Here is a 109558-nt window from a genome sequence, read left to right as displayed (position 1 = left end):
CCAGGCGCGGGCGGCCAGCTGGTCGTCCTTCAGCTGGACGGCGGCGTAGGCGTCGAGCCGTGAGTGGCCCTGCATCAGGATCAGCGAGCCGAAGTCGGCGCCGTAGCGGGCCTTCTGCTCGGCCTTGGTGGCGTTGAAGTAGCGGCAGTAGTCGAGCCAGGCTTCCTTGAACTCCGGCATGTCGATCAGGTCGATGACCTCGGCGCACACCTCGACCAGGCCGAAGACGGCGGACAGGTGGGAGACGCTGACCTTGGGCTTGTCGTCGATGGCGTACTTGCCGGTGTCGAGGTCGTACAGCGCGGCGCCCTGGACGAAGCCGTTGGTCTGGGCGGCGATGGTCTCCATGGTGCTGCGCAGCCGGGCCTCGGCCTTCTCGGCCTGGGGGCCGCGCCGCTCCCATTCGGTGAGCCAGGCACCGGCCAGTCCGCTCCAGTCGGTGCCGAAGCCGATGGACAGGGCGTGCCGGTCGGGCTTGTAGTCGGGGTCGGGGCGGACCTTGCGCTGCGGGTCGAGGACGAGGAAGGACTCGTCGGAGTCGACGAGGGCGTGCATGATGTCGCCGATCCGCTCGTCGGCGGTGAGGTAGTAGAGGTAGCGGCGGTAGAGCGCGGTGGAGATGCGCTGCTGCTTGGCGCTGTCGGCGAAGTGCTGGACGCCGTGGCGGGTGCCGAGGCCGGTCCATTTACCCAGGTGGTAGGCGTCGACCTCGCCGGTGTGCCGGGTCATGGCCTCCGCGAAGCGGTAGATGTCGGCGCGCCCGGAGCGCAGATACGCGAGCCAGAGCCACAGGTCGGGCGAGAGTTCGGAGTTGTCCCAGGCGTAGCCGCCGACGTCGTACCGCCACTGGTGCCGGTTCTCGTCGTACGTGTGCATGATGTCGCCGTAGTCCCAGAACCCGTACCAGCGGCGCTGTTCGACCTGGCCCTTGTGGTACGAGAAGAGGAAGTCGAGGCGGTCCTCGATCTTCGCCTTGGCGGCGGTGGAGCGGTCGACGGGGGCGAAGAGGCCGCCGAAGACCTTGGCGCGGACCAGGTCGGCGGGTCCGGCGACGAGCTGCGGCGGAGTGCGCAGGGCGGCGGCCTGCTGGACGAGGGTGTCGGCGCTGGGGGTGGCGGCGTTGGCCCAGAAGGTCAGCTCGCTGGTGCGGGCGATGCCGTACGGGGTGCCGAACTTCGGCTCGTAGTCCTCGTACGTGATGTTGAGGCCCTCCAGCTGCTCGGCGTAGGTGTCCTGGCCCAGGCCGTCGTGGTAGAAGCGCAGGTCCATGGGCTGGGCCTCGGGCGACCAGAGCCAGAGGGTGACCTCGGCCTCGTCGCCCGCCGCGCCGCGGATGTCGAGCTGGGCGGGGAACTTCTCCCAGAAGTCGCGCAGTCCGAAGGAGAGCCCGCCGCTGACCCCGCCGACGTAGCCGAAGCCGGAGGCCCGGCCGCCGCCGCCCGCGGGGATCCAGCCGTGGCCCGGCTTGGTGCGCTTGCGCAGGGTGAAGCCGTCGGCGGAGAGCTGGGAGAGGGTGTAGTCGCCCCAGGTGGGGATGAGGTGCAGCCGGCTGGTGACCCGCTGGTCCCAGGTGGCGGGGTCGGCCAGCTTCTCGCCCTTGACCTGGGCCTTGCGGACGTTCGCGCCGGGATCCCGGCGCAGTCCGGTGATGCCTTTGACGGCCTCGGTGAGGAATCCCTTGCCCTCGCCCGCGATGCGGATGTGGCGGTCGTACGCCTCGTCGCGCATGGGGACGGAGAAGCGGACGCCGAGGCCGCGGATGAAATCTCTGTTCTGGTCACCGTCGAAGGTGATGGTGTGCACCATGCGGAACGAGTCGCCGCCCGCGTAGAAGTAGAGGCGCACGCTGAAGGGGAGCCAGCCGCGGCCGCCCTTGCGGTGCTTGCCGTCGATGCGGACGACGGCGCGTACGGGGCCCTTCTGCTCGACCTTGGCGCCGCTGATCTCGCCGTCGAACCGGTCCCACTTGGCGCTGCCGTGGTCGCCGTCGTCGATGTCGCCCTGGCGGAGCAGGACGAGGCGGCCGTCGCGGGCGATCTCGGTGGTGCCGCGGGTGACGGAACGTACGAGCTTCTCGCCGTCCTTGCCGATCACGGCCTTGATCACGCCGGTGTCGACGGTGATCCTGCCGCCCTTCTCGGTGACGGTGACCTTCTTGGCGGGTGCGGCGGGCTTATCCGTGGTGAGCCGGTAGGCGGTGCCGTCGCCCAGCCCCTCCCCCGCCGCGTGCGCGGTCCATTTGAGCGAGCCGTCGGGCCAGTACGCGGTGGCCCAGGTCTGCAGGGGCACGTCCTTGCCGTCGGCCGTGGTGAGCGCGAAGGTCCGGTCGGCGGGGTGGGTGCCCTTGGGCCAGGGGACGCCGAAGGTACTGCCCGCGGCGGCGCCGAGACCGCCCTCCTCCAGCCAGGTGATCTTCACGGGTTCGTCGGCGGCCTTGTCCCGGTCCGCGGCCCGGTCGGCGGCGGCCGCCTGCGGGGCCTGCTGCGCGAGCATCCAGGAGAACGGGACGGCGGCGCCGGTAGCGGTGGCGGCCTTGAGCAGATTGCGCCGGGGAATCGGGGGCATGTCGCTCTCACCTTTCGTACGGGGGGCTACGGGGCGTACGGGGGGTATGGGGACAGGTGCATGACATGGGTGCTTACAGGGGGCGGCGCGGGAACGGGCGCCGCCGGGTCAGACGCAGGCGCGGCGCTCGACCGCGACCGCACAGGCCGCGAGGGCGCCCACCGCCGGAGCGGCCAGCGGCAGCAGCTGCCAGGCAGCGACGGTGACGACCGCGAGCCCCCCGGCGAGCAGCAGCGATCCGCCGGGGTCGGCGGCCAGGCCACGGCGCACGGCGGTACGGGCCACCGCGGCCCAGCCCACGCCCGGCCGCCACGCGGCGGCCGTCCGCAGCCCCAGGACGATCACCGTGAGCGTGCCCGCCACGCTCACGGCGATCAGGGCGGGCCCGCCCGGCAGAGCGCCGGTGCGGGCCACCCGCAGATCGAAGGCGAGCAGCGCGAGCGCCGCCCACCACAGCAGGGAGAACCGCCAGCCGCCGCGGGTCGCCTCGCGCACACCGGAGGCGAAGTCCCGCAGCGTGGAGCGTTCGCCGTCCAGATGGCGGCGCAGATGCGCGCATCCGGCGGCGAACGACGGCAGCAGGGTGACGAGCGGCAGCGCGGCGAGCACCACCCAGACCCCGGTCAGCAGGCACTCGGCGAACAGCGAGAACCGCACCAGCCGCCGCGAGGGCCGCTCGGACCTCCGTACCGCTCGCTCCATGGCCGCCCCCTCAGCCCTTCAGCCCGGAGGTCGAGGCGCCCTCGACCAGATAGCGCTGGAAGGCGAGGAAGAACAGCAGCACCGGCAGCAGGGCCACCAGCGACATGGCGACCATGCCGCCGTAGTCGGCGACGCTGTCCTGGTCGATGAAGAGCTTCAGCCCCATCGAGACCGTGTACTTGTCGGGCTCGTTGAGATACAGCAGCGGGCCGATGAAGTCGTTCCAGGACCAGATGAAGGTGAAGATCGCGCTGGTGATCAGAGCCGGACGGCACAGCGGCAGCACGATGTTCCAGTAGATGCGCAGATGACCGCAGCCGTCCAGCCGCGCCGCCTCGTCCAGCTCGCGGGGCAGGCCCCGCATGAACTGGACCATCAGGAAGACGAAGAAGGCGTCCGCCGCCAGGTACTTGCCGAGCAGCAGCGGGACGTAGGTGTTGATCAGCTCCATCTTCTGGAACAGGATGTACTGCGGAATGATCAAGATCTGGAAGGGCAGCAGCAGGGTCGAGATCATGAGCGTGAACAGCACGTTCCGCCCGGCGAACCGGATCCTGGCGAAGGCGTACGCCGCCAGCGAGCAGGAGAACAGCACCCCGGCCACCGAACCGAGCGCCAGGAACAGCGAATTGGTGAAGAAGGTCGTGACGGGGACGTCCGCGATGCCGTCGCCGAGCCGCCGGTAGTTCTCGGTGATCGGATCGGTGGGCAGCAGCTGAAGACTGCCGATGATCTTGTCGCCGGGCTTGAACGAGCCGCCGATCACCCACACCACGGGATAGAGGATCACGGCCAGCACGGCGAGCGCGCCCACATGCCAGGCCACCGAGCGGACCCGCGCCCGCCCCGTGCCGGTCAGGGAGTTAGCAGGCGGCAGGGAGGTCGAGGGAGTAGTCACCGGGCGTCCTCCTCGTAGTGCACCCAGCCGCGCTGGGTCTTGAACAGCACCGCGGTCACCAGTCCGATGCCGAGCATCAGCATCCAGGCCATCGCGGCGGCGTAGCCCATGCGCAGGTTCCGGAAGCCCTGCTCGTACAGGTACCAGCCGTAGACCAGCAGCGAGTCGCCCGGGCCGCCGGTGTTGGTGCCGGAGCCCGCGAGCACGACCGCCGAGGTGAAGACCTGGAAGGAGTGGATGAGTTCCAGCAGCAGGTTGAAGAAGAGCACCGGGGAGATCATCGGCAGGGTGATGGAGCGGAAGCGCCGCCAGGCCCCCGCGCCGTCCATCTCGGCCGCCTCGTACAGCTCGCGCGGCACCTGCTTCAGCCCGGCCAGGAAGATCACCATCGGGGCGCCGAACTGCCAGACGGTCAGGGTGATCAGCGTAGGCAGGGCCCAGTCCGGATCCCCGATCCAGCCGCCGACGTCCCAGCCGAACAGACTCATCGACTTGTCGACGACCGCGTTGTCGTTGAAGATCGCCCGCCAGACGATGCCGATGCTGACGCTCGCGCCGATGAGCGAGGGCGCGTAGAACGCCGAGCGGTAGAAGCCCTGCCCCTTGCGCGGCTTGACCAGCAGCAGCGCCACGCCGAGCGCGGCCAGCAGCTTCAGCGGGGTGCCGATCAGAACGTACTTCAGCGTCACCTCGACCGAGGTCCACCACCGGTCGTCCTCGAACATCTCCTGGAAGTTCTTGAACCCGACCCAGCGGGGCGAGTCGAAGAGGTTGTAGTCGGTGAACGCCAGATAGAGCGAGACCAGCATCGGGCCGAGGGTGAGCAGCAGGATCCCGACGCACCAGGGCGTCAGAAAGAGATAGCCCGCCAGGGTCTCCCGGCGCCCGGACCGCCGCCCGGCCGCCGCGCCCGCCGCTTCGGGAGCGGCGCCCTTACCGGCCCCGGGCCGGGGCGGGGCGGCCGAGCGCTCCGCCCCCTCCGCGGTCGCCGCGCGCGTCGTGGTTCGTGTCACGGAAGCTCTCCTCACGAGCCGAGCGCGGATTCCGCCTCGTTGAAGAACTGGTCCACGGCCTTGTCCACCGAGCTCTGGCCCACCGTGACATCGGTGTAGGTGCGCAGGAAGGCGGCCTCGGCGACATCGGTGCCGGCCGGATGCGGAGTGATCGGCTCCAGCTTCGAGGTCACGCTCTTCTCGTACGCGGCGATCTTGGCGTCGACGCCGGTGGGCTTGTACGCCTCGGCCTGGGCGGTGGTGGCCGGGATGCCGCGGTTGTAGCCCATGATCTTGCCGACCTCGGGGTCGTGCGTCATGAAGTCGATGAGCTGGGCGACTTCCTTGGGGTGCTGGGTGCGGGCGGAGCCGCTGAGCATCAGCGAGGAGAGGTACTGGCCGGTCTTCTTGCCGTCCGTGGTCGGGAGCGGCCCGAGTTCGAGCGGGGTGTCGGTCTCGGCCGCGAAGCGGACCATGAAGTTGTCCCAGGTGAACTCGGCGGCCGACAGGCCGGCGCTGATCGTCGCCTTGGGCTTGGCCTGTTCGGTCTTCTTGCCCGGCACCAGCTCACCGGCCTTGGAGTGCTGCTGCCAGGTGTTCCACCACTGCTTGAGGTCGTCCTTGGTGAAGCCGAGCTTCTTGTCCTCGGTGAAGAACGCCTTGCCGTGCTGGCGCAGATACAGGTCGTACAGGTACATCACCCCGGCGTTGTCGCTGGCGCCGTAGAGCGTGCCGTCGGCCTTCCGCACCTTCTTGGCGGCGGCGAAGAAGTCGTCCCAGGTCCATCCGTCCTTGACGGTGACCCCCGCCTTCTTGAAGGCGGCCGGGTCGTAGAAGAAGCCGAAGGTATTCGCGCCGACCGGCACGCCATAGAGCTTTCCGTCGATGTCCCCGGATTTCTCCAGACCGTTCCGGAAACCCTTCAGATTGAGATTTCCCTCCTTGGCCTGCTTGTTGAGATCGAGGAGGAGATTCTTTTCGCCGTACTTGCGGAGAAAGGCGTACGAGTTCTGGAAGACGTCCGGTGCGTTACCGCCCGCGGCCTGGGTGTTGAACTTGCTCCAGAAGTCGGCGTATTCGGCGAAGTCCGTCTTCACGGTGATGTTCGGGTGCTTCTCCTCGAAGAGCCGCACCGTCTTCTTGATCATGACGGACCGGTCCTTGGCGCCCCACCAGGCGTAACGGATGGTCACCTTCCCGCCCGACGAGCTGCCGCCGTCACCGCCGCAGCCGGTGGCCAGCAGCCCCAGCGCGACCAGTCCCGCCGCGGCCCCCCGAAGCCCTCTCGCCCTTGCCGTCCATCGCCGAGCACCCATGACACGCCCCTCCCGGGCAGGTCTGTCCGACTGCCCCTGAACCAAGCTTGAAACGTTTTAGGTAAGCGCTTGCCGGGCCAAGTTAGGGATCGCCGCCGTGTACGTCAACGGTTCGGACAGGATCGATGCGGAAGCGCTTCAACGAGCGCGGCGCCCACGGCACTCGGGACATGCGAAAACACCGAGGGCCCGGAGGCTTGAAGCCTCCGGGCCCTCGGTCCGGGGTGGGCGATACTGGGTTCGAACCAGTGACCTCTTCGGTGTGAACGAAGCGCTCTCCCGCTGAGCTAATCGCCCGGGCGCACGGCCAACATTAGCGTATGCCGGACCGTGCTCATGACCACCAGGACCGGCCCGGGACCCGGACCGGCCGATGGCCCTCGGTCACTCTTCGATCTTCCAGGGCATGACGAGGCCGAACTTCCACACGTACACGGTCAGCGCCGCGGCGCAGATCACCAGCCCGATCGAGGTCAGGATGATGTTCCGCTTGCGCACCTTCGGATCCAGGGCGCGATGGGCCGCCTCGGTCACCTTGCGCTTGGTCCAGCGCAGCACCAGCTGCGCCCAGACGAACTCGGTCGCCCAGATCGCCATACCGCCGAAGATCACCAGCCATCCGGGACCCGGCAGCGGCAGCATGATGATGCCCGCCACCACGACCGCGAGGCCCACGACGAAGACCCCGACCTGCCAGCTCAGGTGCAGCGTGCGCGACCGCTTGATGAACTTCGGCGCCCGGGAGCCGAATACCGGCTCCTCCGACGCGCCGTCCCCCGTCGCGACCTCGGGTGCCGGTGGCACGGCACCCGCGTGTCGCTCGTCACTCTCCGCATTCATGTGACCCAACCTACCCGATCCGCCGAAGTCACTGTAATGGCGGCACCGGCGAGCCCTCGGCTCGGCCGCTGGAGCTATCGGAAGACCCGCAAAACGGTCAGAGGGGTTTACAACGGCACCGTAGGTGGCATGTCGATTTCGCCGACGTGCGAATCCCCGAGCGCACACTGAGCGAAAGGCCCTGGCGCTTATGAACACCACGGTCAGCTGCGAGCTGCACCTGCGCCTCGTTGTGTCGAGCGAGTCCTCACTGCCTGTACCCGCGGGACTGCGGTATGACACGGCCGATCCTTACGCCGTGCACGCCACCTTCCACACCGGAGCCGAAGAGACGGTCGAATGGGTTTTCGCCCGCGACCTTCTCGCCGAGGGCCTGCACCGGCCCACCGGCACCGGCGACGTCAGAGTGTGGCCATCCCGTAGCCACGGCCAGGGCGTCGTCTGCATCGCCCTGAGCTCCCCGGAGGGGGAGGCTCTGCTCGAGGCCCCGGCGCGGGCCCTGGAGTCGTTCCTGAAGCGGACCGACGCCGCTGTGCCACCCGGCACCGAACACCGCCATTTCGACCTCGACACAGAGCTCTCCCACATCCTGGCGGAGAGCTGAGACCCCACGAGAGCTGAGCGCGGCCGTCCGACTCGGGGAGACGGCGCGAGCCGGGACGCGAGGTTCCGGTAGTGAGCATCCCGGCAGTGACATCCCGAAAAATGGCAAAGGCAGGCGGCGGGGGGGGGGGGGGGGGGGGGGGGGGGGGGGGGGGGGGGGGCGGGGGGGAGGGGGGGGGGGGGGGGGGGGGGGAGAACGACGCAAGAGAAAAAAATGGAAAAAGGGGAAAAGGCCGGCACTCCCCCCCCCCCCCCCCCCCCTTCCTCCCCCCCCCCACCGCCGTGTCACGCTCCGGGCCCGGCACTCCGTGTCACGTTCCGGTCCCGGCGCCGCTAGAGTCGACCGCATCCGAGGGGCAGTCGAGACGCGCCGCCGAGCCGGCGGGGCCAGGGAGCCAATCGTGCTGATCAACCACGACACCCGGTGCGCGCTCGACGCCGTCGTCGACCTGGTGAACACCGCGCCCGGGGGCGAGAGCGAGGACCGCCTCGCGGACGTCGCCGCGCTGCGCCGGTTCGTCGAGCGCAACGACATCAGCGACATCGGCACGCTCGGTGAGCGCGACCTGACCGCCGTACGGTCCGTCCGGGCCCGGTTCACCGAGGTCTTCGCCACGGCGGGCAGCGGCGCCCGGCACACCGCCGAGCTGCTCAACACCATGATCGCGGCGGCCGGGACCACGCCCCGGCTGACCGACCACGACGGCTACGACTGGCATGTGCACTACTTCGCCCCGGGAGCGTCCCTGGCCGACCATCTCGCGGCCGACGGCGGCATGGCGCTGGCGTTCCTCATGGTGGCGGGCGAACACGAGCGGCTGCGGCGCTGTGAGGCCCCGGACTGCCGCTTCGCCTTCGTGGACCTGTCGCGCAATCGCTCCCGGCGCTACTGCGACAGCCGCACCTGCGGCAACCGGCTACACGTGGCCGCCTACCGCGCGCGGCGCAAGGAAGCGGCGACCTGAGCGGCGGCGGCCGTCACCATCGGTAGAGGTCATGGAGCGCGGTGCCGAAGAGCAGCATGCCTATGAAGGCGAGGAAAAGCATCAGCGGCGGCTGGGAGAGGGCGAACAGGCAGCCACGTGGCTCGTCGCTCGGTGGTACAGGGGGTCCTTCGATAGGGGATTGCTCCCCGGGTGATTGCAGCATCTCGCCGGAGATCATGGCGCAGCGCGAAGCCCCGCTGCGACCAACGAGCGTTTTTTGATCGGGAGCTTGTCAGATCCCGTGCTTTTTGAGAATGGCCTCGATATCTGAGAAATCTTCTGTACCGGAGCTGCCTGCGGAGGCGGGTTTCGCCGTGCCCGCCGCCTTCGCTCCGGTGGCCCCGCGGCCGGGTCCCAGCGCGGGTTCCGAGGCCCCCGGGGCCAGCGCCCCGTTCCGCTCCGCGGCGGCCGCCGCGCGCCGCTCCTTGCGGGTGCCGCCGGCCCGGCGCTCGGCCGCCCGGCTCGCCATGAACAGCAGCCAGGAGAGCCCGAGCAGGCCGAAGCCCGCCCACACGGTGGGGTTGAAGACCAGATCGGTCAGCCAGTCCAGGATCCCGGTCAGCGCCAGGCCCACCGGCAGCAGCGCGTAGGCCGCGATCCGCGCCGCGGTCCGGAAGCGCTTGCGGTACGCGGTCAGACCGGCGATGCCCAGTCCGGCCGCGGACAGCGCGGCGCAGATGGTGTCGGTCAGCATCGGTTCCTCCCGCCGAGGGGTTGCGCAGTATGTCCATCCTGCACCCCACAGGTCGGCAGGGGCCACAGCCGGGGCCCGGGATCAGGGTCATCTCCGGGTTCGGAGCAGTCCGTGGGGGCTGGAAGACTGGCCCCATGAGCGACACCGATCCCGCCCGCCCCGTACTCGACGTGTGGTGCGAACTCCAGTGCCCCGACTGCCACACCGCGCTGACGGATCTGCGCGCGCTGCGCGAGCGCTTCGGCGACGCCCTGGAGATCCGGCTGCGGCACTTCCCGCTGGAGCGCCACCGGCACGCCCACGCGGCGGCCCAGGCCGCCGAGGAGGCCGTCGCGCAGGGGCGGGGCTGGCCGTACGTCGAAGCCGTGCTGGAGCGCACCGACGAGCTGGGCGCCCGGGGTGAGCTGATGCTCGTCGACGTGGCGCGGGAACTGGGCCTGGACGCCGAGGAGATGGACACCGCGCTGATCGACGGTCGGCACATCCTGATCGTCGACGCGGACCAGGCCGAGGGCAAGGCGATCGGGGTGACCGGCACCCCGACGTATGTGATCGGCGGGGAGCGGCTGGACGGCGGGAAGAGCCAGGAGGGGCTGCGGGAGCGGATCGAGGAGATCGCGGCCCGCCTGCTGGCCGGCCCCGCGTAGTCCGGCTCCGCGCCCGGAGCGGGTGCTTGCCTAGAGCAGGTGCTTGATGAGGTGGTATTCGACCGCCTCGTACCCCAGCGACTCGTACAGCCGCAGCGCCGGGGTGTTCCCGCCCGCGACGTACAGGCCGAGGGTGCGTGCCCCCGCGTCCAGGCTGTCGCGCTCGGCGACCCGCATCAGGGTCCGGCCGTGGCCGTGGCCGCGGTGCTCCTCGGCGACCTCGACGGAGAAGACGTACGCCTCGCCCCGCTCCTCGGCGTCCGGCTCCCCGGCGCGCAGCGCGACCCAGACGGTGCCCACGTCCGCACCGCCGCGGGCCAGGACCCGCAGCACGGTGCCGGGGGTGGCGGGGCCGTGCGGCAGCAGCTTCGCGTAGTCGGCCGCCGCCTTGGCCTCGGCCTCCTCCCGGGTGAACCCGCTGTCCAGCACCTTGCTGATGTAGCGGGCGCGCTCATGGGCGTGCCAGGCCGGGTAGTCGGCCTCCGCCATGGCCCGTATCGCGCTGCCCGGGGGCAGCGCGGGCGGTTCGGTCAGCGGCTTGACCATGTTGCGGCCGCGCTCGCGGTAGCCGAGTGCGGCCGCGAGGCCCAGGGCGGTCGCCGCCCTGGCGGGGAGGCTCACCACCAGCCGGGTGCAGTTCCAGCGGCGCAGTACCTCCTCGGCGGCGAGCGCGGCGACCGTGCCGCGGCCGCGGTGCCGGTCCGCGGTGTCGATGTGGAGGTGCTCGATCCGCCCGACGAACGGGCCGATCCGGGCTTCGGTGGTGAGCCGGACACTGCCGACGGGACGGCCGTTGACGCACACCTCGTACGAGCGCGCGCGCCCGCCGTCGTCGGTGTGCCGCTCGGGCGTGGTGGGCCGCAGGGTGGTGGTCACGATGGTGTTCTACCGGGCCCCGGGGCGCACGTCACCAGGTTTACGGCGGAATGTTCCCCTCCCCGGCGGCGGGTGCGGCTCAGGGGTCGATGTCGGCGGCGGCCCGCTCGGTGAAGATCCGCATGGCCTTGGCGGTGACCGGTCCGGGCGTGCCGGGCACGATCCGGTCGTCCACCTGCCGTACGGCCTGGACGTCCCGGGTGGTCGAGGTCAGGAAGATCTCGTCGGCCCGCTCCAGAACGTCGAACGGCAGCGCGGTCTCCCGGGCCCCCACCCACTCCAGGGCGAGGGCGCGGGTGATGCCCGCGAGGCAGCCGGAGGCGAGCGGCGGGGTGTGGAGTTCGCCGTCGAGGACGACGAAGACGTTGGAGCCGGTGCCCTCGCAGAGCCCGCCGACGGTGTTCGCGAACAGGGCCTCGGTGGCGTCGCGTTCCCGGGCGCGGGCGAGCGCGACCACGTTCTCGCCGTACGAGGTGGTCTTGAGTCCGGCCAGCGCGCCGCGCTCGTTGCGGGTCCAGGGGACGGTGACCACGGCCGTGGCGTCCGCCCGGCGGTGGGTCTCGACGAGCGCGACGACGAGCGTGGGGCCCGCCGTGCCCCGGTCGGAGCCGAGCGGGGAGAACCCTCCGGTGTAGGTGATGCGCAGCCGCCCCAGCGGCATGGGGTTGTCGGCGAGGACCGCCTCGCAGGCCCGCCGCACCTCGTCGAGGTCCGGTTCGGGCAGGCCCAGGCCGTGCGCGGAGCGGGCCAGCCGGTGGAGGTGGCGGGTGAGCGCGAAGGCGCGGCCGTCCACCGCCTTGACGGTCTCGAAGACGCCGTCGCCGACCGTCAGCCCGTGGTCGAACACCGACACCTGGGCGCTGTCGGCTTCGCGCAGGGATCCGTCGAGCCAGATCGTCACCGCATGGTCCTTCCCGTCGGCTGCTGTACCTCCGACGCTACCGCGAGCAGTCGCGCCGCCTTGAGTTCGGTTTCGTCCCATTCCCGGTCCGGGTCAGAGCCCCAGGTGATCCCCGCGCCGGTGCCGAACCGCAGCACCGCGCCGCCGGGGGACGGCCGGTCGACCCAGAAGGTACGTATCCCCACGGCCAGCTCGCCGGTGCCGCGGTTCGCGTCCACCCAGCCGATGCCGCCGCAGTACGGGCCGCGGGGCGCGGTCTCCAGCTCCCCGATGATGCGCAGGGCGCTGGACTTGGGCGCCCCCGTCACCGATCCGGGCGGAAAGGCCGCCGCGAACAGCTCCGCCCAGCCCGCGCCCGGCGCCAGCTCGCCGCGGACCGTGGAGACGAGGTGCACCAGTCCGGGGTGCGGCTCGACCGCGCAGAGTTCGGGGACCGTCACCGAGCCGGTGGCGCAGACCCGTCCCAGGTCGTTGCGGACCAGGTCCACGATCATCACGTTCTCGGCGTGGTCCTTCTCCAGCAGATCCTCCGCCCGGCGGCCGGTGCCCTTGATCGGCCCGGACTCCACCGTCCGGCCGGAACGGCGCAGAAACAGCTCGGGCGAGGCCGTGGCGACCTCCACCCCGTGTTCCGGCAGCCGCACGGTGCCCGCGTACGGGGCCGGGTTGCCGCGGGCCAGCAGGGCGGTCAGCGCGTCCACGTCCGCCGCGTGCGGGTCGGGCAGCGGCGCGGAGAGCACGCGGCACAGATTGGCCTGGTAGACCGTGCCCGCCGCGATGTGGCGGCGTACGCGGCGGACACCGTCGGTGTACCCGGCCCGGTCCAGCGAGGAGGTCCAGTCGGCGGGCCGGGGCCCGCGCCAGCCGCCCGGCGCGGGGGGCGCGGGGGCCTGGTCACGGCGTACGTCACCGAAGCGGGCACAGACCACACGCCCCTCGAAGTCCGCGACAACAGCCCAGAAACCCTCGGTGTCGAGAGCCGAGGGATCGCTCGTCACGTCGCGCAGATCGGTGGCGAGCAGGCCACCGAAGCGGGCGAGAGGGGGCAGGTCGTGCACGCTTGCGAGTCTATGGGGCCTGGTCACGGGGGCCGCGGGAGGGATCGCGGCGGGCGAGCAGGGCAGCACCCTGCGGAAACGGAATTTGAGCTGGCCCCGGAATCCGCTAGAGTTCAACACGTCGCCGGGACGCGGAAGCGCCCCGGGAAACGACACCTGCGGACGTGGCTCAGTTGGTAGAGCATCACCTTGCCAAGGTGAGGGTCGCGAGTTCGAATCTCGTCGTCCGCTCGGAGTGGGGGTTCACGCCCCCACGTCTGGTGGAGTGGCCGAGAGGCGAGGCAACGGCCTGCAAAGCCGTCTACACGGGTTCAAATCCCGTCTCCACCTCGGACGATTAGCTCAGCGGGAGAGCGCTTCCCTGACACGGAAGAGGTCACTGGTTCAATCCCAGTATCGTCCACTCGGGTCCCTTGTGGTCCCACCCTCCGGGGTCCTCGCGGCCCCACCACCCGCGCGATTAGCTCAGCGGGAGAGCGCTTCCCTGACACGGAAGAGGTCACTGGTTCAATCCCAGTATCGCGCACGCAGTTCCCGGGACGATTAGCTCAGCGGGAGAGCGCTTCCCTGACACGGAAGAGGTCACTGGTTCAATCCCAGTATCGTCCACACCGATCGGCCAAGGGCCGGAGCGAGCAGCTCCGGCCCTTTGTCGTGTGTGCTGTTGGCCATGGGGTCTCATGAGCCGGCCCATGAACGGCGCGAGCCCGGACAGCTCCCCAGCTGTTGCTGTAAAACATCGAAGAGTGTGACGTAGATCGCTCTACTCCTTGGCCTGCTTCTTGTCCTCCCAGGGGTCCGGCTCCCACACGGGATGGATGTGCACCTTCGCCGTCGCCCGGCTCTCCTCGCCACCCTCGACCTCCTCGTCGGGATCGATCCGTTCCAGCACCACGCGTCGGATGAGCTGCTTGAGCAATGCGTTCTGTTCCCCGACTTTCAGCGTCTCCCACTCAGCGGCGAGGCTGATGATCAGGGGCTCATAGTCTGTGCGGTCTGGCGTCTGCTCGACCTCGACGCACTTCTCGAGGGCGGCCTGTGTGGTGGCCTGCTGCTGCTTGATGCGGTCGCGTGCCTTCTCGTATGCCCCGGGCGGGTAGTCGTCCGGGTTAACAGCGCGGTCCGCTTGCAGCCGCGCGAGGCCGTCAGCGAACTTGTCGAGCTCGGCTTGCAGTCGCGCCCGTTCGCGTGCGGCTTGGGTCCGCTCGTCGAGAACGAGGGCGCGCTGCTGCGGCAACGACGGCGCCGCGTCCACGCCTGCTGCGGCCTCCCTGAGTACCCAGTTCAACACCTCGCGTTCGACGTGGTCCCGGCGCTCTCGTACGCCCTCACAGCCTGTTGTGCCAGTCTTCGCCCGCACGCTGCACCGGTAGGCGAATCCCCCACTGCTGACGATCGTTGCGCTGCCGCGGCACCCTGCGCACCGCATCAGCCCGGTAAGGCGGTACAGCGCTTGTCGGGCACGGGGCGGCGTGGCGCGTACTGCCTTGCGGCGAGCCTGGTACGCCTCCCAGAGATCCGGCGCGACGCATTCCTCGTGGGCCCCTGAGATCATCAGGTAGTTCGGGCACCGAAGACCCTGCTTGTTCCGTTCGCAGGGGCACTCGCGGTCGTGGACGCGGAGTAACCCTGCTGGGAATCCGCTGTCCATGTAGTGCTTAATGGTCGACTCGGCCCACAGGCGGTTCGTCGTGGTGCGGTGGCCGTGGCGGTTGAGCCATGCGGCCAGCGCCTCGAATCCGTGACGACCGTCGGCATAGTCGCGGTAGAGGTCGGCGAGGATCGGGCCCCGCTCGGGGTGGATCTCGTACCACTCTTTTTGGGTGGTCCAGCCGCCTTGGCCGTCGGGCAGGCGGCGGGGGTGCCATATATACCCCCAGCGTGGCCGGCCGGATGAGGGTAGGTGGAGCTTGTTACGGCGGTGGTCGTGGGTCTCGATCCATTGCTCGCCGGCGCGGTCGCTTTCGTAGTTGCCGAAAGCGAAGATCATGTCTCGCTGGAACCTGCCGATCGCGGTTCTCGCGTCAACGTGTTCGGTGGCTGACTCGAGTTGTCCGCCGGCTGCTTCGAGGCGAGCGAGGTTGGTCACGTTACCTGTGCGGCTGCGGCCGAATCGGGAGTATCGCCATACGGCGATACCTCGGGCCTCGCCCTGTTCTACGCGCTCGATGGCGCCCATGATCTTGCGTTTGAAGTTCCGGCCGGTGGCGTCAAGGTCGACGATCAGCGGCTCGAGTAGGCGGCGCCCGGTGCGGGCTGCCCATTCTCGAAGGACGCCCTCTTGCAGCTCGGGGCTGATCTGTTCCTCTTTCCATGTGCTGACTCTGATGTATCCGAGCCAGGGCTCACCGTCAGCCTCCGAGCTCTGGAACGTAGCGGGTACGTCGGTGATGGTCATTCGGCTTTCTGTTCCGGTCGGACGTGCCGGGCATCGTCAAGGTGGCGGACGTTGTCCAGGGGGCACGTGGCGGGTTGGACGCGCGCGGCGCGGTCGTCGGTGACGCCGTCTGTGCGGTCGCCGCCCGACGGCGGCGGTTGGTCGAGCAGACCCCGGGCGACGTGCTCGAGGGCGAGGCGGTAGCCGGCCGTGTGCGCCGCGGTGATTTGGTCCGTCTCTACCTGGTGGGCCCGGTCGGATTGCCAGACGACGACCGCGGGGAGCGCGGTAAGGGCGATCAGGATTCCGGCGCGCACTACGTCATCCCAGTCTGCGAACAGGCCAACTATCCCCAGAGTGAGGCCGGTCACCAACAGGACAAGGACGAGAGCGGGCAGGTACCGGCTGATCACGGTGTTCCTCCGTGCGGTGCTAGTTCTCTGCGAGGTTGCCCTCGCCTGTATCGGGGGGTGGCTGACGTTGCAGAGTGTGAGTCATGGAAACGAACAGACGGCGCGCCTGATCGTCGGTGATGCCGAGTTCGTCGGCGGCCTGTTCGGGTGTAATGCTGCGTGGGCCTGTCGTCGGGTGCTGTACGGCCCTGAGCTCGTTCTCGTTGAGGACTCCCGCACGTACCAGCACCTCGCCCAGCGGAACCTGTAGCGCGGCGGCGAGCAGGGCGAGTACGCGGGTGTCGGTGACGTTGTCGCCGCGGAGGAGACGGCCGACAGTGGACGGGCTGATGCCCGAAGCTGCCGCAAACGCGCTCTTGCCCCCGCTGCGCGGTCCGGAGATGTCATAGCCGCGGTTCGTCAGCTCTTGTTGCAGCCAGCTGGCGAGCGCGGCGGCGCGGTGGTCGGACACGCCATCCTTGTTGTTTTTCATGGGTGAAATGTAGCGCGGTACTGCCTCCCCTGACAGACCGCCTTTCAGACATGACCAGCTGATCCATGGCGTACCCCCTCGTGTGCGCATGGGCCGTCTGACCTGCATCGTTCTGTAGAACGTTTGCCCGATTCTGCGCGGTTCCTTGCCCAGTGTCAACGACCTAGTACCCGTCGCGACCGGCGCTAACTTTCACTCCTGAAAGATAGGTGTTACTTTCTGCCCAGACAGACACTCTGTCTGACCAGAAAGGATCGGTCTCATGTACGACCGTGCCCTCTTGCAGGCCGTCGCCACGGACAAGGGCGATGAGCACTACACCGCCCTCGCCGCCCGCCTGAACGTTGCCCCCGCGACCGCATGGCGCCTGTGGACCGGCAAAACCGCGCCGTCCGCGCGTGTCGCCGCCGCTGTCGAACTGGTGTACGGCATTCCCGCGTCACGGCTGCTCAAGCTCGCCGACGCTGAGCGCGTCGAGCAGCCGCTCGAGGCCGCGGCATGAGCGCCCCCATCACCCGCGAGCAGGCGTACGCCAACGCCCGCGCCGTACTCGACCGGGCCCGCGCCCGCCGCGACGCCGACCGCGCCGCCGGCCGCCTCGCCCCCGAGGTCGAGCTCATATGCCGCCGCCTCGAGCGTCAGCAGCGCACCGCGGCCCCCGCGCACCGCGCCGCCGCATAACGCACAGCGGGCCCGCCCCGGGATGAAGCCCGGAACGGCCCCTGCACGACAGCACAGAAAGGCCCTGCCGTGAACCTCGCCGTTATCCCTGGCGATCAGTCGCCGCCTGCTGAGGACCGCGCCGCCGAGCTGGTCGAGCTCAACCTCGACGAGCTCGCCCTCGCGTTCGCGCAGAACCCCCGCGACGTCGCGCGGCTGCTCACGCTCCACGCGGCAAACGTGATCGCCCTCGACCTCGCCGCCGTCGCCGACGCCGTACCGCACTACGAGTGCGGCATACGCGCTGCGACGGCCGACGGCACCCGCGCCGCCCTGCTCTCCACGCTCGGCGCCCGCCCCGCCCGCAACCGCACTCAGGAGCACACCGCATGACGAGCACCGCCGTTGAGCGCCGGCCGGCGCCGGCCGCTGTCCCCGCCGTCCCCCAGCGCGGGGGCGCCCTCTCCCTCGCCAACATGACCGCGCGCGAGGCGTGGCTCTTCTGCGAAAGCCTCGCGAACACCCCGCTGTTGCCGGACCCGTACCGCAAGAACCCGGCATCGGTGCTGTGGGCGATGGAGTACGGCCGCGCGCTGGGCCTCGACGTGGTGACCACCATCACGACCATTCACGTCATCAAGGGCAAGCCGACGCAGAGCGCCGATCTGATGTTGTCCCGCGCCCGCGAGGCTGGGCACCGCGTGCGCATCAAGGCCGAGCGCACCAGCTGTGTGGTGCGGATCGTCCGGCACGACGATCCCGACGATGAAACGGTCGTCGAGTGGACTCTCGACGACGCCGTGACCGCCTGCCTGTGCGAGCTGCGTAACGGTCGCCCGTACGCCCGCGACGACAAGAACCGGCCCACGAGTTGGGAAAAGTACCCGCGCGCCATGCTCCGGAGCAGGGCGATTGCCGAGGCCGTCCGTATCGCCTGCCCCGAAGTGCTGCACGGCGCCATCTACACGCCCGAGGAACTGGGCGCCATCGTCGACCAAGAGGGGAACGCCGTCGAGGTGCCCGCCGGCACCGCGGTCCCGGAGACGATTCCGCACACCGAGCAGCCGCGGCCGGCCCGCGACTACCTCGCCGAGGCCGTCGCCACCGCCGACGCCGACCAGCTCGCCGCCATCAGCAGCGACGCCACCGCCGCGGGCGCCCCCGAGCACTACCTCGCGCAACTGGAGGCGATCCGGGCCGTGCACGCCGCGCCGGACGCCGCCGCCGCCGGAGTCGTATGGAAGGCCGCCAAGACCGCCGGCGCCCCCGAGACGTACCTCGCCCAGCTCGCCGCCGTCGGTGCCACCAAGCCCGGTGCCAAGCAGCCCCAGCAGCAGGCCGAGCAGCAGCCGGAGAGCACCGCCCCGACCGGCGAGCAGGCCCCGGAGCACGCCGCCGAGCTCACCGCCATGTACGACGCCGCCACCGCGGCCGGTCTCAACCGCGCCGAAGCCGACGACGCGTTCACCGCGGCGCACCAGTGCAAGCCGAGCGAGGCCACCGTCGAGCAGCTGCGATCGCAGCGCGACGACCTGCTCGAGGCCGTCCAGGGAGCCGCCGCGTGACCGCCGAGCAGCCACCCACCACGACCGCCGTACGCGCCGCCGTCACCCGCGAGGCCGTTCTCAAAGCGCTTCGTGACCACATCGACGCCGAGTACGAGACCGCCCGGACCGAAGTTCAGCACCTGCTCGACGAGCAGCAGCTCGCCACCGGCGGAACGAAGTTCGATGCGATCTTGCCCGACGGCACAAAGGTGGGGTCCGCCTCCCTCAGCGTCGGCGAAAAGGCCGCGCAGATCGTCGACGAGGACGCGTTCACCGCGTGGGTACGCACGACGTACCCCGCCGAGGCCGTAACCCGCATCGTCAAGAGCGTGCAGGCCGCGTTCACCGCTCGCCTGCTCGCCGAGATGACCGCGGCGGGCGCCGCCCGGATCGTCGACCCGGAAACGGGCGAAGTGCACGAGGTGCCCGGTGTGGAGATCAAGCCGAGCCGCAAGCGCACGCACTCGATGAACTTCCTACGGAAGACCAAGGCACGCCCGCAAGACGGCCGCGAGCTGGTCGCCGCGGCGTGGCGGTCCGGGCAGCTCGCCCCGATCATCCTGCCCGCCCTCGCGCCGGCCCCGGGCCCGGGCGACGAGGGAGCCGCCGCGTGATGCTCGCCGCCGTCTGTGACCTCGCCTGCCTCGCCGCCCTCGCCGTTGGCGCGTGGGCGATCGAGACCCGCCTCGCCGCCCTGTACCGCGCCGGCCAGCGCGACCGCCGCCCGCCCCTGCCGCGGGGCGGGCCCTCGAGACGGAGCAACCCCGTTGACGATCACCCTTGAGCACGCCGCCCGCCTGCTCGACACCCCGCCGCCGACCGCTGTTCCCGGACAGCTCGCCGTCGAGGGCGCCCCCACCGCGCCGGACGTCCCGGACGGCCTCGCAGCGGCATTCGCCGCCCGCACCCGTGCCGTCGAGGGCGGACACCGCGAGTGGACGACCCGGAGCCGTACCGCGACCGGCGGTGGCCGCTTCACCCACCGCGGCAAGGCGTACACCGCCGCGCAGGCCGCGTTCATTCTGCGCACCGGCCGCGCCCCGATAGGCACCGTCCAGTCGACATGCGACCGGCCGCAGTGCTGCGACCCCGCACACGTCGACGACCAGGCCACCCGGCAGCGCGACCGCGCCGCCCTCGCCGCCGTCACCGGCATTCGGCATCGACCGCCGTCATGCGACCACGACCAGGCGATACACGGCCGACACCGTGCCGACGGCCGCCGGTACTGCGACGCGTGCAACAACCCCAAGACCGGCTGTGGCCACGGCAACCCGAGGTGCGGCGCCGAGCCCGTCCACCCCTACCCGTGCGGGCCCCGCTGCGACGAGCACCAGCCGTCGAGGACGCACCCGTACCACGTCGCCACCGCGCAGTGACCAGCCCGCTCCGGGGCGAGGACTCCCCCGCCATCGCCCCGGAGCCACGTCCCCTACACCACCGATTGGAGCCACACCGTGGCCCGCATACGCACGATCAAGCCCGAGTTTTTCACCAGCCTCACGGTGGCCGACCTCACCCCCGAGCAGCGGCTGACGTTCATTGGCTTGTGGACGCACTGTGACGACGAGGGCCGCGCCATCGACGACGCACGGCTCATCAAGGCCGCCGTCTGGCCGCTCGACGACCGCACCGCCGCGGACGTCGAGGACGACTTGCGAGCCCTCACGGAGTGCTCACTGATCAGTCGTTACACCCTCAGCCGGAAGCCGTATTTGGCCGTCACCGGGTGGCGCGAGCACCAGCGCATCAATCGGCCGACCCCGAGCAGGCTCCCCGCTCCCGAGCAGGGCGAAACGACCCCGCCACCCCCGCCGACCAGCACAAACGACGACTCCCCCATCACTCACGCACACCTCAGTGAGGACTCACGCCAGGAAAGGAACAGGGAACAGGGAACGAGGAACAGGGAACAGGAAACGTCGGTCGCCGCTCCGCAGCTGCCCGACACGACGCAGCTGCGCGAGGACGTCGAACGGGTCTGCAACCACCTCGCTGACCGGATCGAGGGCAACGGCAGCAAGCGGCCGACGATCACGAAGTCGTGGCGCACTGCCGCACGCCTGCTGCTCGACAAGGACGGCCGGACCGAGGAGCAGGTACACGGCGCTATCGACTGGTGCCAGAACTCGGACTTCTGGCGTTCCAACGTGCTCAGCATGCCGAAGCTGCGCGAGAAGTACGACACGTTGCGCCTCCAGGCCGCCCGCCCGGCCGGCAACGTCGTTTCGCTCGCCGCCGCCCGGCCCTCCACCACCGATCAGCGCGTCGCCGAAGGCATGAGCTTGACTGCCCGTCTGCGCGCTCAGGAGGCCGCGCAGTGACCCCCGCCGACGCCTCCGAGTTGCTGACCCTCGCCGCCGCGTTCGACCGCCGCACCGTCGGCGAGGCCGACGCCCGCGCATGGGCCGCCGCCCTTAACGCCATGCCGCTGGACGACGACGCCCGCGAGGCAGTCGCCCGCCACTACGCCGAAACCGAGAAGTGGCTCACGCCCGCCCACGTCCGGGCCCAGCGGGCCCGCATACGAGCCGAGCGCATCGCCCACGCCAACGTCCTCGACGACGGCCGGCCCGACGAGACACCCGCCCAGTTCCTCGCCCGCCGCCGCGCCCTCACCGCCGCCGTGGCCGACGGCCGCCTCGAGGCCCAGACCGCGACGCAGGCCGTCGGCCTCGCCCCCTCGACCGCGCCGCGCGCCCTCACCGGCGGGCCCGCACCCGAAGTCGCCGACGCCCTCGAGGGGATTGGCCGCCGCATCCCCGAGGCCGCAGCCGACGAGTTGCGCCCGTACCGGCCCGTGCGCGCCGAACGCGAATCCCTCGCCCAGCACGGACAGCCCGACCCGCTCGACGTGCCGTGCACGCACCCGCCGTGCCGCGCCCCCGCCGGCAAGCCGTGCCGCAACCGGCACCGCGCCCCGCGCAGCACCCCGCACCCGTCCCGCCTCGACGACGCCACCGCCCGCCACAACGCCCAGGGAGCCGCCGCATGAACCGCAACCGCAAGCACCCCGACCGCCCCGCGCACCGACGCAAGTCCACCGCGAGCGACCGCACGAAGAACACCAGCGGCTACCGCATCACCGGTGCGTGGCCGCAGCGCCCCGACCGGCCCGCCGTCAAGACCACGCAGGACCGACGCGCACGCGACCGGATCGCCCGCGACATGGCCGCGCAGGGCGCATGGGTGACCGTCGAGGAGCACCGCGGGTATGACGCGTGGCGGACCCTGTACGAGGTCGACGGGCCCGCGCTGGTCGCCGAGCAGCAGCTCGCCGAGCAGGCCGCGGCCGAGCGCGCCGAGCGCCAGGCCGAAGCCGAGCGCCGCCGGCGCCGCCTCGCCGCCGAGGCCACCACCCACGCCCGCGCCCTCATGGCCCCGCCCGCCATCGTCCGGCCCGAAAACCGGCAGCGCGCCCGGCACATCACCGGTGCCCAGCGATGATGCCCGCCGCCGCCGTCGCCGCGATCCGGGCCGCCGTCGAGGACGCACACCGGCGCGACCTCGACCAGCCGAAGGACGTAGCCGAGCACGTCGTCGGCGAGCTTGAAGCCCAGGGCTGGACCGTCGTTGACCCGATCCTCACCCGACCGCGACCGGCCGCGTAGAGCCACCCGGGGGGCCGTCCCCGTATCCGGCGCGCCCCCCTGCCCGTTAACTTTCTGCCTAGACAGAAATCATGTCTGCCTAGAAAGAACATTCAGAACGACAGATACGTAACGGAGATAGACGCCATGGCCCGCACCCTCGCCGCCGCCGAGCGATTCGCCGCCAAGGTCAACACCGCCGGCCCCCTGTCCCTCATCCGCGGAGTGCTCGGCCCCTGCCACGTCTGGACAGGCAGCAGCAATGGGAAGGGCTACGGCACCTTTTGGCTCGACGGCCGCACCGTCAAGGCCCACCGCGCCGCCGTCGAGCTCGCCGACGACCGGCCGATACCCGACGGCCTCGAGGTCGACCACCGGTGCCGAAACCGCGCATGCGTGCGCCGCTCACACCTCGACCCCGTCACCCACCGCGTCAACATCCTCCGTTCGACGAACCACGTCGCCGCCCGCGCCGCCGTCACTCACTGCCCGGCCGGCCACGCCTACGACGAGGCCAACACCTACCGCGCGCCCAACGGCACCCGGAAATGCCGCGCCTGCAAGCGCAAGGCCGCCCGCGAACGCCGCGCCGCCGCCCGCGAGCAGCAGCTCGCCCCCGTCGCGCCCATCACCCCCAGCGCCACCACCGCCACCACCCCCGAAAGGCAGGCCGCCTAACCCATGGCCGGCGACACCGTCATCACCGTAATCGGCAACCTCACCGACGACCCCGAACTCAGGTTCACCCCGTCCGGGGCCGCCGTCGCAAACTTCACCATCGCCAGCACGCCCCGCCACTTCGACAAGCAGGCCAACGAATGGAAGGACGGCGAAACGCTGTTCCTCCGGTCGTCCGTATGGCGCCAGCAGGCCGAGCACGCCGCCGAATCCCTCACCCGCGGCATGCGCGTCATCGCCCAAGGCCGCCTCACACAACGCAGCTACGAGGACCGCGAGGGCATCAAGCGCACCGTCTATGAGCTCAACGTCGAGGAAATCGGCGCCTCGCTCAAGACCGCCACTGCCGCCGTGACCAAGGCCAACGGCAGGAACGGCGCCCAGCAGCCGCAACAGGGCGGATACGGCCAGCAGCGAGGCAACGGCTACGCCCAACAGCCCGACGCATGGGCCACACGGCAGCAGGGATACAGCGACGAGCCCCCGTTCTAACCCCGCCACGACCGCGCGCCACGTCCGGTCGCAGCCCGCGCCGCGCGCGCGAGCCCTGCGCGAATACGACGTTCATCAACTTCCGGACGAAGAACACGAGAAGCAGGAGCCCGGCCCCATGAACCGCATCCCCGACACCGTCAACGTCGCCAGCCTCGATACTCACTGCCTCATCGTCACCGTGCCCAACCATGGCCCGGCCGACGTGGCGAGCAGTCTCCCCCGCACCGTCGCCGCCGACCTGCTGCGCCAGATCGCCGACAGACTCGAGGGCGACACCGGCAGCTGCGGATTCAGCATCGCCACCAGCCGGCCCTGCCCCGTACACGACCGGCCCGCCACGCGCCGCCCCCGCAGCATCGACGACCTGCTCGACCACCTCGCCGACCGCATCCCCGACGATGGCGAGCAGCAGGCCACCCCGCCGCCCTCTCTCGCCGACGCGTTCGCCGAGTTCGGCCGCCATCTGCGTACCGCCATGGAGCAGGCCACCACCGGCACGCAGCAGCATGACGACCAGCCGACCGACACCGGGCGCGACAGCACCGCGCCGGCCGACACCGAGCAGGCCGACGGCGACCCGCGCCCCGTACTCGAGGTCGACCTCGAGCAGCCGGCCGAGCCCGAGCCCGTCGAGGAGCAGCCGGCCACACCGACCGTCGTCGGTTGCGCCCATGGATACGGCCTGCTGCGCGACACCTGCCCCGGATGCGACCACGAGCAGGACACCCCGCACGAGGCCGACCCCGTCACTGTCCGGCCGTCGTGGGCGAAGCGCGACATGCGCCGGTGCCGACGCTGCGCGCTGCGCCCCTCGCACTACATCCACAAGGCCCAGCGGAACACCGAGTGAAGCGCCTCGCCGCCCGCCTGCTCGCCGCATGGCGCGCCCGCGCCGCCCGCCGCCGCGCCGACCTCGACCTCGCCCGCCTCGCCCGTGAGGAGCCCCAGCAGTGACCCGCCACTCGCGCACCAAGCCGCGCGACCACGAACGCCGCGACCGCCGCGCCGCCCTCGACGTGCTGCTCGCCCGCGCCGAACGCGGCGCCCTCACCCGCAACGAGGCAGTCATGTTGCGCGCTTACGTCGCCGAGAAGCAGCGCACCGCCGACGAGTCCCGCAGCGCCAACGCCGGCACCACGCGCGCCCTCGAGCGCACCCGGGCCGGCGCCGACGAGGCGATACGCAGCCTCGAGGCCGAGCTCGCCGAGCAGCGCCAGGCCGCGGCCGACGCATCCGAGCAGCTGCGCCAGTACCGGGCAGTGTTCGGCGAGGATGCCCTCGACGCCCACGCGCATGCGCTCGCCCGGGCCAGCCGCGCCGAGGGTGCCCTCGCCCGCGTGCACGACGCCACCGGGCCCACCTCAGCGCGCGTCGCCGTCGCCGAGTACGACCGGGCCGCCCGCGTCGACGCTGAGGAGCGCGCCGACCGCTACCGTCTGCACTCCGAGGAGCTTCGGCACCAGCTCGCCGCCCAGCGCTACCAGGCGAGCAGCATGGAGACCGCCGCCCGTTTCGCCCAGCATGAGCGGGCCGCGCTCGAGCAGCGCGTCGCCGACCTCGAGGCCGACCTCGCCCAGCAGGCCGAGCAGCCGCAGCCGGCCCGATGCGTGCCCGCCGTTGCCGGGCCGGACCACCCCATACACGCCCTCACCGAAGCGCTCACCGCCGACCGCGCCCTCGACCACCTCGACGCCGGCCAGCTCATCCGCCGGTACTACGACGCGGTACACGCCGTCTGCTGCCCGCTCGAGCACGACGCCCCCCGGCCCGGGCACGCGGCCGAAGCCGACCTCGCCCAGCTCGCCGAGGACGACCTCGAGGCCGTCGCCGACGAACCGATCCCGTACACCCTCGCCCACCCGTAGCCGACCCCCAGGCGCCCCGCACAACCGCGAGGGCGCCCTCGAGCACCAGGAGCAACCCCCTAATGCCGAGCACCCTCGACGCCGCGACCACCGCCCGCGGCGCCGCCGACGACCTCGCCGCCGTCCGTGAGCAGTGGGGCGACCTGCTCACCGCCATATCCCGCCCGCCGGCCGCCGAATGGCCCCCGCGCGAGGCCCGCGGATTCCTCGACCAGCTCGCCACGGACGACCGCGCCGAGGACGACCTCGACGAGCAGCGGGCCGCCCGCATCGGCCGAACGCCGCTGACGCTGCGCGAGCACCCCGCCCCAGTGAACCTGTCCGCGCTCGACGCCGCCCTCGAGGTCGAACGCGCCCTGTTCGACCTCGCCGACCACCTCGCCGAGCAGGTACAGCGCCCCATCCGGCACATCGAGACCCCCACCTACGGCGCCCCCGCCGACACCATCCTTGACCCCGACGACCGCGACGACCCGGCACGGTGGCACCTCCCCACCAACCGCGACACCGGGCCCGCCGCCGTCGCCTCGCCCGGATCACGCGCGTACGGCCTGCACTGGGCCGCGGTGTGGATCGAGGGCCGGCTACTCGGCGAGGGCACCGACGGCGACCTGTTCACCCCCGTACGGACGTTGCAGCTCGAGGAGGCCGCACGCGTCGCGCGCCGCGCCCGTGCCGCCGTCGAGCACGCGCTCGGTCGCGACGGCCGCACGACCACCCTCGACAGCCCGTGCCCATGGTGCGGCGGGCGCCTGCTCGGCCGCACCAAGTCGGGGGGCGAACCTGTGGTCGCCTGCTCGACGGGCTACGCGTGCGGGGCGCCTGTCCTGCTCGACGACCGCGGCCGGCGGGCGTGGCGGGGCGCCGATCTGGTCGGTCTGTACGTCGCCCTCGAGGCGCGCCGGCGGGAGGAGTAGGGCGGACCCAGGGGCAGCGTCCGGCCAAGTCACGGGGGGGGTGTTGGGCAGTTGCCCGACACCCCCGCTGTGTAGCAACTTGTGAACCCACTTGTGTAGCCACTTGTGAAGTCGCTACAGTAAGGCTCCCGCCGAACCTCACTCGGCGGGCGCCGGACCTCACCCGGCACTCATCAGCCAAGGGAGCAACCCCCTATGAGCGTCACGATTCCCGGAGCACTCGCCGACCACCTCGCCGCGCAGTACATCGGCGACGAAAAGACCGCCGCCGCCCTCGACGCCGCCCGCCGCGGTCGAGGTCGAACGCTGGTTATCGAGCCGACCAGCACGCGCGTGCTGCACGTCATCAGCCGGCACGCCGAACACATCCTCAGCATCCCCCGCGCCTACACCCGCGCGACGCGCGACGCCGCCCGTCTGTGGATCGCCCGCGCTGGCCACTCGCCCGCCCTCATGGTCCACAAGTACGACAGCACCGAGGACGCGTACAACCGCACCCAGTGCGGCGACGACATCCGCGACGGCGACGTACTGATCATCGAGCGCGAGGGCGTCGTCGGTTTCCTCCGTAGCGCTTGGCCGGTCGCCGTGACCGTGGCACACGGCAAGCTGCATCGCATCACGGGCGACCCGCGCATCCTCGACGACGGCCGATACGCCGACAGCGCCATTCGCGCCGAGCGCATCGCCACCGAGCACGGGTTCGCCCTCGCCGAGCAGCACCTCGACGCCGTCGAGGCCGAGGCCGTCGAGCAGTTCGACGCCGCTGCGCGCGCCGCCGACGCCGTCGAGCACGCCGAGCAGGGCGAGGCCGCCGTCGACACCGTCGCCGAAGCCGAAGCACTGTACGCCGCGCGATTGGTCACCGAGGCCGACGCCACTGACGGCACGTGGCGGGGCGAGTGGATCGGCCAGCAGGCCGACGACGCCCTGTTCGCGGTCGAGCTCGACGCCGAGCAGGGCGCCTTGTTCAACGACCGCGCCACCGTTCGCGAGCAGCGCCGCGCCGCCCTCGCCCGCATCAAGGCCAAGGCCGACGCCGAGCGCGCCGCGCACCGCGCCGAGATGGACGGGCGCATTGCAGCCGAGCACCGCGCGCACGGCGTGCCCGTCCCGCCCGCCGTACAGGCCCGTATCGACATCCACCTCGCCCGCGAGTACCCCGCCCTGTTCGCCCCCGAGCAGCCGCGCCCCCTCGAGCTCGAGCCCGCGCTCATGTGGGCCGTGACGCAGCGCGTCGTGATCCGCGGCGAATGGCAAGGGCTGATCATGTGCGGACTCGGCCGCCGCGAGGCCGAAGACCGCGCCAGCGTGCTGCGCTACACGGGCAGCAGGGACGTACAGGTGGTGCTGTGCGAGCACGGCCCCCACTCCCACCGTGACGCCCGCCTCGCCGCACGCTGCGAGGGATGCGGGTACCCGATCCCCACCGGCGAGCAGTGGCACGACGCATGCCGCCCCCGCCCTCGCTTGACCCCGCTCGAGCGCGCCCGCCTCGCCGCTGAGCGCGACGCCGGGTACGCCCGCGCCCTCGACGCGTCCGCCCGCGTCGCCCACCTCGACGGCGAGCCCCCGTTCTAACCCGACCGGCCCGCCCTCACCTCGAGGGCGGGCCCCGACCCCACTAACAGGAGCAGCACCACGTGAGCGCCAGCGACCAGCCGACCAGCCCTGAGGAACAGCTACGCGCCGGAATCTTCGCCGCCGTTGAGGAGTACGAGCGCGCCAAACGTGCCGCCGACGCCAACCACGACCAAAACACTCTTGACCTCGACTACGTGCGATGGATCGCCGACAACTACGGCGCATCCCGTGAGGACGGGTCCGAGGAACTGACCTCATTCCTCGAAGAACTCGCCAACGAATTGGACCTCGACGAGGTGCGCATCCTCCGCATGGCAGGCGAGGCCGCAGTCGCCGTCACACCCCGCGTGATCGAAGGCGCGGCTGAACGCGGGATGAAGCCACCGCGCATCGCCGACGAGATCGGCCTCACACCTTCGCGCGTGTACGGCATCCTGCGCGAGCAGCGCGCCAAAGATGAGCGGGCAGTGGTAGACGCCTTCTTTTCCGCCTCGAGAAGTAATCAGAAGACCGACGACCAGTAACCCAGGAAGCAGCGCGGGCCCGATCCGGCGACCTCACCGCCGTACGGGCCCGACTCACCACAGACGGGAGCAACCCCCGACCATGGCTAAGCCCAACCCTACCGAGACCCGCCGCAACCTCCCGCCCGCGGTAGGCCGGTCCATGTCCGTGCGCATCCTCGACGAGGGCATGTACGACGACCTCGCCGTGATCATGAGCACCGGATGCGACGCGTCCGCCGCCGTCCGACAGGCGTTGCTCATCCTTGCGAACGTGTACTACGAGGCATGGAGCCGCGGGCACTACCCGCACGGTGTGGCCCCCGTGATCACGTCGGCGAACCTCCAGCCGTATCAGCCCGTCCGACAGGCTGACCAGGCCGTATGACGCGCCCGCGCCCGCCGTACGACAAAGCGGGGCATGCGTACGACCGGACGCGAACGCTTCCACACGCGTCGGTTGTCGATTGCGCACCGCCCCCGCCGGGGGCGGTGCGCATCAGTGTCAGTCGCTGTCGCGGGTCGGCCGATGCCACTCGTCGTGCAGACGCCGAAGGGCCTGAAGTGCCCGGCATGCCTTGTCGGACAACGCTGGTAACTGATCCAAGACGTAGGCGAGAACGAGGAACCCCGCCCCAAGCGTCGTGACTATCTCCATCCGAACCGACTCACCTTCCCGTTGGGGCGGCGGTCCGGAGCGGGCAGCCTCGGACATCCGCCATCTGGCGATAAAGTCCGAGAACCCAGCTCGTTACTGCGGATCTCGCGGGATGCTGCGCTTACAGCAACCCAACGCGCTTGCTTGTGTTGCATCACTCACAGCGCGGTAGTACGCATTGGGGGCGAGATGTAACGAGCACCTGGCCCTCATAGGCCATTATGCCTCAGCTCTGCGCGGTGCTCGCACCGCTTGCCTTGTTACCTTTCCGTGATCTATTCTGGGCCGCGTCTTCGGCGTGCCCAGAAACAGCCCGCCCCACCGAACGCCCCGCCGGCATCACCTGCGGGGCGTTTCGCATGCCCGACGCAAGGAGGTGACGCCATGGCTCGACCGATCACCGACGACGACCGCGAGCAGGTGCGCACACTCCACGCGCAGGGCAAGAGCCGCAACGAGATTGCCCGCATAATCCGGCGGTCACCCTCGACCGTTTCCAAGATCGCCGCCGCGTTCGAGCCGCCCCTCATATTCGACCGCGCCGGCGAGGTGGCCGTTGCCACCGAGGTACGTCGCGCCTACCTCGCCGCACGCCGCGCCCAGCTCGCCGAGCAGCTGCACGACGACGCCGAGCGCCTACGCGCCCAGCTCTGGGAGCCGTGCACGATCGGGGCGTTCGGCGGCAAGGACAACGTATGGACCGACACGCACCTCGCGCAGCCGACGTTCGGCGATCAGCGCCAGATCATCGCTGCCACCGGAACCGCGATTGAGAAGTCGCTCAAGCTCGCCCCCGCGGCCGGCGGCGAGGGAGCCGAGCAGGTGCGTTCGATGCTCGGAGCGCTCGGCGAAGCGCTGACCCGCGCAGCCGGCGACGACGCCGACGACGGGGGCGCCGACACCGGGGGGTGACGTGCTCGACCTCGACGCGTTGCCCCTGTCCCGGAAGCAGCTGCGCAGCGTCGGCCGCGCCACGGCCCGTATCAACCTGTGGCACGGATCGGTGCGCAGCGGGAAGACGATCGCCTCGCTGCTGGCTTTCGTCATCGCAGTTGCCACCGCGGGCCCGTCCGGATTGATCATCATCTGTGGCCGCAGCTTGCAGACGATCGAGCGGAACGTATTCGAGCCCCTGCTCGACGAGGCCCTATTCGGCCCCCTCGCCCGGCACGTCCGCCACACCCGCGGCGCCACCACGGCAACCATTCTCGGCCGCACCGTCCACCTGATCGGCGCCGCCGACACCCGCGCTGAGGGCCGGCTACGTGGCCTTACCGCACAGCTCGCCTATGTAGACGAGGCCACCCTCATACCCGAGGGGTTTTGGACGCAGCTACTCGCCCGACTGTCCGTGCCCGGGGCGCGCCTGTTCTCGACGACGAACCCTGACTCGCCGCGACACTGGCTCAAGACGGGATACCTCGACCGCGCCGGCGAGCTGAATCTCAGGGCGTGGCATTTCCGCCTGTCCGACAACCCGAGTTTGTCGCCCGAGTACGTCGCCGACCTCGCCGCCGAGTACGTCGGGTTGTGGCGCCGCCGGATGATCGATGGCGCGTGGGTGGTCGCTGAGGGAGCCATCTACGACATGTGGGACGAGACCCGGCACGTCGTCGACACCCTGCCCGAGATGCGCCGTTACTGGTGCGGGATCGATTACGGCACCACGAACCCGTTCTCGGCAATCCTGCTCGGCGAGGGCATCGACGGCCGCCTGTACGTGTGCGGCGAGTGGCGCCACGACTCCCGCGCCGCGCACCGGCAGATGACTGACGCCCAGTACAGCGCCGCAGTCCGGAAGTGGCTTGCCGAGTGGCGCCACCCGGGCGCGGGTCCGGATGCCCCCGCGGGCGTGCTGCCTGAGTGGACGTTCATCGACCCATCCGCGGCGAGTTTCAGCACGCAGATGTGGGCCGACGGACACCCGGGCCTCGCGCGCGCCACCAACGACGTAAAGGACGGCATTCGAAGCGTGGCCGCCGCCCTCGCCGCCGACCGCCTACTCGTTCACCGCTCATGCGCTGGCCTGCTCGCCGAGCTCCCCGGTTACAGCTGGGACCCCAAGGCCACCGAACGGGGCGAAGACGCCCCGCTGAAAGTCGACGACCACTCAGCCGACGCGCTGCGGTACGTCGTGCACTCCACGGCACACGAGTGGCGCCACCTGCTCAGTGGCAGAGTTAGCTTGGAGGTTCCGTCATGACTTTCCGGGCCTGAGCAATGAAGTCCCATTGCGCCCCCATGAAGGATTCGAACGCAACGTCAATGGCGTGTTGATCTTGAGACTTGCGCAGGAAGAGATTGATCACTGGGAACGCGTTACCCAGGAGCTCCCCTGCCGAGTTAGCAATCTCCTCGGGACCGCAAAGCCGGATGCGAAGTAACAGAGCCTCACCGCGCGGCGGTATCGGCTGCACCTGAGATTCCACGTCTGCGTACTGCTCAGGTGAAAGTGATGATGCTGGTTCAGCAGGTATGTGCTCTACAGGTTCAAACAACTCCATGAACGCGAGGTACGCCTCTCGTCGTTCGGTTCTGAGTTGGCGTGCATGCTCAATTCGCCCCTGGTCAGGTGCCTGACGCCGAGTCCCTATGTACGTCAGCACGGACGCTCCCACGGTGCCGACGACGCCAATTCCCGCACCGCACAGAGCTGCGACTGCTTGATCCATGCCACCAATCTTGTACCGCTTGGTGCTCCGGGGACCCGCACTCACCGAAGACGGAGGCCACCGCATGACTTTGCCCGCCACCGGAGCCCCGTGGCCGCCCCCGCAATGGGCCGAGGTGTACCGCGAGATGCGCGTCGACGACGCGTGGTACAGCGGCGACGCTGCCCGCCTCGCCCGCGTCTACGGCCACCACCCGCGGCCGGCCGAGCGTCGCCGCCTGTGGGGCCGGCGCAGCGTCGAGCACCGCGCCGGCCGCCGTGAGCACCGCCTACACATCCCCCTCGCCGGCGACATCGCCCGCACCAGCGCCGACCTGCTGTTCGCCGACATGCCGACGATCACCGTCGGGGACACGGCCACGCAAGAACGCCTCGAGCAGCTACTCGACGAGGGCCGCGTACAACAGACTCTGCTCGGCGCCGCCGAGCAGGCCGCCGCCCTGTCCGGTGTGTTCCTGCGCGTGATGTGGGACAAGGCCCTTGCCGACCGCCCCCTGTTGACCGTCATGCAGCCCGACGCAGCGATCCCCGAGTTTCGGTTCGGCATGCTGCGCGCCGTCAACTTCTGGCGTGAGCTGGAGGGCAGCACGGATCACACTGTGTGGCGGCACATCGAGCGCCACGAGACGGGCCGCATCGTGCACGCCCTGTACGAGGGCACGAGCGACAGCATCGGCCGCGCCGTTCCACTCACTGAGCACCCCGACACGGCCGAGCTGGTCGACGGCCTCGACGACGACGGGGTCAGCATCAGCACCGGGATACGCGACCTCACCGCCGCGTATATCCCGAACATGCTCCCCAACAGGCTCAACCGATCGAGCCCGATCGGACGCAGCGATTACCAAGGGCTTCACGGCCTGTTCGACGCCCTCGACGAAGTGTGGTCATCGTGGATGCGCGACATCCGCCTCGCCCGGGCCCGCCTGATCGTCCCGGACGGGTACCTACGCGACCACGGCCCCGGGGCCGGCGCATCGTTCGACGACGATCGGGAGGTGTGGCACTCCCTCAAGATGCCGCCGAACGAAGGCAGCGGAATCACGCTGGCACAATTCGATATCCGCGTCGCCGAGCACCAAGCCACCGCGGAAGCCACCATGAGACAGGCCGTGCAGACCGCCGGCTACAACGCCCAACAGTTCGGGCTGGAGGGCCGCGGCGAGGCCGTCACCGCAACGGAAGTCGACAGCCGCGACCAGCGCGCCATGGTGACCCGGAAGAAGAAGGCCGGCTATGCCCGGCACGCGCTCGCCGACATGCTGCACGTCATGTTGCAGCTCGACACCGTGCAGTTCGGGCAGCGGCTAGTCCCCGAGCGCCCACGCGTGGAGTTCGGCGACGGAGTCGCGGATTCGGAGCAGCAGACAGCGACAACGCTTGACCTGCTCAACCGCGCCGGGGCCGTCAGCACCGCAACCAAGGTGAAGATCCTTCACCCCGATTGGGACGACACCGCCTTACAGGCCGAGGTCGGTCTGATTGTCGCCGAGACCGGCGCCGCCGCGCCCGATCCGGTCGGCACTTTCCCGTTACAGTAAGCCGCCCCTAGGGGGCAGTTGGCTGCGCCATAGAGTAACGACATGCCAAGTCGTCCCAGGCGCACAAACCGACACCTGCCCAGACACGCACAGCTCAGGCAAGCCGAGCGCGCACTCAATAGAGAGAGCCGCCAAGAAGCACGAGCCACGTCCCGAAGGGAAAAATTCAACACCCTATTTACCGCACTGGCGGTGCTACTTTCCCTGCCCGCGCTGGCGATTAGCCTGCTGACGTATATAGATCAGCGCGAATCTGAGCAAACGAGCGACGTGAAGGAAGCAGCAAGAATAAACGCCTGGTGGACGGTCGACAAAAAGGGGAAAGGGCATTTCGTCGTCGTTAATCGCACTCTTTCCGGAGTCAGCGAGGTGATATTCTCGATGGGCACTCGACAACCAAAAAACCTGGACTTCGGCTATGTCTCGGGATGCACCAAAGTAATCATCTCGGTCAGCGGCAGCACTGACGAAATCGAAGCAGCCACTGACGAGCGCTTCGCTTTTAGTTTCTATAACACCCTAGGCGAGACGTGGGTTTCCGAGGCCAGCGGATTGCACAGGACGAACAACCCCTACCGCCTCCGGTACGGGTCCGATTTGGACGAGGAACGGAAGATTGATCACAGGGAGGAATCACTCGATTCCTGCTCGTGATCACCATCCGGGGGGTGACCGGTGCCGATTCATCCGAGCATGGTCGAACCCCTGGCCGAGCGGACGCGTGACCTGTATGCCGAGGCCGAGGAACGGCTATTGGGCATTATCGCCCGGCAGCTCGCCGACGGCTTCGAGGCACCGGGATGGGTCGAGCGAAAGCTCGCCGCCATACAGACGTTGCGCCGCGCCTCACAGAGCGTTGTCGACGAGCTCGGCCGTGCCGTGCAGCTCGAGGTATTCGACGTCGTCGCCGAGTCGTACAACGTGGGGCACCGCGCCGCGGTCGCCGAGCTCGGCGCCCTGTCCAACGACGCGCGCCGGCTGGCCGACGAGATCACCCCCCAGGCGCAGGCCGTCGACCGCCTCGCACAGGAAACCGTCGACGTCGTCACCTCGACGCACCGCTCGATCCTGCGGGCCGTTGTCGACGGTTTCCGGGCGGTCGTGTCCGAGGTCATCGCAACACCCCTGCTCGGTACCGGCACCCGCCGGCAGGCCACCCAAGACGCAATGAGGAGGTTTGCCGACCGCGGCATCCGGGCGTTCGTTGACCGGGCCGGCCGCCGTTGGCAGCTGACCAGCTACGCCGAGATGGCCGTACGCACGGGCGTTGCGCGGGCCGCCACAGAGGCGCACATGCGCACCCTCGCCACGGCCGGTATCGAGCTGGTCATGGTCTCCAACGCCCCGCGCGAATGCCCGCTGTGCCGGAAGTGGGAAGGCAAGGTGTTGGCCATCAGCGGGCCCGGGGGCGCGCGTACGGTCGAGGTCGAGCACGCCGTCGAGGACGGCCGTATGGTCCGCGTGCGCGTCGCCGGCAGTCTCGACGAGGCCCGCGCCGCAGGGTTGCAGCACCCCAATTGCCGGCACAGCGTCAGCGCTTACACCCCAGGTCTGACAGTGGCCGACCAGGCCGAGAGCGACCCCGCCGGCTACGAGGCAGGGCAGCGGCAACGCGAGATCGAACGCCACATCCGCAAGTACAAGCGGCGCGAGGCCGGCGCCACCACCCCGGAGGGCAAGCGGGCCGAGGCTGCCAAGGTCCGGCAGTGGCAAGGCGCCATGCGTGACCACCTCGCCGCACACCCGGACCTGCGCCGGTTGCGCCACCGCGAGCAGCCCGGGGCGAGCAACCTCCCCGAACCGCGCCGCGCCACCGCGCCGGAGCATACCGAGGCCGCCCGCATCCGATCCGGCGACCAGCTCACGCCCGCGGAGATGAGCGACGACCAGCTCGCCGCCGCCATGCGATCGGGCACCCTCGATGCCCGCGGGCGCGCCCGCGTCGAGGCCGAGGCCGACCGCCGCGACCTCGAGCAGCTGCTCGCCCGCATCCGGCCCGGCGGCACCATCGGCGACGACCTCACGCCATTCAGCGACACCGAGCTCGCCCGCGCATTCGTTCACCTCGACGAGGGCGACGCACTGCGCATCATGGCCGAGATGGACCGCCGCGACCTCGCCACACGGCTACCGCAGGTGGGACGGGATCTGGTGGGACTGTCCGACCATGACCTCGCCGCCCGCGCCAAGGGCGCCGATCCGGACACACTCGCCGACCTCGCCGCCGAGGCGAACCGGCGCGACCTGCTCGCCCAGTTCTTCCCTGGCGGGCAACTGACGGGCGACCTCGCCGGCATGTCCGAGGACGAGCTCGCATGGTGCATGCAGTACGCCCGCACCGACGAGCTCGCCCGCATCGCCGGCGAGATGGACCGCCGCGACGCCCTCGACATGCCGGCGCCGGCCGCCACCGGTAACGCCGTCGACGACCTGCTCGCCGACCGCGACGCCCTCGCCGACGCCATGGGTCCCGCGCCCGACCCGGAACAGTGGGGCGCCCTCGCCGACGAGGGCGACGACGCGGTCTGGGCTGGAATCAAGGAGGCCGCCGCCAAGCTGTACGGCGCCGCGGGTGAGGTCGAGGACGAGCGGCGACTCATTACCCGCCGCGAGGCCCGCGCCCTGTATGACGAGTACGTGTACCGGCAGTACCTCGCCGCCGAGGACGCCTGTAACGGGTACCTGCTCAACGAGAAGTCCAAGGCCGACGGCATCAACCCCGCCACGCTGTTCAGCGGGCCCGCCCGTATCGCATACGCGCGTGCGAGCGACGAGCTAAAACAGTGGTGGGCGACACATGGCAGGCTCACACAGGCCGAGTTCATCGAGCAGGTGACCGGCAAATCGCAGCGCTGGGCGGCCGGCGCCCGGAAGAATGAGGCCGACCAGCAGAACCAGAGGTGACCTATGGGAATGCGCGAGGAGATCGTCAAGGCGATCACGGCAGGCCGCTCGGCAGGCCACCGCGGCGACCCGCCGACCGCATGCCCTTACCCGGGCAGCTCGCTGCTGCGCACCGCATGGATCAGGGGATACGCCGAAACACGGCCCGTCGATCCTGTGACGACAAGATCGATTCACCCGAAAGAGTGAATTCAAAGGCTAAAATCGGCAGTCCCGTATTCCGATGGGACGGCCGCCGTTTCCGATGGGACGGCCGCCGTTTCCAATAGGACTCGCGTAGATCAGATAGGGGCGCGAGTAAAACCCATAGAGGGGCCATTCATTTCGAAGTGCCCTGGTCAGGGCATCACTGGCGTCACCGAGAGGCGTGCGCAATTGTCGGTTCAGCTCACCCAATCGGGGAGCACGCACCGACCGATGGAGCCTGCCTGATGAACCTTCTGCCCGCTGTCGTGACCGGACTTTTCGCCATCGCCGCGTCGGTCACCGGGGCTGTCCTCACGCATCGGCTTGACCGCCGCAAGTAGCGAGGTCAGCGTTCCAGCGTCTATTCACCACCCCCGAGGGCCCGCCAGGTGCGGGCCCTTTTCGTATGCCCGAACGCCCGCCAGGAGCGGGCCGACCAGCCCCAGGAGGGCGAACCATGAGCGACGACAACGGCAAGCAGGGCGGACAGCAGGGCACCCCCGAGGGCGGACAGGGCGCACCGGGCGGGCAGGGCGGGCAGGACCCCGCCGGCACCGCGCCGAAGCCCACCGCGCCGCCGAACGGCCAGCCGGCCGCGGGGAACGACGACGGCGGGCAGGACCCCGCCGCGACCATCGCCCGCCTCGAGCAGGAGCTCGCCGCCGCGCGGGCCGAGGCCGGAAAGAACCGCGTCACGGCCAAGCAGCGCGCGGCCGACGACGCCCGCCAGGAGCTCACACAGCAGCTGCTCGGCATCCTCGACCCAAGCCGCGCCGGCCAGCAGGCCACCCCCGAGCAGCTGACGCAGCAGCTCGAGACCGAGCAGTCCAAGGCCAAGGCAACCGCGGTCGAGCTCGCCGTGTACCGCACCGCGCGGGAGGCCGGGGGCGACCCCGACGCCCTGCTCGACTCCCGCCAGTTCGCCGCTTCCATCGCCGACCTCGACCCGACCGACACGGCCGCCGTGAAGTCCGCCGTTGAGGCCGCCGTCACGGCTAACCCCAAGCTCGCCGCCCAGACCGCGCCGGCCGGGCCGGCCCGCAGCGGTAGCGAGTTCACCGGCCCGCCCAGCAGCGCGCCGACCGCGCAGCAGTTCGCCGCCATGAACTACGCGCAGCGGGTCGAGCTCATGCAGTCCGACCCCGACACCTACCGGCGCCTCGCCGGAGCATGACGCCCGGCCCTCGCGCCGGGCATCCACCAAGACCGCCCGGCCGCCGCGCCGGCATCCCGTAAGGAGGGGCCCCCGTGCCCGACACCACCGCCGCAAATCTGATCGTTCCCGAGGTCTGGGCCGACCTCGCGCAGGCCCGGTTCACCGGTGCCGTGCGCGTGCTCACCTCCGGTGCCGTCACGACCGACGACACGCTCGTTGGCCAGCCCGGCGACACGATCAACTTCCCGAAGTGGGATGCCATCGGCGACCTCGACGACCTCACCGAGGGCACCGCCATGAGCACCACCGTCATGGGGCAGCGCTCCAGTGAGGCCACCATCAAGGAGGCCGGTAAGGCCGTCGAGATCACCGACAAGGCCCTGTTGACCGGACTCGGCGACCCGCGCGACGAAGCGCAGCGGCAGTTCGGCATTCTCGCCGCCCGGAAGGTCGACGCCGCCCTGATCGCTCAGGCCATGGCCGACGAGACCGCGCAGGGTGGCGGCACGCCGTACACCTTCACCACGGCCGCGGGGAAGACCAAGTTCACATGGGCTGACGCGGTCGTTCCCGCCCTCGCACGTTTCGGCGACGAGTGGGAGCCGTCCGAGTTCGCCGGCATGTACCTGAACAGCGCGCAGCAGGCCGAGGCCATGGCCGACCCGCAGTTCATCGACGCATCCAAGCTGGGCGCCGACACCGCGGTGCGTACCGGTCAGGTCGGTGTCATCGCGGGCGTGCCTGTGTTCGTCACGAACCGAATCGCCGCGGGGAAGTTTTTGCTTCTCAAGAACGGCTCCCTTGGCGCCCTCTACAAGCGCCGGCCCATCGTCGAGACCGACCGCGACATCCTCAAGCGCACCACCGTGATCACCACGAACGTGCACTACGCCGTGAAGCGCCTCGACGACAAGGGCGTGTTGGTCGGCACCCTCGCCGCGTCCTAACCACGAAAGGAGGGCCGCCGCATGATGCTGCGCCGCTACCACGGCGAGCAGACCGACACCGAGTCGACCAGCTCGCCGCCGTCCGACAGAACGTCGGACACCGCCCCGGACGCCCCGCAGGCCACCAAGCCCGCGGGGCGTTCGTCATCCCGGAGCAAGACCAGCAAGGGGGGATGACCGGATGCGCCGGATCTACGCCACCCCTGACCAGTTCACGGCGTGGACCGGCGACCCGGCCCCGCCGGACGCCGACCGGCTGCTCGCCCGCGCGTCCGAGGACGTCGAGGACGCGCTACGCACCGCCGTGTATGCCACGGACGCCGCGGGCATGCCGACCGATCCCGACGTCGTGCAGGCACTCGCCGACGCCACCTGTGCACAGGTCGAGTACCAGCAGGCCGCCGGCGACGACGGCACCGGGGCGGCCGGCAGATGGGACAGCGTCTCTATCGGCGCCGTCTCCCTGTCCGGCCGTCAGTCCGGGCCGACGGCCGCCGGCGACGTCGACCTCGCCCCGCGCGCCGAGCGCGCACTCACCCGGGCCGGTCTGCTGCCGGGGGTGATCTGGTGACCGCACTGCCCGGATGGCTGCTGCGCCACCGGATCACCGTGGAGCCGTACCAGGGCGCCGGCGCGTACGGGCCCGTGTACGGGCCGCCCGTCACCGTGCGCTGCCTGCTCGACCAACAGACGCGCATGGTCAGGGCCCCGGACGGTGCCGACACCGTCAGCAGCACGACCGCGTATTGCCCGCCCGGCACCACCGCGCCGCCCGGATCACGCCTCACCCTGCCGGACGGCCGGACCACCACCGTGATCGCCGCCCTACCCCGCGACGGCGGAGGACTGGCAACCCCCGATCATCTGGAGGTGCAGGCCGAGTGACACAGCGCGCCCGTCTGCAATGGAACGGCCAGGCCGTCAGCGCCGCCGTCCGTGAGGCCGCCGCCCGCGGCCTACGCATCGGTGCCGAGCACATCCTCGCCGAGTCGCGCCGGCTGGTGCCGATCGAAGAGGCCACACTCGAGCGATCAGGCGTGGCGACCGTCGACGAGGACGAGCTCACGGGCGCCGTCAGCTACGACACGTTGTACGCGGTCCGCCAACACGAGGACATGACGCTACGGCACGACGCCGGCCGCACCGCCAAGTACCTCGAGCAGCCGTTCAACACCGAGGCCGACACGGTGCAAGAGATCATCGCCGCACAGGTCCGGAGGGCGCTGCGATGAGCCACACCTCGAACCTGCTCGACGGCCTCGCCCGGCTGATCGCCGACGCCGGTATCGCCGTGTACCGGCCCGACGGTCTGTACGCGGCCGATGAGGTGGCAATCATCATCGGCGCCGTCCCCGACCGGCCCGACAACGTCATCGCTCTGACGCCGTACGCCGTCGACGACGCCAGCGGTACCGAGGACGTCACCGAGGCCGTACAGGTCCGGTACCGCGCCGGCGCCGACCCGCGGGCCGCCCTCGACCGGGCCGACGCCGTGTACGACCTGCTGAACATGCGCGTGCACACCGACCTATCGGGCGTGCACGCCGGAGTCATCTGGCGCCAGTCACAGGCGTGGATCGGTCCCGACACCGCGGACCGCCAGGAGATCACCGCCAACTACTACATGCGGACGCTCCGCACCGCGCCGCACCTGATCGAGACATAGGGAGAACCCGCCATGAGCACACCCACGCCCGTGACCGCCCTCGCCCGCAGGTGGCGACTCGAGGTCGACATGGCCACGTCCGGCGCCACCACGCCGGATTGGCAGCTGCACCCCGCGATCACGGATTTCAGCTGGGAGGCACCGCCCAACCTCGAGGACTCCAGCACGTATGACGATGAGGGGTGGGACGGCAACACCAAGACGGGCCAGGGCTGGACCGTCAGCGCGACGTTCAACCGGAAGAAGTCTGCGGACAGCAAGGCGTACAACGCCGTGCACGAGCGCGTGCGCGCGACCGCGTTCGGGTGGGGCGCCGACAGTGAGGTCAAGATCCGTTGGATGGACCGTGACGGCGGGCCGGAGGCGTACGAGGGCACGGCCCTGGTGGAGTGGAAGCCGTCCGGCGGGCCGAAAAACAACTTGGAACAGGTCGAGGCCACGTTCACGGGCAACGGTCCGTTGACGCAGATCGTCAACCCGCTTGCGACGGTCTGATATGGGCGCCAAGTTCCAGGCTCTCGACGAGCTGTTCGACGACTCCCTCACGCTGCCGTTCGGGAGTAAGGCGTATGTGATCCCCTCGCCGTCCGCCGCGGACGGTCTGCGGGTGCAGCAGATCACCAGCCTCGCCGCCCGGCTGGTGTCCGGCGGCGAGGCCGTCGACACCACCCTCTTGGACGACGACGACGAGCGCGACTTGCTGCGGATGTGCCTCGGACCGGTCTACGACGAGATGCAGGCCGACGGCATCGCCTGGTCCCGGATGCGGCACGCGGGATTGACCGCGATGTTCTGGATCGTCTCCGGCCCCGAGACCGCCGAGCGGTATTGGGGAACGGCCGGCGACCCTTCTCAATGGGCCCCGAATCGGGAGACGCGCCGGCAGACGAAGAGTGGATCGGCTGCGGCGAAATCGACCCGATCACGGGGCTCGCAGAGTGGTACGAACGCCCGCAGGGCTACCGGGAACGGCCGCAAGGGCGCGACGACCTGACATGGGCCGCCCTGCTCGAAGAGTGGCCACTCATCGAATGCGATCTACACGAGGTGTACGGCGTGGACGCCGGTACCCCCGGCATCCTCCAAGCCCGGTCGTGGCGGTGGCTCCGGCTGCGCATCCTCGGCCTGCTCAGCGCTGACAGCCGCCTTGCCCGGCACTTCGCGCCCCCCGACCCCAAGACCCCCAAGGGAGGTGCGCGATGAGCCTCACCATCGGCGAGTTGACCGGGTTCGTAAGCCTCGACGTTCGCGAGGTAGACCGCGGCGTGGCCCGGGCCGGGCAGGCCATGACCCAGTTGCAGGGGGACATGACGGCCGGCGGCGACCGGGCCGGGCAGGCCGCAGGCGACGCGCTCGGCCAGGGCATCGCCCGCGGCGCAGATGGCCGGCTGCGTGATCTGCGCGGCCGATTCGCACGCGCCGGGCGGGAGGCCGGCGACGCGCTCGGCGACGGCATGACCGACGGCACCCGCGAGGGCGCCGCCGATGCCGAGCAGGAGGCCACGGGCATGATGGGCCGCCTCAAGCTCGCCGCGGCCGGAGCGGGCGCCATGGTCGGTGGCGTGCTGATGGCCGGTATCGGATCGGCCCTCGAGCAGGGGCAGATCACCGGCCGGCTTGGCGCGCAGCTCGGGGCAACCCCGGCCGTGGCCAAGCAGTACGGGCACATCGCCGGGCAGATGTACGCGGGTGCCGTCACCGAGGATTTCCAAGGGGCGGCCGACGCGATCCGGGCGACCATGAGCGCTGGTCTGGTGCCGCCGGACGCGACGAACGCACAGATTCAGTCCATCGCGACGAAGGTAAGCGACCTCGCGGGAACGTTCGAGCTCGACCTCGGACAGTCCGCAAATGCGGTCGGCCAGATCATGAAAACCGGTCTGGCGCCGAACGCTCAAACCGCGCTGGACATCATGACGCGCGGCCTACAGGTAATGGGCCCGCGCGCCGATGACCTCGCCGATACGTTCAATGAGTATTCGGTCCAGTTCCAACAGCTCGGACTGGACGCGCAGACCGCTACCGGACTGATGTCCCAGGGAATGAAGGCAGGCGCGCGCGATACGGATGTCGTCGCGGACGCTCTCAAAGAGGGCACCTTGCTGATGACGGAGATGGGCGACGGCGCCACCGACGCCCTGAAATCTATGGGCATGTCGGCGAGCGACGTTCAAGCAAAGATCGCCGGCGGCGGGAAGGGCGCCCGCGACGCTCTACAGCAGGTTCTCGACGGGCTGCGCGGTATCAAGGACCCGGCCGACCGGGCCGCGGCTGCAACGGCGCTCTTCGGGACCAAGAGCGAGGACATGCAGAAAGCCCTTCTCGCTCTCGACCCGTCCAAGGCGAAAGATGCCCTAGGCCAAGTCAAAGGCGCCGCGGACCGCATGGGCGACAGCCTTCGTGACAACGCGGCAACGCGCATGGAGCAGTTTAAGCGGGCCGCACAAGAGAAGCTGGTAGGAGTGCTCGGTAACTACGTGATGCCGATGCTCATGCAGTTCGGCGGTTTCGTGCAGCAACACATTTCATGGATCGGCCCATTGGCCGGGGTCATCCTCGGTATCGCGGCAGCCATGGGCATTTGGACCGCGGCACAAGCGGTCTTCAACGCGGTGATGGCGGCAAACCCGATCGTCCTAGTCATCGGCGCCATCATCGGCCTTATCGCCGTCATCGTCATTGCGTGGCAGAAGTCCGAGACGTTCCGCAACGTCGTCATGGCGGTGTGGGGCGCGGTGAAGTCCGCGATCTCAGGCGCGGTTGACGGCATCATGTCCGCGGTCGGCTGGTTCGCCACCATCCCGGGCCTGATCAGCGGATGGTTCGGGGCCGCGAAGAACTCGGCCGTTGCGAAGTGGAACGGGCTGCTGAACTGGTTGAAGGCATTCCCGGGCCGCGCGGTCGGGGCACTCTCTTCACTGGCCGGAATGCTCTGGAACACAGCGGCGACCGCGGGCGGGCGCCTGGTGTCCGCGATCAGCTCGAAGGTATCCAGCGCGATCAGCTGGATTCGGGGCTTGCCCGGACGCGCCAGGGCAGCGCTCGGCGATCTGGGAAGCAAGCTCTACAACTCCGGTCGATCGCTTGTCGGCGGGTTCATTAACGGCATCACCAGCAGGGCCGGCGACCTCTACAACAAGGCCGCAGGGCTGGTGTCCAAGGTGCGGAATCTCTTTCCGTTTTCTCCCGCGAAAGAAGGACCTTTCTCCGGGCGCGGCTACACCACCTATTCCGGCCGCGCACTGATCAACGGATTCGCCCAGGGAATCACTCAGCAGCAGGGCGCCGTAACGTCCGCTATGGCGCAGGTGGCGCAGGCCGGACACGACGCGCTTACCGGTTCCGTTCCAGCGCTGACGGTAGGACAGGGCGGCACTGCTGCTCTCACCGCGCCGCGCGCGGGTGCGGGCGCGGCCGGCGCGCCGGCGGGAACAATCGCGCCGCCGCAACCGGCGGTTGTGCGTATCGAAATCGACGCCGGCGACGGCGGCGACGACCTCACCCGCTGGATACGTAAAACCGTGCGCGTCAAAGGCCGCGGAAATGTGCAGCTCGCGTTCGGAGGTGGCTGATGGTATTCCCTGATCTTCGCGTGGAGATCCAAGCCGGCGGTATCTGGACGGATATCACCGCCGACACGTACACCACGCGACAGCAGGTGACCATCAGCCGGGGCCGAGCTGATGAGGCAGCGCGGAGCGATCCGGCCCGCTGTCAGCTCGGCCTGAACAATCGGGATGGCCGCTACACACCCAAAAATCCGCTGAGCCCGTACTTCGGGCTGATCGGACGGAACACGCCGATACGGGTCAGTGTGGGCGGCGCCCGGCCGCGGCTGGTTCTGGACGGCTCGCCCACCGGCTACGTCACCACCCCGGACGCCCCCGCGCTGGACATCGTGGGAGACCTCGACCTGCGGTGCGAAGCTGAGCTCGACTGGACCGCGTCCGGGCTGAACGAAGTCCTACTCGGGAAGTGGGACGGCGCGACCGCCCAGCGTTCATACGCGTTGCGTGTGCTGGATGGGCGGCTGCTGCTGAACTGGGCGCCTGATGGCGTCACCTCCCGGTTCGCCACGGTGACGCTGCCGACGCTGCCGGACCGGGCAGCGGTCCGCGCGACGTTGGACACCGACAACGGGGCCGGCGGCTGCTGCGTGACGTTCTACTGGGCGCGGTCGCTGGGCGGGCCATGGGTACAGATCGGTAGCCCGGTCACACAGGCCGAGACCACGAGCATCTTCTCGGGCACAGCGCCGCTCGGTGTCGGCCAGCCCGACCCCACCACCACCCCGGCACGCGTCCCGTTCACCGGCGCCGGCTACCGGTTCGAGGTCCGCAACGGCATCAACGGTCCCGTTGTGGCCTCGCCTGACTTCACCTCTCAGGCGCCCGGGGCGCGGTCATTCACAGACAGTGCCGGCCGCGCGTGGGCGCTCCAGGGGTCAGCCCAGATCAGTGACCGGCTGACCCGGTTCGCCGGCGAGGTCAGCAGCTGGCCATCCCGTTGGGGCGTGGCCGGCCAAGACGTGTGGGTGTCGCTGGAGGCGTCCGGCATTTCGCGGCGGCTGGGGCAGGGCGTGAAGTCCCTGGCGTCCACGCTGCGCCGCCGAATCCCCTCTGACCCCGATCTCTTGGCCTACTGGCCGATGGAGGAAGCGAGAGACGCGAGTCAGGCGTACAGCCCCCTCGCCGGCGTACAGCCGATGGTGGTCAGCGGTGTGGAATTCGCCTCGGATAGCACCCTTGACGGATCGTCCCCGCTCCCGAAGATCGGCCCGGGCAGCAGCTTCGGCGGACAGGTCCCGCCCGGCCCCGACGGGGGATGGCGCCTCGAGCTGGTGTACAAGCTCGATGCCTTCCCCGCCGCGGCGCCGTTCATCATGCTCGAGGTCCGCACCACCGGCACCTATGACCGAATTCAGCTCGAGGTGCGGCCGAGCGGCACAGTGCGCCTGTACGGCGTCAGTAGCACCGGCTCCAGCTCCTCCACCACGCAACTACTCAGCATCACCGGGGACGGCTTCACCGGCGATTGGAACCGTCTACAGGTCCGCGGCGAAACCAACGGCACGGTATCGACCTATCACGTGAACTGGTTCGACGTCGGCGGCGGGGAGCGCGGGCTGTCCACCGATGTGACGGGGCCCGCCGTGGGGCACATCACCGCCATCTCCTCCGCCCCCGGCACGGCCATGGAACAGCTCAACCTGTTCATGGGCCACCTCTCCGTCATCGGCGCGGTGCAGTCCACGATCTACAACAGCGCCGATGACGGGTTCGCGGGTGACAGCACCTGGGCGCGCATGCGCCGCCTGAGCCAAGAAGAGTCCGTTCCGCTGGTCATCAGCGGGGCGGATGCTGACACCCCGGCCATGGGCCCGCAGCGGCCGGCCACGCTGCTGGACCTGCTGCAACAGGCCGCCGACACCGACGGCGGAATCTTGGGCGAGGCACGCGACCGGCTCGCCCTGCGATACCGCGTGCGAACCAGCCTCTACAGCCAACCGCCGGCGCTCGAACTGGACTACGCCGCGCCCGGGCTGGCGCCACCACTCGACCCTCTCGACGACGACGCCGCCGTACGTAACGACGTCACGGTCAACCGGATCGGTGGCAGCTCGGCGCGCGCGGTGGCGGAGTCCGGGCCCCTGTCCGTACAGCCCCCGCCGTACGGAGTGGGGACGTATGACGAGTCGGTCGACCTGTCCCTCGCGAACGACACACAGGCCGAGCCTGTCGCGTACTGGCGCCTGTGGCAGGGCACGCAGGATGAGATCCGGTACCCGAGCGTGCACGTCAACGTCGCTGACGCGCCGCACCTACTCGAGCCAGCAGCCGCGGTCATCGAGGGGAGCCGCATCACGATCGCCAACCCCCCGCCATGGCTCCCGCCCTCGACGATCGACCTGTTGGTACAGGGGTATACGGAAACGTTCCGGCCGTACGCATGGGACATGACGTTCACGTGCTCGCCGGCGCGCCCGTGGAACGTCGCCGTCACGGGCGACGACGGCGCGGTGGTCCGCGAGGACTTCGAGGACACGACGTACGCCCTGAGCATCACGGACGGCGGCACCCTGCCGTGGACCCGCACCAGCGCACAGGCGTACGCGGGAACGTGGTCGCTGCGTTCCGGCGCGGTGGCCAACAACCAGACCAGTGACGCGGTGATCGCGGTCCCGTCCGGGGCAACCTCGCTGTCGTTCTGGTATCGCGTCAGCAGCGAAGCAGGCGGGGCCGGGTTCGAGGGCGACCGGCTGCTCGTGTTCCGCGACGGCGTGCAGCAGCTCCGCGCACAGGGCACGGTCGGATGGACGCAATACACCCTCGACGTCACCGGCGCGGCGGTCGTCACCTTCCGGTACGTCAAGGACAACTCCGCGGCATCCGGGGAGGACGCGGCGTACATCGATGACCTCGCCGTCGTCGTTCCTCCGGTCGTCGCGGGCCCGCTGTCCGTGGCGGACACCGACGGGAGCCAGCTCGCCGCGGCGATATCGCCGACCGATACCGCGTTGCCCGTCGCCGTGACCAGTGGCCCCCTGTGGCCGACCGGCCCGGATTTCGCGCCCGTTGACGTCGTCCTCGGCGGCGAGCAGGTCACCGTTACCGCCGTCACCGGCACCACCTCGCCGCAGATCCTCACCGTCACCAGGGCCGTAAACGGCATCACCAAGGCGCACGCGGCGGGCACCGCCGTGAGCCTTCCACAACCCGCTATCGCCGCCTTGTAGGAGGCCACATTGTCCACCCCCGTGCAGCAGTGGCACCCGGGCATGCCCGTCACCGCCGGCCGGCTCCAATACATGCTGGAAAGGCTCGCAGAATCCCTCACCGTGAGCGCGTACGGCGCGACCGGCGACGGCGTCACAAACGACGCTCCAGCGATTCAGGAGGCGCTAAACGAGGCGCGCGCCGCCGGCGGCGGCTGGGTGGTGATACCGCCCGGGAAATACCTGCTGTCGACACTGCCACTACGCATCTACCGGAACACGCGCCTGACTCTGCTACCGGGGGCCGAATTCCGTCGGAACGCAGCAGAGACGATGATTCTCAACGGCGATGCCGCGCAGAATTTCAGCGGCTACGGTGGCGAATCGGGAATCGTTATCGAGGGCGGCCTCTGGAATATGCGCGGAACGGTCGCCGGATTGACCGGCTCAGTGATGTGCATCAGTATCGGACACGCCTCGGACATCACTATTCGGGATCTCGAAGTCAGGGATCTTCCCGGCTTCCATGCGGTCGAATTGAATTCGACCAAACGAGGCATCATCCAGAACTGCAAATTCCGCGGCTACATCGACCCTGGGGCGCGCGACTTTTCCGAAGCAATTCAGCTCGACCTGGCAAAGTCGGTCGGAGTTTTCGGCGGATTTGGCCCGTATGACCACACACCGACCGAGGACATCCTCATTGAAGGGTGCTATTTCGGCGCCTCGGGCACTGCCGGCACCACGGCATGGCCGCGAGGAATCGGCTCCCACAGCGCGACGATCAGCAAGTTTCACCGACGGATTCGCATTCTCGGAAACACGTTTGAATCGGTCCTACAGTACGGCGTGAGCGCCTACAACTGGGAAGACACCACCGTGAGCGGGAATACGTTTTCGTCGTGTGGGTCCGGCGTGCGCATTCGATCGGTCATCACCTCCGACACGGAGGACACGAAAGACCCGAACGGCACGCAGACGTCGGCGAGCCAGTCCATCAAAAACTTCGCCATCACGGGAAACACATTCCGATTCGGCGGCGGGTACGACGAGCCGATAGTTGCATTGGGCGAAAGCACTGGACAGGTTCTCAACCTGTCCATATCCGGCAATGCGATCGACACTTCGGCCAGCGCTCAGAACGGCATCCGGTTGCAGTACGTCGAGCGATTCAGCGTCACCGGAAACACTATCTCCAACGTGGACGGCACCGCCGTATCTCTGGAGAACTGCACGAACGGCAACGCGGGGACGAATCAAATCTACACGCCCGGCGCCCACGGAATTACCGCCGTCACCTGTACGCACACCAGCCTGAACGCGAACAACATCATGTACGCCGCCAATAATGGAATTCTCGTGCAGGACGGTAGCGACATTCAGGTGAAAAACAACTACATCAAGAGCCCCGGGCGCGCGGCAAATGCAGCGTGGTACGGAATCCGCGTCAGTACGAACGCATCCAGCGTTCACCTGACCGGCAATAAAACGCGCCCGAACGGGTCCGGGAATGAGGCCATTCACGGCCTGTCAATCTCGAACGCGTGCACCTTCATTGCGCGCTACGGAAATGATTTCCGGGGCTCCCAGTTCACCGGCGGCACCGGCATGAACGACGCCTCGCCGTCCCCGCAGACCCTCGCAACCGACCTCAGCTGACCTCAGCTGCCCCACCCTCACACCGCCCCCGGCACCGCGCCGCGGGCGTTTTCTCATGTCTGGAGACACCCCCAGTGGCACGCATGCCGGGCGCCGAGTGGCGCCCCATCCCGATCAACTTCACCCACGGCGGACAGGACTCCGTACGCGGTGTGGTCGTGCACATCATGGCCGGCACCCTCGCCGGTACCGACAGTTGGTTCCGCAGCTCCAAGGCCAAGGCATCGAGTCACTTCGGGACCGGCAGGGGCGGCAAGCTGTATCAGTGGGTCGACACCGCCGACCGGGCGTGGGCGCAGGCCGGCGGAAACAGAACGTGGCTCAGCGTCGAGAACGAGGGCGAGGGCGGCGACGAGCTCACCGACGACCAGCTCGACCGCAACGCGCAGGTACTCGCGTGGGCCCACGAGAAGCACGGCGTACCGCTCCAGCTCGCCAAGTCTCCCAGCGACCGCGGACTCGGGTACCACGCCATGGGGGGCGACGCGTGGGGCGGCCATCTGTCGTGCCCCGGGAAGCGCATCATTGCGCAGCTGCCCGAGATCCTGCGCCGAGCGAAGAAGCTCACCGCCGGCGGCACCGCGCCGGCCCCGACCAGGCCCGCGCCGAGCAAGCCGAAGACGGTCGACCTGTCCAAGCTGATCACCGCCGCCAAGAGGGACCCCGCCAAGGCCGGTACCCCTGTGTCGTACGCAGGCGCCCGCGTCGTCGAGGACGCCCTCGCCGCCGAGGGTCTGCTCGAGCGGCGGTATGTCGACGGCCATTTCGGCAGCGCGACCGTGGCCGCGTACTCCCGGTGGCAGCGCCGTTGCGGCTACGTCGGGGCCGCCGCCGATGGAATCCCCGGCCGCGCGAGCCTCGACGTGCTCGCCCACCGCCACGGATTCCGGGTGACCGAGTAGCCACCCCTCGACCCCGGCCCGCCCCGGCACCGCGCCGGGGCGGGCATCACCCCCCGAACGAACGGACACCCCGCCGTGACCGACAAGAACCGCCGCACCGCGCGCACCGTCGTACAGACCATCGTCGGCCTCGCCGCCGCGCTCCCGATCCTGCTGCCCACGCTCGGCGTACCCTCCACGGCCGCCGGCTATGGCGTCGTGCTCGCCGTCGCCGCCGCCGTCACGCGCGCCATGGCCTCGCCCACCGTGCAACGCATCCTGCCCGCATGGCTGCGCACCGCGCCGGACGCGGGAGGCAGTAGGCAGTGACGACCGACCCCTCGCCGTCCGATCCGGCCGCGGTCACGCTCGAGCTCGAGCGGATACGCCGCAGCATCGAGGTGGGCTTCACCCGCACCGACGGTGCCCTCGCCCTACTGGTGCAGCGGCATGACCACAGCGACGAAGCGCTCAAGGACCATGCCCGCCGGCTCGACAGCGCCGACGGCCGTCTCGACACCCTCGAGCGCGGCGAAACCGACCGTCAGAAGCGCACCGAGGACCGCCTCGCCGCCCTCGAACGCGCACGGTGGCCACTGCCGTCCGTCGCCGCGCTGGTCGCCCTGTGCGGCCTCATCCTGTCCGCATGGCAACTCGCCAACAGGTAGTAGTCAACGCCCCCCCCACGCGGCCTCACGGGCTGTTGTGGGGGGCGTTCTGTGCGTTGGGCACCGTCCGGCCGTAGGCTCGGCCGCGCCAGCACAGCGAGCGGCCCGCCCCCGAATCCCCCGGGGACGGGCCGCGCTGCTGCTCCCGTACGCCTATGCGTCGAATCGGCCCTCGCGGACCGCGGACACGAACGCCGTCATCTGCTCGCGGCTCACCAGCAGGGCAGGCCCCGCCGGCCGCTTGCTGTCCCGCACCGCGACCGACTCACTGTCGACGATGCCGACCTCGACACAGTCCGACTGAGTGCCCGACGCGCTCGACTTCCACCAGGTAACCGGCAAGGTCGACGCGTCATCAATCCTGGTCATCCATGATCCCTTATCTCTGCGATGCGATCTGCGGACGCATCGACCGGAAGCGCGACCGCACGCAACCGCTCGAACGCGTCCCGGTAGACGCCCACCTGTTCCCGATCCTCGACATACAGAGCCGAGGTCAGACTCTCCGTGTGGACGACATCGAGGTCTGCAAGCCCCTCGAAACCGAGTACCGAGAACGCTCCCAACTGCCCAGCGTGGAGCGGGGCATCCGTCGGCAACACCTGAATACTGACGTTCGACCGTCGGCTCAGCGTCAGCAACCTGGACAGCTGGCCGTACATCACACCTTCGCCAATGCAACGCGTGCGTAGCGCTCCCTCACCGACGATGGCCGATAGGGCGACCGGTTGTTCCCGTGAGGTGAGTACAGATTGCCGGGCGAGGCGCACCTCGACCAACGCATCGAGCTTCCCCTCGACCGCGGCCGACATGTCGATACTCGTCATGAGCTCCCGGGCGTACTCCCCGGTTTGGAGTAGCCCCGGAATGACGCCCATCTGCCACGTACGCACGTCCGTTGCCTCAGCCTCCAGGCTGATCAAGTCCTCATAGACCGGCGACAGCACGCCCCGGTACGACTGCCACCAGCCGCGCCGCGAGCCCTCTCGTGTAAGGGCGAGCAAGGCCGCGCGTAGCTCCGTGTCATCCGCTCCGTACAGGTCGAGCAACATCTCGACATCAGGCGCCTTGGCCGCGCTGCGGGCAGTCTCGAGCCGACTCAACTTGGCCACCGTGATGCGGCCAGACGACTTCTCGGCTACGTCGTCGAGCGTGAGGTCGAGGGCGACCCGAAGCGCGCGCAACTTGGCGCCGAGCCTGCGCCGGCGAACCGTTGGTGCGCTCACGTACCCCTCCGTTTCGTGGTGTTGGTCGACAGTCTGCCGCTTGCGCTCCGACCATGTCACGTCGCAAACCTCCTGTCTGCCGCGATCTCGCGACGACATATGCAAATTCTCATTTCACTCGTCCGAGGGTTGCACATCTCGTGTGATCAGGAGCACTCTGGTGCGACGAAAAGTAATCGTGTCGCTACTGGCGTGACGTATTTCGTGCGCCTATATGCGTCCTCATGAGGGGATTTGCATGGTGACCATGCAACGACGCCCGTCCGATCCACCCTGCCGTTCAGCTCCGTCCGACCCCCCGCCGCAAGCTAAGTTCTCCCGGGAGCCGGAGACCGTCGGACATGCGCGCGAGTACGCCCTCGAGGTGATCCAGCGCACCGCCCCAGACCTCGCGGCCGACCACGTCGGCGACGTGCAGTTGATCGTCTCCGAGTTAGTTACCAACGCGCTCCGGTACGGAGGCGAGCCGGGCGACAGCGTCGCCGTCGTCGTCGAGGTATCGCTCGACCGGGCGCGGGTCGAGGTACACGACACCAGCCGCCGTCGGCCGAAGTTCAAACCGGCCTCCGAGGAACGGCAACGTGGGCGCGGCCTGTTCATCGTCGATGCGCTGGCCATCGCGTGGGGCGTGGACGACCGGCCGCTCGGAAAGATCGTATGGGCGGAACTGAAATGGACATGACCGAAATCCGCCCGATACCCGGCCCCGGATTCGTGGCGCGCCTGCTCGTCTCGTCATGGGTAGACCCGATGAGAGATTCTGACGCACCGGTGCCGTTCATGCTGATCGGGCATCCGGGCCCGCGGCACCCGGGGGAGACCACCGAGAGTGTCGAGCGCGGCCTCTTAGGCATGGCGGATGCCATGCGGCTGTCGCCGGCGTCCGACCGGGTACCCCACATTGGTCCCCGCCTGCTGATCGGCGGGCGCGTGACAGCCCTCGACTACGGCCACCCGTCCTTCTTCTTCCGGGTGCCGTCCCCGTCGGCGCGGTGGCGCGAGCTGGTTGCCCGCGGCCAACTGGCATGTATGACCCTCTGCCTCGATCCCGTGCCATTCGGAGCGGGTCCGGATGGTACCGAGGCGTTCATCGGTCGCTCTATCGCGAACGGGCGGGCCCTCATGGGCGCGGTGTCCGCACGCACCCGATAGAGCCCCACAACGGCCCCGGTCGCCCCTAATCCCCCGGGGGGGCGGCCGGGGTCTTCCCTTGCCCGCAGAACGCACCGGGCCCCGCTCGCCATCGCTCCCCAGCGATGTCGAACGGGGCCCGTTCGATGCCCTGACCGCCGTCCCCAGACCTGTTTACGCAGGTCCGGGGCCCGCCACTGCTGCGGATGTTTCACCGCAACAGGTGCCCAGCTGTCCGGGCTTCGTGCCGTCCGCCGCACCCCCGTCCCCACGGGGCTGATGGCCAGGAAGTCCCCGGCCCGGGCCGCTCTCCCGGGCCCGGAGCGCTCAGCGCCCCAGTATTCCCGCCACGGACGACGCCTGTGTGACGACGGCTTCCCAGCCGCCGAACGCGATGCTCAGCAGGACGGCCAACGGCAGCACGATGGCCGCCGCGACCAGAGGATGGCGGGTGCCGGTCTGCGGGCTGCCGAACGCGTCGAGAGCCCGCCTTCTGCGCGCCCTGACGACCGTGCGTCCCACCGTGTCCGCCATCGTCCTTCCTCCGTCACATCTGGAGCGGCGAGCGTCTGACCTCGGGGGACGAGTGCTGCGCCCGCCGCTTGACCTCAACATTAGGCGCGCGCCCCGGTGCACGGCGTCATGCCCTCGTACCGCTTGCCGGGCCTCCCGGAGGATGACGCCGGACCGGGCCTCGTACTCCCCTGGGTGGAGAAATCCGCCCGGGACTTGGGGTCTTCCCGGAGGGGTCCACCGGAGCGGGTCCCTCCGGGGGGCTTCCGGTGGGGTTCCCGGGGTGGAACGGCCCTACTCACGGTCCCCGTCCGCGCCTCGCGGCACCGGCTGCTCCACCAGCGCCAGGACCCGGTTCGCCATGAAGCGGGCCGTCCGCACCACAGACCCGTTTCGGGTGACTTCGCTCACTTCCACCACCCCTCGGCGCACCGCCGTCTCGACCCGCCGCCCCGCCCTTCCGGCCACCACTTCGTACGTCCGCGTCGTGTCGCCCGCGTCCACCACTATCTCCACACGATCACCCTTCACGGCCTCAATCCCCCTTCTGAGACGGTCTTTTGAGATCACGCACGCGCAAACCGGAGCACGGATTGCCACGATTCCGGCCCACTTCTCCAGGATCCCAGGCACCACTGACAATCCATAGGCCGACGCATGCGCGGCCTCTCAGCGCGCGGGGCCGTCAATCCGTAAGCTGTGCACGTCAGACGGACGGCACTGGATCGGCAGCAGACGGCAGCGGATGGGGCTCCCCACCAAGGGGTAAGGGAAGGGCTCCCCACCGGAGGTAGGGGACGGACATGGCGATGATGCGGCTCCGGCGCGAGGACCCGCGTGTCGTCGGCTCCTTCCGGCTTCACCGGCGGCTCGGCGCGGGCGGTATGGGGGTCGTCTACCTCGGCTCCGACCGGCGCGGGCAGCGGGTGGCACTGAAGGTCATCCGGCCGGATCTGGCGGAGGACCGGGAGTTCCGGTCGCGGTTCGCCCGCGAGGTGTCCGCCGCGCGGCGGATCCGCGGCGGCTGTACGGCGCGGCTGGTGGCCGCGGACCTGGAGGCCGACCGGCCGTGGTTCGCCACCCAGTACGTGCCGGGCCCCTCCCTGCACGACAAGGTGAACGAGGAGGGCCCGCTGCCGGCCGCGCACGTCGCGTCCGTCGGGTCCGCGCTGGCCGAGGGGCTGTTGGCGGTGCACGAGGCGGGGGTCGTCCACCGTGACCTCAAGCCGTCGAACATCCTGCTCTCCCCCAAGGGCCCCCGCATCATCGACTTCGGCATCGCCTGGGCGACCGGGGCCAGCACGCTGACCCACGTCGGCACGGCCGTCGGCTCCCCCGGCTTCCTCGCGCCCGAGCAGGTGCGGGGCGCGGCCGTCACCCCGGCGACCGACGTGTTCGCGCTGGGCGCCACGCTCGCGTACGCCTCGACGGCGGATTCGCCGTTCGGGCACGGGAGTTCCGAGGTGATGCTGTACCGCGTCGTGCACGAGGAGCCGCAGCTGCTCGGGGTGCCGGACGCGCTGGCTCCGCTGCTGCACGCGTGCCTCGCGAAGGACCCGGAGGACCGGCCGACGACGCTCCAGCTCTCGCTGCGGCTCAAGGAGATCGCGGCGCGGGAGGCGCACGGGACTCACGGGGCCCACGGTGCGCAGGGGCATGCCCCGGACGGGCGTCCCGTGGGGCGGCGGGCCGACGCGTACGCGGACCAGCACACGGAGCGCCGCCCCGGAGCGGGTACGCCCCCTCGCGGCACGCCGTCCCGGGGCACGCCGCCCCGGGGAGCGGCGGCGCCGCGGGCGTCGTCGCCGCGGCCGGGACAGCCCGGTGCGGGGGCGGCGCGTACGACGGGGCGCAACACCCCGGCGCGCCCCCCGGCGCAGCGCCGCGGCGCCCAGCGCCCCCCGGCCCGTACGGTCCGCACCGCCCCGAACGGCCGCCGACCCGCTCCGGACCGGCTCCGGCTGCTGCGTCAGCGGCTGACGGTCTTCGTGGTGGTGACGCTGCTGGTCGCGCTGGGTATCGCGGCGGCCCAGGGCTGCCAGGGCCCGTCCCGCGGCCTGGGCGTCCCGACGGCACCCACCGCACCTGGTGCGCCGGAGGCAGGCCCAGCGGGCGGCCTCTGACGCGGGATGCGGGAGGAGCCCCCTATGCCTCCGGGCGGCCCGTGGTGACGGCGTAGAAGGCCACGGCCGCCGCCGCGCCCACGTTGAGGGAGTCGACGCCGTGGGCCATCGGGATGCGGACCCATTCATCGGCGGACATCAGGGCCTGGGTGGAGAGGCCGTCGCCCTCGGCGCCCAGCATCAGGGCGACGCGGTCCAGGCGGTGAGGGGCGGCGTCGTCCAGGGAGGTGGCCTTTTCGTCGGGCGTGAGGGCGAGGATCTTGAAGCCCGCGTGCCGGACCGCTTCGAGTCCGCGCGGCCAGGTCTCCAGACGGGCGTACGGGACGGAGAAGACGGCGCCCATGGAGACCTTCACGGAGCGGCGGTAGAGGGGGTCGGCGCAGTCCGGGGAGAGGAGGACGGCGTCCATGCCGAGCGCGGCGGCGCTGCGGAAGATGGCGCCGATGTTGGTGTGGTCGTTGACGGATTCCATGATCACGACGCGTCGGGCGCCGGACAGGAGCTCCTCGGCCTCGGGCAGGGGTTTGCGCTGCATGGAGGCCAGGGCGCCGCGGTGGACGTGGTAGCCCGTCACGCGTTCGGCCAGTTCGGGGGTGACGGCGTAGACGGGAGCGGGGACGTCCTCGATGACGTCGCGCATGACGTCGACCCACTTGGACGACAGCAGCATCGAGCGCATCTCGTAACCGGCGAGGCGGGCTCGCCGGATCACCTTCTCGCCCTCGGCGATGAACAAGCCTTCGGCGGGCTCGCGCTTGCGTCGTAGCTCCACATCGGTCAGACCCGTGTAGTCGCGCAGCCGCGGGTCGTCGGGATCATCGACGGTGATGAGATCAGCCACTTGAGTGATACTGCCTTGTCCTGGATGCCGTGCCAATGCGGCGACGTGAGGAAGTTACCGGTGGTTACGTCAGGCGGGGGCCGACGGTCACGACGTCGCCGATCACGATGACGGCGGGCGGCCGTACGCCCTCGGCGGTGACCGTGTCCCCCACCGTGGCCAGGGTGGCGTCCACGCGGCGCTGGGCGGCGGTGGTGCCCTCCTGGATGACGGCGACGGGGGTGTCGGGGCCCCGGCCGTGGTGGATGAGGGCGGCGGCGATGGCGCCGATCTTCTCGACGGCCATCAGGAGGACGAGCGTGCCGCGCAGGCTCGCGAGCGCGGACCAGTCGACGAGGGAGCGGGGGTCGTCGGGGGCGACATGGCCGCTGACCACGGTGAACTCATGGGCGACCCCGCGGTGGGTGACCGGGATTCCGGCGGTGGCGGGGACGCTGATGGAGCTGGAGATGCCGGGGACGACCGTGCAGGGGATACCGGCCTCGGCGAGCGCCTCGGCCTCTTCCATGCCGCGGCCGAAGACGAACGGGTCGCCGCCCTTGAGCCGGACGACCGACTTGCCCGCCTTGGCGTGTTCGATCAGCGCGTTGTTGATCGCTTCCTGGGCCATGAAACGGCCGTACGGGATCTTCGCGGCGTCGATGACCTCGACGTGCGGCGGGAGTTCGTCGAGGAGGTCGCGGGGGCCGAGCCGGTCGGCCACCACGACGTCGGCCTCGGCGAGGAGACGGCGGCCGCGGACGGTGATCAGGTCCGGGTCGCCGGGGCCGCCGCCCACCAGGGCGACGTGCGGGCCACGGGTGCGGTGGCGGGGCGCGGCGAGGGTGCCGTCGCGCAGGCCCTCGACCACGGCGTCGCGCACGGCGGCGGAGCGGCGCGGGTCCTGCCCGGTGAGCACGGCGACGGTGACGCCCTCGCTGCGCCCGGTGGCCGGGGTCCAGGCGGACGCGGCCTCGGCGTCGTCGCTGCGTACGCACCACACCCGGCGCGCCTCGGCCTCGGCGGAGGCGGCGGCGTTGGCGGCCGGGTCGTCGGTGGTGATCAGCGCGTACCAGGCGCCCTCGAAGTCGCCTTCCCTGTAGCGGCGGCGCTCCCAGCGCACCTCCCCCGCCTCGGCCATGGCCTCGACGGAGGGCGTCGCGGAGGGCGAGATCAGCAGGATGTCCGCGCCCGCGGCGATCAGCGCGGGCAACCGGCGCTGGGCGACCTGGCCCGCCCCGAGGACGACGACGCGCCGCCCCGTGAGGCGCAGTCCGACAGGGTATGCGTAGTTCTCGGACATGGCGGTGCGGCTCTCCTCGTGCAGAATGCCTGCCGCTGCGGCGCTGGAGCGGCTGATCAACTCAACAGGTGGGGCGTGGCCCCCGCCGATACCCTACGTGGCGGGGGCGCACGTCAGTTCTTCTCCGTGACTCCCGCGGAGTCGAACGTGGCCACCTCGTGCATCGCCCGTGCGGCGCTCTGCACCACCGGGAGGGCGAGCAGGGCGCCCGTACCCTCGCCGAGGCGCAGGTCCAGGTCGACCAGCGGGCGCAGGCCCAGCTTGTTGAGGGCCGCCACATGGCCCGGCTCGGCACTGCGGTGGCCCGCGATGCACGCCGCCAGCACCTCGGGGGCGATGGCGCGGGCGACCAGGGCCGCGGCGCCCGCGCTGACCCCGTCGAGGATGACGGGGGTCCGCAGGGACGCGCCGCCCAGCAGCAGCCCGGCCATCGCGGCGTGCTCCAGGCCGCCGAAGGCACAGAGGACGCCGATGGGGTCGGCGGGATCGGGCTGGTGCAGCTCCAGACCGCGCCGTACGACGTCGATCTTGCGCGCGTGCATCTCGTCGTTGATGCCGGTGCCGCGGCCGGTCACCTCGGCCGCGTCGGCGCCGGTGTAGACGGAGACCAGGGCGGCCGATGTGGTGGTGTTCGCGATGCCCATCTCGCCGGTGAGCAGCGCCTTGTTCCCGGCGGCGACCAGGTCGCGGGCGGTCTCGATGCCCACTTCGAGGGCGCGCAGCACCTCTTCGCGGGTGAGGGCGGGCCCGGTGGTGAAGTCACCGGTCCCGGCGCGGACCTTGCGCGGCAGCAGACCGGGGGTGGACGGCAGCTCGCTCGTCACGCCCACGTCCACGACGCACACCTCGGCGCCGACCTGGCTCGCGAACGCGTTGCAGACCGCGCCGCCGCCCAGGAAGTTGGCGACCATCTGAGCGGTGACCTCCTGCGGCCACGCGGTGACGCCCTGGGCGTGCACCCCGTGGTCGCCCGCGAAGATCGCGACCGCGGCGGGCTCCGGAATCGGCGGCGGGCACTGCCGGGACAGCCCGCTGAGCTGCGCGGAGATGATCTCCAGCATGCCGAGCGCCCCGGACGGCTTGGTCATCCGCTTCTGCCGCTCCCACGCCTCGCCGAGCGCCTTGGCGTCCAGCGGACGGATGCCCTGGAGGGTCTCGGCGAGGAGGCTGTGCGGGTCCTCGCCGGGCAGCGCGCGCCGCCCGTACGTCTCCTCGTGGACGACCCACGACAGCGGGCGGCGCTTGGACCACCCGGCCCGCAGCAGCTCGGGCTCCTCCGGGAACTCGTCCACGTACCCGACGCACAGGTACGCCACGGCCTCCAGGTGGTCGGGCAGGCCGAGCGTACGGACCATCTCGCGCTCGTCGAAGAAGCTGACCCAGCCGACGCCGAGCCCTTCGGCGCGGGCGGCGAGCCACAGGTTCTCCACGGCGAGCGCCGAGGAGTACGGCGCCATCTGCGGCTGGGTGTGCCGCCCGAGGGTGTGGCGGCCGCCGCGGGTCGGGTCGGCGGTGACGACGATGTTGATCGGCGTCTCGAGGATCGCCTCGATCTTCAGTTCCTTGAACTGCTTGGCCCGGGCCTTGGGGAGGGACTTGGCGTACGCGTCGCGCTGGCGCACCGCCAGCTCGTGCATCGTGCGCCGGGTCTCCTCGGAGCGGATGACGACGAAGTCCCACGGCTGGGACTGCCCCACGCTGGGCGCGGTGTGCGCGGCCTCCAGCACGCGCAGCAGCACCTCGTGCGGGATGGGGTCGGGCCGGAAGCCGTTGCGGATGTCGCGGCGCTCGCGCATCACGCGGTGGACCGCGGCGCGCTCGGAGTCGTCGTATCCCCCGTCGGCGCGGGGGCCGAACGGGACGGCGAGCGGCTCGGGGTCCGCGGCTTCGGGGTCCGTCTCTTCCGTGTCTGTCGCCTCCGAGGCCGTGGGCTCCTGGTCTACGGGCTCCTCGTCCGTCGCCTCCGGGGCCGTGGCCTCCGGGTCCACGGACTCCTCGTCCGCGGCCTCGGGCTCCGCGGGCTCCTGGTTCGCGGCCTCCGGGTCTACGGGCTCCTGGTCCATGGCTTCCGGCTCTGCGGGCTGCTGGTCCGTGGGCTCCGCCTCGGGGTCTTGGTTCTCGGCGTCGGCCTGTTCGGCCTGTTCGGCCTCTTCGGCCTCTTCGGCGGGAGCCTGGTCGGGTGCCTCGTCGGTTGCCTCGGCTTCGGCGGCCTCCGGCTGAGCGTCTTCGGTGTCAGGGGCCGGTTCGACAGCCTCGTCCTGAGCCTCGGGCGCCTCGCCCTCGGGGGCGTCGGCTTCGGCAGCCTCGGCCTCCGCGTCGTCGGACGGTTCGTCCTCAGGCGCGGTGGCCTCGGCGTCAGCGGCTGCCTCGCTCTGGGCCTCCTCCTCGGCCGGGGCGGCCTCGGCTTCGGCCTCGGGTGCCTGCGCGTCGGGCTCCGGCACCGGAGCCTCGTCCGGGGCCTGCTCCTCGGCGGCGGGCGCTTCCTCCTCCGGGGTCTGCGCGTCGGCAGCCTCTTCCTCGGGAGCCGCCGCCTCGTCCACCACGGCCTCGACCTCGGCAGCTTCAGCCTCAGGAGGGAGTGGCTCGCCCTCCGGCTCCACGGCATCGGCAGTCGGCGCGGCTTCGGTCTCGGCCTCGGGGGCGGCCTCTTCCGCCACCACCTCGGCCTCCTGCTCCGGAGCCTCGGCCGGGGCCGCTGCCTCGGGCATCTCGGCGGGGGCGGGCTCCGCAGGCGCCTCGGCGGGCGCCGCCTGCGCGTCGGCCTCCGGCACCGGGACCTCGTCAGGGGCAGCCTCATCGGCCGGGACCTGCACCTCGGCGGTGGCCGGGGCCGCTGCCTCGGGCGCCTCGGCGGGGGCAGGCTCGGCAGGCGCCTCCACGGGCACAGCCTGTACGTCAGCCTCCGGCACCGGGACCTCGTCAAGGGCAGGCTCGACGGGTGCCTCGGCGGCAGCCTCGTCGGCGGGCGGAGCCTCTGCCACAAGCGCCTCCTCGGCGGGGGCAGGCTCGGCGGGCGCCTCCACGGGCACGGCCTGTACGTCAGCCTCCGGCACCGGAGCCTCGTCAGGGGCGACCGGGTCGGCCGCGACCTGCGCCTCCTCGACGGGCATGGGCTGCGCGTCAGCCTCCGCTTCGGCGACTTCGGCGACTATCGAGTGGTCGACGGCGGCCGGGTCGGCGTAGGGCTGGGGGGCCTCGGCGTCCTCATGGGGGATCTGGGCCGGGATGACGGCCTGGGGACCCGCGTGGAGGTGGTCCGTGGTGATGCCCGGCCGGATCTGGGCGGGGATCTCGACGGCCGGTTGCTCGTGCTCCGGGACGGGTGCCTCGCCCTGGGGCGGCATGGTCGCGGCCGGGTCGGCGTACCCGGGGTCGACGTAGCCCTGGTCGACGTAAGCCTGGTCGGCATAGCCGGGATCGGCGTAACCCTGATCGGCGTACCCCGGGTCCGCGTAGCCCAGGTCCATCGCCGTCGGCTGCGCGCCTTCCGGGGGCATCTGGGGCATCGGCTGGTCGCCGAGACCGACCGTTTCTGCTGGTGCGGGCATGGGCGCGGGCGGCTGGGCGTCCCAGGCGTCACCGGGCGGCGGGGCATCGCCGATCTGCGGCATGTCGGCGAGCTGCGGGCCCGGGAGCGGGCCGGAGTCTTCGGGCTGGGGCTGAGTGGTGAAGTACTGCGGCCCGGCGGCGTACTCGGGGGCGCTGGCGTAGTCGACCGGCTCCGGCGCGGGCGTGGGCTGGGGCTGCTGGACGGGCGGCGCGCTGTGCCGCCCGGCGGCCGGGCCACGGTCGGCGAGTGAGCGGACGATGCCGCCGCCGGAGGTGTGGTCGGGCACGGGCGGGCCCATGTGCAGCGGGCGGCGAGGGGGCGTGGGGGGCGCGGCGGGGGCCTGGGGCTGCTGCGGAGCGGGCTGCTCCGGTGCCGGGTGCGTGACCGGCCCGCCGTGGGGTTCGGCCACCGGCTGCGGCTCGGGCATCTGCGTGTCGGCGTACGCGGCCATGCCGGGGTCCAGCACCCCGCCCTCGTACAGCCCGTGGCCCTGCTCCTGCGGGTACGGCTGCTGCATCGGGGCCTGCATCTGCTGCTCGTACTGGGCCTGCTGCTCGCTCCAGGCGCCCTGTGCGCCCGGCATCAGCAGCAGGTCGTCCTCCTCGCCGCCGGTTTCGGGGCCGTCGAGGAAGGGGTATCCGGCGCCGGGCGGAACACCGGGCTGCGGCTGTTCGGTGTAACCGGCGTCGGCAGGCGGGGCGTGGACATCCGCCGGGTGCGGTTGTCCGAGTCGTCCGCCTGCGTTCTCCGGCAGTCCCTCGCCCGGGACCTGGCCGGTGTCGGTCATGCGTACCCCTCGCCCATCGCTAGTGCTCCTTCCAACCGCCTACCGCCGGGAGCAAGCCCCGTGAGCAAGAACGAGCGTGCGCCGTGCGCGGCACGTAGCACGCCCGAGGCTTGCCTACCGCGACCCGGTAAGAAAGGGGCACATTCCGGCCTTTGGCCGATAAAGCGCCGAACACCGGGCAGCGGTGCAGGCAGTACAACGATCCGCCAGCCTACCCCGCGCGATGCTTCTGGAAGGTCACCGGGGCGAAGCTCGGGAGGAACGTCACAAGGACAAAATCACTGGTGCGGGCGGTGTCCGCAGAGGAGAAAGGCCACCGCGCGCTCGCGTTCGGCCCACACCCGGGTGTCCAACTCGACGGATTGCAGCAGCAGACACTCGACTCCGTAGCCCCCGTCCTCCAGGGCGGCGCCGATGGCCTCCGCCTCGTCGCGGGTGGTGGCGTGGGTGACGATGCGCTCGGGGCGGCGCGCGGCGCACGCGGCGACGACGGGTGCGCCCCCGCCGCCGACGCGGACGACGTCCGGTTCGGGCAGGTCTTCGAGAACTTCGGGCGCGGTGCCGTGGACGACCTGGAGCTGGACGCCGAAGCGGCGGGCGAGGGTTTCGGCGCGTTCGCAGGCGTCCTGGTCGCGGTCGACGGCGATGACGGCGGCGCCGAACCCGGCCGTTTCGACGGCGGCGGCACCACTGCCCGCGCCGATGTCCCAGACCAGGTCGCCGACGCGGGGGCCGATGCGGGCGAGTTGGAAGGAGCGCAGCTGCTGCGACTCGTGCTCGCCGAGCACGGTCGCGTACGCCGGGGCGGGCAGCGCCCAGCCGCGCACGGATCCGGGGAAGCCGGGGTCGCGGCCCGCGATCCAGCCGCCGCTCTGGAGCGCGCCGCGGGCGGCGCCGGTGGGTGCGCCGCTGCGGACGGCGACGGTGCCGGAGCCGCCGATGACGATGACGACGTTGGGGTCGCGCCAGGCGTGGTCGGCGGCCTTGTCGGAGGTCAGCACGGTGACCTGCTCGCGTTCCGTGCCCAGGGCCTCGCAGATGACGAAGGTGCGGTGCACCGGGCCGAGGAGCAGGGCGAGTTCGGCGGGACCGGCGCCCGGCGAGGTGAGGACGGCGACCTTGGTGTGGGCGCGGCAGACGTTGACGGCGCGCCGCAGGTCGCGGCTGTGGGCGACGACGACCTGGGCGTCGTCCCAGGGCATCCCGGCGCGGGCGAAGGCGGCGGCGACGGAGGAGACGGCGGGCACGACCTCGACCTCCAGGCCGTGCTCGGGGGCGCGGAGGGCGCGTACGACGCCGAAGAAGCCGGGGTCGCCGTCGGCCAGCACCACGGCCGAGCCGCGGTGCTGGGCGATGCGGCGGGCGGCGAGGTCCACGCTGCCGAGCCGGATGCGTTCGGCGCCGGGCGGGACTTCGGGCAGCGCCAGGTGGTGGGCGGCCCCGGCCACGAGGGTGGCCGCGCCGAGGGCGGATCGGGCCACGTCCATGAGCGGGGAGCCGTCCCAACCGATCACCGTGACGCGGTCGGCCATCGTCGTCTGTCTCCCCAATGTGTCGCAGGTCGGTCGCGGGTGGTGCGCGCGGGCGCGGTGCGTGGTGCGCGCGGGCGGTGCCTCGGCTGGCGTGCCGCGAGTGGTGTGCCGCGGCGGGTGTATCGCGGCGGTGGCGGGCCGCCCGCGGGGTGCTCAGCCCGGAGAGGTTACCCCGCCTGGTCCGGGTGACCGGACCGGGGGCAGGGGCGGAGGTGGTGCGCCGGGGGCGCACCCGAGGCGCGGCACGCCGGGGTTCAGCGCCGGTCAGTGCCGGTCAGTGCCGGTGGGCACTGGTCAGCGCCAGTCGGTGTACTCGGAGTACGTGGGGAAGACGCTGATGCCCTCGGACTCCTCCCTGTGCTCGGGCGCCCCCTCCAGATCCTCGGGGAGGAGGCTCCAGACGATGAGGTCGGTGCGCAGATCGGTCCAGCCGCCGTCCTCCATCTGGGTGCGCGCTATGTAGGCGTTGCGGAGGACTCCCTCGCTGATACAGCCGACCTTCTGGGCGACCTGCTGCCCGGCGGTGTTGCCCGCGGCGGTACGCAGCTCCATCCGCTCGAACTTCTGGTCCTGGAACAGCCAGCGGGCGACGGCCAGCACCGACTCCACGGCATAGCCCTCGCCGCGCGCCCAGGGGGCGGTGATATAGCTGATCTCGGTGCCCAGGACCTTCCAGTCCGTGTTGCGCAGATGGACGATTCCGACGAGCCGCTGGGTGAGGAATTCGGCGACCGCGAAGACGATTCCGCGCCCCGTGGTGCGTTCGGCGGGGGCGAGCCGCATCGCCTGGTCGCGCGCGTCACGCTGGGTGTACGGGTGAGGGGCCCGACTCCAGGTGATGACGAGTTCGTCGCTCATCATGTCCGTGAGCGCGGGCAGGTCCGCTTCCTCGAACGGGCGCAGCACCAGCCGTTCCGTGCTGATGGAGATGTCCGGGAAAGTGGATGTCATGCGCCGCTCCGTAACCGGGTCGTATCAAAGTCGTGGCGAAGAGCCCAGCATGCAGCATCGCTCCGGCGAAATGCAGCACGGGGTGTGGAAACGGAAGGCTCCGCATCCGATTGTCGCCCGGATGCGGAGCCTTGCGTGTTCGGTCGGTCGTTTCTCGGAATGGCAGGTGTCAGAACGACGCGAGGACGGATCCGTCGTACTTGTCCTTGATGAACTTCTTCACCTGCGGGGAGGTGAGGAGCTTGGCGAGCTTCTTGACCCGCGGGTCGTCCTCGTTGCCCTTCTTCACGGCGAGGAAGTTGCCGTAGGGGCTGTTGTCCGGGGACTCCAGGATCAGCGCTTCCTTGGCGGGGTTGAGCTTGGCCTGGATGGCGTAATTGCCGTTGATGACCGCGGCGTCCACATCGTCCAGGGACCGCGGCAGCTGGGGTGCCTCCAGCTCCTTGAACTTCAGGCCCTTGGGGTTGTCGGCGATGTCCTTGGGGGTGGCCTCGGTACCGACGCCCTTCTTGAGCTTGATGACGCCGTGGTCGTCCAGCAGCTGGAGCGCCCGGGCCTCGTTCACCGCGTCGTTGGGGACGGCGACGGTGGCGCCCTTCTTGAGGTCGTCGGCCTTCTTCGCCTTGTGCGAGTAGAGGCCGAGCGGCTCCAGGTGCACGGTGACCACGGGCACGATGTCGCCGCCGCGCTTCTTCGTGTAGTCGTCGAGGAACGGCTTGTTCTGGAAGTAGTTGGCGTCCACCGAGCCGTCCTGGGTGGCGGGGTTCAGCGAGTTGTAGTCGGTGAACTCCTTCACCTCCAGCTTGAGCCCCGCCTTCTTCGCCAGATGGTCCTTGACGTAGTTGAGTATCTCGGCGTGCGGGACGGGGTTCGCGCCGACGAGCAGCGCGCCGTTCTTGTCGGTGCCCCCCTTGCTCGGCGGGGAGCAGGCGGAGGCACCGGCGGCGAGCACGGCGGCGGCGAGCAGGGTGGCGGTGGTCTTGATGCTGTTACGCACGAAAAGTGCCTTTCGGGGACGGGGGAGATCAGGGAGTCTTGGTCAGCTGGGCGGGCTCGCCCGGCTCGTCGGTCCCGGTCTGGTCGGCCTTGTCGGCCTGGTCGGCCTTCTCGGCGGCCGGGGTCTCGGCGGTACCGGCGCTCCGGGTCTTCCGGGAGCGCAGCAGCACCAGCCGGGGCGCGGCCGAGCCGGGGCCGCGGTGGGAGAGCGCGCGGGCCGCGACGTCGCCCGCGAACTGGATGACGGAGATCACCACCGCGAGGATGGCCACGGTGACCCACATCAGCTGGGTCTCGAACCGCTGGTAGCCGTAGCGGACGGCGAGGTCGCCCAGACCGCCCGCGCCGACCGTGCCCGCCATCGCCGAGTAGCCGATGAGCGCGACGATCGTGGTGGTCGCGCTGGAGATCAGCGACGGCAGCGACTCGGGCAGCAGGACCTTGCGTACGACGGTCCAGGTGGAGCCGCCCATCGCCTGCACGGCCTCCACCAGCCCGCCGTCGACCTCGCGCACCGAGGTCTCCACGAGCCGGGCGTAGAAGGGGATGGCGCCGATCGCCAGCGGCACGATCGCGGCCGCGGGGCCGATGGTGGTGCCCACGATCGCCCGGGTGAAGGAGATCAGCGCGACCATGAGGATGATGAACGGCATCGAGCGCGCGATGTTGACCACCTGGCCGACGACCTTGTTCACGACCACGTTCGGCAGCACGCCGCCCCGGTCGGTGAGCACCAGGAGCACGCCGAGCGGCAGCCCGCCGAGGATCGCGATGGCCGCCGACCAGCCGACCATCCAGAGCGTCTCCAGACATGCCTGCTGCAACAGGGGCTGCATCTCGGACCAGGTCACTTGGCGCCCTCCTTGAGCACGGCGGTCTTCGACGCGTCCACGTCGGCCACGTCGACCTGCAGGCCCTGCTCGCGCAGGAAGCCGATCGGCACGACGTTCTCCTCGAACGGGCCGGGCAGCTCGATGCGCATCCGGCCGACCTGGTTGCCGCCGACGGTGTCCATCGCGGCACCGAGGATCGAGATGTCGATGTTGTACGTACGGGACAGCTGGGAGATCACCGGCTTGGCGGCGGCCTCGCCCTGGAACGTCACGTCCACGACCGTGCGGTCCTCGGCCGAGGGCACCCCGCCGACCGGGAACAGCTCCTGTGCCAGCTGCGAGCCGGGGGTGCCCAGCAGCTCGGTGACCGTGCCGGACTCCACGATCCGCCCGTCGCTCATCAGCGCGGCCGAGTCGCAGATCGTCTTGACGACGTCCATCTCGTGCGTGATCAGCAGCACGGTGAGGCCCAGCTGCCGGTTGAGGTCGCGCAGCAGCTGGAGGATCGAGCGGGTGGTCTCGGGGTCGAGCGCGGAGGTCGCCTCGTCGGACAGCAGCACCTTGGGGTCGCCCGCGAGCGCTCGGGCGATGCCGACGCGCTGCTTCTGGCCGCCGGAGAGCTGCGCGGGGTACGCCTTGGCCTTGTCGGCGAGGCCGACCAGGTCCAGCAGTTCCAGGGCCTTGCGGGTGCGCTCCTTGCCGGAGACGCCGAGGATCTCCAGCGGCAGCTCGACGTTGTCGCGCACCGTGCGCGAGGAGAGCAGGTTGAAGTGCTGGAAGACCATGCCGATCCGGCTGCGCGCCTGGCGCAGCGCGGAACCCGCGCGTTGCCCCCGCCCGCCGAGCGCCGTGAGGTCCTGACCGGCCACGGTGACCGTGCCGGAGGTGGGGCGCTCCAGGAGGTTGACGCAGCGGATGAGGGTGGACTTCCCGGCGCCGCTCTGACCGACGACGCCGTACACCTCACCCTCGCGGACATGCAGATCGACGCCGTCGAGGGCGGTGACCTCGCGGCCTCGTGAGCGGTAGACCTTTGTCAGGTCCGAAGTCGTGATCACAGGGTTTCCGTCACTGTTGAGTGCAGGGCGGTTGTGCCGCCGGGCACGGTTCATTCCTTACGGAAGCGGCGTGGGCGTGCCGAGGGCGTGCGCGCGGTGTGTGGGCGCGGGCGCGGCTCGGGGTCCGGTGACGCGGGGCAGGCCGGTTCCGCGCGCGAGGCGCGCGGACATGGCTCAGCCGGTCTCGCTTCGGGGCGCGAGGCTCAGGCGGGGGCCCTCAGCGGTCACACATTCGACACCGACAACGAGCACCGGGCGTCGTCATCGCCTCGGTCGCAGGGGTGCGGCAGCTCGTCGTGGTCATGGCCGCCAGTAAACCAGAGACCCTTATTGGCGGATCAAGCATGTCCGCATGATGGACGGAGAAGTCCAGTCCGTGGACAATAGGGGTTCGTTTCCGGTCGGGGTCGGTCGGGTCCGGTCGGGGGTCACTCCCCCGCGACGATCTCCACTCCCCCGTCGACGGCCCGCGCCGACACGGCCGACAGGTCCGCCACCACGATGTCGGCGTCCAGCTCGTCCCGGCTGGTCGTTGTGGTCAACGCCACGGTCCGCATCCCGGCGGCCCGGGCGGCGGCGAGCCCGGCCGGGGCGTCCTCGAAGACCACGCAGCGGGCCGGGTCGGCGCCCAGCTTCCCGGCGGCCAGCAGGAACGGCTCGGGGTCCGGCTTGCCGCGGGTGATGTCGTCCGCGGTGATCAGCAGCCCCGGGCGTATCCCGGCCTCGGCGAGGCGCGCCTCGGCCAGCGCGCGGCCCGCGGAGGTCACCACGGCCCAGCGGTCCTGCGGCAGCCCGGCCAGCAAGTCGAGGGTGCCGGGCAGCAGCCGCACCCCGCCGGGGACGTCCTCGACCTCCAGCTCGTCGATGCGCCGACGGGCCTCCGCGACGCGGTCGGCGGGGAGCAGATCACCGATGATGTCGCTCGCCGGGCGGCCGTGCAGCTCGACCCGGGCGAACTCCTCCGTCACGCCGTACTCCGCGGCCCAGCGGGTCCAGCAGCGGACCACGGACTCCATGGAGGAGACGAGGGTTCCGTCGTTGTCGAACAGGAGCGCGTCAGCGGTGATCTTCATGGGGCGCAGCGTACGGGGCCGATCGCCGCGTGGTCATTCGGGCCGATTACAGTCGTCCCATGCTTGTCACCCCCTGTGTGCGGGACCGCACCGCGCGGCGGCTCCGTTGGCGGAGGTCCCGTTGATCGACCCGCTGACCGCCGTGCTCGGTGCGGCCGCCCTCGCGCTCGCCGCGTGGTGCGGCTTCGCCGCCTACCGCGACGAGCCCACCAAGGACTGGCACTTCATCGGCATGGCCGTGGTGTCCCTGCTGGCCATCGCCCAGCTGGTCATCGGCGTCGTGCGGCTGGCCCAGGGCGACAAACCCGAGCAGGGCGTGGCGATCTTCGTCGCCTACCTGGTGGGCTCGGCGCTGGCCGTGCCGATCGCGGCGTTCATGTCGTTGGCGGAGCGGACCCGCTGGGGTTCGGCGACGGTCGCGGCCGCGGCCGTGGTGCTGGCGGTGCTGGAGGTACGGCTGTACGACATCTGGGGAGGCGTGGGTGGCTGAGTCGAGTACGGGTACGAGGCTCGGGCAGGGGCCCGGGCGGCTGCTGGTGATGCTCTACGGGGTCTTCACGGTGGCCGCGGCGTCGCGCTCGGTCTACCAGCTGATCGCCCAGTACGACGAGGCGCCGCTCGCCTACATCCTCTCGGCGGTCTCCGCCGCGGTGTACGCCTTCATCACGGTCTCGCTGGTGCGGGGCGGGGAGGGCGCCCGGAAGGCGGCGATGGTGTGCTGCGGGGCGGAGCTGCTGGGTGTCCTGACGGTCGGCACGTGGACCCTCGTCGACCCTTCCGCCTTCCCCGACCAGACGGTGTGGTCGGACTACGGGATGGGCTACCTGTTCATCCCGATCTTCCTGCCGGTAACGGGCCTCATGTGGCTCCGCCGCCGCGCCTGACGGTGGGGCTGGGTGGTACTGCCCGGAGGGGCTGGATCGTGACCGGAAACGGCGGACGGGCTGGTTTCCCAGCCCGTCCGACCTTGCCACCGCCCGGAGGGCTTACGCGCTGGCGGCGAAGGCCGACATCGCGGCGTCCTTCTCCAGGGTGACCAGGCTCAGGCGGCGGTTGACCTCCTGGGTGCCGACCTGCGCGTAGCCGTACTTGCGGTACAGGCGGAGGTTGCCGTCGCTGCGGTGCCCGGTCGCCAGGCGGTAGCGCTTCGCGGCGCGCTCCTCCGACAGCTGGCCCTCGATCGCCGCGAGCAGCCGCCCGCCGAGCCCGTGCCGCTGCATCCGCGGGTGGACGATGAGCTTGCCGATGGCCGCCGTGCCCTTGTCGTCGACGGAGCCCCGGACCGAGCCGACGACCTCCTCGCCGAGCCGGGCCACCAGCACACAGCCCTGGCCCAGTTCGGCGCGCAGGTCGTCGAGCGTCTGCGTCAGCGGCTCGATGGAGTAGTCCCCGTAGAGCTCGGCCTCACCCTGATAACACAGGTACTGGAGCTTGAGGATCTGCTCGGCGTCGTCCGCGGTCGCCGCGGAGATGGTCACGCTCATGCCCATGTGCGCATGCCTCCCCTTTTCTCGGTCCACCGGCCGCCTGAGGGTAGGAGCGACCGGGGTTCATTGCCTGGATAGGAGGCGCCACCTGGTTGTGGCCGCCTCCCGGGCGCCGATTGTCTAACGCTCCTTTCCCCACGGTTCAGGAGCCGCAATCTCCGCCGTGAGCATTCTGCGCAGGCAACCCAGACATCGGGAACGTACCGGGCCCAGACTGCCCTGTGAGATACCCAACTCACCCGCGATCTCGCGATATGTCAGATCGGGCCGGGTCAGCATCACCCCGAGCACCCTCGGACAGCGGCCGGGCAGCCGCCGCACCACGGCGCGCAGCGCGCGCCCGGCCTCGGCGGTGAGCGCGGCGTGCTCGGCGGGCCGGGGTTCGGGGCGGGGGTCGGCGCCGCTCGGCGGGCCGCCGCCGACCGGGTCGTACGGGACCTCCCAGCGCGCCCGGCGCCGGGCGCCGCGCACCTCGGCCCGGACCGCGTGGCGCAGCCAGCGCGCGGGCTGGGGCGGCGGGCCGCCGGCCCGGGTGCGCTCCAGCAGCCGCAGCCAGACGGCCTGCTCCAGCTCGGCGGGTTCGACCCCCACGCCGTACGCCTCTGCCGCCGCCTCGGCGGCGAGCAGCGGACGGAGTTGCTCCACAAGCTCCATGCCGGGCGGGACGTGACGCGCTCGGCAGGCGGTTGCCGGGCCGTGGGTCTCTCACCCGACCGGGGAGGCGGCGGGCCGCGCCTTGACGCTCGGGGCGCGGCCCGCCGGACCCCTTACTTACGGAAGTCCGCCGCCGCGAGCAGGGCGGTGTCCGGGTTGTCGGAGAAGATTCCGTCGATGCCGGTGTCGAAGTACGCCTTGAAGGCGCCGAAGGCGTCCCCGTACGCGTTGGGGTCGCTGCCGCGGCGGAAGTCCGCTGGGAGGAAGGTGTTCTCGTTGCGCATCGTGTACGGGTGCAGGACCAGCCCGGCCGCGTGCGCGTCCTTGACCACGCTGGTCGGCGTGCCGAGCTTGCCGTCGGGCGTGCGCGGGATGATCACCGACAGGTCGGGACCGATGCCCTGGGCGTAGCTCGCGATCCACTTCAGGCCCTCGGGCTTGACGAGGTCCGCGACCGTCCGCGGGTCGTTGGCCTCGACGAAGTCCCACGGGCGGCTGGTCATGGTGGACAGCAGCACGACCGACGGGGTGGCGACCAGCTTGCGCAGCCGCTGGATGCTGCTCGGCTCGAAGGACTGGAGGAAGAGCGCCGCGTCCTTCTTGTGGCGTCCGTACTTACGGAGCAGCTTGGCCACCCGCTCCTCCAGGCCGAGGCCCAGCTTGCGGAAGTAGGTGGGGTGCTTGGTCTCGACGTACAGCCAGACCCGGCGGCCCCGCTCGCGGCCCTCGCGCTCGGCCCACTGGAGCACCTCTTCGAAGGTGGGCACCTCCCAGCGGCCGTCGTAGAGGGTGTTGCGCTGGCGGTTGCCGGGGATGCGCTCCTTGGCGCGCAGCGTCTTCAGCTCGGCCAGCGTGAAGTCCTCGGTGAACCAGCCGGTCAGCTTGGTGCCGTCGACCGTCTTGGTGGTCTTGCGGTCGGCGAACTCCGGGTGGGCGGAGACGTCGGTGGTGGCCGTGATGTCGTTCTCGTGACGGCACACCAGATGCCCGTCCTTGGTGGGGACGAGGTCCTGCTCCACGATGTCCGCGCCCATGTCCAGCGCGAGCTGGTACGAGCCGAGCGTGTGCTCGGGGCGGTAACCGGACGCGCCACGGTGGCCGATCACCGTCGGCACCGGCAGCCCGCGCACCGGCCCGGGCTTCCCCGGCCCCGCACCCGCCTCGGCGGCGGCGGCCGTGCCCGCGCCGCCCAGGGCCATCGCACCCGCACCGAGGGCCGCGGCCCCCAGAAGGACGCGCCGCCCGGGCTGTTGCTCGCGCTGTTCGCGCTCCATGAGCACTCCTCGCTCTGGTGTCCAGCACCCGTCAATTCCTGTCAGAGAACGGGCTGATGGTAGGGGGGTGTGCCTTTCCGGGGGGAGACCTGCGACGAAACGCGGGGGAAACGGGTGTCAACACTGCGTATCAGGTGGGTGAACCCGGTGTGCGACGCGAGCTGACCGGCGAGTATCGTCCTCATCGGCGCTTGTGTGCGGCACCGGGTTGACGGTCCGTACGGCGAGCGCCCCCGACCTTGACGCCGACCGGAGGGCCCGTTGTCCCGTTTCGTGTTCCTGAAGGCAGTACTCGGTCCGCTGATGCGCCTCATGTTCCGTCCACGGGTCGAGGGCGCGGAGCGCATTCCCGGCTCCGGTCCGGTGATCCTCGCCGGGAATCACCTCACGTTCATCGACTCGGTGATCCTGCCGCTCGTCTGCGACCGTCAGGTCTTCTTCATCGGCAAGGACGAGTACGTGACGGGCAAGGGCCTCAAGGGGCGCCTGATGGCCTGGTTCTTCACCGGCGTCGGCATGATCCCGGTCGACCGGGACGGCGGGCACGGCGGCGTCGCCGCGCTGATGACCGGCCGCCGGGTGCTGGAGGAGGGCAGGGTCTTCGGCATCTACCCCGAGGGCACCCGCTCCCCCGACGGCCGCCTCTACCGCGGCCGCACCGGCATCGCCCGGCTGACCCTGATGACCGGCGCGCCGGTGGTGCCGTTCGCCATGATCGGCACCGACCGGCTCCAGCCGGGCGGCAAGGGGCTGCCGCGGCCCGGGCGGGTGGCGGTGCGGTTCGGCGAGCCGCTGGAGTTCACCCGCTACGAGGGCATGGACCGCGACCGGTACGTGCTGCGGGCGGTGACCGACGAGGTCATGAGCGAGGTCATGCGGCTGTCCGGTCAGGAGTACGTGGACATCTACGCAACGAAGGCGAAAGCCGCGGCCTGAGGCGGCCGGATACTGACCTCGAAGTGTCAGCTTCTGTCCTTCTTCTTGCAGTTCCGGTCATTGTCCTGTCACCGTCGGTAGGGCGTTCCGACGCACTGGTCTCGTGCCCGGGACGGCCACTACCGTGCCGCGGGTGACGACTTTGACCGTGCCATCCCCCGACTTCGTGTCTCTCCGAGGTCGTCGGTTCGCCCTCACCGACTTCGGCGGCCCGGGGACCCCGGTCCTCGCCCTGCACGGGCACTTCGGCCGCGGCCGGATGTACGCGCCGCTGGCCGCCGCCCTGGCCCCCGCCCATCGGGTGATAGCGCTCGACCAGCGGGGTCACGGGCTGACCGGGGGCGGCGGGCCGTTCACCCTGGACGAGTACGTCGCCGACGCCGCCGCCCTGCTGGACGAGCTGCGCCCCGGCCCGGTGCCGGTCGTCGCCCACTCGACGGGCGCGGTCGCCGCGTACGCCCTCGCGGCGCGGCACCCCGATCTGGTCAGCGCCCTCGTCATCGAGGACATCGGCGCCGTGACGGACCGTCCGGTGGTCGCCCACCCCGTGCTCGATGTCTCCGGCTGGCCGACCTGGGCCGCCGACCGCGACTCTCTTCGCGCCCAGATCGAGTCCCGTGGGATCCACGACGCCTCGTACTTCCTCGACAGCGCGGAGCGGGACCGGGCGTCGGGCGGCTGGCGACTGCTGTTCGAACCGGCCCACATGATGGCCTCCCAGGAGGCCATGCGGGGCGACTTCTGGTCCGAGTGGCTCGGCTCGGCCTGCCCGGCCCTGCTGATGCACGGCGAACACAGCTCGCTGCTGCCCCCGGGCCACGCCCGGGAGATGGCGCGGCTGCGGCCGCGCACGACGCTGCGGGAGTTCGCGGGGTGCGGGCACTGGATCCACGACGACGCGCCGAAGGAGTACGCGTGGGCCGTGGGCCGATTCCTGGCCTCGCTGCCGATGGACGCGTAGCGCGCGGGGTGCGGGCCGGGGCGTTGCCCCCTGGGGTTTCGCCGCCGAGTGCGGGCCGGTGGCCGGGGTGTGCCCACCCGTCCCTCCCCCAGCTACCGCTGGGAGGTGCCCCCTCGCGGAACGATTGCCCACAACCTGTGGCATATCCAGCCCCTCCGGCGATTGAGGAGCGGGGGTTTGGGGGCGGAGCCCCCAACAGCTCCCGGTCAGGACCAGGGGAGGGACGACCTCGTCCGCCAGTACTGCTCCGGCGGCTCCGCCACATCCAGCGCAGCGGGGACATCAAGCCCCGCCGCCACCAAGTTCGAGCGCAGCTGGGCCTCCGTCGCCGCCCCCGACAGGGCCACCGTCACCCACGGCTGCCGCAGCACCGCCGCCAGAGCGACGGCGTCCACACCCACACCGGTCCGCTCCGCCAACCGGCGAAGTTCCAGCGGCGCACCGGCACCGGCCAGGCGGCCATTGGCCATGGCCTCCTTGACGATCACGGCCCGCCCCGCCGCATGCGCCTCCGCCAGCGCGGGCCCGGCCGACGGCTCCAGCACGTTGTACGTGCTCTGGACCGTACGGAACAGCGGCTGCCCGTCCACCTCGACCGCCAGCGCCGCGCGAATCGCGTCGCCCTGCGCGGGCCCGCTGGTGGAGATGCCGACCGTGACGCCCTCCGCCGCAAGCTGGGCCAGCCGCGCGTGGAGGGCGGGGTCGGTGAGGGCGGGGCTGTCCGGGGTCACGGAGTGGATCTGGTACAGGTCCAGGTGGTCGCCGAGGAGGGCACGGGTCTCCTCGCGCTGGCGGTCGTACGTGGCCGGGGAGTGGTCCTTGACCTCATGGGCATCGGCGTCCGTACGCCAGTCGGCGACATACGTGTAGCCCCACTTGCTGCCGACCACCACACCGGGCCGGTCAACGCGCAGCCAGTCGGCGAGGAACTCCTCGGCCCGCCCGTACGAGCGGGCCGCGTCCAGATAGCGCACGCCCGCCGCATACGCGGCGTCCAGCAGCTCGTGCGAGCGGCGCCGCATGGCCTCGACCGTGCGGTCGGACGGGAGGTCCCGGTCGCGGCCGAGGTTGATGTAGCCGGGGCGGCCGACCGCCGCCAGGCCGAGCCCGATCCGGGACACGGGCGTGGCGGCGGCGGCCTCGGCGAGGAAGCGGGACATCAGCGCTTCGCGTCCGCCCACGCGCGCTGCACGGCGAGGTCCGTCTTGACCTCGGTCAGCTGCGCGGCCACGGCCGACGGGGCCGTACCGCCGCGCCCGCTGCGCGAGGCCAGCGCGCCCGGCACGTTGAGCACGCCGCGCACCTCGGGGGTCAGATGCGGGGAGATCTTCGCGAACTGCTCGTCCGTCAGCTCGTCCAGCTCGATCCCGGTCAGCTCGCACTCCTTGACGCACGCGCCCGCGACCTCGTGGGCCACCCGGAACGGCACGCCCTGCCGGACCAGCCACTCAGCGATGTCGGTGGCGAGCGAGAACCCGGCCGGGGCCAGCTCCTCCATCCGCTCCCGGTGGACGGTCAGCGTCGCCATCATGCCGGTGAAGGCGGGAAGCAGGATCTCCAGCTGGTCGCAGGAGTCGAAGACCGGCTCCTTGTCCTCCTGCAGGTCGCGGTTGTACGCGAGCGGCAGGGCCTTCAGCGTGGCCAGCAGCCCGGTGAGGTTGCCGATGAGACGGCCGGACTTGCCGCGCGCCAGCTCGGCGATGTCCGGGTTCTTCTTCTGCGGCATGATCGACGAGCCGGTGGAGAAGGCGTCGTGGAGGGTCACGAAGGAGAACTCCTTCGTGTTCCAGATGATGATCTCCTCCGCGATCCGCGACAGATCGACGCCGATCATCGCGGTGATGAAGCCGAACTCGGCGACGAAGTCGCGGGACGCCGTGCCGTCGAGCGAGTTGGCGACTGAGCCGTGCTCGAAGCCCAGGTCGGCGGCGACGGCCTGCGGGTCGAGGCCGAGCGAGGACCCGGCGAGCGCGCCCGATCCGTACGGCGAGACGGCCGTCCGCTCGTCCCACTGCCGCAGCCGCTCCGCGTTCCGCGCCAGCGGCTGCACATGGGCGAGGACGTGGTGGGCGAAGAGCACCGGCTGCGCGTGCTGGAGGTGGGTGCGGCCGGGCATCGCGACGTCCGGGTGCGCCTCGGCGAGCCCGACCAGCGCCTCCTGGAGGTCGGCGATCAGGCCGCCGATGATCCGGGCGTGGTCGCGCAGGTACATCCGGAAGAGCGTGGCGATCTGGTCGTTCCGGGACCGCCCGGCCCGCAGCTTGCCGCCGAGGTCGGGGCCGACCCGCTCCAGCAGCCCGCGCTCCAGCGCGGTGTGCACGTCCTCGTCGGCGATGGTGCCGGTGAAGTCACCGGAGGCGACATCGGCCTCCAGCCGGTCGAGCCCGGCGAGCATCCGCTCCAGCTCGTCGGCGGTCAGCAGATCGGCCGCGTGGAGCACCCGGGCGTGGGCACGGGAACCGGCGATGTCGTACGGCGCCAGGCGCCAGTCGAAGTGCACGGAGGCGCTGAGCTTCTCCAGCGCCTCGGCCGGCCCGTCGGCGAAGCGGCCGCCCCAGAGCCGAACGTCGCCGCTGCTGCCGTTGCTCACGGTGTTGCTCCTCAAGGCTGTGATGGTGCGGGCTGATTGTGCGACCGCCTTCCCGCCACGGGGGCGGGAAGGCGGTGTGGCGATGCGTGACTACGCAGGCTACTGCTGAAGGTCCCGCTTCGCGGCGATCTTGCTGGACATGCCGAAGATCTCGATGAAGCCCTTGGACAGCGACTGGTCGAACGTGTCGCCCGTGTCGTAGGTCGCCAGGTTGAAGTCGTACAGCGACTGGTCCGACTTCCGGCCGGTGACGACGGCCCGGCCCCCGTGCAGGGTCATCCGGATCTCGCCGGTGACCTGCTCGTTCGCCTCGGTGATGAAGCCGTCCAGCGCCCGCTTGAGCGGCGAGAACCACAGACCGTCGTAGACCAGCTCGCCCCACCGCTGCTCGACCTGCCGCTTGTAGCGGGCCAGCTCGCGCTCGACGGTGACGCTCTCCAGCTCCTGGTGCGCGGTGATCAGCGCGATGGCGCCGGGGGCCTCGTAGACCTCCCGGGACTTGATGCCGACGAGCCGGTCCTCGACCATGTCGATCCGCCCGACGCCCTGCGCCCCGGCCCGCTCGTTGAGCTGCTGGATGGCCTGCAGGACGGTCACGGGCTGGCCGTCGATGGCCACCGGGACGCCCGCCTTGAAGGTGATGACGACCTCGTCGGCGTCCCGCTGGGTGGCCGGGTTCGAGGTGTACTCGTACACGTCCTCGATCGGCGCGTTCCAGATGTCCTCCAGGAAGCCGGTCTCGACGGCCCGCCCGAAGACGTTCTGGTCGATCGAGTACGGCGACTTCTTGGTCGTCGCGATCGGCAGGCTCTTCGCCTCACAGAAGGCGATGGCCTTGTCCCGCGTCATCGCGTAGTCCCGGACCGGGGCGATGCACTTCAGATCCGGCGCGAGGGAGGAGATGCCCGCCTCGAACCGCACCTGGTCGTTGCCCTTGCCGGTGCAGCCGTGGGCGACGGTCGTGGCGCCGTGCTTGTGGGCGGCGGCGACGAGGTGCTTGACGATCGTGGGCCGGGAGAGCGCCGAGACCAGCGGGTAGCGGTCCATGTACAGGGCGTTCGCCTTGATCGCCGGGAGGCAGTACTCGTCGGCGAACTCATCCTTGGCGTCCGCGACCTCCGCCTCGACCGCCCCACAGGCGAGCGCGCGCTTACGGATGACATCCAGGTCCTCACCGCCCTGGCCGACATCCACGGCAACGGCGATGACCTCGGCGCCCGTCTCCTCGGCGATCCAGCCGATGGCGACGGAGGTGTCCAGGCCGCCCGAGTAGGCGAGTACGACGCGCTCGGTCACGGGTTTCTCCTTACGCTCCATGCACTGACTGGCATAAGTATGCATTGGCCCGTATGTTTCGTCAACGCGGCTGCTCAGCGGGGTGTCGGCCCTCCTCCGCTCTTCGGCGACGAGGACAGGGTGCCTCCCGGTGGAAGCCGCCATCCCCTCTGTCGTCCGTCGTCCTCGCCGAGCTGACCCGAGGCGTCGCGATGACGGCGGATCCGGTTGAGACGCTGACGCGGGCGCAGCGTGTGGCGGACATCGAGGGCATGTTTTCGACCATCCCCTTCGACCGGGAGGCAGCCCGCCGCTACGGCACCCTGGTCGCGCTGACCCTCCGGCCACCCCTCGGACGCCACCGAGAACGCGGGCACAGGGCAACATCACCTCGGTCGGTTACGGGAAGTCTCAGAGGGTGGCGGACAAGAAGAACCAGATGCTGATCTTCGGCGTGGTCGTGGTCGGGGTCCTGTGGATCAACGGCCATGGCAACAGCGACGACAAGGGCGACGGCAAGTCGCCCCAGCCGCATCAGACAGGGCGGTACCCCATCCACTTCCAGAAGGATGCGAAGACGGACGACAAGAAGAAGGGCACCAAGAAGCCGGTTCCGCGCTCCACCGTCTCCTATCCGATCAAGTTCGGTCACCACGGCAAGTGAGGTCGATCTCGGCCCAGACCGTCTTGCCCGGCCCCTGACGCTCCGCCACGCCCCAGCGCGCGGCGAGCCCCTCGACCAGCAGCAGGCCCCGGCCGGTCTCGGAATCCGGCGGGGGCGCGACCGGTGCGCCGCCGACCGGCGGACGCCCCTCGGAACGGGTGTCCGCGACCGCGACGCGGAGCGTGGCTTCGGTGCGCGACAGCTGGACCTCGAAGTCCCGGCCGGGGACGCGGCCGTGAGTGACGGCGTTCGCCGCCAGCTCGGCCACGATCGCGGCGACGAGGTCGGACGGCTCGCTGCGGAACGGAAACCCCCACTCGTCCAGCTGCGTACGGATGGCACCACCGGAGGTGGCCGCGATGGCGGACAACACGGGCAACAACAACGCACCGGAGTCCTCGGACAGCCTCAAGACGTTCGGGGCAATCGTCAAGGTCTTCCGCGAGCGGGCGGGCTATACGCAGGAGCAGCTGGCCCCGCTGCTCCAGTACTCCGTCCAGACGCAGGCCTCGATCGAACAGGGGCGGCGGTTCCCGCAGCGGGAGTACGTGGACCGGGCGGAGGATGTTCTCGATGCGTTCGGGGTCCTGCGGGCGGCGGCGAATTGTCTGGTGCGGAAGCCGGGGTTGGCGGCGTGGTTCAACCAGTGGGCCACGCTGGAGGAGACGGCGATCAGCCTGTGTACGTACGAGTGCCGGGTCGTTCCGGGCCTGTTGCAGACGGAGGCGTACGCCAGGGCCGTCTTCCGCGACAGGGTGCCGCCGTTGGCCGACAAGCAGATCGAAATCCAGCTCACCGCTCGACAGGAGCGAATGCGCCTGCTCAAGGAGAGGCCGAACACCGCGTTCAGCTTCATCGTCGAGGAGGTGCTGTTTCGGCGGCGGACTGGAGGAACGGAGACCACTCGGGAACTCATCGACCATGTGCTGGAGTGCGCGAAACTCCGCAACCTCCAGATCCAGATCATCCCGATCGTGCAGGAGCACCACGCCGGGCTGGACGGCCCCATGCAGCTGCTAGAAACCCCGGACAACGAGTGGTTCGGCTACACCGAAGGTCAGCGCAGCGGCATGCTGATCCGTGACCGCAAAGAGGTCAGCGTTCTCCAGATGCGCTATGCGAAACTGCGCTCACAGGCTCTTACCCCTGAGGACTCCGTGAGCCTGCTGAAGGAGATCCAAGGAGCGCTATGAGCAGCGAACTGGCCTGGTTCAAGAGCAGCTACAGCGGAGGTGATGGCGACAGTTGCGTCGAGGTGGCCCTCTCCTGGCACAAGTCCACGTACAGCGGTGGCGACGGCGACGAATGCGTCGAGGTCGCCACCTGCCCTGAAAACACCATCCACGTGCGGGACTCCAAGGACAAGCAGGGGCCCCAGCTCGCCTTCTCCCCCACCGCATGGACCACCTTCATCGTGAACACGGCGGCAGATCAGGGCGTGTCGTAAAGCCGCAAGGAGTCGACTGCGGGCCCGGCGTCCTGGACGTGTCCAGGACGCCGTGTGGGTGTCCATGCAGGTCAGCCCGCTGTCCAGGGTTCCGCCCACATGGGGGTAAAGCCGTGGATTCACGGCAATCTCTATTCGTATCGTGATTGGCGGATATCTACGTTGCTCTCTCGCACGCGAGAACGTGACCATCGACTTCATGAGTCACTCTCGACGGCAGGCTCTTGAAGAGATCACCGACCTGTCCGCCTTCATGAAGGCACTGCGCCAGTTGAAGAGCGATTCCCGGATGTCCTACCGGCAGCTGGAAATGCGCGCGGCAGCGTCCGGGGACGCGCTGCCGCGCAGCACCGCCTCCGTACTGCTGAGCCGGGACGCCGTCCCGAGCCACGGCCAACTGGCCGCCTTCGTGAAGGCATGCGGAGACGGGGAGCTGATGGAGGTGTGGCTAGAGGCGCGGGACAGAATCGCCGCGCGGGAGCAATCGGCACCGCCGAAGAGCGACGACGTAGCCCCTGCGGTCTCCCGCGAAAGCCGAGCAGACGACTCTCATGAAGTCGAGGCGAGCCGCGAGCACAGCACCCCGTCGGGCTTTCCGCGGGGCAGAGCTCTTCTGACGCTGGGTGCGGCCCTGGTGGCGGCGCTGGGTCTGGGTGCCTGGGGGATGGCAATCCTCTATCGGCATGGCACGCTCAAGCCCCCCACCACCGCGACGACTTCCTTGCCCACCGGATCGGCTCAGGAGTCCGAGGGCGGGTTCACCCTCTTCGAAGCGAGTAGCGCCAACGGCTCGACGGCAGCCAGCATCGGCTACCGGAACTGGGAGACCCGGGACGGTTGGTACGGCATCGAGTACGTCATGCCGTACTCCCGGGACCAGCACGAAACCGAGCGGGACGGCTGGGGCGGAACCCTGCGCATGCACTACGAGGACCGTCTCGGAACCCACACCACCACTCTCACGGACAACCCCGACGGCGAACCCGACGCGGGCAAGGACAGCGTCCACTACGGCATGAAGGACGTGTGGTTCGAAGTCTGCGACTCCGGTCGAAAGCACCGGCTTCGCGGCTGCCAACGCCTGCACATGGCCAGACTCTGAGCTTGTTCTCCAAGATCTGCCGCATGGGCCGTGGCTGTTAGGGTGACCCGCATGTCCAGTCCCGAGGCATCCAGGCTCTAGCCACCGGTCGTTCGGTGGCGTCTTCACCCATACCGCGCTGAGGCATTGATGCCTCACCGCGACCACCGGGCTGCCGGTCATCGGTCCTTCTCATGCGGTAACCGATGCGTGGAGCCTTCATGCCTTTTGCCATCTATGTCCTCGGACTGGCGGTCTTCGCCCAAGGGACATCCGAATTCATGCTGTCCGGCCTGGGCCCGGACATCGCAAGCGATCTGAATGTGTCCATCCCCGCCGCGGGCGCGCTGACGTCGGCGTTCGCCGTGGGGATGATCGTGGGGGCGCCCCTGATGGCGGTCCTCAGCATGCGGTGGCCGCAGCGCCGCGCGCTGCTGGTGTTTCTGACGGCCTTCATGGCCGTCCATGTCGTCGGCGCGCTCACCACCAGCTTTGCCGTGCTGCTGGCCACCCGGGTGCTGGGGGCGCTGGCCAATGCCGGGTTCCTGGCCGTGGGGCTCGCGACGGCGACCGGAATGGTCCCGTCGGCCGCCAAGGGGCGGGCCACGTCCGCGCTGCTGGGCGGGGTCACCCTCGCGTGTGTGGCCGGGGTTCCGGCCGGGGCCGTGCTGGGGCAGGTCTGGGGGTGGCGTTCGGCGTTCTGGGCGGTGGCGCTCGTCTCCGTACCGGCGCTGTTCGCCATCGTGCGGTCGGTTCCGCGTGCCGAAGCGGCGGAGGCGCCGAGCGCACGCGGTGAGCTGCGCGCGCTGCGCGACCCCCGGCTGCTCATCACGCTGGGCCTCGGGATGCTGGTGAACGCCGCGACCTTCTGCACCTTCACCTACCTCACGCCGCTCGTCACCAATGTGAGCGGCCTCGGGGATGCCTGGGTGCCGGTCGTGCTGGCGCTCTTCGGGATCGGGTCGTTCGCCGGGGTGACCGTCGCCGGGCGGTGGTCGGATGCCCGGCCGCTGCTGGTGCTGGTGCCGGGCGGGCTGGCCCTGCTGGTCGGCTGGCTGTTGCTGTCGGTGGGCGCGGGCCGCCCGGCGTTGGCGGTCGTGCTGGTGCTCGTACAGGGGGCGCTGTCGTTCGGTGTCGGCTCGACGCTGATCACGCGGGCGCTGTACGCGGCGGCCGAAGCGCCCGCGCTGGGCGGGGCGTTCGCGACCGCCGCCCTCAATGTGGGGGCGGCGGTCGGTCCGGCCCTGGGCGGGCTCACCCTGGGCGCGGGGCTCGGCTACCGTTCGCCGGTCTGGGTGAGCGCGCTGCTGGTGGCGCTGGCCTTCGCCGTGGCGGGCCTCGCGCGTGCGGGGCTGGCTAGCCGCCGCGGACGATGAGGAACAGGATCCAGAGGATGGGCAGCAGCGCCACGTACGCCGCCGGGCGCTGAAGTACGGACACTCCGGGGTCGGGACGCGTTCCGTGGGGAACGGGTCCCGGCTCCGGGAGCTTGTTGAGCTTCCCGCGCACCACCAGGTTGTTGATGATCGTGTACGGGTTGAAGATGAACAGCGAGAACGGGCTCCACCAGCCCTGCCACAGCGTGTTCGTCGTCGCGGTGCGGCGCAGCGCCGTACCGCAGGTCCGGCAGAACGGCCCCTGCCACTTCTGGAACCGCATCATCAGCAGCAAGCCGATGTGGCCGCGGATGGTGACCTCCGCCGCCGGGTACGCCGCGCAGACGCGGCAGGCGGGCACCTGCGGCACCCCGGCCATCGGCTGGCCGTGGTAACCGGGCATCGGGGCCTGGGGGGCGGCGTACGGATTCCCCTGGGGCGGTGCGGAGGCGTACGGATTCCCCTGCGGTGGTGCGGACGCGTACGGGTTCCCCTGCGGCGGGGGCGGCATTGACATGCGATTCCTTACAACGAACGACGTGGTCAGCGATCATACGGCCCCGGCCTGCGGCGTCGGCGCCTCGGATTCCGCAGGTGGCGGCGGGTGTTGGGAGCGGCTGGAGCCGCTGGCCAACTCGCCCCCCCCGGGGCGGCTCAGGTGCGGCGTGTTCCGGCCGCGGGGGCGAGGAAAATCGCGATCATGACGAAGCCGAGGACGGCGATCATGGCGGCGCTCAGTCCGTAGTGGTCGCCGAGGAAGCCCAGACCGGGTGGGCCGACGAGGAAGGCGAGGTAGCCGATCGTGGCCGCCAGGCTGACGCGGGCGGCGGAGTCGGGGCCGGAATCACCTGCGGCGGAGAGGGCCACGGGAACCTTCCGAGCCCTCGACGCCCTGGTGGAAGGGCTCCACATCCACAACTCGATGGACGAGCACCCCATGCCCCGCCAGGACGTAGCGGCCGCGGTGGCTGCCCTCACCGCGCACGTCCCGTAACCACACCCGCCTCAACAGACCGCTCCTCGACGCAAACTTGTGAATCTCGTCGGCCTTTGAGTCATCCCCCGCTCCCGCCCGTACCCCTGTGCACCGGAGCCCATAGGAAGGGGACGGGCCGTGACGACGCTTTTGAACAGCCGGGCCGGTCGACGGCTGGCCTTGCGCCAAATTCGGCCACGGCGCTCCCCCGCCGTGCCGCTGGTGCTGCTGAGCTGGGCAGGGGCGGCCGCGGTGCTGTCCCTGTGGTGGATGAACACCCCGAACGTCACCGGCAACGCCGCCTGGCTGAACGGCGCCGGGCGGCTCAGCGGGCTGCTCGCCGGGTATGTCCTGGCGCTGGTGGTGCTGCAGATGGCGCGGGTTCCCGCGCTGGAGCGGCGGGTGGGGTCGGACCGGGTGGCGCGGTGGCACGCGATGAGCGGGCGGTACGCGCTGTGCCTGATCCTCGCTCACGTCGGCCTGATCATCGCGGGATACGCGACCCAGGCGGGCACCTCGTTCGTCGCGCAGACCGAGACCATGGTGCTCACGTTCCCCGACATGCTCGAAGCGACCGCCGGGACGGTGACGCTCGTGGTGATCGGGCTGATCTCGGCGGGGATGGTGCGCCGGAGGATTCCGTACGAGGTCTGGTACTACCTGCATCTGCTCACGTACGCGGCCGTCTTCCTGACCTTCTGGCACCAGCTCAGCAACGGCGCCGAGTTCGTGGGCGACATGACGGCCCAGACGGCGTGGTACGTGCTGTACGGCGTGGTCAGCGCGCTGGCGATCTGGTACCGGCTACTGGTGCCGCTACGGCTGAACCTGCGGCACCGGATGCGGGTGGAGGCGGTCGTCCAGGAGGCGCCCGGGATCGTCTCGGTGCTGATCAAGGGGCGCAAGCTGCACCGGATCGGCGCGGAAGCGGGGCAGTTCTTCCGGTGGCGGTTCCTGGCCCCGGGGCTGCGGTGGGGTTCCCATCCGTACTCGCTGTCCGCCCCGCCCCGGCCCAATCTGCTGCGGATCACAGTGAAGGCGGTGGGCGGGCACAGCACGGGACTCGCCGAGCTGAAGCCGGGGACCAGGGTGTGGGCCGAGGGGCCGTACGGGGCGATGACCGCGTCCCGGCGCAGCCAGGGCAAGGTGCTGATGATCGCCGGTGGGGCGGGCATCACCCCGATCCGGGCCCTGTTCGAGACGCTGCCCGGCAAGCGCGGCGACCTGACCCTGCTCTACCGCGCCCGGACCGTCGAGGACCTGGCGCTGTGGGGCGAGCTGAAGCAGATCGCGACCGAGCGGGACGCCCGGCTGCTGTACGCCGTCAACGGCCCGGACGGGGCCCGGCCGGAGATCAGCGCGGAGCGGCTGCGGGCGCTGCTGCCCGACATCGACGAGCACGACGTCTATCTGTGCGGGCCCCCGGGCCTGACCGAGCACGCGTACGAGGCGCTGCACGACGCGGGGGTCCCGGACCGCCGTATCCATCATGAATCCTTCGAGCTGTGACCTGAGGTGGAGCCATGAAGAGGAAGCATCCGCTGCGCCGCATTCTGCTGGGCACGGCCGCCACTGTCGCCGGTGTCGTGGCGCTGCTCGCGCTGAAGCAGCCCGCCGGTGGCCAGAACGTCGCCGGACCGCCCGCCGGGCAGGCGCCGCCGCCCGTCGCGGCCACCGCGCCCTCGGGGGCGGCCGGGGCCGCCGGGGCCGGGGGTCAGACCCTGACCGGTGACGTCGTCGACACCCAGTACGGGCCGGTGCAGGTCAGCGTCACGATGAGCGGCGGGAAGATCACCGACGCGCAGGCTGTCAAGACGCCGAACTCCGGGGCCCGCAGCGACCAGATCGCCAAGGACTCCATTCCGAAGCTCAACCAGCAGGCGATATCCGCCGCGAAGGTCGACACCGTGTCCGGTGCGACCTACACCAGCGAGGGCTACTCCAAGTCCCTCCAGAGCGCTCTCGACAAGGCGGGTACCCAATGACGTCCTACGACGAGACGCCCTACGCCGAGCCCGAGCCGCTGCGCCATGTCGAGCACGTCATGGGCACCGTCTTCTCCTTCGACCTGCGCGAGGTCCACGACGCCGACCGGCCCCGGGTGCTGGCCGCGCTGGACGGGGCCGTGGTGGGGCTGCACCGGGTGGACGAGCTGTTCTCCACGTACCGCCGGGACAGCCAGATCAGCCGGCTGGGGCGCAACGAGCTGACGCTGTCGCAGTGCGAGCCGGAGGTGCGGGACGTACTGGAGCTGTGCGAGGAGTTCTCGTACCGCAGCGACGGCTGGTTCACCCCGCTCTACGCCGGGGGGCGGCCCGACCCGACCGGCCTGGTCAAGGGGTGGGCCGTCGAGCGCGCCGCCCGGATGCTGGCCTCGGCGGGCGCCGGTTCGGTGTGCGTCAACGGCGGCGGCGATGTGCAGCTGCACGGCGGCCCGTGGCGGGTGGGCATCGCCGATCCGATGCGGCGCGGTGAGCTGCTCGCGGTGGTGGAGGCGCACGGCGAGCTGGCCGTGGCCACCTCGGGCCCGGCCGAGCGCGGCTGCCACATCCTCGACCCGCACACCGGCCGCCCCCCGGCGGACGGTCTCGCGTCCGTGACGGTGGTCGGCACCAGCCTGACGGAGGTCGACGCCTGGGCGACGGCGGCCTGTGCGATGGGCGCCGAGCGCGCCCGGCCGTGGCTGCAGCGGCAGCCGGGCGCGGAGGCGTTCGTGGTGACGGAGGCGGGGGCGACGTGGCAGACCAGCGGTTTCACGCGTTTTTCGGCTGAGCTGTGCGTGTCATGAGACGGCCGCTGTGCCCTTTGTTCAGCGGTGGCCGCGTACGGCGTCGGCCAGGAGGCCCGCGTGGCCGTGGCTCAGGTCCTTCACGGCCGTGAGCAGCGTGAGGGTGCCCTGCCCGGCCAGCTCCCGGAGGTGGTCCACGGCCTCGCGGTGCTCCGGTTCGGCCAGCTCCGCCCTGTACCGCCGGGCGAACTCCGCGAACCGCTCCGGCTCGTGCCCGTACCAGCGGCGCAGCTCGGTCGAGGGCGCGGCGGCCTTGGCCCATTCGTCCAGCCGGGCGTCGGCCTTCGCCAGGCCGCGCGGCCAGATCCGGTCCACCAGCACCCGGGTGCCGTCGTCCGGCTCCGGGGTGTCGTACACGCGGCGGACCCGGATCCCGGGGCGGGCCCGCCGACCGTTTTTGTCTGCCATGTCTCCATCGAACCATCCCTGTGGCGTCGGCCTCGGCGGATAATGCGCCACATGGGAAAGGTCTACGAACGTATCGACGGCAGACTTCGCACATTTATCGAACAGCAGAAGATCTTCTTCACGGCTACCGCTCCGCTGGCCGGGGACGGCACCGTGAACCTCTCCCCCAAAGGAGTGTCCGGTTCGTTCGCCGTGCTCGACGAACTGACCGTGGCCTATCTGGACTTCTCCGGGAGCAACGCGGAGACCATCGCCCATCTGCGCGAGAACGGCCGCATCACGCTGATGTGGTGTGCCTTCGAGGGGCCGCCGAACATTGTGCGGGTGCATGGGCGGGGTGAGCCGGTGTTCCGCGACGATGCGCGCTTCGGTGAGCTGGTGAAGCACTTTCCCGGCGTCGAGGTCCACTCGCATGGGCTGCGGGCGGTGATCGTGGTGACGGCCGAGCTGATCCGGGACACATGTGGGTACGCGGTGCCCTTCATGGACTACCGCGAGGAGCGCACGCTGCATGCCCAGCGGTTCCGTCGCGAGGACGATGAGGAGAAGCTGACCGCTTACTGTGAGCGGAAGGACCATGTCGCGAGCAGTCTGGACGGGCTGCCGGGGTTGCCGCTGCCGTTGCCGCCGCTTTCGTTGTAGCCGCTTTCGTTGTAGCGACCAGATTTCGAGACGGTCTTGCGTGATGGGCGGTGTACGGCGTTCCATCACGCGGTGCGATCCGAACCCAAGAGCCCCGTGGCGTCCCCCTCCTCCGCCTCCTCCGCGCCTGAGCCCGCGCCCGACGACCGGGCGGCCCGGCGGGCCGTCACCGTCTTCCCCCTGCTCGTACTCGCCGCCGGGGCGGCGGGCCTGAGCACGCCGGGCACCTTCAGTGGGTGGGCGCCGAATGTGCCCTATCTGCTCGGCGTCGTCATGTTCTGCATGGGGCTGACCATGACTCCCGCTGACTTCACGGGCGTGCTGAAGCGGCCGTGGGCCGTCGCGCTCGGGCTGGTCGCGCACTACGTGATCATGCCCGGTCTGGGGTGGCTGATCGCTCAGGGGCTGGGGCTGTCACCGCAGTTGGCGGCCGGTGTCATCCTGGTCGGCTGCGCGCCGAGCGGTACGGCGTCGAATGTCGTGACGTATCTGGCGCGGGGTGACGTGGCGCTGTCCGTCTCCGTAGCCACCGTCTCGACGGTGGTCGCGCCGTTGGTGACCCCGCCGTTGACGCTGCTGCTGGCCGGGGAGTTCCTGCCGGTGGATGCGGCGTCCATGGTGACCGACATCGTGAAGACGGTGCTGCTGCCGGTGATCGGCGGCCTGGTCGTACGGCTGGTGGCCGGGCGTTACATCGCGCGGGTGCTGGGCGTGCTGCCGTGGCTGTCCGCCGTGACGATCGGTGTCATCGTAGCCATCGTCGTCGCGGGCAGTGCGGATGCGATCCGGTCGGCGGCGGCGCTGGTGTTGCTGGCCGTCGTCCTGCACAACGGGCTGGGGCTGGCCCTGGGGTACGCGGCGGGCAAGGTGGGCCGACTGGGTGCGCCTGCGAGCCGGGCGATGGCCTTCGAGGTCGGCATGCAGAACTCCGGGCTGGCGGCCTCTCTGGCGGCCGCCCACTTCAGCCCCCTCGCCGCCTTGCCTGCGGCCGTCTTCTCGGTGTGGCACAACGTGTCGGGGTCGGTGGTGGCGGCGTGGATGGCGCACCGGGCGCGTCGGGCGGAGGCGGAGTAAGCCCCCACCTCGCCCCTACCCGACCCCGGGGCTCCGCCCCGGACCCCGCTCCTCAAACGCCGGAGGGGCTGGATATGCCCCCGGTTGTGGGCAATCGTTCCGCGGGGCGGAACGGGTGGGCACAACCCGGCCACCGGGCCGCACCCGGCGACGAAAGCCCAAGGCGCAGCGCCGCGCACGGCTCAGCGGGCGCCCTGGGCCAGGCGGAGGAGGTGGTCGGCCAGGGCCTGGCCGCCGGTGGGGTCTCGGCTGATCAGGAGCACCGTGTCGTCGCCCGCGATCGAGCCGAGGATCACGTGGAGTTCGGCGGAGTCGATGGCCGAGGCCAGGAACTGGGCCGCGCCGGGTGGGGTGCGGAGGACGACGAGGTTGGCGGACGCCTCCGCCGAGATGAGGAGTTCGGCGGCGAGGCGCGCCATGCGGGCCTCGCTCGCCGACTCGCCCAGCGGCGCCCGAGGCGTACGGTCGCCGCCCTCGCTGGGGACGGCGTAGATCAGCTCGCCGCCGGTGTTGCGGATCTTGACCGCGCCCAGTTCGTCCAGGTCGCGGGAGAGCGTCGCCTGGGTGACGGAGAGTCCGTCGTCGGCGAGGAGCTTCGCGAGCTGGCTCTGGGAGCGGACCGGCTGCCGGTTCAGGATGTCCACGATCCGGCGGTGGCGGGCGGTGCGGGTCTGCGGCACGGACGGTCCGTTGTGGTTGGCGTCGTCGTGGGCCGCCTCGGTGTGCTGCGCCTCGGTCATCGTCTCGTCAGTCTCCGGATCGTCATTCCCCGCCACCCTCTTGTGCGGCGGTCAGGACGGCGGGCAGCTCCCGGAGCAAGGTGTCGACCTCGTCGTCGCCGACGACGAGCGGCGGCGCGAGCCGGACCACGTCCGGCCCGGTCGCGTTCACCAGGAGTCCCGCATCCTGAGCCGCCTGCTGCACCTGCGGCGCGAGGGACTCTGTGAGCACGATACCGAGCAGCAGCCCCGCGCCACGGACGTGGCCGATCAGAGCGTGGTCGAGCGATTCGATTCCGTCACGCAGCCGCTCCCCCGCCCGCTTGACGCGGTCGAGGATGCCGTCGGCCGCGATCGTGTCGAGGACGGCGACGGCGGCGGCGCAGGAGACGGGGTTTCCGCCGAAGGTGGACCCGTGCTGACCTGGGGTCAGCAGGTCGGCGGCGGGGCCGAAGGCGACGGTGGCGCCGATGGGCAGGCCGCCGCCGAGGCCCTTGGCGAGGGTGACGACATCGGGTTCGACGCCCTGCGCCTGGTGCTCGAACCAGTGTCCGGTACGGCCGATTCCGGTCTGTACCTCGTCGACGACGAGGAGCGTGCCGGTGGCCCGGGTGATCTCGCGGGCGGCGGCGAGGTAGCCCGCCGGGGGGATGATGACGCCGTTCTCGCCCTGGATGGGTTCGACGATGACCAGCGCGGTGTCGGTGGTGACGGCCGCGCGCAGCGCTTCGGCGTCGCCGTACGGCACATGGGTGACGTCGCCCGGCAGCGGAAGGAAAGGTTCCTGCTTGGCGGGCTGGCCGGTCAGGGCCAGCGAGCCCATGGTGCGGCCGTGGAAGCCGCCGTGGGTGGCGACCATATGCGTACGGCCGGTCCGCCGCCCGATCTTGAACGCGCCCTCGACCGCCTCCGCGCCGGAGTTGGAGAAGTAGACCCGCCCGGCGCGGCCGAAGAGCTGGAGCAGCCGCTCCGCGAGGGCCACCGGGGGCTCGGCGACGAAGAGGTTCGAGACGTGGCCGAGCGTGGCGACCTGGTCGGAGACGGCCCGTACGACGGCGGGGTGGGCGTGGCCGAGGGAGTTGACGGCGATACCGCTGACGAAGTCGAGGTATTCCCTGCCGTCGGCGTCCCACACCGTGGTGCCCTCGCCATGGGTGAGCGGGACGCGCGGGGTGCCGTAGTTGTCCATCATCGCGCCCTGCCAGCGCTGCGTCAGCTCCGCGTTGCTCACTGGTTCTCCCCCTCATTCTCCGCGTCCGGCACGACCATCGTGCCGATGCCCTCGTCCGTGAAGATCTCCAGCAGGATGGAGTGCTGCACCCGCCCGTCGATGACGCGCGCGGTGGTGACGCCGTTGCGTACGGCGTGCAGACAGCCCTCCATCTTGGGCACCATGCCGCTGGCCAGCTCGGGCAGCAGCTTCTCCAGCTCGCTCGCGCCGAGCTGGCTGATCACCTCGTCGCTGTTCGGCCAGTCGGCGTACAGGCCCTCGACGTCGGTGAGGACCATCAGCGTCTCGGCGTTCAGCGCGGCGGCGAGCGCGGCCGCCGCCGTATCGGCGTTGACGTTGTAGACGTGGCCGTCGTCGGAGCTGCGCGCGATGGACGAGACGACCGGGATGCGGCCGTCGTCCAGCAGCGCCTGGATGGCGCCGGTGTCGATGTCGGTGATCTGGCCGACCCGGCCGATGTCCACCTGTTCGCCGTCTATCTCGGCGAAGTGCTTGGTGGCGGACATCAGATGGGCGTCCTCGCCGGTCATGCCGACGGCGAGCGGGCCGTGCTGGTTGAGCAGCCCGACCAGTTCGCGCTGCACCTGCCCGGCCAGGACCATCCGTACGACGTCCATCGCGTCGTCGGTGGTGACCCGCAGGCCCGCCTTGAACTCGCTGACCAGGCCGTGCCGGTCGAGCTGTGCGCTGATCTGCGGGCCGCCGCCGTGGACGACAACCGGGCGCAGCCCGGCGTGCCGGAGGAAGACGACGTCCTGGGCGAACGCGGCCTTCAGCTCCTCGTCCACCATCGCGTTCCCGCCGAACTTGATGACCACGGTCTTGCCGTGGTGGCGGGTCAGCCAGGGCAGCGCCTCGATGAGGATGCGGGCCTTGGGCTGGGCGGTGTGCTTGCGGGTGGTCGGCTGGTCCGCCTTGTTCGGCTGGCCCGTCTTGTTCGGCTCGCTCATGAGGAGTACGCGCTGTTCTCGTGGACGTAGTCGGCGGTCAGATCGTTGGCCCAGATGACGGCGGTTTCGCCGCCCGCGGCCAGGTCGGCGGTGATGCGCACCTCGCGGTAGCGCATGTCGACCAGCTCGCGGTCCTCGCCGACCGAACCGTTCTTGCAGACCCATACGTCGTTGATGGCGACGTTGAGCTGGTCGGGCTCGAAGGTCGCGGAGGTGGTGCCGATCGCGGACAGCACCCGGCCCCAGTTGGGGTCCTCGCCGTGGATGGCGCACTTGAGGAGGTTGTTACGGGCGATGGAGCGGCCCACCTCCACCGCGTCGTCCTCGGTGGCCGCGCCGACGACCTCGATCCGGATGTCCTTGGAGGCGCCCTCGGCGTCCCCGATCAGCTGCCGCGCGAGGTCGGCGCAGACGGTACGGACCGCCTCGGCGAAGTCGTCCGCGGCGGGCGTGACCCCGGAGGCGCCGGAGGCCAGCAGCAGCACGGTGTCGTTGGTCGACATGCAGCCGTCGGAGTCGATCCGGTCGAAGGTGGTGCGGGTGGCGTCGCGCAGCGCGGTGTCCAGCGCGGGGGCTTCCAGGTCGGCGTCGGTGGTGAGGACGACGAGCATGGTGGCGAGGCCCGGGGCGAGCATGCCCGCGCCCTTGGCCATGCCGCCGACGGTCCACGATCCGCCGGGGCCGGTGGCGACGGCCGTCTTGTGCACGGAGTCGGTGGTCTTGATGGCGATGGCGGCCTTCTCGCCGCCGTGCTCGCCGAGGGCCACCGCTGCCTTGTCGACACCGGACAGCAGCGCGTCCATGGGCAGCCGGAGGCCGATCAGTCCGGTGGAGGCGACCGCGATCTCGCCCGCGCTGTGGCCGAGGACGTCCGCGACCTTCTCGGCGGTCGCGTGGGTGTCCTGGAAGCCGAGCGGGCCGGTGCAGGCGTTGGCGCCGCCGGAGTTGAGGACGACGGCGGAGACCTGGCCGCCCTTCAGCACCTGCTCGGACCAGAGCACCGGGGCGGCCTTGACGCGGTTGGAGGTGAAGACGCCCGCGGCGGCCAGTCGTGGTCCGTTGTTGACGACGAGAGCGAGATCGGGGTTCCCGTTCTCCTTGATCCCTGCCGCGACGCCGGAGGCGGTGAACCCTTTGGCTGCCGTCACACTCATGGAGCGACTCCGATCGTGGAAAGTCCCAGCTCCTCGGGGAGACCGAGGGCGATGTTCATGCTCTGGACCGCGCCGCCCGCGGTGCCCTTGGTGAGGTTGTCGATCGCGCTGATCACGATGACCCGCCCGGCCGCCTCGTCGAGGGCGACCTGGAGCAGGGCGCTGTTGGATCCGTACACGGCGGCGGTGGAGGGCCACTGCCCCTCCGGCAGCAGGTGGACGAACGGTTCGTCGCCCAGCGCCTTCTCGTACGCGGCCCGCAGCGTCCCCGCCGTCACGCCGGGCTTCGCCGGGGCGCTGCAGGTGGCCAGGATGCCGCGGGACATGGGGGCGAGGGTCGGGGTGAAGGAGACCGAGACCCGCTCGCCCGCCGCGGCCGACAGGTTCTGGATCATCTCCGGGGTGTGCCGGTGGCCGCCGCCCACGCCGTACGGGCTCATCGACCCCATGACCTCGCTGCCCAGCAGATGCGGCTTGGGCGACTTGCCCGCGCCCGAGGTCCCGGTGGCGGCGACGATCACGGCCTCGGGCCCGACCAGCCCCGCCGCGTACGCCGGGAACAGCGCGAGCGAGACGGCGGTGGGGTAGCAGCCGGGAACCGCGATGCGCCGGGAACCGGCCAGCGCGGCACGGCACCCCGGCAGCTCGGGCAGCCCGTACGGCCACGTACCGGCGTGCGGCGAGCCGTAGAACTTCTCCCAGTCCCCCGCGTCCTCCAGCCGGAAGTCCGCACCGCAGTCGATCACCAGCACCTGGTCGCCGAGCTGCTCGGCGACGGCGGCGGACTGCCCGTGCGGCAGCGCGAGGAACACCACGTCATGCCCGGCCAGCGCCTCGGCCCCGGTCGGGGCCAGCACCCGGTCGGCCAGCGGGAGCAGATGCGGCTGGAGGGAGCCGAGCGGCTGACCGGCGTTGGCGTTGCCGGTCAGCGCGCCGATCTCGACCTCGGGGTGCGCGAGCAGCAGCCGCAGCACCTCACCGCCCGCGTATCCGCTCGCTCCCGCCACCGCTGCGCGTATCGCCATTGCCATCCTCCCTCACGGATGGCATGACTATACGTTCGACGGCAGCTTTATGCAAAGAATTTTCGGGAGGACCTGCCGCTGTCGGTGCTCCGTGTCATTATGCGGACGCGTCCCAGGGGTGGGCCGCGGTCTGCTGATCGCCAGGGGGTTGGGGATGGGTGCGGGTACGGAGCCGGACGGTTCGTCCAGATCCGACGAGGAGTGGGAGCGCTTTCTGCGCGAGTCGGTGGCGGGGGCCGCCGACGCGCCCAAGGAGCCGTCGGCGCGGGCCCGCGACGTGGCGAAGCGGCTGCGCACGGAGCCCGACCGCGGCCCGGAGGTGTGGCGCGGCTATCCGCCCGCGCGGCCGAAGCGGCGCACGGGCTGGTACGTGGCCGGGGTGCTGGCCGTGCTGGTGCTGCTGGTGGTGGCGCTCGCGCCGGGGCCGGTGTTGGACCTGTTCGCCGGAGACGACGCCGACTCCACGGCGTCGGCGGCCGAGACCGCCCGTCCGGGCCAGGCACCCCCGGCGCAGGCGGCCCAGCGCCCCACCGTGGACGAGCCGTTCCGCGGGTCGCCCGCGGCGGGCTGGGCGGGCGGAGCGGCGGGGATCACCGTGCCGAAGGCCGGGGCGGTCGGCTGGATGAGCGCGGCCGAGGTCGAGCGGGCCCTCGCCCGCAGCCGGGACTTCGTCGTCGCGTCCGGCCTGGACCGCGGGGTGCTGCGGGGTGAGCGCCCCGAGAGGGCGATCGCGCTGATCAACCCGCACCAGAAGGACGTGCGGGACCTTCTGAAGACCGCTTTCCGCACCCCGAGCGAGCAGAGCGACCCGCTCCTCCTCTTCAGCCGCTTCCAGCCCTCCCGCACCCACCTGGTCGGCGATGTCGTGAAGACCCGGGGTCGGCTCAGCTACCGGGAGGGCAAGCGCGGCGCGCTCCAGGTGACCGCCGACGTCACCTTCGTCTACCCGGTCACCCGCGCGGACGCGGGCGGCGACGACGAGATCGTGCGCACAATAGTCCGGCGCGAGCTGGTCCTGAGCTGGGACGACCCTGCCAAGGTGATCACCGAGCCGGGCACGTTCTCGATCGTCTCGTACAAGTACGACGTGACCAACGGCGGCTGCGGCGCCCCCACGGGCTACTTCACCCCGCCCTTCGGCACGGACCGCCGGGCGGACGAGGCCGGTACGGAGTTCGACCCGTACGACCGCAGCGGGCCGGTCGGGCGAGGCGAGTCCTCCGGGGACGAGTGCGAGAAGGCTACGCGGTCCTAGGGGCACAGCCCGCTGATCTCGGGCAGGAACAGGCCGAACACGCCCCAGAGGAGCAGCACCGGGGCCGGTTCAGCCCCGGTGGTCGCCGGAGTAGAGGGCCGCGGTCTCGGACGCGAGGCGGGCCAGCTCCTCGCGCAGTTCCTCCGGCGCGGTCACCTCGACATCGGGCCCGAAGGCGAGCAGGGGCTGCGCCCCGCCCAGGGTGCGGAAGCGCAGCCGGAGTTCGACGCGCTCCGGGGCGCCGGCCGTTTCGGCCGGGGGTGGAGCGGACAGGTCGGCGTGGTAGATGCTCAGGAAGCGGCGCAGGGAGGCGTGCCGGACCTTCACCGTCACGTCGACCCCGGCGGGGAGGTCGTCGATCCGGCGGCGCAGGGTGTCCCACACCTCGGCGAGTTCGACCCCCTCCCGCCGCCGTACGGGTTCGTCGGCGACCGACGCCGCCAGGATGCGGTCCACCCGGAACAGCTGGGGCCGGGCGCGGTGATCGGCCACCAAATACCAGACGCCCGCCTTGTCGACCAGGCCGTACGGATCGACGGTGTACGACGCCTCGCGGTCGTCGCGGCCGTGCCGGTAACGCAGCCACAGCCGCCGGTCGGTGAAGACGGCGTCCTGGAGCACCTCCAGGTCGGCCGCCGCCCGGGGTCCGCTGCGCCAGCGGACCGGGTCCACCAGGATGCGGCGGCGGGTCAGCGCGGCGGCGTCGCGGTGCGGCGGCGGCAGGGCGGCCATGACCTTGCGCAGCGCCGAGCCGATGGCCGGGCCGAGCCCCAGATCGGCGTGGGACCGGCCGGTGACCAGCACGAACAGCGCCCGCGCCTCGTCGGCGGTCAGCCCCGTCACATCGGTGCGGTAGCCGGGCAGCAGGGCGATGCCGCCGTTGCGGCCGCGCTCGGCGTAGACGGGCACCCCGGAGGTGGAGAGCGCCTCGACATCGCGGAAGATGGTGCGTACGGACACCTCCAGGCGCTCGGCCAGCTCGGTGGCGGGCACCCGTCCGCGCGTCTGCAACAGCAGCAGGATCGACAGCATCCGGTCGGATTTCATGCTCCGAGGATCGCTGAAAAACATGACGGCGGATGTCATGTATTGCGGGGAAGGTGGGCGTGCGGGCCGACGCCGGTCCGCGACTCAGCTCATTTCATGGAGACTTCGATGTCCGCTGACACCACCGCCGCCGTCCCCGCGCGGCCGGAGAGCGCCGGGAGAACGGAAGGGAAGCCCTCCGGGGGCCGCCATCTCGGGCTGGCCCTGTTCGTGATCGCCGCGGCGCAGCTGATGGTGGTCCTCGACGCCACGATCACCAACATCGCCCTGCCCAGCATCCAGACCGATCTGAAGGTGTCCGACGGCAACCTGGCGTGGATCGTCAACGCGTACGCGCTGGCCTTCGGCGGGCTGTTGCTGCTCGGCGGCCGGGCCGGGGACCTGTTCGGGCGGCGGCGGATGTTCCGTACCGGGATCGCCGTCTTCACGCTGGCCTCGGTGCTGGGCGGACTGGCCCCGGACGAGGGGCTGCTGATCGGCGCCCGGGTGCTGCAGGGCGTGGGCGCCGCGATGGCCGCCCCCAGCGCGCTGGCCCTGATCACCACGACGTTCCCGGCGGGCAAGGCGCGCAACACGGCGATGGGCGTGTACGCGGCCATGGGCGGGGTCGGCGCCACGGTCGGCCTGCTGCTGGGCGGCACGCTCACCGATGTCCTCGACTGGCGCTGGGTGTTCTTCGTCAACATCCCCATCGGGCTGGCCGTCCTCGCCGGAACCCGGACCCTGGTCGAGGCCGACCGCAACCCCGGCCGACTGGACGTACCCGGCGCGATCACCGGCACGGGCGGTCTGATCGCCCTGGTCCACGGCATCACCCGCGGCGGCGACCACGGCTGGGCCGATGGCCTCACCCTCGGCTCCTTCGCGGCGGCGGCCGTGCTGCTGGCCGTGTTCCTGCTCGTCCAGGCCCGGACCGCGCACCCGATGCTGCCGCTGCGGCTGTTCCGGGAGCGCAGCCGGTGGGGCAGTTACGCCACCATGCTGTGCATCGGCTCGGGCATGTTCGCCACGTTCTACTTCCTGACGCTCTACATGCAGCTGATCCTGGGCTACAGCCCGGTGCGGACCGGTTTCGCGTATCTGCCCTTCAGCTTCGGCGTGGCCATGGCCGCGGGCCTCAGCTCCAAGCTGGTCGCCCACCTCGCACCGCGGCTGATAGCCGGGCCGGGGCTGGCGGTCGCGGCGTCGGGCATGGTCTGGTTCGCCACGCTGGAGCCGGACTCGTCGTACGCCGGGCATCTGGTGCCCGCCATGTTCATCACCGCGCTCGGCCTGGGCATGGGCTTCGTCCCGATGACGCTGGGCGCGGTCAGCGGGGTGCGGCACGAGGACACCGGCATCGCCTCCGCGCTGCTGAACACCTCGCAGCAGGTGGGCGGCGCCCTCGGGCTCGCGGTCATGTCGACGCTGTCCACCTCGGCGGCCGACGCCCGGCTGCCCGGGGCGGCCGCCGCCCTCCACCGGGGGCTGGCCACGAAGGACGCCGCCCTGGTGGCGAGGGCCGGTGAGGCGCTGACCCACGGCTACACCCGGGCCTTCGCCGCCGCGGCCGTCATGTTCCTGGCGGGGCTCGCGGTCACCGCGCTCGCCATCAATGCCCGGAAGCAGCAGCCCACCGAGGAGGCGGGCGCCGCGCACATGGGCTGACGGCGCCCCCGGACAACCCCCGGAGAGCCCCCGGCAGCTCCCCGGAAAATCTCCTCGAAGATTTTTCCGGGGAGCTGTCGATCCGGGCGTCTCCCGATCGTCGTAAGGGTGAGAGGCGGGGAACGGCCCCGCCCCGGCGACCGAGGAGTCACCATGCCGCGCTTTCTCACCCTGATCCGCATCGACGAGAAGGAGTCCCCCGAGGGCCCCAGCCCCGAGCTGATGGAGCGCATGGGCGCTCTGCTGGAGGAGATCACCAAGGCGGGCGTCATGCTCGACACGGCCGGGCTCAAGCCCACCTCCGAGGGCACCCGGGTCACCTGGTCCGGCGGCAAGCTCAGCTACACCGACGGGCCGTTCACCGAGAGCAAGGAGGTCATCGGCGGCTACTCCCTCATCCAGGCCAAGGACAAGGCCGAGGCGGTGGAGTGGACAAAGCGGTTCCTGGAGACCCACGAGGAGTACTGGACCATCACCGCCGAGGTCCGCGAGCTCGAAGAGGGCTGACACGGCTCTCGGGCTGATCCGGTTCCGCTTGCCGCACCACCGGGCGGCTGCTCTGATGGGTGGCCGTGACGGCAGTAAACGCGACCGAAACGGTCGAAGCGGTCTTCAGGATCGAATCCGCGCGCATCATCGCCGGTGTCGCCCGCATCGTGCGGGACGTCGGCATCGCCGAGGAACTCGCGCAGGATGCCCTGATCGCCGCGCTGGAGCAGTGGCCGGAGTCGGGTGTCCCGGACAAGCCGGGAGCCTGGCTCATGGCCACCGCCAAGCACCGCGCGATCGACCTCGTACGCCGCAAGGAGACGTACGCGCGGAAGCTGGCCGAGGTCGGGCGGGCGCTGGAGGACGTACCGCCGCCCGATCCGGCGGACCTCGGCGACCCCGACGACATCGACGACGACCTGCTGCGGCTGATCTTCACCGCCTGCCATCCGGTGCTGTCGCCGGAGGCCCGGATCGCGCTGACCCTGCGGCTGCTGGGCGGGCTGACCACGGAGGAGATCGCCCGCGCGTTCCTGGCCTCGGAGGCGGCCGTCGCCCAGCGGATCGTCCGGGCGAAGCGGTCGCTGGCCAAGGCCAAGGTGCCCTTCGAGGTGCCGTACGGCGAGGACCGGGCCGCCCGGCTGTCCTCGGTGCTGGAGGTCATCTACCTTGTCTTCAACGAGGGCTATTCGGCGACGGCCGGGGACGATCTGGTGCGCCCGGCGCTGTGCGAGGACGCGCTGCGGCTGGCCCGGGTGCTCGCGGGGCTGATGCCCAAGGAGCCCGAGGTGCACGGGCTGGCCGCGCTGCTGGAGTTCCAGGCGTCCCGCATCCCGGCCCGCACCGGCCCGGACGGCGCGCCGGTGCTGCTCGCCGACCAGAACCGGGCCAGGTGGAACCGGTTGCTGATCCGCCGTGGCATCGAGGCCCTGCACCACGCGGGCCACGGCCCGTACTCCCTCCAGGCCGCGATAGCCGCGTGCCACGCGCGAGCGGTCCGCTACGAGGACACGGACTGGACGACCATCGCCACCCTCTACGACCGGCTGGCCGCGCTCACCCCGTCCCCGGTGGTCGAGCTGAACCGGGCGGTCGCCGTCTCGATGGCGGAGGGCCCGGCGGCCGGTCTCGAACTGGTCGACGCCCTGGTGGCGGACCCCGCGCTGCGCGACTACCACCTGCTGCCGAGCGTCCGCGGCGATCTGCTGGAGCGCCTGGGGCGGCGGGAGGAGGCCCGCGCGGAGTTCGAACGCGCGGCCTCCCTGACCCGCAACGCCCCCGAACGCAGGCTGCTGCGGGAGAGAGCCGGGCGGGTCTGAGACCGATGCGGACGACTCTGCGCGGGGCGCGGGTGCTGTTGCGCCCCACCGTCCCCACCGACATCCCCCGGCTGGCCGCCATCCGCGCGACGCCCGAGGTGTACGCGCGCTGGCAGGGCGGCGAGGACCTGGTGGCGGCGGTGATCGAGGACCTGACCGGGCCGGACACCGAGACGCTGGCCGTCGTGTACGAGGGCGCCGTGGTCGGCATGATCCAGTGGTCGGCCGAAACGGAACCGGACTACCGGCACGCGAGCATCGACATCTACCTCGACCCCGCGGTGCACGGCCGGGGGCTCGGCACCGACGCCGTACGCACCCTGGCCCGCCACCTGGTCACCGCCCACGGCCACCACCGCCTGGTGATCGACCCGGCCGCGGACAACACCGCCGCCATCCGCGCGTACGAGAAGGCGGGGTTCCGCCCGGTCGGCGTGATGCGCCGCTACGAGCGCGGGCCCGACGGCAGCTGGCACGACGGTCTGCTGATGGACCTGCTCGCCGAGGAGCTGACCGATTAACATACGGGCCTTGATCACCACCGGGGGAGGCATCGTGGCCCACAGCACGACCGACGACGACCTGCGGCATCTGCGCCGCTGTGTGGAGCTGGCGACCGAGGCGCTGGAGGCGGGCGACGAACCGTTCGGCTCGGTGCTCGTCGCCGCGGACGGGACCGTTCTCGCCGAGGACCACAACCGGGTGGCGGGCGGCGACCACACCCGCCACCCGGAGTTCGCGCTCGCGCGCTGGGCGGCGGGGCGGCTGACGCCCGCCGAGCGGGCCGCCGCCACCGTCTACACCTCGGGCGAGCACTGCCCGATGTGCGCCGCCGCGCACGGCTGGGTCGGGCTCGGCCGCATCGTGTACGCCAGCTCCTCGGAGCAGCTGTCGGGCTGGCTCGCCGAACTCGGCGTGCCCGCGCCGCCGGTGCGGACCCTGCCGATCCGCGAGGTCGTGCCCGGCGCGGTGGTGGAGGGTCCGCATCCCGTGCTCGCCGAGGAGGTCCGTACGCTCCACCGCCGCTTCCACGGAGCGGTCTGACCGGGCCCGCGGGGCGTCAGAGGATGAGGTGCACGGTGAAGCCGGTGTCCGTCGCGTTGATGATGGTGGCGTGGACGAATCCGTGCGCCGTCCGGTAGCGCCCGGTACCGCCGGTGATCGCGAGGTTGATGTCGGCCTCGGGTCCGGCCGCGGTGACGGAGATCAACCCCTGGATGGTGAGGTCCCCGTCGGGAAGGGTGAGCGTGCCCACGCACTGCTGGTCGAACGAGTCGACGACGGGACCGACCCGGGTCAGCGTGCAGACCTCGCCGTAGTGGCCCACCACTGCGCTGCCTTGGAGGAGGTCACCGCTGATGACGAACTCGTCCCCCTGACTGGGCCCGGCGGTGCCCACGTCGACGAAGCTGAACTGCGTCTGATGCGCGACCAGGTCGAAGACCTGCTCGCGTCCGATGGGGTGCGTCGGTGGCCAGTCGCCCCCGAGGGGCACCGGGGCGGCAGCCGAGGCGGGGGCGGCGCACAGGAGGGCAGCGGTCACGGCGGTGGCGGCGCTCAGGCCGAGGCGGCGGAGGTGGCGCATGATGACAGTTCCCATCACGTAGTAGGAGTTCCGGCATCAGCGTTCCGGGTCGAGCGGGACCCGGCGACTCCACAAGATCATCCGAGTGAACGCCGCCCCCTCAGCCCGGCGTGTCGCCCTCCACGCGCAGCCGCCACTGCCCGGCGCGGCCGGTGAGGGTGACGGTGGACAGCGGGGTCACGTCGATGTTCCAGTAGCAGTGCGGCGGCGCCTTGATGGCGTACATCAGGGCCGCGCGTATCACCCCGGGGTCGGCCACCGCGAGCATCTTGGCGTGCTCCTCGACCGGCCGGGTGTCCAGCCAGCCGCCGACCCGGGTGATGAACGCCAGCAGCGATTCGCCACCGTGCGGCGCCGCGCGGGGGTCGGCGAGCCATACGTCGACCGCGCGCGGCTCGCGCGCCATCACATCGGCGAGCGTACGGCCACCCCAGCGACCCATGTCCCAGTCACGCAGGGCGAGTTGGACGAGCGGGGTGAAGCCGAGTGCGAGGCCGGTCTCCCGGCTGCGCGGCGACGGTGAGCAGTAGCGCAGCTCGGCCGCGGCCAGCGGCAGCAGGACGGGCGCGGCGCGCTCGGCGGCGCGACGGCCCGCCGGATCCAGCGGCCGGTCGTCACCGAAACGTTCTCCGAGCCGCGAGGAGGTCGCGGCGGCGGCGACCAGCGTCAGCCGAAACGTCATTCGCGCATCGTACGGTTCGGCGGGCCCCGGGGTGGGCTGCTGTGCGAGAACTGGGGACGTCCGTTCCGCGCCGGAATGTGGCGGCGGAATGTGGCCGTCTAGGGCAGCGCCTCGTCGCATGCGGTACGCAACCGCCTTACGCCCTCGGCGAGTTCGCCGGTGCCCGCGACCGACGCGAAGCTCAGGCGGACGTGCGGGGCGGGCGGCTCCGCGCTGAAGTACGGGCGGCCGGGGGCCACGGCGACCCCGGCGCGCAGGGCGGCGGAGGCGAGCGCGCCCTCGTCGGTGCCGTGCGGCAGGCGCAGCCACAGGTGGTAGCCGCCGGGCGGCACATGCGGTGGGGGCAGGTCGGGCAGCTCCCGCCGCACCGCCGTGACCAGCGCCTCTCGGCGGGTGCGCAGTTCGGCGGCGACGGTTCGCCGGTGGCGGGCCCAGGAGGGCGCGCCGACCAGTTCCAGCGCGGCTTCCTGGAGCGGGCGCGGGACGAAGAAGCTGTCCACGACCTGGATCGCGCGCAGCCGCTCCAGCGCCGGGCCGCGGGCAGCGAGCGCGCCGACCCGCAGGCTGGGCGAGGTGACCTTGGTGAGGGAGCAGACGTGCACCACCACGCCGTCCGGGTCGTCCGCGGCGAGGGCCGCGGGCAGCGGGGGCGCGTCCTCGTGGACGAGGTAGCGCGCGAAGTCGTCCTCGATCACGAACGCGCCCGCCTCGCGCGCGATCCGGATCACCTCGCGGCGCCGTTCGACGGAGAGCACGGCGCCGGTCGGGTTCTGGAACAGCGGCTGGCAGACGACGACGCGCGCGCCGCCCGCCCGCAGCGCCTCGGCGAGCAGATCGGTGCGGATGCCGTCGGCGTCGGCCGGGACGGGGACCGGGCGCAGCCCGGAGGCGCGGGCGGCGGCGAGCATGCCGGGGTAGGTGGGCGATTCGACCAGGACGGGCGCGCCGGGCGGGGCGAGGGCGCGCAGGGCGCAGGTCAGCGCGGACTGGCCGCCCGCGGTGACCAGGACGTCGGCGGCGGCGACGGCACCGCCGCGGCCGCCGATCTCATGAGCGAACCAGGCGCGCAGCTCGGGAAGGCCCTCCATGGGCGGGCGGCCCCAGGCGCCCGGGCGGCGGCCCGCCCGGGCCAGGGCGGCGGCCATGGCCCGCTCGGGCTGGAGCGAGGGATGCAGATAGCCGCTGTTCAGCTCCAGGATCCCGGGCGGCGGGGCGGCGAGGGTGGCGAGGACGCCCGAGGCGTCGACCGAGCGCGGGACCGATTCGCCCGGCGTCTCGACGCTCAGCGCGACCTCCTGCCAGGAGGTGTCCCCGGCCCGCGGCGCCTCGACCCGCGGCGCGGCCCGGAAGGCACCGGCGCCGGGCCGGGTGACGACCAGCCCCTCGGCGGCGAGCGCGGCCAGGGCGCGGGAGACGGTGACCGGACTCACCCGGTGGCGTTCGACCAGGGCGCGACTGGAGGGCAGCTTCTCACCGGGAGAGTAGCGGTTCAGCTCACGACGGAGGGCTTCTGCCAGTTCGGCCACACTGCTACGCTCTTGCATGAGAGCACAGGATAGCGCTACTGCCGACGATGCGATAGCGGTGAACGGTGCCACCGGCACCATCACGACGTCTGCGACGACTGCGACACCTACGACGGCCGCGCCCGCCCGGAGCGGGACGCTGCTGGCCGCCCTCGGGGTGGTCGCCTTCTCCCTCACCTTCCCCGGCACCGCCTGGGCGCTGGAGGGGCTCGGCCCCTGGTCGGTGACCACCTGCCGGATGGTGCTCGCCGCGCTGGTGGCCGGGAGCGCGCTGGTGGCGCGGCGGGCGGCGCCGCCGGAGCGGCGCCACTGGCCCGGGCTGCTGGTCGTCGCGTCCGGGGTGGTGATCGGGTTCCCGCTGCTGACCACGCTCGCGCTGCAGACCTCCACCACCTCGCACGCCGCCGTGGTCGTGGGGCTGCTGCCGCTCACCACGGCCGTGTTCTCCGCGTGGCGCACCGGGGCGCGGCCCTCGCGCAGGTTCTGGGCGGCGGCGCTATCCGGGGCCGCGGTGGTGATCGGCTTCGCGTTGCAGCAGAGCGGTGGCACGCCGACCACCGGCGATCTGTATCTGTTCGGCGCGCTGCTGGTGTGCGCGGCGGGCTACGCCGAGGGCGGGCGGCTGGCCCGCACCATGCCGGGCTGGCAGGTGATCGGCTGGGCGCTGGTGGCCTGTGTGCCGGTGGCCGTTCCGGGCGCGGTGATCGCGCTGTACGCCGAGCCCGTGCGGCTCGGCGGCCACGCCGTGGCCGGGCTGCTGTGGCTGGCGGTGGGCTCGCAGTTCGTGGGCCTGGTGGTCTGGTACCGCGGCATGGCCGCCATCGGCGTGGCCCGGGCCAGTCAGCTCCAGCTGGCCCAGCCGCTGCTGACCCTGGTGTGGTCGGTGCTGCTGCTCGGCGAACACATCGGCCCCGCCGCGCCGGTCGCCGCCGTCGCCGTCCTGGTGTGCATCGGGGTGACGCAGAGGGGATGAACCGGGGCGAACCCGGCGGGCGCGATCCGGGTGCACCGGCCATAGACTGGCCACAGGGATCGCATTGCCCTCCGGGTAGCCGTACACGGGCCGTACTACAGGAGGTCACGCAGATGGAGGCGACCGTAGGCGACAAGCTGCTGGTGCACGGCAGGGTTGTCGGACTTCACGACCGGACCGCAGAGATCATCGAAGTGCTCGGGAACCACGGTGAACCGCCGTACCGCGTCCGTTACGAGGACGACGGTCATGAATGCCTGTTCTCCCCGGGCCCCGACTCCGTCGTACGTCACCTGCCCGCCGGACAGCGGTAGCGCGGGCCGGGCCCAGGCCGAGGCTCAGCGGGGCGGACGTACCCGGCACGGATAGTGGTCGGCGACCACGCGCGCCATGGCGCCGTTGCGGTCGGCGGCCACTTCCTTCGCCGAGAAGTACACGTTCCCGCGCACCTGCGGATGGTCCGCGCACAGGGTGAGGTGCCGGGACAGCTCCGCCGGGTCCTGCCAGGGCGCGGGCTGCGCCGGGTCGCCCGCCTTGTACAGCGCCTCGCCGATGTAGAGGTCGACGCCGGTGCCGCGCACGACATCCGCCCACCAGGGCACGAGCTTCGCGTAGTCGGCGGCGGCGAAACCGATGTTCCAGTAGACCTGCGGGACGATGTAGTCGATCCAGCCCTCCCGCACCCAGCGCCGGGTGTCCGCGTGCAGATCGTCGTACGTCTGCACCCCGGCCCGGGTGTCGGAGCCGAGCGGGTCGGTGGCGCGGTTGCGCCACACGCCGAAGGGGCTGATGCCGAACCGCACGCCCCGCTTCAGCCGCTTGACGCGTGCGGCGGTCTCGCGCACCAGCAGGTCGATGTTGTTCCGCCGCCACGCGGCCCGGTCGGGGAAGCCCGAGCCGTGGCGGGCGTACGCCGCGTCGTCGTCGAAGACCTGGCCCGCGACCGGATACGGGTAGAAGTAGTCGTCCCAGTGGACGGCGTCGATGCCGTAGCGCGCGACCGCGTGCAGCATCGCGTCCTGGACGAAGCGGCGGACCTCGGGCAGCCCGGGGTTGTAGTACAGCTTGCCGCCGTAGGGCACGACCCAGTCGGGGTGCACCCGGGCCGGGTGGGTGGGGAGCAGCCTGCCGGGGTCGGCGTGGTTCGCGACGCGGTACGGGTTGAACCAGGCGTGCAGCTCCAGACCGCGCCGGTGCGCCTCGCGCACCGCGGTGCCCAGCGGATCCCAGCCCGGGTTCTGGCCCTGCACCCCGGTCAGCCACTCCGACCAGGGCTCGTACGGGGACGGCCACAGCGCGTCGGCGGTGGGCCGGACCTGGAAGACGACCGCGTTGAGGCGGCGCTCGACCGCGCCGTCGAGGAAGGCGAGCAGCGAGGCCCGCTGCTCGGCGGCAGGGAGTCCGGGGCGGGCGGGCCAGTCGCGGTTGGCGACCGTGGCCAGCCACATCCCGCGGAACTGTCTGCCGCGCCCCCGCCCGTCCGCGCCGTCCGCCCTCGCCTCGCTCGCGGTGACGCCCGCGGCCAGCGCCCCGGCGGCCGCGGCCGTCAGGCTTCGTCGCGTGATGCCCGTGATCCGCCCCATGCTCACTCCTCGCTCGGCCCACACCACAACTCCCGCCGATGATGGGCGCCTTGGGGGCGGGCGGCAATGGGTACCCCGTGACTTCACTCTTCTCGCACGGCCATCCGGCGGTTAGCATCGAAAGCACGCACGCATGGGAGCGCTCCCAAAACCCTCACCGCACCTCCCGCACACCTCACACCCCCACGCCCGGAGAGGAAGTTCCCGTGCGCAGCAGAGGCAGGAGAACACCGCTCGGCGCGCTCATGGCCGCGCTGGCGCTCGTCGGCGGATTACTGACCGCGGCCGCCGCCCCCGCGGCGGCCCGCCCCGACGACTCCCCCACCACCCCGGCCGGAAGCGCGGCCGACAGCTACAGCTGGAAGAACGTCCGCATCGACGGCGGCGGTTTCGTCCCCGGCATCGTCTTCAACCGCAAGGAGAAGAACCTCGCCTACGCCCGCACCGACATCGGCGGCGCCTACCGCTGGGACCAGTCCGGCATGCGGTGGGTGCCGCTGCTGGACTCGGTGGGCTGGGACCACTGGGGCTGGACCGGCGTCGTCAGCCTGGCCAGCGACCCGGTCGCGCCGGACAAGGTGTACGTGGCGGCCGGTACGTACACCAACAGCTGGGACCCGGGCAACGGCGCGATCCTGCGCTCCTCCGACCGGGGCGCCACCTGGCAGTCGACCGCGCTCCCCTTCAAGCTCGGCGGGAACATGCCGGGCCGCGGCATGGGCGAACGGCTGGCGGTCGACCCGAACAAGAACAGCGTGCTGTACCTCGGCGCGCCCAGCGGCAACGGCCTGTGGCGCTCCACCGACTCCGGGGTCAGCTGGTCGAAGGTGACCGCCTTCCCGAACCCCGGCACTTACGTCCAGGACCCGAACGACACCAGCGGCTACGCGAGCGACAACCAGGGCGTGGTGTGGGTGACGTTCGACGAGCGGACCGGCTCGTCCGGCAGCGCCACGAAGACCATTTACGTCGGCGTGGCCGACAAGGACAACACGGTCTACCGCTCGACCGACGCGGGCGCCACCTGGTCCCGGGTGGCCGGGCAGCCCACCGGCTACCTCTCCCACAAGGGCGTCCTGGACACCAAGAACGGCTATCTGTACCTCACCACCAGCGACAAGGGCGGCCCGTACGACGGCGACAAGGGCCAGGTGTGGCGCTATGCGACCGCGACCGGCGAGTGGAAGAACATCAGCCCCATGGCGGACGGCGACACCTACTTCGGCTACAGCGGGCTCACCGTGGACCGGCAGAAGCCCGGCACCCTCATGGTGACCGGCTACAGCTCCTGGTGGCCGGACACCCAGATCTTCCGCTCCACCGACTCCGGCGGCACCTGGACCCGGGCCTGGGACTACACCAGCTACCCGAACCGGTCCTTCCGCTACACCCAGGACATCTCCTCCGTCCCCTGGCTGTCCTTCGGCACCAACCCGACACCGCCCGAGGTCACCCCGAAGCTGGGCTGGATGACCGAGGCGCTGGAGATCGACCCGTTCGACTCCAACCGGATGATGTACGGAACCGGCGCGACGGTCTACGGCACCGAGAACCTGACCGCGTGGGACTCCGGCGGCCAGGCGAAGATCACGCCGATGGTGAAGGGCCTGGAGGAGACGGCCGTCAACGACCTGGCCAGCCCGCCGTCCGGCGCCCCGCTGCTGAGCGCGCTCGGCGACATCGGCGGCTTCCGCCACACCGACCTCGACGCGGTGCCGACGAAGATGTACACCTCGCCGTCGTTCACCACGGCCACCAGCCTGGACTACGCCGAGAACACCCCGAACACCGTGGTGCGGGTGGGCAACAACGACACCGCCCCGCGCATCGCCTTCTCGACCGACAACGGCGCCAACTGGTTCCAGGGCACCGAACCGCCCGGCGTCACCGGGGGCGGCACGGTGGCCGCGGCGGCGGACGGTAGCGGCTTCGTCTGGAGCCCCGACGGCGCGTCGTCCGTCTACCGCACCACCGGCTTCGGCAACTCCTGGACGGCGTCGAGCGGCATCCCGGCCGGGGCGGTGGTCGAGTCCGACCGTAAGAACCCCAAGAAGTTCTACGGCTACAAGTCCGGCACCTTCTACGTCAGCGCCGACGGCGGCGCGACCTTCACCGCCAAGGCGTCGTCCGGGCTGCCCGCCGAGAGCGTGCGCTTCAAGGCGGTGCCGGGCGCGGAGGGCGACATCTGGCTCGCGGGCGGCACCGCGAGCGGCGCGTACGGGCTGTGGCACTCCACGGACTCCGGCGCGACCTTCACCAAGCTGCCGGGCGTCCAGCAGGCCGACACCATCGGCTTCGGCAAGGCCGCGCCCGGCGCCTCGTACCAGGCGCTCTACACCAGCGCGAAGATCGGCGGGGTGCGCGGCCTCTTCCGCTCCACCGACGCCGGGAAGAGCTGGACCCGGATCAACGACGACGCTCATCAGTGGGGCTGGACCGGCGCCACGATCACCGGCGACCCACGGGTCTACGGCCGGGTCTACGTTGGTACGAACGGCCGCGGGATCCTGCGCGGAGACGTCTCGTAACGGACCGGTCAGCACACCGTGAACACGGGCGGGCCGGGGCGGATCAATGCGGCCCCGGCCCGTCCGCCGCGCCGAACCGGGGGGTAACGTCTGGGTCGACAGGGGGATCACAAGCTCAGCGAAAGGCACGATGTGACCGACATCGAACGCGTCGGAGTAGTGGGCTGCGGCCAGATGGGAGCGGGCATCGCGGAGGTATGCGCGCGATCGGGCCTGGAGGTCATGGTCGCCGAGACCACCGGCGAGGCCCTGGAGATCGGCCGCACCCGCCTGACCACCTCGCTCGACAAGGCCGCCGCCCGCGGCAAGATCAGCGAGGAGGAGCGGGACGCGACGCTGGAGCGGCTGAGCTTCACCACCGACCTCGGGGAGTTCGCCGACCGCGATCTGGTCATCGAGGCCGTCGTCGAGAGCGAGCAGATCAAGACGGAGATCTTCCAGGTCCTGGACCAGGTGGTCACCCGCCCCGACGCGATCCTCGCCTCGAACACCTCGTCCATCCCGCTGGTCAAGCTGGCCGTCTCGACCTCCCGCCCGGACCAGGTCATCGGCATCCACTTCTTCAACCCGGCCCCGGTGCAGTCGCTGGTCGAGCTGATCCCCGCGCTCACCACCGGCGAGGAGACCATCAAGCGGTCCGAGGCGCTGGTCGAGGGCGTGCTCGGCAAGCACGCGATCCACGCGCTGGACCGGGCCGGTTTCGTCGTCAACGCGCTGCTGATCCCGTATCTGCTGTCCGCGATCCGGATGTACGCCTCCGGTGTCGCCACCCGCGAGGACATCGACAACGGCATGGAGATGGGCTGCGCCCATCCGATGGGCCCGCTCAAGCTGTCCGACCTGATCGGCCTGGACACCATCGCGGCCATCGCCGACTCGATGTACTCCGAGTACAAGGAGCCGCTGTACGCCGCTCCCCCGCTGCTGCTGCGCATGGTCGACGCGGGCCGACTGGGCCGCAAGACGGGCTCGGGCTTCTACGAGTACGCGTAGCCGTACGCGCTCCCCTCCGCGCTGTTCGCACGGGGTGTGCGCCGGTGACTCACACACAATCCCCACACACTCTCCCGCGCCGCCCCGTCACGCGGTTGACTCGGAGCGTGAACAGTGCAGCACGGACGTACATCCGGAAGGGGAGCAAACCCGTGACCACCGAGCCCGAGCAGACCGCGTTAGCCGTGGAGCTCGCGGAACTCCGCCGGAGCGTCGATGTGGGCTTCGCCCGCGTCGACGGCCGGCTCATCCTGCACGACCACCGCGGAGAGCAGTCGGAGGAGGAACTGAACCAACTGGCCGGGCGCGTGCGCACGCTGGAGCACGGGCGCTGGCCGCTGCCCTCCATCGCCGCTCTGACGGGGGTATCCGCGCTGGCACTGGCGGTGTGGCAGGCGGCGGGGCGCTAGCCGTTCGCGGCCGGTGCCCCGTCGCCTGCCGTGACCCGCGCGGTGGGGCTCAGCCCAGGCGGATGTGGTGGAGCAGCAGCAGGGCAGCCGCCATGTTCGCCGCGGGCACCTCACCGCGCGCGACCAGGTCGGGCACCAGCTTGAGCGGAACCCATTCGCGGCGGTCCGACTCGAAGTCGTCCTCCGGGGGGCCTACGTACTCGGCGTCCTCGGCCCAGTAGATGTGGTGCCGGGCGTCGGTGAGGCCGTTGGACGGCTCCACGGAGAGCAGATGGCGCAGCGGGCCGGGGCGCCAGCCGGTCTCCTCCTCCATCTCGCGCGCCGCCGCACCCTCGATGTCCTCACCGTCCTCGACGACGCCCGCGGCCAGTTCCCAGCCCCAGTTGTCGGTGATGAAACGGTGCCGCCACAGCAGCAGTACTTCGTTCGCCTCGTTGACGACCGTCGCCACGGCCACCGGCCGCAACCTGATCAGATAGTGGTCCAGATGACGGCCGTCGGGGAGTCTGACGTCAGCGAGGTTGACCCGGAACCATCGGTTCTCGTACACGGTCTGCTCCGTGAGATTCTTCCATCGCACTGGTCGGCCACCTTCCGTCGGAGAGATGGCAATCCTCGCGGCCAACCGCTGACGAGGGTGCGGCCCCGGGAGTGGGCCGCGGTGGCGGCCGCGGTCAGAACGGGACGCGCAGGGCCCCGTCGATGAGTTCGGCGGCGTCGGATGTCGCGGCGCAGCCGCTGGCCGCCAGGTGTTCGCGTACCGCGCGGAGCCGGTCGCGTAACCGCTGGGATTCCATGCCGCGGGCCCTTTCGGTCATCTCGACCGCCGTGGCGCCCGCCCGGTCCGCGTCTCCCTGTCGCAGTTCGATGTGGGTGAGCATGGCGAGCCGGTGCACCCGGCCCCGGTCGTGCGCGGGCGTGCCGACCGCGGCGGTGGCGTGTTCCCGGGCGGCGCCGAGGTCGCCGAGGCTCAACAGCGCCTCCGCGACCTGGATGTTGACCAGGCCCGGCTGCACATAGCCGGTCTCGTCGGGCTCCTGGCCGGGCCGGATGCGGTCGGCGGCGGTCTCGGCGCGCCGGAT

119 protein-coding genes, 6 tRNA genes and 1 pseudogene (2 of these 126 only partly in view) are annotated in these 109558 nt (G+C 70.9%); 76 read left to right on the top strand and 50 right to left on the bottom strand.

Annotation, left to right across the window (positions count from 1 at the left end; genetic code table 11):
- The 7 genes from ACZ59A_RS35800 to ACZ59A_RS35770 form a co-directional block, all read right to left on the bottom strand.
- Positions 1-2565 carry the 5' portion of an exo-rhamnogalacturonan lyase family protein gene (locus ACZ59A_RS35800; RefSeq protein ID WP_470967544.1) on the bottom strand. It extends 195 nt beyond the left edge of the window, so only the first 2565 of its 2760 coding nucleotides appear in the window; the start codon lies at positions 2563-2565; its stop codon lies off the left edge, out of view.
- Between the two features lie 108 nt (positions 2566-2673).
- Positions 2674-3267: a DUF624 domain-containing protein gene (locus ACZ59A_RS35795; protein ID WP_470967541.1), complete on the bottom strand. Its 594-nt coding sequence runs from the start codon at positions 3265-3267 to the stop codon at positions 2674-2676.
- A gap of 10 nt (positions 3268-3277) precedes the next feature.
- Positions 3278-4144: a carbohydrate ABC transporter permease gene (locus ACZ59A_RS35790; protein WP_468046985.1), complete on the bottom strand. Its 867-nt coding sequence runs from the start codon at positions 4142-4144 to the stop codon at positions 3278-3280.
- A 17-nt stretch (positions 4145-4161) separates the two neighbouring features.
- Positions 4162-5178 carry a carbohydrate ABC transporter permease gene (locus tag ACZ59A_RS35785; RefSeq protein WP_470967538.1) on the bottom strand — a complete coding sequence of 339 codons (1017 nt, stop codon included), beginning with the start codon at positions 5176-5178 and terminating at the stop codon, positions 4162-4164.
- Between the two features lie 11 nt (positions 5179-5189).
- On the bottom strand, positions 5190-6473 hold the full coding sequence (locus ACZ59A_RS35780; protein ID WP_470967536.1) for an ABC transporter substrate-binding protein: 1284 nt from the start codon (positions 6471-6473) through the stop codon (positions 5190-5192).
- Positions 6474-6698: 225 nt separating this feature from the next.
- Positions 6699-6770: transfer RNA gene (locus ACZ59A_RS35775), tRNA-Val, on the bottom strand.
- An 87-nt stretch (positions 6771-6857) separates the two neighbouring features.
- Positions 6858-7313, bottom strand: a complete 456-nt coding sequence (locus ACZ59A_RS35770) for a TIGR02611 family protein (protein WP_468046486.1) — start codon at positions 7311-7313, stop codon at positions 6858-6860.
- A 190-nt stretch (positions 7314-7503) separates the two neighbouring features.
- Here ACZ59A_RS35770 and ACZ59A_RS35765 point away from each other — a divergent pair, with 190 nt between their 5' ends.
- Together ACZ59A_RS35765 and ACZ59A_RS35760 are read left to right on the top strand one after the other, a co-directional pair.
- Complete coding sequence (locus tag ACZ59A_RS35765) at positions 7504-7917, top strand: SsgA family sporulation/cell division regulator (RefSeq protein WP_003959770.1); 414 nt, start codon at positions 7504-7506, stop codon at positions 7915-7917.
- A 400-nt stretch (positions 7918-8317) separates the two neighbouring features.
- Positions 8318-8881, top strand: a complete 564-nt coding sequence (locus ACZ59A_RS35760; protein WP_470967532.1) for a CGNR zinc finger domain-containing protein — start codon at positions 8318-8320, stop codon at positions 8879-8881.
- 253 nt (positions 8882-9134) lie between these two features.
- Here ACZ59A_RS35760 and ACZ59A_RS35755 read toward each other — a convergent pair whose 3' ends face one another.
- Entirely contained in the window at positions 9135-9596 is a 462-nt protein-coding gene (locus tag ACZ59A_RS35755; protein WP_470967529.1) for a hypothetical protein, read from the bottom strand.
- Positions 9597-9730: 134 nt separating this feature from the next.
- Between ACZ59A_RS35755 and ACZ59A_RS35750 the strand changes: the two genes are divergently transcribed.
- Entirely contained in the window at positions 9731-10243 is a 513-nt protein-coding gene (locus ACZ59A_RS35750) for a DsbA family protein (protein ID WP_470967527.1), read from the top strand.
- Positions 10244-10273: 30 nt separating this feature from the next.
- Here the strand turns inward: ACZ59A_RS35750 and ACZ59A_RS35745 are convergent, their stop codons facing one another.
- From ACZ59A_RS35745 to ACZ59A_RS35735, 3 genes are all read right to left on the bottom strand, one after another.
- Positions 10274-11119, bottom strand: a complete 846-nt coding sequence (locus tag ACZ59A_RS35745) for a GNAT family N-acetyltransferase (RefSeq protein WP_470967524.1) — start codon at positions 11117-11119, stop codon at positions 10274-10276.
- A 79-nt stretch (positions 11120-11198) separates the two neighbouring features.
- Positions 11199-12020 carry an aminotransferase class IV gene (locus tag ACZ59A_RS35740; protein ID WP_470967521.1) on the bottom strand — a complete coding sequence of 274 codons (822 nt, stop codon included), beginning with the start codon at positions 12018-12020 and terminating at the stop codon, positions 11199-11201.
- Positions 12017-13078, bottom strand: coding sequence for a chorismate-binding protein (locus ACZ59A_RS35735; RefSeq protein WP_470967518.1), 1062 nt, complete (start codon positions 13076-13078; stop codon positions 12017-12019). The genes ACZ59A_RS35740 and ACZ59A_RS35735 overlap by 4 nt, the downstream gene beginning before the upstream one ends.
- A gap of 158 nt (positions 13079-13236) precedes the next feature.
- Here ACZ59A_RS35735 and ACZ59A_RS35730 point away from each other — a divergent pair.
- The 5 genes from ACZ59A_RS35730 to ACZ59A_RS35710 all read left to right on the top strand — a co-directional run bounded on the left by ACZ59A_RS35730 (position 13237) and on the right by ACZ59A_RS35710 (position 13687).
- Positions 13237-13309: transfer RNA gene (locus ACZ59A_RS35730), tRNA-Gly, on the top strand.
- A 28-nt stretch (positions 13310-13337) separates the two neighbouring features.
- Positions 13338-13408, top strand: a tRNA-Cys gene (locus tag ACZ59A_RS35725).
- A gap of 1 nt (position 13409) precedes the next feature.
- Positions 13410-13481, top strand: a tRNA-Val gene (locus ACZ59A_RS35720).
- Positions 13482-13532: 51 nt separating this feature from the next.
- Positions 13533-13604: transfer RNA gene (locus ACZ59A_RS35715), tRNA-Val, on the top strand.
- 11 nt (positions 13605-13615) lie between these two features.
- A tRNA-Val gene (locus tag ACZ59A_RS35710) sits at positions 13616-13687 on the top strand.
- A gap of 154 nt (positions 13688-13841) precedes the next feature.
- On the opposite strand, the gene ACZ59A_RS35705 is transcribed toward ACZ59A_RS35710, so the two are convergent.
- Genes ACZ59A_RS35705 through ACZ59A_RS35695 form a run of 3 tightly spaced genes read right to left on the bottom strand, consistent with a single transcriptional unit; the run spans position 13842 to position 16340 of the window.
- Positions 13842-15476, bottom strand: coding sequence for a recombinase family protein (locus ACZ59A_RS35705; protein ID WP_470967515.1), 1635 nt, complete (start codon positions 15474-15476; stop codon positions 13842-13844).
- Positions 15473-15868, bottom strand: a complete 396-nt coding sequence (locus tag ACZ59A_RS35700) for a hypothetical protein (RefSeq protein ID WP_470967512.1) — start codon at positions 15866-15868, stop codon at positions 15473-15475. The genes ACZ59A_RS35705 and ACZ59A_RS35700 overlap by 4 nt, the downstream gene beginning before the upstream one ends.
- A gap of 19 nt (positions 15869-15887) precedes the next feature.
- Positions 15888-16340 carry a helix-turn-helix domain-containing protein gene (locus ACZ59A_RS35695; protein ID WP_470967510.1) on the bottom strand — a complete coding sequence of 151 codons (453 nt, stop codon included), beginning with the start codon at positions 16338-16340 and terminating at the stop codon, positions 15888-15890.
- Positions 16341-16602: 262 nt separating this feature from the next.
- On the opposite strand from ACZ59A_RS35695, the gene ACZ59A_RS35690 reads away from it, so the two are divergent.
- The 20 genes from ACZ59A_RS35690 to ACZ59A_RS35595 all read left to right on the top strand — a co-directional run bounded on the left by ACZ59A_RS35690 (position 16603) and on the right by ACZ59A_RS35595 (position 31040).
- Complete coding sequence (locus ACZ59A_RS35690) at positions 16603-16842, top strand: XRE family transcriptional regulator (protein ID WP_470967507.1); 240 nt, start codon at positions 16603-16605, stop codon at positions 16840-16842.
- Positions 16839-17021, top strand: a complete 183-nt coding sequence (locus ACZ59A_RS35685; protein WP_468944026.1) for a hypothetical protein — start codon at positions 16839-16841, stop codon at positions 17019-17021. The genes ACZ59A_RS35690 and ACZ59A_RS35685 overlap by 4 nt, the downstream gene beginning before the upstream one ends.
- A 69-nt stretch (positions 17022-17090) precedes the next feature.
- Positions 17091-17393 (top strand): hypothetical protein, encoded by a 303-nt coding sequence (locus ACZ59A_RS35680; protein ID WP_470967505.1) that lies wholly within the window; start codon positions 17091-17093, stop codon positions 17391-17393.
- The gene (locus ACZ59A_RS35675) at positions 17390-18565 is read left to right on the top strand and encodes a recombinase RecT (protein ID WP_470967503.1); all 1176 of its coding nucleotides are present in this window, start codon (positions 17390-17392) and stop codon (positions 18563-18565) included. Before ACZ59A_RS35680 ends, ACZ59A_RS35675 begins: the two co-directional genes overlap by 4 nt.
- A complete protein-coding gene (locus ACZ59A_RS35670; RefSeq protein WP_470967500.1) occupies positions 18562-19161 on the top strand; it encodes a hypothetical protein in 600 nt (199 codons plus the stop codon). Before ACZ59A_RS35675 ends, ACZ59A_RS35670 begins: the two co-directional genes overlap by 4 nt.
- Positions 19162-19314: 153 nt before the next feature.
- The gene (locus ACZ59A_RS35665) at positions 19315-19926 is read left to right on the top strand and encodes a hypothetical protein (protein WP_470967498.1); all 612 of its coding nucleotides are present in this window, start codon (positions 19315-19317) and stop codon (positions 19924-19926) included.
- A 78-nt stretch (positions 19927-20004) separates the two neighbouring features.
- Entirely contained in the window at positions 20005-20871 is an 867-nt protein-coding gene (locus ACZ59A_RS35660; protein WP_470967496.1) for a hypothetical protein, read from the top strand.
- The gene (locus ACZ59A_RS35655) at positions 20868-21542 is read left to right on the top strand and encodes a zinc finger domain-containing protein (RefSeq protein ID WP_470967493.1); all 675 of its coding nucleotides are present in this window, start codon (positions 20868-20870) and stop codon (positions 21540-21542) included. The genes ACZ59A_RS35660 and ACZ59A_RS35655 overlap by 4 nt, the downstream gene beginning before the upstream one ends.
- Positions 21539-21994: a hypothetical protein gene (locus ACZ59A_RS35650; RefSeq protein WP_468944045.1), complete on the top strand. Its 456-nt coding sequence runs from the start codon at positions 21539-21541 to the stop codon at positions 21992-21994. Before ACZ59A_RS35655 ends, ACZ59A_RS35650 begins: the two co-directional genes overlap by 4 nt.
- Complete coding sequence (locus tag ACZ59A_RS35645; protein ID WP_470967491.1) at positions 21991-22158, top strand: hypothetical protein; 168 nt, start codon at positions 21991-21993, stop codon at positions 22156-22158. Before ACZ59A_RS35650 ends, ACZ59A_RS35645 begins: the two co-directional genes overlap by 4 nt.
- Positions 22159-22284: 126 nt before the next feature.
- Entirely contained in the window at positions 22285-22815 is a 531-nt protein-coding gene (locus tag ACZ59A_RS35640; protein ID WP_470967488.1) for an HNH endonuclease signature motif containing protein, read from the top strand.
- A gap of 3 nt (positions 22816-22818) precedes the next feature.
- Positions 22819-23307, top strand: a complete 489-nt coding sequence (locus ACZ59A_RS35635) for a single-stranded DNA-binding protein (RefSeq protein WP_470967486.1) — start codon at positions 22819-22821, stop codon at positions 23305-23307.
- A gap of 118 nt (positions 23308-23425) precedes the next feature.
- Positions 23426-24160 (top strand): hypothetical protein, encoded by a 735-nt coding sequence (locus ACZ59A_RS35630; protein ID WP_470967484.1) that lies wholly within the window; start codon positions 23426-23428, stop codon positions 24158-24160.
- A gap of 100 nt (positions 24161-24260) precedes the next feature.
- Entirely contained in the window at positions 24261-25175 is a 915-nt protein-coding gene (locus tag ACZ59A_RS35625) for a hypothetical protein (protein ID WP_470967481.1), read from the top strand.
- A gap of 62 nt (positions 25176-25237) precedes the next feature.
- Positions 25238-26092, top strand: a complete 855-nt coding sequence (locus tag ACZ59A_RS35620) for a hypothetical protein (RefSeq protein WP_470967479.1) — start codon at positions 25238-25240, stop codon at positions 26090-26092.
- Between the two features lie 195 nt (positions 26093-26287).
- Positions 26288-27673, top strand: coding sequence for a hypothetical protein (locus ACZ59A_RS35615; RefSeq protein WP_470967477.1), 1386 nt, complete (start codon positions 26288-26290; stop codon positions 27671-27673).
- 62 nt (positions 27674-27735) lie between these two features.
- Entirely contained in the window at positions 27736-28200 is a 465-nt protein-coding gene (locus ACZ59A_RS35610; RefSeq protein ID WP_470967475.1) for a hypothetical protein, read from the top strand.
- Between the two features lie 82 nt (positions 28201-28282).
- Positions 28283-28567 (top strand): hypothetical protein, encoded by a 285-nt coding sequence (locus tag ACZ59A_RS35605; protein WP_009713705.1) that lies wholly within the window; start codon positions 28283-28285, stop codon positions 28565-28567.
- Positions 28568-29221: 654 nt separating this feature from the next.
- On the top strand, positions 29222-29749 hold the full coding sequence (locus ACZ59A_RS35600; protein ID WP_470967473.1) for a helix-turn-helix domain-containing protein: 528 nt from the start codon (positions 29222-29224) through the stop codon (positions 29747-29749).
- A gap of 1 nt (position 29750) precedes the next feature.
- The gene (locus ACZ59A_RS35595) at positions 29751-31040 is read left to right on the top strand and encodes a PBSX family phage terminase large subunit (RefSeq protein WP_470967471.1); all 1290 of its coding nucleotides are present in this window, start codon (positions 29751-29753) and stop codon (positions 31038-31040) included.
- Here ACZ59A_RS35595 and ACZ59A_RS35590 read toward each other — a convergent pair.
- Positions 31018-31509: a hypothetical protein gene (locus ACZ59A_RS35590; RefSeq protein WP_470967469.1), complete on the bottom strand. Its 492-nt coding sequence runs from the start codon at positions 31507-31509 to the stop codon at positions 31018-31020. The two genes, ACZ59A_RS35595 and ACZ59A_RS35590, sit on opposite strands and share 23 nt — an antisense overlap.
- 64 nt (positions 31510-31573) lie before the next feature.
- Between ACZ59A_RS35590 and ACZ59A_RS35585 the strand changes: the two genes are divergently transcribed.
- From ACZ59A_RS35585 to ACZ59A_RS35490, 20 genes are all read left to right on the top strand, one after another.
- Positions 31574-33049 carry a phage portal protein gene (locus tag ACZ59A_RS35585; RefSeq protein ID WP_470967467.1) on the top strand — a complete coding sequence of 492 codons (1476 nt, stop codon included), beginning with the start codon at positions 31574-31576 and terminating at the stop codon, positions 33047-33049.
- 42 nt (positions 33050-33091) lie between these two features.
- Positions 33092-33703 carry a hypothetical protein gene (locus tag ACZ59A_RS35580; RefSeq protein WP_470967465.1) on the top strand — a complete coding sequence of 204 codons (612 nt, stop codon included), beginning with the start codon at positions 33092-33094 and terminating at the stop codon, positions 33701-33703.
- A 39-nt stretch (positions 33704-33742) separates the two neighbouring features.
- Positions 33743-35953, top strand: coding sequence for a phage minor capsid protein (locus tag ACZ59A_RS35575; protein ID WP_470967463.1), 2211 nt, complete (start codon positions 33743-33745; stop codon positions 35951-35953).
- 9 nt (positions 35954-35962) lie between these two features.
- Positions 35963-36142, top strand: a complete 180-nt coding sequence (locus ACZ59A_RS35570; RefSeq protein WP_470967461.1) for an Rmf/CrpP fold protein — start codon at positions 35963-35965, stop codon at positions 36140-36142.
- A 454-nt stretch (positions 36143-36596) separates the two neighbouring features.
- On the top strand, positions 36597-37313 hold the full coding sequence (locus ACZ59A_RS35565) for a hypothetical protein (RefSeq protein ID WP_470967458.1): 717 nt from the start codon (positions 36597-36599) through the stop codon (positions 37311-37313).
- 74 nt (positions 37314-37387) lie between these two features.
- Entirely contained in the window at positions 37388-38242 is an 855-nt protein-coding gene (locus ACZ59A_RS35560) for a N4-gp56 family major capsid protein (RefSeq protein WP_470967456.1), read from the top strand.
- Positions 38243-38263: 21 nt separating this feature from the next.
- Complete coding sequence (locus tag ACZ59A_RS35555; RefSeq protein ID WP_468944088.1) at positions 38264-38419, top strand: hypothetical protein; 156 nt, start codon at positions 38264-38266, stop codon at positions 38417-38419.
- Positions 38420-38423: 4 nt separating this feature from the next.
- Positions 38424-38813: a head-tail connector protein gene (locus ACZ59A_RS35550; protein ID WP_470967453.1), complete on the top strand. Its 390-nt coding sequence runs from the start codon at positions 38424-38426 to the stop codon at positions 38811-38813.
- Positions 38810-39127 (top strand): hypothetical protein, encoded by a 318-nt coding sequence (locus ACZ59A_RS35545; RefSeq protein ID WP_468944092.1) that lies wholly within the window; start codon positions 38810-38812, stop codon positions 39125-39127. Before ACZ59A_RS35550 ends, ACZ59A_RS35545 begins: the two co-directional genes overlap by 4 nt.
- Entirely contained in the window at positions 39124-39474 is a 351-nt protein-coding gene (locus ACZ59A_RS35540; protein ID WP_470967451.1) for a hypothetical protein, read from the top strand. Before ACZ59A_RS35545 ends, ACZ59A_RS35540 begins: the two co-directional genes overlap by 4 nt.
- Positions 39471-39908: a minor capsid protein gene (locus ACZ59A_RS35535; protein ID WP_470967449.1), complete on the top strand. Its 438-nt coding sequence runs from the start codon at positions 39471-39473 to the stop codon at positions 39906-39908. The genes ACZ59A_RS35540 and ACZ59A_RS35535 overlap by 4 nt, the downstream gene beginning before the upstream one ends.
- Positions 39909-39920: 12 nt before the next feature.
- The gene (locus ACZ59A_RS35530) at positions 39921-40403 is read left to right on the top strand and encodes a phage tail tube protein (RefSeq protein ID WP_470967446.1); all 483 of its coding nucleotides are present in this window, start codon (positions 39921-39923) and stop codon (positions 40401-40403) included.
- Positions 40390-40902 carry a DUF7426 family protein gene (locus ACZ59A_RS35525; RefSeq protein WP_470967444.1) on the top strand — a complete coding sequence of 171 codons (513 nt, stop codon included), beginning with the start codon at positions 40390-40392 and terminating at the stop codon, positions 40900-40902. The genes ACZ59A_RS35530 and ACZ59A_RS35525 overlap by 14 nt, the downstream gene beginning before the upstream one ends.
- A gap of 62 nt (positions 40903-40964) precedes the next feature.
- Positions 40965-41111 (top strand): hypothetical protein, encoded by a 147-nt coding sequence (locus tag ACZ59A_RS35520; protein WP_470967443.1) that lies wholly within the window; start codon positions 40965-40967, stop codon positions 41109-41111.
- Complete coding sequence (locus ACZ59A_RS35515; RefSeq protein WP_470967441.1) at positions 41108-43480, top strand: phage tail tape measure protein; 2373 nt, start codon at positions 41108-41110, stop codon at positions 43478-43480. The genes ACZ59A_RS35520 and ACZ59A_RS35515 overlap by 4 nt, the downstream gene beginning before the upstream one ends.
- 20 nt (positions 43481-43500) lie before the next feature.
- On the top strand, positions 43501-46644 hold the full coding sequence (locus tag ACZ59A_RS35510) for a hypothetical protein (protein ID WP_470967440.1): 3144 nt from the start codon (positions 43501-43503) through the stop codon (positions 46642-46644).
- A 21-nt stretch (positions 46645-46665) separates the two neighbouring features.
- Positions 46666-48282 (top strand): right-handed parallel beta-helix repeat-containing protein, encoded by a 1617-nt coding sequence (locus ACZ59A_RS35505; protein WP_470967439.1) that lies wholly within the window; start codon positions 46666-46668, stop codon positions 48280-48282.
- Between the two features lie 83 nt (positions 48283-48365).
- Positions 48366-49184, top strand: a complete 819-nt coding sequence (locus ACZ59A_RS35500) for an N-acetylmuramoyl-L-alanine amidase (RefSeq protein ID WP_470967700.1) — start codon at positions 48366-48368, stop codon at positions 49182-49184.
- Positions 49185-49259: 75 nt separating this feature from the next.
- On the top strand, positions 49260-49493 hold the full coding sequence (locus ACZ59A_RS35495; RefSeq protein ID WP_468944112.1) for a hypothetical protein: 234 nt from the start codon (positions 49260-49262) through the stop codon (positions 49491-49493).
- Positions 49490-49831, top strand: a complete 342-nt coding sequence (locus ACZ59A_RS35490) for a hypothetical protein (protein ID WP_470967437.1) — start codon at positions 49490-49492, stop codon at positions 49829-49831. Before ACZ59A_RS35495 ends, ACZ59A_RS35490 begins: the two co-directional genes overlap by 4 nt.
- 153 nt (positions 49832-49984) lie before the next feature.
- Here the strand turns inward: ACZ59A_RS35490 and ACZ59A_RS35485 are convergent, their stop codons facing one another.
- Together ACZ59A_RS35485 and ACZ59A_RS35480 are read right to left on the bottom strand one after the other, a co-directional pair.
- Positions 49985-50200, bottom strand: a complete 216-nt coding sequence (locus ACZ59A_RS35485; protein WP_470967436.1) for a DUF397 domain-containing protein — start codon at positions 50198-50200, stop codon at positions 49985-49987.
- Positions 50197-51057: a helix-turn-helix domain-containing protein gene (locus ACZ59A_RS35480; RefSeq protein ID WP_470967434.1), complete on the bottom strand. Its 861-nt coding sequence runs from the start codon at positions 51055-51057 to the stop codon at positions 50197-50199. The genes ACZ59A_RS35485 and ACZ59A_RS35480 overlap by 4 nt, the downstream gene beginning before the upstream one ends.
- Positions 51058-51271: 214 nt before the next feature.
- On the opposite strand from ACZ59A_RS35480, the gene ACZ59A_RS35475 reads away from it, so the two are divergent.
- Positions 51272-51739 (top strand): ATP-binding protein, encoded by a 468-nt coding sequence (locus tag ACZ59A_RS35475; protein WP_470967432.1) that lies wholly within the window; start codon positions 51272-51274, stop codon positions 51737-51739.
- Entirely contained in the window at positions 51730-52209 is a 480-nt protein-coding gene (locus ACZ59A_RS35470; protein ID WP_470967430.1) for a hypothetical protein, read from the top strand. Before ACZ59A_RS35475 ends, ACZ59A_RS35470 begins: the two co-directional genes overlap by 10 nt.
- A gap of 306 nt (positions 52210-52515) precedes the next feature.
- On the opposite strand, the gene ACZ59A_RS35465 is transcribed toward ACZ59A_RS35470, so the two are convergent.
- A complete protein-coding gene (locus ACZ59A_RS35465; RefSeq protein ID WP_470967428.1) occupies positions 52516-52722 on the bottom strand; it encodes a hypothetical protein in 207 nt (68 codons plus the stop codon).
- A 273-nt stretch (positions 52723-52995) separates the two neighbouring features.
- Positions 52996-53232, bottom strand: coding sequence for a hypothetical protein (locus ACZ59A_RS35460; protein WP_055557600.1), 237 nt, complete (start codon positions 53230-53232; stop codon positions 52996-52998).
- Between the two features lie 272 nt (positions 53233-53504).
- Here ACZ59A_RS35460 and ACZ59A_RS35455 point away from each other — a divergent pair, with 272 nt between their 5' ends.
- Positions 53505-54824 (top strand): serine/threonine-protein kinase, encoded by a 1320-nt coding sequence (locus ACZ59A_RS35455; RefSeq protein ID WP_470967425.1) that lies wholly within the window; start codon positions 53505-53507, stop codon positions 54822-54824.
- A 22-nt stretch (positions 54825-54846) separates the two neighbouring features.
- Here the strand turns inward: ACZ59A_RS35455 and ACZ59A_RS35450 are convergent, their stop codons facing one another.
- From ACZ59A_RS35450 to ACZ59A_RS35410, 9 genes are all read right to left on the bottom strand, one after another.
- Complete coding sequence (locus tag ACZ59A_RS35450; RefSeq protein ID WP_468046468.1) at positions 54847-55665, bottom strand: TrmH family RNA methyltransferase; 819 nt, start codon at positions 55663-55665, stop codon at positions 54847-54849.
- Between the two features lie 64 nt (positions 55666-55729).
- A complete protein-coding gene (gene cobA / locus ACZ59A_RS35445) occupies positions 55730-56947 on the bottom strand; it encodes a uroporphyrinogen-III C-methyltransferase (protein WP_470967422.1) in 1218 nt (405 codons plus the stop codon).
- Positions 56948-57060: 113 nt separating this feature from the next.
- Positions 57061-61284, bottom strand: a complete 4224-nt coding sequence (gene cobT, locus ACZ59A_RS35440; RefSeq protein ID WP_470967420.1) for a nicotinate-nucleotide--dimethylbenzimidazole phosphoribosyltransferase — start codon at positions 61282-61284, stop codon at positions 57061-57063.
- Positions 61285-61562: 278 nt separating this feature from the next.
- A complete protein-coding gene (gene cbiE, locus ACZ59A_RS35435; RefSeq protein ID WP_470967417.1) occupies positions 61563-62816 on the bottom strand; it encodes a precorrin-6y C5,15-methyltransferase (decarboxylating) subunit CbiE in 1254 nt (417 codons plus the stop codon).
- A 294-nt stretch (positions 62817-63110) separates the two neighbouring features.
- Entirely contained in the window at positions 63111-63767 is a 657-nt protein-coding gene (locus ACZ59A_RS35430) for a GNAT family N-acetyltransferase (protein WP_470967414.1), read from the bottom strand.
- A gap of 169 nt (positions 63768-63936) precedes the next feature.
- Positions 63937-64764, bottom strand: a complete 828-nt coding sequence (locus ACZ59A_RS35425) for a MetQ/NlpA family ABC transporter substrate-binding protein (protein WP_470967412.1) — start codon at positions 64762-64764, stop codon at positions 63937-63939.
- 28 nt (positions 64765-64792) lie between these two features.
- The gene (locus ACZ59A_RS35420) at positions 64793-65614 is read right to left on the bottom strand and encodes a methionine ABC transporter permease (RefSeq protein WP_470967410.1); all 822 of its coding nucleotides are present in this window, start codon (positions 65612-65614) and stop codon (positions 64793-64795) included.
- A complete protein-coding gene (locus ACZ59A_RS35415) occupies positions 65611-66654 on the bottom strand; it encodes a methionine ABC transporter ATP-binding protein (protein ID WP_470967407.1) in 1044 nt (347 codons plus the stop codon). The genes ACZ59A_RS35420 and ACZ59A_RS35415 overlap by 4 nt, the downstream gene beginning before the upstream one ends.
- Before the next feature lie 428 nt (positions 66655-67082).
- Complete coding sequence (locus ACZ59A_RS35410; RefSeq protein ID WP_470967404.1) at positions 67083-67727, bottom strand: HAD-IA family hydrolase; 645 nt, start codon at positions 67725-67727, stop codon at positions 67083-67085.
- 121 nt (positions 67728-67848) lie between these two features.
- Between ACZ59A_RS35410 and ACZ59A_RS35405 the strand changes: the two genes are divergently transcribed.
- A complete protein-coding gene (locus tag ACZ59A_RS35405; RefSeq protein WP_470967401.1) occupies positions 67849-68217 on the top strand; it encodes a hypothetical protein in 369 nt (122 codons plus the stop codon).
- 49 nt (positions 68218-68266) lie between these two features.
- The gene (locus tag ACZ59A_RS35400) at positions 68267-68611 is read left to right on the top strand and encodes a hypothetical protein (RefSeq protein ID WP_470967698.1); all 345 of its coding nucleotides are present in this window, start codon (positions 68267-68269) and stop codon (positions 68609-68611) included.
- Between the two features lie 102 nt (positions 68612-68713).
- Here ACZ59A_RS35400 and ACZ59A_RS35395 read toward each other — a convergent pair whose 3' ends face one another.
- From ACZ59A_RS35395 to ACZ59A_RS35385, 3 genes are all read right to left on the bottom strand, one after another.
- Positions 68714-69217, bottom strand: a complete 504-nt coding sequence (locus ACZ59A_RS35395; RefSeq protein WP_470967399.1) for a GNAT family N-acetyltransferase — start codon at positions 69215-69217, stop codon at positions 68714-68716.
- Positions 69218-69334: 117 nt separating this feature from the next.
- Positions 69335-69868: a sigma-70 family RNA polymerase sigma factor gene (locus tag ACZ59A_RS35390; RefSeq protein ID WP_470967397.1), complete on the bottom strand. Its 534-nt coding sequence runs from the start codon at positions 69866-69868 to the stop codon at positions 69335-69337.
- A 113-nt stretch (positions 69869-69981) separates the two neighbouring features.
- Positions 69982-71142, bottom strand: a complete 1161-nt coding sequence (locus tag ACZ59A_RS35385; protein WP_470967394.1) for a glycerophosphodiester phosphodiesterase — start codon at positions 71140-71142, stop codon at positions 69982-69984.
- A gap of 303 nt (positions 71143-71445) precedes the next feature.
- On the opposite strand from ACZ59A_RS35385, the gene ACZ59A_RS35380 reads away from it, so the two are divergent.
- Together ACZ59A_RS35380 and ACZ59A_RS35375 are read left to right on the top strand one after the other, a co-directional pair.
- On the top strand, positions 71446-72078 hold the full coding sequence (locus tag ACZ59A_RS35380) for a lysophospholipid acyltransferase family protein (protein WP_468046981.1): 633 nt from the start codon (positions 71446-71448) through the stop codon (positions 72076-72078).
- A 133-nt stretch (positions 72079-72211) separates the two neighbouring features.
- Positions 72212-73039 (top strand): alpha/beta fold hydrolase, encoded by an 828-nt coding sequence (locus ACZ59A_RS35375; RefSeq protein ID WP_470967392.1) that lies wholly within the window; start codon positions 72212-72214, stop codon positions 73037-73039.
- Positions 73040-73245: 206 nt separating this feature from the next.
- Here the strand turns inward: ACZ59A_RS35375 and ACZ59A_RS35370 are convergent, their stop codons facing one another.
- The 3 genes from ACZ59A_RS35370 to ACZ59A_RS35360 all read right to left on the bottom strand — a co-directional run bounded on the left by ACZ59A_RS35370 (position 73246) and on the right by ACZ59A_RS35360 (position 76925).
- Positions 73246-74199 (bottom strand): aldo/keto reductase, encoded by a 954-nt coding sequence (locus ACZ59A_RS35370; RefSeq protein ID WP_470967695.1) that lies wholly within the window; start codon positions 74197-74199, stop codon positions 73246-73248.
- Positions 74199-75629 carry an argininosuccinate lyase gene (gene argH / locus ACZ59A_RS35365; RefSeq protein ID WP_470967390.1) on the bottom strand — a complete coding sequence of 477 codons (1431 nt, stop codon included), beginning with the start codon at positions 75627-75629 and terminating at the stop codon, positions 74199-74201. The genes ACZ59A_RS35370 and argH overlap by 1 nt, the downstream gene beginning before the upstream one ends.
- 99 nt (positions 75630-75728) lie before the next feature.
- Positions 75729-76925, bottom strand: coding sequence for an argininosuccinate synthase (locus tag ACZ59A_RS35360; RefSeq protein WP_470967388.1), 1197 nt, complete (start codon positions 76923-76925; stop codon positions 75729-75731).
- A 397-nt stretch (positions 76926-77322) separates the two neighbouring features.
- Here ACZ59A_RS35360 and ACZ59A_RS35355 point away from each other — a divergent pair, with 397 nt between their 5' ends.
- The gene (locus ACZ59A_RS35355) at positions 77323-77568 is read left to right on the top strand and encodes a hypothetical protein (protein ID WP_470967385.1); all 246 of its coding nucleotides are present in this window, start codon (positions 77323-77325) and stop codon (positions 77566-77568) included.
- On the opposite strand, the gene ACZ59A_RS35350 is transcribed toward ACZ59A_RS35355, so the two are convergent.
- Complete coding sequence (locus ACZ59A_RS35350; protein ID WP_470967383.1) at positions 77543-77938, bottom strand: ATP-binding protein; 396 nt, start codon at positions 77936-77938, stop codon at positions 77543-77545. The two genes, ACZ59A_RS35355 and ACZ59A_RS35350, sit on opposite strands and share 26 nt — an antisense overlap.
- Here ACZ59A_RS35350 and ACZ59A_RS35345 point away from each other — a divergent pair.
- From ACZ59A_RS35345 to ACZ59A_RS35330, 4 genes are all read left to right on the top strand, one after another.
- Positions 77928-78761 (top strand): helix-turn-helix domain-containing protein, encoded by an 834-nt coding sequence (locus ACZ59A_RS35345; protein WP_470967380.1) that lies wholly within the window; start codon positions 77928-77930, stop codon positions 78759-78761. The genes ACZ59A_RS35350 and ACZ59A_RS35345 overlap by 11 nt on opposite strands.
- Positions 78758-79015: a DUF397 domain-containing protein gene (locus tag ACZ59A_RS35340; RefSeq protein ID WP_470967378.1), complete on the top strand. Its 258-nt coding sequence runs from the start codon at positions 78758-78760 to the stop codon at positions 79013-79015. Before ACZ59A_RS35345 ends, ACZ59A_RS35340 begins: the two co-directional genes overlap by 4 nt.
- Before the next feature lie 184 nt (positions 79016-79199).
- Positions 79200-80117 carry a hypothetical protein gene (locus ACZ59A_RS35335; RefSeq protein WP_470967376.1) on the top strand — a complete coding sequence of 306 codons (918 nt, stop codon included), beginning with the start codon at positions 79200-79202 and terminating at the stop codon, positions 80115-80117.
- Between the two features lie 200 nt (positions 80118-80317).
- Complete coding sequence (locus tag ACZ59A_RS35330) at positions 80318-81472, top strand: Cmx/CmrA family chloramphenicol efflux MFS transporter (protein ID WP_470967374.1); 1155 nt, start codon at positions 80318-80320, stop codon at positions 81470-81472.
- Here the strand turns inward: ACZ59A_RS35330 and ACZ59A_RS35325 are convergent.
- Both ACZ59A_RS35325 and ACZ59A_RS35320 read right to left on the bottom strand, forming a co-directional pair.
- A complete protein-coding gene (locus ACZ59A_RS35325) occupies positions 81453-81989 on the bottom strand; it encodes a hypothetical protein (protein ID WP_470967371.1) in 537 nt (178 codons plus the stop codon). The genes ACZ59A_RS35330 and ACZ59A_RS35325 overlap by 20 nt on opposite strands.
- A 137-nt stretch (positions 81990-82126) precedes the next feature.
- Positions 82127-82342: pseudogene (locus ACZ59A_RS35320) on the bottom strand (MFS transporter); the annotation flags it as partial.
- 244 nt (positions 82343-82586) lie between these two features.
- Here ACZ59A_RS35320 and ACZ59A_RS35315 point away from each other — a divergent pair.
- Genes ACZ59A_RS35315 through ACZ59A_RS35305 form a run of 3 tightly spaced genes read left to right on the top strand, consistent with a single transcriptional unit; the run spans position 82587 to position 85236 of the window.
- Positions 82587-83957, top strand: a complete 1371-nt coding sequence (locus tag ACZ59A_RS35315) for a ferredoxin reductase family protein (protein ID WP_470967369.1) — start codon at positions 82587-82589, stop codon at positions 83955-83957.
- A gap of 14 nt (positions 83958-83971) precedes the next feature.
- Positions 83972-84433 carry an FMN-binding protein gene (locus ACZ59A_RS35310; RefSeq protein ID WP_470967367.1) on the top strand — a complete coding sequence of 154 codons (462 nt, stop codon included), beginning with the start codon at positions 83972-83974 and terminating at the stop codon, positions 84431-84433.
- A gap of 59 nt (positions 84434-84492) precedes the next feature.
- Positions 84493-85236, top strand: a complete 744-nt coding sequence (locus tag ACZ59A_RS35305) for an FAD:protein FMN transferase (RefSeq protein ID WP_470967693.1) — start codon at positions 84493-84495, stop codon at positions 85234-85236.
- Positions 85237-85257: 21 nt separating this feature from the next.
- Here the strand turns inward: ACZ59A_RS35305 and ACZ59A_RS35300 are convergent, their stop codons facing one another.
- Positions 85258-85644, bottom strand: coding sequence for a DUF488 domain-containing protein (locus tag ACZ59A_RS35300; RefSeq protein WP_470967365.1), 387 nt, complete (start codon positions 85642-85644; stop codon positions 85258-85260).
- A 51-nt stretch (positions 85645-85695) separates the two neighbouring features.
- On the opposite strand from ACZ59A_RS35300, the gene ACZ59A_RS35295 reads away from it, so the two are divergent.
- The gene (locus ACZ59A_RS35295) at positions 85696-86286 is read left to right on the top strand and encodes a pyridoxamine 5'-phosphate oxidase family protein (protein WP_468046413.1); all 591 of its coding nucleotides are present in this window, start codon (positions 85696-85698) and stop codon (positions 86284-86286) included.
- Positions 86287-86358: 72 nt separating this feature from the next.
- Entirely contained in the window at positions 86359-87360 is a 1002-nt protein-coding gene (locus ACZ59A_RS35290; RefSeq protein ID WP_470967361.1) for a bile acid:sodium symporter family protein, read from the top strand.
- Between the two features lie 182 nt (positions 87361-87542).
- Here the strand turns inward: ACZ59A_RS35290 and ACZ59A_RS35285 are convergent, their stop codons facing one another.
- The 5 genes from ACZ59A_RS35285 to argC are packed head-to-tail and all read right to left on the bottom strand — an operon-like array spanning position 87543 to position 92439.
- A complete protein-coding gene (locus ACZ59A_RS35285; protein ID WP_470967359.1) occupies positions 87543-88100 on the bottom strand; it encodes an arginine repressor in 558 nt (185 codons plus the stop codon).
- A gap of 22 nt (positions 88101-88122) precedes the next feature.
- Positions 88123-89310, bottom strand: coding sequence for an acetylornithine transaminase (locus ACZ59A_RS35280; RefSeq protein ID WP_470967356.1), 1188 nt, complete (start codon positions 89308-89310; stop codon positions 88123-88125).
- Complete coding sequence (gene argB / locus ACZ59A_RS35275; RefSeq protein WP_470967354.1) at positions 89307-90260, bottom strand: acetylglutamate kinase; 954 nt, start codon at positions 90258-90260, stop codon at positions 89307-89309. Before argB ends, ACZ59A_RS35280 begins: the two co-directional genes overlap by 4 nt.
- Positions 90257-91414 (bottom strand): bifunctional glutamate N-acetyltransferase/amino-acid acetyltransferase ArgJ, encoded by a 1158-nt coding sequence (argJ, locus tag ACZ59A_RS35270; RefSeq protein WP_470967352.1) that lies wholly within the window; start codon positions 91412-91414, stop codon positions 90257-90259. The genes argB and argJ overlap by 4 nt, the downstream gene beginning before the upstream one ends.
- Positions 91411-92439: an N-acetyl-gamma-glutamyl-phosphate reductase gene (argC, locus tag ACZ59A_RS35265; RefSeq protein ID WP_470967349.1), complete on the bottom strand. Its 1029-nt coding sequence runs from the start codon at positions 92437-92439 to the stop codon at positions 91411-91413. Before argC ends, argJ begins: the two co-directional genes overlap by 4 nt.
- Before the next feature lie 154 nt (positions 92440-92593).
- On the opposite strand from argC, the gene ACZ59A_RS35260 reads away from it, so the two are divergent.
- The gene (locus tag ACZ59A_RS35260; protein ID WP_470967347.1) at positions 92594-93694 is read left to right on the top strand and encodes a hypothetical protein; all 1101 of its coding nucleotides are present in this window, start codon (positions 92594-92596) and stop codon (positions 93692-93694) included.
- A 69-nt stretch (positions 93695-93763) separates the two neighbouring features.
- Here the strand turns inward: ACZ59A_RS35260 and ACZ59A_RS35255 are convergent, their stop codons facing one another.
- Complete coding sequence (locus ACZ59A_RS35255) at positions 93764-94741, bottom strand: helix-turn-helix transcriptional regulator (protein ID WP_470967345.1); 978 nt, start codon at positions 94739-94741, stop codon at positions 93764-93766.
- Between the two features lie 108 nt (positions 94742-94849).
- Between ACZ59A_RS35255 and ACZ59A_RS35250 the strand changes: the two genes are divergently transcribed.
- From ACZ59A_RS35250 to ACZ59A_RS35230, 5 genes are all read left to right on the top strand, one after another.
- The gene (locus ACZ59A_RS35250) at positions 94850-96388 is read left to right on the top strand and encodes an MFS transporter (protein ID WP_470967342.1); all 1539 of its coding nucleotides are present in this window, start codon (positions 94850-94852) and stop codon (positions 96386-96388) included.
- A 153-nt stretch (positions 96389-96541) separates the two neighbouring features.
- On the top strand, positions 96542-96895 hold the full coding sequence (locus ACZ59A_RS35245; RefSeq protein ID WP_470967340.1) for a YciI family protein: 354 nt from the start codon (positions 96542-96544) through the stop codon (positions 96893-96895).
- Between the two features lie 59 nt (positions 96896-96954).
- Positions 96955-98196 carry an RNA polymerase sigma factor gene (locus ACZ59A_RS35240; protein ID WP_470967338.1) on the top strand — a complete coding sequence of 414 codons (1242 nt, stop codon included), beginning with the start codon at positions 96955-96957 and terminating at the stop codon, positions 98194-98196.
- Positions 98197-98201: 5 nt separating this feature from the next.
- Entirely contained in the window at positions 98202-98717 is a 516-nt protein-coding gene (locus ACZ59A_RS35235; protein WP_470967335.1) for a GNAT family N-acetyltransferase, read from the top strand.
- Positions 98718-98727: 10 nt separating this feature from the next.
- Positions 98728-99240, top strand: coding sequence for a nucleoside deaminase (locus ACZ59A_RS35230; protein ID WP_470967333.1), 513 nt, complete (start codon positions 98728-98730; stop codon positions 99238-99240).
- Positions 99241-99256: 16 nt separating this feature from the next.
- On the opposite strand, the gene ACZ59A_RS35225 is transcribed toward ACZ59A_RS35230, so the two are convergent.
- The 3 genes from ACZ59A_RS35225 to ACZ59A_RS35215 all read right to left on the bottom strand — a co-directional run bounded on the left by ACZ59A_RS35225 (position 99257) and on the right by ACZ59A_RS35215 (position 102007).
- Entirely contained in the window at positions 99257-99781 is a 525-nt protein-coding gene (locus ACZ59A_RS35225; protein ID WP_470967691.1) for an allene oxide cyclase barrel-like domain-containing protein, read from the bottom strand.
- Between the two features lie 100 nt (positions 99782-99881).
- Positions 99882-100463: a histidine phosphatase family protein gene (locus tag ACZ59A_RS35220; RefSeq protein WP_470967330.1), complete on the bottom strand. Its 582-nt coding sequence runs from the start codon at positions 100461-100463 to the stop codon at positions 99882-99884.
- 98 nt (positions 100464-100561) lie between these two features.
- Positions 100562-102007 carry an aminotransferase-like domain-containing protein gene (locus tag ACZ59A_RS35215; RefSeq protein ID WP_470967328.1) on the bottom strand — a complete coding sequence of 482 codons (1446 nt, stop codon included), beginning with the start codon at positions 102005-102007 and terminating at the stop codon, positions 100562-100564.
- On the opposite strand from ACZ59A_RS35215, the gene ACZ59A_RS35210 reads away from it, so the two are divergent.
- Together ACZ59A_RS35210 and ACZ59A_RS35205 are read left to right on the top strand one after the other, a co-directional pair.
- Positions 102006-102962 carry a DMT family transporter gene (locus tag ACZ59A_RS35210; protein WP_470967325.1) on the top strand — a complete coding sequence of 319 codons (957 nt, stop codon included), beginning with the start codon at positions 102006-102008 and terminating at the stop codon, positions 102960-102962. The genes ACZ59A_RS35215 and ACZ59A_RS35210 overlap by 2 nt on opposite strands.
- Positions 102963-103075: 113 nt before the next feature.
- Positions 103076-103276: a DUF1918 domain-containing protein gene (locus ACZ59A_RS35205; protein ID WP_468046376.1), complete on the top strand. Its 201-nt coding sequence runs from the start codon at positions 103076-103078 to the stop codon at positions 103274-103276.
- 24 nt (positions 103277-103300) lie between these two features.
- Here ACZ59A_RS35205 and ACZ59A_RS35200 read toward each other — a convergent pair whose 3' ends face one another.
- Entirely contained in the window at positions 103301-104545 is a 1245-nt protein-coding gene (locus ACZ59A_RS35200) for a glycoside hydrolase family 10-like protein (protein ID WP_470967323.1), read from the bottom strand.
- Positions 104546-104751: 206 nt separating this feature from the next.
- Between ACZ59A_RS35200 and ACZ59A_RS35195 the strand changes: the two genes are divergently transcribed.
- From ACZ59A_RS35195 to ACZ59A_RS35185, 3 genes are all read left to right on the top strand, one after another.
- Positions 104752-107073 (top strand): WD40/YVTN/BNR-like repeat-containing protein, encoded by a 2322-nt coding sequence (locus tag ACZ59A_RS35195; protein WP_470967320.1) that lies wholly within the window; start codon positions 104752-104754, stop codon positions 107071-107073.
- Between the two features lie 132 nt (positions 107074-107205).
- Positions 107206-108066, top strand: coding sequence for a 3-hydroxybutyryl-CoA dehydrogenase (locus ACZ59A_RS35190; RefSeq protein ID WP_470967318.1), 861 nt, complete (start codon positions 107206-107208; stop codon positions 108064-108066).
- 152 nt (positions 108067-108218) lie between these two features.
- Entirely contained in the window at positions 108219-108476 is a 258-nt protein-coding gene (locus tag ACZ59A_RS35185; protein ID WP_468046368.1) for a hypothetical protein, read from the top strand.
- Between the two features lie 49 nt (positions 108477-108525).
- On the opposite strand, the gene ACZ59A_RS35180 is transcribed toward ACZ59A_RS35185, so the two are convergent.
- Together ACZ59A_RS35180 and ACZ59A_RS35175 are read right to left on the bottom strand one after the other, a co-directional pair.
- Positions 108526-109056: an NUDIX hydrolase gene (locus tag ACZ59A_RS35180; RefSeq protein WP_358622716.1), complete on the bottom strand. Its 531-nt coding sequence runs from the start codon at positions 109054-109056 to the stop codon at positions 108526-108528.
- A gap of 94 nt (positions 109057-109150) precedes the next feature.
- On the bottom strand, positions 109151-109558 hold the 3' portion of the coding sequence (locus ACZ59A_RS35175; protein WP_470967312.1) for a transcriptional regulator. The gene runs 930 nt beyond the window's last position; 408 of the gene's 1338 nt are visible here — the last part of the coding sequence; its start codon lies off the right edge, out of view — the gene reads right to left on this strand; its stop codon occupies positions 109151-109153.

This window comes from Streptomyces sp. NPDC040405, assembly GCF_055595765.1.
The sequence above is the reverse complement of the archived record's forward strand: the minus strand, read 5'-3'. Positions and strand labels throughout refer to the sequence as shown.

Excerpts from the sequence above, each read along its gene's own strand:
- ACZ59A_RS35795 (WP_470967541.1), bottom strand. The coding sequence starts at position 3,267 with ATGGAGCGAGCGGTACGGAGGTCCGAGCGGCCCTCGCGGCGGCTGGTG.
- ACZ59A_RS35780 (WP_470967536.1), bottom strand. The coding sequence starts at position 6,473 with ATGGGTGCTCGGCGATGGACGGCAAGGGCGAGAGGGCTTCGGGGGGCC.
- ACZ59A_RS35770 (WP_468046486.1), bottom strand. The coding sequence starts at position 7,313 with ATGAATGCGGAGAGTGACGAGCGACACGCGGGTGCCGTGCCACCGGCA.
- ACZ59A_RS35765 (WP_003959770.1), top strand. The coding sequence starts at position 7,504 with ATGAACACCACGGTCAGCTGCGAGCTGCACCTGCGCCTCGTTGTGTCG.
- ACZ59A_RS35755 (WP_470967529.1), bottom strand. The coding sequence starts at position 9,596 with ATGCTGACCGACACCATCTGCGCCGCGCTGTCCGCGGCCGGACTGGGC.
- ACZ59A_RS35750 (WP_470967527.1), top strand. The coding sequence starts at position 9,731 with ATGAGCGACACCGATCCCGCCCGCCCCGTACTCGACGTGTGGTGCGAA.
- ACZ59A_RS35705 (WP_470967515.1), bottom strand. The coding sequence starts at position 15,476 with ATGACCATCACCGACGTACCCGCTACGTTCCAGAGCTCGGAGGCTGAC.
- ACZ59A_RS35695 (WP_470967510.1), bottom strand. The coding sequence starts at position 16,340 with ATGAAAAACAACAAGGATGGCGTGTCCGACCACCGCGCCGCCGCGCTC.
- ACZ59A_RS35690 (WP_470967507.1), top strand. The coding sequence starts at position 16,603 with ATGTACGACCGTGCCCTCTTGCAGGCCGTCGCCACGGACAAGGGCGAT.
- ACZ59A_RS35685 (WP_468944026.1), top strand. The coding sequence starts at position 16,839 with ATGAGCGCCCCCATCACCCGCGAGCAGGCGTACGCCAACGCCCGCGCC.
- ACZ59A_RS35675 (WP_470967503.1), top strand. The coding sequence starts at position 17,390 with ATGACGAGCACCGCCGTTGAGCGCCGGCCGGCGCCGGCCGCTGTCCCC.
- ACZ59A_RS35650 (WP_468944045.1), top strand. The coding sequence starts at position 21,539 with ATGAACCGCAACCGCAAGCACCCCGACCGCCCCGCGCACCGACGCAAG.
- ACZ59A_RS35645 (WP_470967491.1), top strand. The coding sequence starts at position 21,991 with ATGATGCCCGCCGCCGCCGTCGCCGCGATCCGGGCCGCCGTCGAGGAC.
- ACZ59A_RS35640 (WP_470967488.1), top strand. The coding sequence starts at position 22,285 with ATGGCCCGCACCCTCGCCGCCGCCGAGCGATTCGCCGCCAAGGTCAAC.
- ACZ59A_RS35635 (WP_470967486.1), top strand. The coding sequence starts at position 22,819 with ATGGCCGGCGACACCGTCATCACCGTAATCGGCAACCTCACCGACGAC.
- ACZ59A_RS35630 (WP_470967484.1), top strand. The coding sequence starts at position 23,426 with ATGAACCGCATCCCCGACACCGTCAACGTCGCCAGCCTCGATACTCAC.
- ACZ59A_RS35620 (WP_470967479.1), top strand. The coding sequence starts at position 25,238 with ATGCCGAGCACCCTCGACGCCGCGACCACCGCCCGCGGCGCCGCCGAC.
- ACZ59A_RS35615 (WP_470967477.1), top strand. The coding sequence starts at position 26,288 with ATGAGCGTCACGATTCCCGGAGCACTCGCCGACCACCTCGCCGCGCAG.
- ACZ59A_RS35605 (WP_009713705.1), top strand. The coding sequence starts at position 28,283 with ATGGCTAAGCCCAACCCTACCGAGACCCGCCGCAACCTCCCGCCCGCG.
- ACZ59A_RS35600 (WP_470967473.1), top strand. The coding sequence starts at position 29,222 with ATGGCTCGACCGATCACCGACGACGACCGCGAGCAGGTGCGCACACTC.
- ACZ59A_RS35590 (WP_470967469.1), bottom strand. The coding sequence starts at position 31,509 with ATGGATCAAGCAGTCGCAGCTCTGTGCGGTGCGGGAATTGGCGTCGTC.
- ACZ59A_RS35585 (WP_470967467.1), top strand. The coding sequence starts at position 31,574 with ATGACTTTGCCCGCCACCGGAGCCCCGTGGCCGCCCCCGCAATGGGCC.
- ACZ59A_RS35580 (WP_470967465.1), top strand. The coding sequence starts at position 33,092 with ATGCCAAGTCGTCCCAGGCGCACAAACCGACACCTGCCCAGACACGCA.
- ACZ59A_RS35575 (WP_470967463.1), top strand. The coding sequence starts at position 33,743 with ATGGTCGAACCCCTGGCCGAGCGGACGCGTGACCTGTATGCCGAGGCC.
- ACZ59A_RS35570 (WP_470967461.1), top strand. The coding sequence starts at position 35,963 with ATGCGCGAGGAGATCGTCAAGGCGATCACGGCAGGCCGCTCGGCAGGC.
- ACZ59A_RS35565 (WP_470967458.1), top strand. The coding sequence starts at position 36,597 with ATGAGCGACGACAACGGCAAGCAGGGCGGACAGCAGGGCACCCCCGAG.
- ACZ59A_RS35555 (WP_468944088.1), top strand. The coding sequence starts at position 38,264 with ATGATGCTGCGCCGCTACCACGGCGAGCAGACCGACACCGAGTCGACC.
- ACZ59A_RS35550 (WP_470967453.1), top strand. The coding sequence starts at position 38,424 with ATGCGCCGGATCTACGCCACCCCTGACCAGTTCACGGCGTGGACCGGC.
- ACZ59A_RS35535 (WP_470967449.1), top strand. The coding sequence starts at position 39,471 with ATGAGCCACACCTCGAACCTGCTCGACGGCCTCGCCCGGCTGATCGCC.
- ACZ59A_RS35530 (WP_470967446.1), top strand. The coding sequence starts at position 39,921 with ATGAGCACACCCACGCCCGTGACCGCCCTCGCCCGCAGGTGGCGACTC.
- ACZ59A_RS35515 (WP_470967441.1), top strand. The coding sequence starts at position 41,108 with ATGAGCCTCACCATCGGCGAGTTGACCGGGTTCGTAAGCCTCGACGTT.
- ACZ59A_RS35500 (WP_470967700.1), top strand. The coding sequence starts at position 48,366 with ATGCCGGGCGCCGAGTGGCGCCCCATCCCGATCAACTTCACCCACGGC.
- ACZ59A_RS35485 (WP_470967436.1), bottom strand. The coding sequence starts at position 50,200 with ATGACCAGGATTGATGACGCGTCGACCTTGCCGGTTACCTGGTGGAAG.
- ACZ59A_RS35475 (WP_470967432.1), top strand. The coding sequence starts at position 51,272 with ATGCGTCCTCATGAGGGGATTTGCATGGTGACCATGCAACGACGCCCG.
- ACZ59A_RS35470 (WP_470967430.1), top strand. The coding sequence starts at position 51,730 with ATGGACATGACCGAAATCCGCCCGATACCCGGCCCCGGATTCGTGGCG.
- ACZ59A_RS35465 (WP_470967428.1), bottom strand. The coding sequence starts at position 52,722 with ATGGCGGACACGGTGGGACGCACGGTCGTCAGGGCGCGCAGAAGGCGG.
- ACZ59A_RS35455 (WP_470967425.1), top strand. The coding sequence starts at position 53,505 with ATGGCGATGATGCGGCTCCGGCGCGAGGACCCGCGTGTCGTCGGCTCC.
- cobA (WP_470967422.1), bottom strand. The coding sequence starts at position 56,947 with ATGTCCGAGAACTACGCATACCCTGTCGGACTGCGCCTCACGGGGCGG.
- cobT (WP_470967420.1), bottom strand. The coding sequence starts at position 61,284 with ATGACCGACACCGGCCAGGTCCCGGGCGAGGGACTGCCGGAGAACGCA.
- cbiE (WP_470967417.1), bottom strand. The coding sequence starts at position 62,816 with ATGGCCGACCGCGTCACGGTGATCGGTTGGGACGGCTCCCCGCTCATG.
- ACZ59A_RS35430 (WP_470967414.1), bottom strand. The coding sequence starts at position 63,767 with ATGACATCCACTTTCCCGGACATCTCCATCAGCACGGAACGGCTGGTG.
- ACZ59A_RS35410 (WP_470967404.1), bottom strand. The coding sequence starts at position 67,727 with ATGAAGATCACCGCTGACGCGCTCCTGTTCGACAACGACGGAACCCTC.
- ACZ59A_RS35400 (WP_470967698.1), top strand. The coding sequence starts at position 68,267 with ATGCTCTACGGGGTCTTCACGGTGGCCGCGGCGTCGCGCTCGGTCTAC.
- ACZ59A_RS35395 (WP_470967399.1), bottom strand. The coding sequence starts at position 69,217 with ATGGGCATGAGCGTGACCATCTCCGCGGCGACCGCGGACGACGCCGAG.
- ACZ59A_RS35390 (WP_470967397.1), bottom strand. The coding sequence starts at position 69,868 with ATGGAGCTTGTGGAGCAACTCCGTCCGCTGCTCGCCGCCGAGGCGGCG.
- ACZ59A_RS35385 (WP_470967394.1), bottom strand. The coding sequence starts at position 71,142 with ATGGAGCGCGAACAGCGCGAGCAACAGCCCGGGCGGCGCGTCCTTCTG.
- ACZ59A_RS35380 (WP_468046981.1), top strand. The coding sequence starts at position 71,446 with ATGCGCCTCATGTTCCGTCCACGGGTCGAGGGCGCGGAGCGCATTCCC.
- ACZ59A_RS35370 (WP_470967695.1), bottom strand. The coding sequence starts at position 74,199 with ATGTCCCGCTTCCTCGCCGAGGCCGCCGCCGCCACGCCCGTGTCCCGG.
- ACZ59A_RS35345 (WP_470967380.1), top strand. The coding sequence starts at position 77,928 with ATGGCGGACAACACGGGCAACAACAACGCACCGGAGTCCTCGGACAGC.
- ACZ59A_RS35340 (WP_470967378.1), top strand. The coding sequence starts at position 78,758 with ATGAGCAGCGAACTGGCCTGGTTCAAGAGCAGCTACAGCGGAGGTGAT.
- ACZ59A_RS35330 (WP_470967374.1), top strand. The coding sequence starts at position 80,318 with ATGCCTTTTGCCATCTATGTCCTCGGACTGGCGGTCTTCGCCCAAGGG.
- ACZ59A_RS35325 (WP_470967371.1), bottom strand. The coding sequence starts at position 81,989 with ATGTCAATGCCGCCCCCGCCGCAGGGGAACCCGTACGCGTCCGCACCA.
- ACZ59A_RS35310 (WP_470967367.1), top strand. The coding sequence starts at position 83,972 with ATGAAGAGGAAGCATCCGCTGCGCCGCATTCTGCTGGGCACGGCCGCC.
- ACZ59A_RS35305 (WP_470967693.1), top strand. The coding sequence starts at position 84,493 with ATGGGCACCGTCTTCTCCTTCGACCTGCGCGAGGTCCACGACGCCGAC.
- ACZ59A_RS35300 (WP_470967365.1), bottom strand. The coding sequence starts at position 85,644 with ATGGCAGACAAAAACGGTCGGCGGGCCCGCCCCGGGATCCGGGTCCGC.
- ACZ59A_RS35295 (WP_468046413.1), top strand. The coding sequence starts at position 85,696 with ATGGGAAAGGTCTACGAACGTATCGACGGCAGACTTCGCACATTTATC.
- ACZ59A_RS35285 (WP_470967359.1), bottom strand. The coding sequence starts at position 88,100 with ATGACCGAGGCGCAGCACACCGAGGCGGCCCACGACGACGCCAACCAC.
- argB (WP_470967354.1), bottom strand. The coding sequence starts at position 90,260 with ATGAGCGAGCCGAACAAGACGGGCCAGCCGAACAAGGCGGACCAGCCG.
- argJ (WP_470967352.1), bottom strand. The coding sequence starts at position 91,414 with ATGAGTGTGACGGCAGCCAAAGGGTTCACCGCCTCCGGCGTCGCGGCA.
- argC (WP_470967349.1), bottom strand. The coding sequence starts at position 92,439 with ATGGCGATACGCGCAGCGGTGGCGGGAGCGAGCGGATACGCGGGCGGT.
- ACZ59A_RS35260 (WP_470967347.1), top strand. The coding sequence starts at position 92,594 with ATGGGTGCGGGTACGGAGCCGGACGGTTCGTCCAGATCCGACGAGGAG.
- ACZ59A_RS35255 (WP_470967345.1), bottom strand. The coding sequence starts at position 94,741 with ATGAAATCCGACCGGATGCTGTCGATCCTGCTGCTGTTGCAGACGCGC.
- ACZ59A_RS35250 (WP_470967342.1), top strand. The coding sequence starts at position 94,850 with ATGTCCGCTGACACCACCGCCGCCGTCCCCGCGCGGCCGGAGAGCGCC.
- ACZ59A_RS35245 (WP_470967340.1), top strand. The coding sequence starts at position 96,542 with ATGCCGCGCTTTCTCACCCTGATCCGCATCGACGAGAAGGAGTCCCCC.
- ACZ59A_RS35235 (WP_470967335.1), top strand. The coding sequence starts at position 98,202 with ATGCGGACGACTCTGCGCGGGGCGCGGGTGCTGTTGCGCCCCACCGTC.
- ACZ59A_RS35225 (WP_470967691.1), bottom strand. The coding sequence starts at position 99,781 with ATGCGCCACCTCCGCCGCCTCGGCCTGAGCGCCGCCACCGCCGTGACC.
- ACZ59A_RS35220 (WP_470967330.1), bottom strand. The coding sequence starts at position 100,463 with ATGACGTTTCGGCTGACGCTGGTCGCCGCCGCCGCGACCTCCTCGCGG.
- ACZ59A_RS35210 (WP_470967325.1), top strand. The coding sequence starts at position 102,006 with ATGAGAGCACAGGATAGCGCTACTGCCGACGATGCGATAGCGGTGAAC.
- ACZ59A_RS35215 (WP_470967328.1), bottom strand. The coding sequence starts at position 102,007 with ATGCAAGAGCGTAGCAGTGTGGCCGAACTGGCAGAAGCCCTCCGTCGT.
- ACZ59A_RS35205 (WP_468046376.1), top strand. The coding sequence starts at position 103,076 with ATGGAGGCGACCGTAGGCGACAAGCTGCTGGTGCACGGCAGGGTTGTC.
- ACZ59A_RS35200 (WP_470967323.1), bottom strand. The coding sequence starts at position 104,545 with ATGGGGCGGATCACGGGCATCACGCGACGAAGCCTGACGGCCGCGGCC.